Below are 108912 nucleotides of genomic sequence, written 5' to 3'. Positions count from 1 at the left end.
TGTACCTCAAAAAATTTTGCACGAACGTTAATGTGGGACCAAACCTTAGTCTCCGCGGCGTTATCCTCGGGTATGGTCGAACTCGTCGCCGTGCTGGCCGTGGCGCTGCTCGTCGCGGGCGTGGTCGGGAGCGTCGTACCGATGGTACCCGGCGCCGTCCTCTCGCTGTCCGGCGTGTACGTCTACTGGTGGACGACGGGCGAGCCGGGGACCCTCGCGCTCGCCGCGTTCACCCTCATCGGCCTGCTCGTCGTGGTCGTCGACTACTTCGCCGGGGCCATCTCGGCGAAAGCCGGCGGTGCGTCGTGGGTGGCGACGCTGCTCGGGTCCGTCGCCGCCGTCGTGACGCTGTTCGTCGTCGGCCCCCTCGGCGCGCTGGTCGCCGTCGCGGTCACGATATTCCTCGTCGAGGCCTACCGCGGCAAGAGCCGGTCGGCGGGCGCGAAGGCGGCGGTGTACGCCACCGTCGGCATGCTCGGGTCGACGTTCATGCAGGTCGTGCTGACGACCGCGATGCTCGTGTCGTTCGTTCTGGTCGTAGTTATCTGAGGTTGTTTTCGCCGCGGCGAACCGGACATAAAGGCTATCCCCCTCAGGACCGGTACGTCCCGTATGGATCGGACGAAGCGGTACGCTCTCGGGGTCTTCGTCGCCGCCGTCGTGACCGGCGCCCTCTATCTCGCCGCGTCGCCGGACGCCTGGTCGGCCCTCCTCCTCGTCGGCGTCGCGCAGACGTACGCCGTCGCGACGGCCGTCGCGCTCCGCCACCCTGACGCGTGGGGGGCGAGCGGGAACCTGTGGTCGGGGCTGTTCGCCGGCGTGACGACGTTCGGCGCGTTCGTGCTGTTGAACGGCGTCGAACCGACGCCGAACCTCACCGTCGCGGCGCTCGGGTTCGGCCTCGCAGGGGTCGGGTTCACGGCCGGGGTCGCCTTCGAGCGCGAACGCGACTGACCGGTCGGTACGGATCGAGAGACAAAAGCGCCAGCGAGAACGGCGTGGGACGGTGGTGAAAGACGCCCACGACCGTCGCGGGAGGGGCCGGTCAGTCCTCCCGCCGTCGGACCGGATGCGAACACGTGCGGCGTGTTCCGTGGGTCGATTCGCGGGCGGTGCTTCCGGTGATACGCGGTCTGCCGCTTGCTGGCCGTACGCTACCGCGGATTCTCGGTTCCTATGGTCCCACCCTAGGACGCCGACCGTCGGTGGTGTTCTCGGCCGGCGACTGGGTGTAGACCGCGTCCATAATTAAAAACTATGGACGATAGCTGTGTATTGGCGTGTGAAAACCAAAGCGAGGGAGAGAGTTCAGCAGAGAAAATTAATCCGGTCGCCCGTGGAGGTGGGCGACTGCGGCCGCGAGCCCCCGAACCGCGAGCGGCCTACTCGTGGGCGAAGTACGCGACGGACTCGTCGCCGCCCGCCTCGCCGTGCCCGTCGACCCGCGCGAACCCGACGCGCACGAACTGCACCATCTCGTCGGCCGCGACGTCGCCGAACCCGGGTTCCGCGTAGCCCGTCACGTCGCCGTCCGGCGTCCGGAGGCGCAGGGAGACGTTCTCGTCGGCGGGCACCCAGTGGACCACGTCGGCGTCGCCCTCCCGGACCACGTCGATGTCGTCGTCGGTGAAGCGGAGCTCGTCGCCCGCGTACTCGACGGGACCGTACCCCTTCAGCCACAGCTTCTCGCCCTCGGCGGGGAGGTCGGCGGCCTCCAGGATGACGGCGTCGTCGACCGGGATCGACCGCCGGCCGCGGTCCTCGTGCTCGGGGTGGACCGGCGGGGTCCCCTCGGCCGGCGCGTCGCCGGTGACGGGGAGTTCGACCGCCTCGTGGTCCCCGTCCTCGCCGCCCGCGCGGACGAAGAAGTAGCGGTTCGCGTCGTCGTCGATCAGCTCGCGGTTGTTCGCGTACACGGCGCTCATCGCGAGGTCGACGTCGCTCGTGGAGGTGCCGAGGTCGACCATCGCCTCGGTGATGGCCTCGCCGCGGATCCCCCGCCGACGGAACGCTGCGACAGTCGGGGCGCGCGGGTCGTCCCACCCGTCGAGTTCGCCCTCCTCGATGAGCCGCTTGATCGTCGAGGTGGACATCTTCACGTCGAAGGCGTCGATCTGGACGTGGCCCCAGTGGAGCACCTCGGGGTACTCCCAGTCGAAGTAGTCGTAGACGAACCGCTGACGCTTCGCGGAGTCCTGCAGGTCGATGCCGCGGATGATGTGCGTGACGCCGACGAGGTGGTCGTCGATCCCGCTCTGGAAGTCGAGCATCGGCCAGCAGCGGTACTCCGCGGCCTCCTCGCGGGGGTGGGGCGTGTCGATCATGCGGAACGCCACCCAGTCGCGGAGCGCGGGGTTCTTGTGCTCGATGTCGGTCCGGACCCGCAGCACCATCTCGCCGCTCTCGTACTCGCCGTCGACCATCGCCTCGAACTCCTCTAGCGTGGTCTCGGCGTCCTTGTCGCGGTGCGGGCAGGCCTCGCCGCTGTTTTTCATGTCGGAGAACTCGCCCTGCGGGCACGAGCAGGTGTACGCGCCGCCCTTCTCGATCAGCTCGCGGGCGTGGTCGTAGTAGGTCTCCATCCGGTCGCTGGCGCGGTAGACGGCGTCGGGCTCGAAGCCGAGGTACTCGATGTCCTCCAGGATCTGGTCGTAGGCGTCGAGGTCCGGCCGCTTTGTCTCGGGGTCGGTGTCGTCGAAGCGGACGCAGAACCAGCCGTCGTAGATCTCCTTGTACGTCCCGATGACGGCGGGCATCCGCGCGTGGCCGATGTGCCACGGGCCGTTGGGGTTCGGCGCGCTCCGCATCCGGATCTCGTCGTACTCCTCGGCGTTCGGCAGGTCGGGGAGGACCTGGTCGTCGCCCTCGTCCTCCGTCAGGATCTCCGCCAGTTCTTCCGGGGCGATCGCCTCGAGGCGCTCGACGCGCTCCTCGTGGGAGAGGTCGTTCACCTCGGCGATGACCCCGCCCGCGACGCCCGGCACCTCGTCGCCATGCTCCCGGAACTCGGGGTTCTCGCCCATCATCGGGCCCATGATCGCGCCGACGTCGGCGTCGCTCTCGTGTTTCACCGCGTTGAGCAGGGCGTGTTTCTCCGCCGCCGCCTCGATCCGCTCTCGGAGTTCCTGGTCCATTGTGTCCGGGTACAGGTGCCGCCGTCAAAACCCCCGCGGATCCGTCCCTGCGACGGCGGGACGCCGACCGGAGCGGCTCTCTTCGCGGGCGGCAGTAGTCTGTGCGCGGCGGGCGAGTCCCGTCCGCGGCCCTCCCTACTTTCTTGTGCGTTCGCTTGGTAGCCCGCCGCATGGCAGACGCGTCCCCTCTCGACCGCAACCGCCTGGCGTGGTGGGCGGTCGCCGCCCTCCTGTTCGTCGCGCTGGCCTTCGTCGTCTACACGTACGTCGGGACCTTCGTACTGGGGCTGTTCGTCTACTACGCGACGCGGCGGATCCATCGGCGCACGCGAACCCGCGTCAAGCCGGCCAGCCTCGCGGCGATGGTCTCCCTGCTCACCATCTCGATGCCGGTGCTCGTGTTGCTCGGCTACACCGTCGTCGTCGGCGCGCGGGAGCTCGCCCAGGTCGCGCCGAACGCGCTCGAGTACACCGCGGCGCTCGAGCCGTACATGCAGGTCGAGTGGCTCCAGGACCCCCAGCAGATCCTCGGGATCCTGACGGAGAACCCCCAGCAGCTGCTGGAGTTCGGCTCCGTCGAGGGCGTCCAGCAGGTCGTCGAGGCCGTCACGACCTACCTCGGCGTCGTCGTCAACGTCCTGCTCCACCTCTTCGTCGCGCTGGCCATCGGCTTTTACCTCCTGCGGGACGACCGGCGGCTCGCGTGGTGGTTCCGCGAGGAGTTCGCGGGCGAGGGCTCCGCGACGGAGGCGTACCTCACCGCCGTCGACCGCAATCTGGAGTCGATCTACTTCGGGAACATCCTCTTCGCCGCGGCCAACGCCGTCGTCGGCACGCTGGTGTACAACGCGGTCAACCTGATCGCACCGGCCGGTCTGGCGGTCCCCGTGCCGACCCTGCTCGGCCTCCTCACCGGCGCGGGGAGCCTCGTTCCGATCGTCGGCATGAAGATCGTCTGGGTGCCCGTCGCGCTGTACCTGACCGCAGCCGCGGTCGTGATGGACCCGGCGCTGGTCTGGTTCGGCCTCTTCTTCGCCGCCGTCGTGTTCACGTTCGTCGACACGGTCCCCGAGGTGCTCCTGCGCCCGTACATCTCCGGGCGGGACCTCCACGTCGGCCTCGTCCTCTTCGCGTACATCTTCGGCCCGCTGCTGTTCGGCTGGTACGGCCTCTTCCTCGGCCCGCTGATCGTCGTCCTCGTCGTGGAGTTCGCCCGGATCATCCTGCCGGAGCTCGTCCGCGGGGAGTCCCTGACGCCCGAGCCCGCGGCGGCGCCGCCGGAGGAACTCGACCCGCCGGCGGGACACGCTCCCGACGCCGACGACGAGGCGCTTCCGCCGGAGTCCGCGGAACAGAACGCCGCGGACGGCAGATCGTCGTCTGAGAGCCCGTCCGATAGAGTGTCCGGCGATGCGCCGGATGACGACGGGGGCGACGACGCGCCGGCAGACGGCTCCTCCGACGAGACGCCGACTGACTGACGGCTCGGCCGATCGCTCGCGTCTCGGCCCGCCGAAACTCCCCGCCGCTCGCCCCGTCGTTTTTTGCGCGGCGACGCGTTCCCGGACGCATGAAGGTCAACGAGACCGATCTGGAGTGGACGACGCTCGACGAGGACGGGATGACGCTGCGTCGCAAAAAGCTGGGCGACGCCGCGGGCGGCGACCGCCTCGGCTGCAGCCTCTACGAGCTCCCGGCGGGCGAGCGGGCGTGGCCGTACCACTACCACACCGAAAACGAGGAGGCGCTGTACGTCCTCGACGGGCGCGGGTCGCTTCGACTCGCCGGGGAGACGGTGTCGCTGTCGGCCGGCGACTACGTAGCGCTCCCCGCGGACGAGTCCGGCGCCCACCGGGTCGTCAACGACTCCGACGGGACGCTCAGGTACCTGATGACGTCGACGATGGAGGATCCCGAGGTGACGGTGTACCCGGACTCGGAGAAGATCGGCGTGTTCGTCGGCGCCCCGCCGGGCGGCGAGGGCGAGCGCAGCGTCCACGGCTACTACCGGACCGGGGACGCGGTGGACTACTGGACGGACGAGGAGTGACGGCCGCTCGGCGCGACCCGCGCTCCGCGGCCAGCGACGACGGCCGCTCCGCCGGGTCCGCCGGACGGACCGACGGCACCGTCGCTGTGCGCCGGGGAGTCCCGAGGGCGAGAAGCGCGCCCCGGAGTCAGTAGCCGCGTTCGATGAGGTAGTGGGCGATCTGCTCGAGCAGACGCCGGGCGTCGTTGTCGGGCAGGACCGACAGGCGGTCCTTCCCGTTCTCGACGAGTTCCTGGGCCGTCTCCTGGGCGTACTCGATGCTGCCGGCCGCCTCCAGTTCGGCGACCGCGTCGTCGATCTCCGCCTCGGTGACGGCGTCCACGTCGTCGGTGCCGACAAGCGACTCGACGTCGACGCCCTGCTCGCGGGCGTGGAGCGTGATCAGCGTCCGCTTGTCCTCCACGAGGTCGCTCCCGCGCTGCTTGCCGAGCTTGTCGCTCGGGACGGTCAGGTCGAGCACGTCGTCCTGGATCTGGAACGCGCGGCCGACGTCGAGCCCGTAGCCGTACAGCGCGTCGACCGTCTCCTCGTCGGCGCCGAGCAGGAGCGCGGGGATCGCCGCGCTCGCGGCGTAGAGGACGGCGGTCTTCTGTTCGACCATCTTCAGGTACTCCTCCGGGAGGACGTCGCTGCGGGTCTCGAACTCGACGTCGAGCGACTGGCCCTCGCAGATCTGCGTGCACGCGTTCGCGAGCGTGTCGACCGCCTCGACCATCCGGTCGGCCGGGGCGCCGGTGTCGAGCATGATCTCGAACGCCTTCGAGTACAGCGTGTCGCCCGCGAGGATCGCGGTCTCGAGGTCGTACTCGCGGTGGACGGCCGGGACGCCGCGACGGAGGTCGTCGTCGTCCATGATGTCGTCGTGGATCAGCGTGAACGACTGGATGACCTCCACGCTCACCGCGGCGGCCATGACGTCGACCGCGTCGCCGGTCAGGTCGGGGAACGACCGGTAGTCGGCCGTCTCGGGCGTCTCGTCGGCGAGCGCTTCGGCGACGGCGAGCACGACCGTCGGCCGGAGGCGCTTCCCGCCGGCGTCGAGGAGGTACCGCGACGCCTCGTAGAGGCGTTCGGGCTCCACGACCGGCAGCTCCTCCGTGATCGCCTCGTTGACGAGTTCGCGCCGCTTCCCGACCGCCGCCAGCACCGTCTCTTCGCGCGCCTCGGGACTAGTCATGGCTCACTCGACGAGTTGGATCAGGTTACCGTTTCGGGTGACGTGCAGGTCGCGACCCAGCTTGTACCCCTCGCTCTCACAGAGGTTGACGTACGAGGAGTAGCCGCTCATGTCCTGGTGGGCGGGGATGACGTGCTGGGGCTGGAGCGCGTCGAGCATCTCGTAGTGGCCCTCCTGGTTCAGGTGGCCGGAGACGTGGATGTCGTCGTAGATGCGCGCGCCCTGCATCTTCAGCAGGCGCTCGGACTGGTAGCGCTGGCCCTCGTTCGTCGGCTCGGGGATGACCCGCGCCGAGAAGACGACCTTGTCGCCGTCCTCCAGTTCGTACGGCGTCTCGCCGCGGCCCATCCGGGTGAGCATCGCGCGCGGTTCGCCCTGGTGGCCCGTCACGACGGGCAGGTAGTTCTCCTTGCCCTCCTTCATGATCCGCTTGAACGTCCGGTCGACGGACTTGCGGTGGCCGAACATCCCCAGGTCCTCGGGGAAGTCGACGAAGTCGAGCCGTTCTGCGGTGCCGGAGTACTTCTCCATCGAGCGGCCCAGAAGCACCGGCTGGCGGCCGATGTCCTTGGCGAACTCGACGAGGCTCCGGACGCGCGCGATGTGGCTGGAGAACGTCGTCGCGACGATGCCGCCGTCGTAGTCCTCCATGCTGTAGAGGGCGTCCTTGAGGTGGCGTCGCGCGACGGCCTCGCTGGGGGTGCGCCCCTTCTTGTTCGCGTTCGTACAGTCCTCGATGTAACAGAGGACGCCGTTGTCCTCGCGGCCGATCTCTCGGAACCGCTTCATGTCGATGGGGTCGCCGATGACCGGCGTGTGGTCCATCCGCTTGTCGAGGCCGTAGACGATGGCCCCCTCGGGCGTGTGCAGGACCGGGTTGATCGCGTCGATGATGGAGTGGGTGACGTTGACGAACTCCAGTTCGTTGCGCTCGCCGATGCTCATCGTCTCGCCCGCCTCCATCTTCACGAGGTTGTTCTCGACGCCGAACTTCTGCTCGCCCTCGATCTGCTGTTTGACCAGCTCGATCGTGAACGGCGTCGCGACGATGGGCGCGTTGTAGCGGTGCGCCAGCTTACTGATGGCGCCGATGTGGTCGAGGTGGCCGTGGGTCGGCACGATGGCCTTCACGTCGCCCTCGAGCTCGCTCATCACCCGGTCGTCGGGGATGGCGCCCATGTCGATCAGGTCGAGGCTGTGCATCTTCTCGGTCTCGACGTTGTCGTGGATCAGAACCTGCGAGAGGTTCAGACCCATGTCGAACACGACGACGTCGTCGCCCGCGCGGACGGCAGTCATCTGCCGACCGACTTCTTCGTAGCCGCCGATGGTTGCGATTTCGATTTCCATGGTTTGATCCGAGCATTGAAAGCCACGCGAGGTGGCAATGTCGCTCACTGAAACACCCAGCGGGGTGCCGGATACCTGACCCCGGCGTCTTACAGCACGTCGGCCACGCACCCGCTATGCGAGGGCGGTCGTCCCGCCCCGCACTTGCCCGCGGGTTTCCGTTATCTCCCTTTAGACACCCACGTCTTAAAAACTGCGTGGGTCGAGCGGTGGTGGTTCGCTCGGCGACCGCGACCGCACGACTCAGGGGAACGCTCGGTCGTCAGATCGTTCCCGGTGACCGTATTGCCGTGGCAAACTGTAACATAAGTTTAGTATTCCGCGTCCTGCGGGTTTCCTCTCTCGGAGAAACGACCACTTGGAACGATATGACAGTTTACCGCAGCGAAGTGCACGCAGGCAAGACTATTAGGTGTCGAAAAGGGATCAATTACTCGCGGCGGGAGGGTATCGTTGACATGAAACTAAAATCTTCCGAAGAGTTTATTGTCATTCTTTCTATATAACTGTTTGATGGACAGTATACGGAGAGCAGTACCGGATTTCGTGCGTCGCAGCTACGCGCTGAAGTTCATGCTGGCGCTGTTCGTTCTCGCCGCGACGGTCGGCGCGGTCGGCCTCGTCGGCACGAACGTGATGGCCGACGAGGTACAGGACCGGGTCCACGAGGACTCGAAGGAGATCGCTCAAAAGGAGGCCCAACAGGTGGCGATGCAGACTGACAACACCGGCCTGAAGGTCGACAGGATATCTTCCGAGATCACGCATCAGGAGGACGTCGGCGCGTACCTCGAAGCGCAGCACCGGCGGATCGAGGGCAACCACCACATCCACTACGTCGACGTCGACGACGGCACGGTCCTCTACAGCACGAACGAGGAGCTGACCGGACAGCCGATAAACGCCTCCGACGAGAACTGGGCACAGGAGTTCGGCGGCATGGGCGAGGGCGTCTACGAGAACAGGTCCGTCCACGGCGGCTACTACCTGGACATGTTCGCGTACGAGACGATCCCGATCGCCGACCGGACCGCCGACGGGACGAACGTCCTGCAGTACCAGCGGCTGGTCGACGACGGGGAGAACCGCGACAAGCTCGTCGTCGTGGGACAGAACATGAGCCAGCGGGCGGACCTGCTGAGCGACGACGACGGCCGCATCTCGTTCATCGTCTATCCGGGGGCCGAGGGGACGGAGCACGGGCAGGTCGTGCTCGGACCCGAGGGGACGACGCTGTACCGGTCGTACGGGAACGAGCGCGACTTCGCCACCGACGAGGTGACGACCGACCCCGAGGTGCACGACGTCGGCACTCCCGGCGAGGCACTCGCCGAAGTGGCCGGGTCGCAGTACGCCGACGAGGAGTACGTCGCCACGGCGGTGCGACTGGAGCCCGGATCGCCGTTCATCCTCGTCGTCCACACGCCGAAGAGCGAGGCGTACGGCTTCGTGCAGACGGTGAGCGACTACGGGACCTACGTCACTCTCGGCGGCGTGTTCCTGATCGTTTTCGTCGGCGGCGTCATCGGCCGGAACACCTCAAGGTCGATCGACCGGCTCCGGGACAGGGCCGAGCGCATGGAGGACGGCGACCTGGACGTCGACCTCGAGAGCGACCGGATCGACAGCATCGGCCGGCTGTACGACTCGTTCGACGGCATGCGGACCTCTCTGAAAGAGCAGATCCGCAGCGCCGAAGAGGCCCGCAACGAGGCCCAGATGGCCCGCGAGCGGACCGAGCGCATCAACTCGCACCTGCAGTCGAAGGCCGACGACTACCGCGAAGTGATGCGCGAGTGCGCCGAGGGCGACCTGGGCGCGCGGATGGACCCCGAGAGCGAGAACGAGGCGATGCGCGACATCGCGGAGGAGTTCAACGCGATGGTCGAGGCGATAGAGCGGACGACGGCGCGGGCGAAGGCGTTCGCCGGCGACGTCGCTGCCGCCTCCGAGCAGGTGACCGCCTCCAGCGAGGAGGTCCGGAACGCGAGCGAGCAGGTCGCAAGCTCCACCCAGGAGATCTCCGACGGCGCCGAGGAGCAAAGCGAGAGCCTCCGGGTCGTCAACGAGGAGATGGAGAACCTCTCGACGACGACCGAGGAGATCGCGGCGACCTCGAACGAGGTGGCCGACATCGCGGAGCGCACCGCCAGAACCGGTCAGCAGGGTCGCGAAGCGGCGCGGGCCGCGGTCGACCGCATGGCCCAGATCGAGGACGACTCCGCGGACGCGATCGCCGCTATCGAGGAACTGGAGGGGCAGATGCAGGAGGTCGACGAGCTCATCGACCTCATCACCGACATCGCCAAGGAGACGAACATGCTGGCGCTCAACGCCAACATCGAGGCCTCCCGCGGTGAGGGCGCCGGCGACGCCGGCGGCGGCTTCGGCGTCGTCGCCGAGCAGGTGAAGGAACTCTCCGCGGAGACGAAGGAGGCCGCGGAGGACATCGAGGAGCTCCTCGAACAGATCCAGGACCAGACCCACGCCACCGCGGGCGAGGTCCAGCAGACCGCCGACCGCATCGCCGAGAACCGCGACGCGGTCGAGAACGCGGCCGACGCCCTCGCGGAGATCGCCGACTACGCGGCGGAGACCAACTCCGGCGTTCAGGAGATCTCCGCGACGACCGAGGAGCAGGCCGCCTCCACGCAGGAGGTCGTGACCATGGTCGACGAGGTGGCGACGATCAGTCAGGAGACCACGTCGGAAGCCGAGAACGTCGCCGCCGCGGCCGAGGAACAGACCACCGCGCTGAGCGAGGTGACCCACAGCGCGAGCGACCTCGCCGAGCGGGCGGCCGAGCTCTCCGAGGCGCTCGACCGGTTCGAGACCACCGCGAACGTCGACGCCGGTGACGCGTCGCACCCGGACGGTGAGGTCATCGACGAACTGTCCGACGGGTCGGACGGCGGGGCGGCCGACGCCCGGTCCGAGGAGTCGTCCGACGGAGCGGTCGACGAGTTCACCTTCGGCGAGCAGTAGACGAGGGCGGCGGTTTCGTAGCCCCCCGGTCGGTCGCTCCGTCTCACGTATCGGTTCGTGCGGACCGCGCCCGCGGCGACGGGCGTGCTAACCGTTATCTCACCGGCGGTGCGCTGATACCCCCGCGTACCGTGACCACGCCCATGTCGACCAGGGTCGCCGAACTGACCACGGACGGCGAGTGGGACGCGGCCGTCCCGCTCCTGCGACAGCTCTGGAGCCACGAGACCGAGGCGTTCGTCCGGTCGTGGCGCGAGGAGGACGACTATCGACTGTTCGGTCTGTTCGAAGCGGGAGAGGGCGCTACCGCCGACTCGATATCTCGGGACGAGGGCGACCTCGTCGCGGTGGTCGGCGTCTCCGTCCAGCGCGTACTCCACCACGCGCGTCACGCCTGGATCCACGACCTCGTCGTCGACGAACCCCGCCGCGGCGAGGGGTACGGCGCGGAACTGCTCGACTTCGTCGAGGAGTGGGCCGCCGAGCGGGACTGCGAGTACGTCGCGCTGGCGAGTCGAGCGGGCAACGACGCGGCGCTGTCGTTCTACGAGGACGAGGGGATGGAGCGCTGGGGATACGTCGTGGAGACGGAGCTCTGACTACTCGATCGTCGTCCCCGGCCGCCCGCCCGAGAGGAACTCCGGGAGGCCGTCGAGGTCGAACACCGAGGCGGGCCGGTCCAGCGCGAGCAGCTCGCGTACCTTGCCGGCCATGCCGCCGCTGACGTCCGTCGCCGCGCTCCCGCCGAGCGCGTCCGCGACGTCGCAGAAGGAGTCGATCCGGGGGACCACGTCGCCGTCGGCGTCCAGCACGCCCGGTACCGTCGAGCAGACGCCGACCCGATCCGCGTTCAGGTCCTCGGCGACGCGCGTCACGATCTCGTCGCCGGAGAGCACGGTGGCGCCCTCGCCCTCGTGGGCGATCACGTCGCCGTGGAGGACCGGGACGAACCCCTCGGCGACCATGGTCGCGACCTGTTCGGTCGGTAGCGTGAGCCGCGCCGCCTCGTCACGGGACGCCGCCGAGAGCGGATGGACCGGCACGGCGGGCACGTCGCGTTCGCGCAGTCGGGAGACGACGAAGCCGTTGAGCGTCGTCATCGCGCCGTGGATGGCGAGCACGCCGTCGGCGTCTCTGGTCCCCGCGGTCGTCGACACGCCGTGTTCCTCTGCGTGGTGGTGGCCGAAGCTCCCGCCGCCGTGGACGACGACGAGGTCGTCGCCGGCGGCCGCGACGGCGTCGGCCGCGCGGTCGAGCGCCGCACCGTCCAGCGTCTCCGGGCGGTCCTTCTCCGTGACGACGCTGCCGCCGAGCTTGAGGACGTTCATCGCGACTCCACCCGGACGCCGTCCGTGGCCAGTTCCGCGCGGAACGCCTCCTCGCAGCCGGGCGTGAACTTCAGCGCGGTCTCGGTCTCCTCGGTCTCGTCCAGCGCGACGATGCAGCCGCCGCCGCCCGCACCGGTGAGCTTGGCCCCGTGCGCGCCGGCGTCGCGGGCCGCCCAGACCATTGCGTCCAGCGACCGCGAGGAGACGCCGAGCGCCTCCAGCAGGCCGTGGTTGAAGTTCAGCAGGTCGCCGAGCTCGGCGAGCCACTCGTCGCCCTCCTCGCCCTCGGCGGCGTCCGCGAGGATCTGCTCGCCTCGCCGGACGACATCGCCGATCGCCTCGACGGTGTCGGCGGCGAAGCCGTACTCCTCGCGGAGGCCGCGCACGCCGGCGACGAGCTTCCCGGTGTCGCCCGCGCCGCCGTCGAAGCCGATGACGAACGGGAGGTCCGGCGCGTCGATGCTCCGGCAGTCGTCGCCCTCGACGCGCACGGCCCCGCCCATCGCGGAGCAGAAGGTGTCGGCGCGCGAGGCCTGCCCCTCCTGCACCTCGTACTCGGCGCGGAAGGCGCGGTCCGCGAGGTCCTCGGTCGACAGTTCGACGCCGAGTTCCCGCGTCGCCGCGTCGATGCCGGCCACCGTGACGGCGGCCGAGGAGCCGAGCCCCGCGCCCAGCGGGATGTCGCTCTCGATGGTGACCTCGAAGCCGGCGTCGGGGGCGTCCGCGGCGTCGCGGGCCTGCTCGACGGCGGCGTCGACGTAGCCCATCGCCGCCTCGACCAGGGTCTCGGAGACGTCCACGTCCGGGCGGCCGCCGGCGTCGCCGCTGTACTCGACGGTGAAGCCGTCGAGCGAGAGGTCCTCGGCGTGGACCCGGAGTTTGCTGTCCGCTCGTTCCTCCACGGTGACCCGCGCCCGGCGCTCGATCGCGCAGGGGACCGCGGGCTCGCCGTAGACGACGGCGTGCTCCCCGAAGAGGTACACCTTCCCGGGGGCGCTCGAAACGGTCATACCGGTGCCTGCGCGCCGAGGTGCTTAGGGGTTTTCGGACCGCTCCGCGACGCGCATCGTCATCGCCTGTTCGGGGTGGACCGTCAGCGACGGGAGCAGGGTCAGCGGCGTCTCCCCGGTGAACTCCAGGCGGTACTCGCCGGCCACCGTGGCGAGGATGATCTGGGCCTCCAGCATCGCGAGGTGCTTGCCGATGCAGTGGCGCGGGCCGCCGCCGAAGGGGAAGTACGCGAACCGCGGACGCTCTTTCGCGCGCTCCGGGCGCCACCGCTCGGGGTCGAACGTCTCGGGGTCGTCCCAGAACCGTTCGGAGCGGTGCAGCCCCCACTGCGGGAGCATGATCGAGGTGCCCGCTTCGACGTCGTACCCGGACAGGGTCACGTCCTCGGTCGGCTCCCGGAAGATCGTGTAGACGGGCGGGTAGAGCCGCATCGCCTCCTTGATCGCCCACTCGACGTACTCGAACTCCGCGACGTGTTCGGCGCCGGGGCGGTCGTCGCCGACGACGGCGTCTATCTCCTCGTGGACGCGGCGCTCCGCCTCGGGGTGCTCCGACAGCAGAAACCACGTGTACGTCAGCGTCAACGCCGTCGTGTCGTGACCCGCCAGGAGCATCGTCATCATCTCGTCTCTGAGCCGGTCAGGGGGCTGCTCCCCGCGGTCGCGGGCCCGCAGGAGGATCGACAGGAAGTCCGTCGGGCCGTCCTCGTCGCCGACGGAGCCCTCGCGGGCGTCGATGATGCCGTCGATCACCTCCTCCAGCTTGGAGAGCGCTCGCTCGTACTCGGCGTCGCCCGGCATCGGGGCCCACTCCGGCGCGGCGAACCGGATCGGGTCGGGTTCGAACCGCCGGCCGAGCGGTTCGAGCTGCGCCTGGATCGTCCGGACGCGCTCCTCCGGCAACCGCACGCCCATCATCAGGTCGAGGATGACGTCCAGCGTCACCCGCGTCATCGCGTCCTCGACGTCGATCACGTCGCCCGGGCTCCAGTCGGCGACCCGGTCCTCGGCGTGGTCGGTGATCCGGTCGGCCATCCCCGACAGCCGCCGCATGGAGAACGCCGGCTGCGCGAGGTCGCGCTGGTGCTCCCACGTCTCGCCCTCGGAGAGCAGGAGTCCCTCGCCCAGCAGGTCGCCGAGCGCGTCGCCCTGAAAGTCGGGCTTGCGGAAGCGGTCGGACTCAGAGACGAGCACCCGCTCGACCGTCTCCAGCGCGCAGACGACGTACGTGTCCATCGGCCCCATGTCGAACCGCGAGACGTCGCCGTAGGCCTCCTCCAGGGCCGAGATGAACGTGAACGGGTCGCGGGCGTACCGCCGACTGTCGCCGAACAGCGGTTCCCCCTTCGGACCGGGCGGTGTGTCTGCCATCGACAGTGATTAGGACTCGACTCGCATGAAAGACGGGGGCGATACGCACTGCGGCGGACGGCGTCCTTTGGGCCGAGAGTTACCCGACTCGCCGACGTACGACGACCGATGAGCGACGACACCCACCGAGCCCGCCACGTGGGAGCACAGTTGATGACGGTCGCCGGCGCGATACTCGTCGGATACGCCCTCTTCTCGATCGTGCGGACGGTAAACGGCGTCCGCTACGAGGTCGGCGTCGACTCGCTCGCCCCGGAGGCCGACCCGGACCCGGCGATGATGGACTACGTCGACCACCTCCACCTCGCGCTCGACGGCTTCACGCTGGCGACCGGGGTCGCCGTCGTCTGTCTCTCGTGGTACGGCGTTCGCCGGGGCTATCCGTGGGCGTGGGCGAGCGCCGTCGCGACGACGGCGACCGCGTTCGTGGTGTCGATCCCGCCGCACTTCGGGGCCGCGTTCGGCTACGACCACCTGGTCCACCTCGGGCCGATGTACGTCGCCGTCGCCGCGTTCGCCGTCGGCGCCGCCGTCTCGGGGTGGGCGCTGCACTGGGACGCACGGACGCCGGCGGACGACCGCGTCGAAGAGTAGCGCGGTCGCCGGCACACGACCGCGTCGAAAAGTAGCGCGGTCCGATCCCCCTCGGAAATCCGTCGCTATCGGGCGAATCGCCGAGTCGAGAAAACTGAAACTGCCGTTCCCGAAAAATCAGACCATGCTCTCGAAGTCGTCGAGAGAGTAGGCCGGCTCCGCGCCGCGGCGGTCGAGCGTCTCGTTGGCCAGCAGCCAGTACACGACGGAGAGGGCCTTGCGACCCTTGTTGTTCGTGGGGACCACGAGGTCGACGTTGCCGAGGCTGTTGTTGGAGTCACACATCGCGATGACCGGGATGCCGACCGTGATGGCCTCCTTGACGGCCTGGGCGTCGCCGATGGGGTCGGTGACGACCAGCACGTCCGGCTCGATGTAGCCGTCGTACTTGGGGTTCGTCAGCGTCCCCGGGATGAAGCGCCCGGTGCGGGCGCGAGCGCCCACAGCCTCCGCGAACTTCTCGGCCGGGAACCGGCCGTACTGGCGCGAGGAGGTGACGAGGATCTGCTCGGGGTCGTAGTTCGACAGGAAGTCCGCGGCGGTGCGGATCCGGCTGTCGGTCTTCGAGACGTCCAGCACGTACAGCCCGTCGGTCCGGACGCGGTGGATGTACCGCTCCATGTCCTGGGTCTTCTGCTGGGTCCCGATGTGGACGCCCGCCCCGAGGTAGTCCTCCACGGGGATGAGCAGGTCGGCCTCCTCGTCGGACATGACGTCCTCGTCGAGGGCACCCTCTTGTTCGTCCTCGGTCGCCTCCGCGGCGTCCTCGGCGGTCGCTTCCTCGGCGGGCTCGGCGTCGGTGTCGGCCGCCGGGCCGGCCCCTTCGGCCGGCTCGGGGTCGACCTCTTCTTCGGCGGCGTCGAGCCCTTCCTGATCTGTGTCGTTGTCTGCCATAGTTACAGTGCGTCGTCCGCGATGCGGATGAGTTCGTTCAGCTTTGCGGTTCGCTCGCCCCCGACCGTGCCCGTCTTGATGAACGGGGCGTCGGTCGCCACGGCGAGGTGTGCGATGGTCGCGTCCTCCGTCTCGCCGCTGCGGTGCGAGACGACCGAGTCGTAGCCGTGCTCGCCCGCCAGCTCGATGGCGTCGAACGCGTCTGTCAGCGTGCCGATCTGGTTGGGCTTGATGAGGATGCTGTTGCCGGCGCCCTCCTCGATGCCCGTCTGCAGGCGCTCCGTGTTCGTGACGAACAGGTCGTCGCCGCAGACGAGCGTCCGGTCGCCGACCCTGTCGGTCAGCTCGGCGAAGCCCTCGTAGTCGTCCTCGTCGAGGGGGTCCTCGACGTAGACGAGGTCGTACTCGTCGACGAGGTCCGCGACGTAGTCGATCTGCTCGTCGGTGTCGCGGACGCGGTCGCCGTACACGTAGCCGTCCTCGTCGGCGTCGTACAGCTCGGCGCCGGCCATGTCGAGGCCGAAGCCGATCTCGAAGCCGAACTCGTCGGCGACGGTGTCGACGGCCTCGTCCATGATCTCGAACGCCTCCGCGTCGTCGATCGACGGGGCCCACGCGCCCTCGTCGCCCTTGCCGGCGGGGACGCCGCGCTCGTCGAGGATCTCGGCGACCTCCTGGTGGACGGCCGCGTTGGCGAACACCGCGTCGGAGACGCTCGGCGCGCCGACCGGCGCGGCGAGGAACTCCTGGATGTGGGTGGCGTCCGCGGCGTGCTCGCCGCCGCCGATGACGTTGCCCAGCGGCGTCGGGAAGTTCTCCCCGCGGAACGTGCCGCCGAGGTGCTGGTAGGTGGGTGCGCCGAGCACGTCGGCGCCCGCCTTCGCGGCGGCCATGCTGATCGCGACGGCGCTGTTCGCGCCGATCTCGGAGAAGTCGTCGGTGCCGTCCGCGCCGCGCAGAGCGGCGTCGACGTCGCGCTGGTTGCCCGCGTACACCTGCCCCTCCAGTCGAGGGACGGCGAGCTCGCGGGCCTTCGCGATCGCCTCCTGCGGCGGTAGCTCGATCGCCTCGTACTCGCCGGTGCTCGCCCCGGACGGGGCCGCCGCGCGGCCGAAGCCGCCGCTCTCGGTGAGCACGTCGGCCTCGACGGTCGGGTTCCCGCGGGAGTCGAGCACGCGGCGCAGGCGAACGCTGGTGATGAGCGTCATTGCATATCCCTGTTCACGGTGAACGGAAGGACGCCCTCGTCGTACTCCTCGGCTGCGATCAGGATCGGCTCCGTCTGGTCGGTGTCGATGAGCACGGGCGCGCCGTACGACACCTGCAGCGCTCGTGCGCCGAGGATTCGGGCCTTCTCGTACCGGCTGAAGCGTTCGTGTTGAGCCATTACTGGTACGGGGAGACGATGTCGACGAGGTCCTTGTGCGAGACGATCATCCGGCGACAGCAGTGACGCTCCACGCCGAGCTCGTCGAGGACCGCCTCGGGGTCCTCGTCGCCCTCGCGTGCGCGCGCCTTGAACTCTTCCCAGTGTTCACCCACGACGTTGCCGCACGTGAAACACCGGACAGGTACCATCATGCTATCACCTTAACGGTAGGACTTCTGGTAGCGGGCCCGCGCGCCGGGGCCGCCCCACTTCTTGGGCTCGGACTGCCGGACGTCGTTGACCAGCAGGGAGCGGTCGAACTCCATGAACGCGTCGCGGAGTTCGGCGTCGCTCAGGTGCTGGACGACGCCGCGGGCGATCGCGGTGCGGACGGCGTCCGCCTGCCCGCTCATGCCGCCGCCCTCGACGCGGACGTCGATATCGACCTGCTCGCGCTCGTCGCCGGCGATGCGGAACGGCTCCAGCATCTTCAGGCGCGCGAGTTCCGGTTCGACCAGCTCTACCGGCTGGGAGTTGATACGGACCTTGCCGTCGCCGTCGCGCACGGTGGCGCGGGCGATGGCGGTCTTCTTCTTGCCGCTCGTGTTGGTTACCATGTGACGTTAGCACCCAGTTGTTCGCTGACGTCGCCCAGGTGGACGAAGCGGATGTTCGACAGCCGATCCAGCGACGTGCCGTCGAGGATCTCCCCGTCGCGGTCGTGGGGGTTGCCCACGTAGACGCGGACGTTCTCGAACGCCTCGCGGCCGCGCGTCTTCTTGTAGGGGAGCATGCCGCGGATGGTCCGCTTGAAGATCTCGTCCGGTCGCTTCGGGTAGTAGGGCCCGCTGTCCGAACCCAGCTCCCGACGCTTCCGGTACTTCGACATGATGTTCTCTTCGTCGCCCGTGATGACGGCGTCCTCCGCGTTGATGACGGCGACGCGCTGCCCGTCGAGGGCTTCCTCTGCGACCTTGCTGGCCACGCGGCCGAGGATGCAGTCGCGCGCATCCACGACGACGTCGGCCTCGAACTCTGCGATGCTCATCGGATCACCCGCACGTTGCTACCTTCGGGGTTCTGTTCTATCGCCTGTTCCAGATCGATGGTCTCGCCGACCTGTTCGATCTTGGTCTCCGCGGTCGACGAGAAGTCGACGGCGGCGACGGTGACGCTCTTCTGGAGTGCGCCGCTCCCGAGAACCTTGCCCGGGACGATGACCGTCTCGTCCTCCTGGGCGTACCGTTCGATGCGGCCGAGGTTGACCTCGGCGTGCGTTCGGCGTGGTTTCTCGAGGCGGGCCGCGACGTCCTTCCAGACGTTCGCGTCCGCATCCCGCGCCACCGATTTCAGCTCGGCGACAAGACTGCTCAGCCTCGGATTTGTCTTACTCATAACGTACCTCCTGATGGAAGAAGTGATGCAGGGAGCAGGATTTGAACCTGCGGACTCCTACGAGACAGCGCCCTGAACGCTGCGCCGTTGGCCTAACTTGGCTATCCCTGCACGTCGCACCCTTGCGGGCATTGATGTCTTTCTCGTGGCCCTTCAAACCAGTTTCGGTTGCCGATCGGAAGACGGCACCGCGGCTCTCGCCGGAGCGAGCCGCCGTCAGGGAACTGGTGTGAAGGTTCATCTGTACTCTATAGCTGGACTGCTTCGCGGAGTTCCGCCGCTCGGTCCTCGATCGTGTCGACCGACCGGGTGACGAGGTCCTCGACCGTGAACGAGCCGTCGGTCTCGACGTGGAACACGAACGCGTTCGGCACGTCGTGGACCTCGACCTCCTTGCCGGGGTAGCGCTTCGAGAGGTCGTTGTCGAACTCCTCGGTCAGCACGAGGTCGCCGTTGGTCGCGTCGGCGTCCGCGTGCTCCGCCGCGCGCTCTTCGAGGACGCCGCGAAGGATGTGCGGCTCCTGCTCCTCGAACTCGTCGGCGTCGCCGACGACCTCGACGTACTGGAGGTGTCGGTAGCCGACCGCCACGCCGCCCTGGTGTTTGGCGTGGTTCTTGCCGGTGTCGAGCACCGCTTCGGCCTCCAGTTCGAGCCGCTGGTCGTCCTTGAGGTCGATGATGGGGACGTTGTCGTCGGCGGGCTCGACTTGCGGGTCGGCGCTGACGATGTCGCCCGAGTAGGCCGTGTTCGGTCCCTCGACGTCGATGCTGAGGGTGACCTGGTCGCCTTCCTCGAACTCGCCTTCCGGCGTGGTCAGCGGCACCATCCCGAGCCGGTGAGCGATCTGCTCGTCGAACATGACCGACGAGTTCTCGATCACCCGGACGGTGTCGACGGAGAGCGTCGGCACGTCGGCGATCATCGCCCGGCGGATGCCGTTGGCGAACGCCGGCGTGACGCCCCGGACGAGGAACCGGGCGGAGCGGTCCTCGCGTTCGATGAACTCAACGTCGTAGTCCTCTGCCATGGGTTAGAATCCGCCCTTTCCTTTGGGAGCGCGCGACCCGTCGTGCGGGATCGGCGTGACGTCCTCGATGCGGCCGATCTCCAGACCGGCGCGGGCGAGCGCTCGGATCGTCGCCTGCGCGCCCGGGCCGGGGCTCTTCTGGAGGTTGCCGCCGGGGCCGCGGACGCGGACGTGGACGCCTTCCACGCCGGCCGCGAGCACTTCCTCGGCGACGGTCTCGGCCATCTGCATCGCCGCGTACGGCGACGCCTCGTCGCGGTTCTGCTTGACGACCGCGCCGCCGGACGACTTGGCGACCGTCTCCGCGCCCGTCAGGTCGGTGACGGTGATGATGGTGTTGTTGAACGATGCGTGCACGTGGGCGATGCCCCACTTGCCGTCTTCTGATTCGCTCATGTTATTGTTCCTCCGCGCGTTCGGGGTGGAGTTCGTCCGCGAGCGGACTCGTCTCGTCGAAGGCGATGTCCGGCTCCTCGTCCACGTCGACCTTGTACGACGGTCGCGTGACGCGGCCGTCGCCGACCACGACGTGGCCGTGGACGATGAACTGTCGCGCCTGCTCGGGCGTGTTCGCCAGGCCCTTGCGGTAGACGACGGTCTGGAGGCGACGCTCCAGCACGTCGTTGATCTCGAGCGACAGGATGTCGTCGAGGCCGTCCTCCTCGTCGAGGACGCCGATGCGCTTCAGGCGGGCGAGGAACTCGTCGCCGCGCTTCGCGGCGGCCTCGGCGTCGCCCTGCGCGCGACCGAGCAGCGCACGCGCCTCGCGGCGGTAGGAACGCAGTTCGGACTGAGCGCGCCAGAGCTCCTCCTTGTTCTTGAGGCCGTAGCGGCCGACCAGGTCGTGCTCCGAGGCGATGCGCTCGCCCTGGAACGGGTGATTCGGCGTCTCGTAGGCCTTCGTTTTGCTTCCGAGGGGCATTATTCCTCACCACCCTCTTCGGCGGCCGCTTCCTCGGCCTCTTCCTCACGGATCTCCTCGACGTTCACGCCGATGGTCCCCTCGGTACGACCGGTGGACTTCGTGCGCTGGCCGCGGACCTTCTGTCCGCGGTTGTGGCGAACGCCCTTGTAGGAGCTGATCATCTTCATGCGGTTGATGTCCTGCCGGCGCGTCATCGAGAGGTCGTTGCCGGTCTCGTGAGTGGACTCGCCGGAGAAGAAGTCGTTCCGGCGGTTGGTGAGCCACTCGGGAACCGCGTCCGCGTAGTTCTCGACTTGCTCGACCACGCGGTCGATCTCGTCGTCGTCGAGGCGGCCGAACGTCGCCTTGCGGTTGACGTCGGCCTCCTCGGCGATGATGCGGGCCGTTCGTCGCCCGATGCCGTTCATCTCGATGAGGGATCGCTCTACGGTCTTCGTCCCATCGAGGTCCGTTTGCCCGATGCGGACGAAGTACCGAAGATCCTCATCGTCTTCGGGTTCGTCCTGTGGTTCTTCTGCACTCATAGCTGGTATCGTTGTCGGGGTCGAAGCGTCGAAAACGCTTCGATGGTTTCGGGGGCAAGCCCCTCGCGAACCGGAAGTCCGGTTCGGAAACGACGTCGTGGCGGGGATTTGAACCCCGGAGGCTTGACGCCACAGAGTTAGCAACCCTGCGCCTTGGGCCAGGCTAGGCTACCACGACTCGCGTATCTATCTTCGCCCTTCCGGACTCGGGGTACCGCACCCCTACAGCGTATTGCATCCAATTCTACTCCGCGGAGGGTACTTAAGCGTCACGAAAGTATCGGCCCCAGTGACTGCGCGGCAAACCGAGAGGCGGGGAGCGACCGGCGGTCGCGCCCGCTACGCGCCGATGTACTCGTCGTTGACGACCCAGTCGCCGTCATCGTCTTTGACCATGTACTCGCCGTAGTAGGGCACGCGGTTCTCGACGGTCTCCCGGAACGCCTCGCGGATCTCGGGCTTGGTCATCTCGCCCATCGAGCGGAGGTCGTCGTTGCGGTTGAGACACCCCTTGAGGTATCCTTCGTGCGTGACTCGCACGCGGTGGCAGTTCGCGCAGAAGTCCGCGTTCTCGACGGGGTCGACGATCTCGACCATGCCGCGGCCGGCGTTTCGCCCCCCGTCGGTCGCCGCGGCCTCGCCGGCCCCCGCCTCGCCGGCGTCGGCGTCGCCCTCGACCCAGTAGCGGCGGCGGCCGTGCATCTCGCGGCGCTCTATCTCGGCGGCCTGCTCCGCCAGCCAGTCGTGGACGCGCTGGATGTCGATGTTCCACTCGGGCCGACCGGTGAGTTCGGGCATGTACTCGATGAGCTGGAGCTGGAGGCCGTCGTTCTCGGCGACGTGCTCGACCATCTCCGGCACGTAGCCGGCGGTGTGCTCGAACACGACCATGTTGAGCTTCACGGGGTCGAGGCCGGCGTCGAGCGCGGCGTCGACGCCCTCCAGCACCTTCTCGTACGCGCCGCTTTTGGTCACCTCGGCGAAGTCGTCCGGGTCGAGCGCGTCCTGCGAGACGTTGACGCGTTCGAGGCCCGCGTCCACCAGGTCCTCGGCGCGGCCGGGCAGGAAGGTGCCGTTGGTCGTCATCGACACCTCCATCTCGTCGGGCGTGCGGCGGATGATCTCCTCTAGGTCCTGCCGGAGCATCGGCTCGCCGCCGGTGAACTTCACGGAGTCGACGTCGAACTCGGCGGCGACCTCCAGAAAGCGGACGACGTCGTCGGCGGTCATCTCGTCGTCCTGCGGGTCCATCGGGCCGCGGGTGTCCCCCAGCCCCTCGTTGTGGCAGTAGACGCAGTCGAAGTTGCACCGGTCGGTCAACGACACGCGGACGCCCGTCACTTCCCGACCGAACCCGTCCTCGAGCATGCATCAGAGTCGTGACTACGAGTTATTAAATCCGCCGTCCGTCTCGCGCTTTCGTAACCGGTACCGGTTACGGAATCGGGCGCGACGACGCACGACAGGGCTTATTACCAGCGGGGGAGTGACTCTCACGCATGTCCGATCCCCGCGAGGCGGACGCTCCGAGGGACGCCTTCCAAGTGCTCGGCAGCGAGACTCGCCTGCGCGTGCTGCGAGCGCTAGTCGACGGCGACGGGTGACCGACGAGACGCTCCCTTCTCGGAACTCCACGAGGCGACCGACGAGGAGATATCGGCGGGAATATGTTATAAGAATATATTTTAGCCGGAGGCTCGGCGGCGTCGCGGTGCGGCCGCGACCGGCCGGTCTCGCCGAGCGCTCACATCACGAGCGGGCCGATCATCGCTGCTAAGAACACCGCGACGAGCAGCGTCACCAGCAGGCCCGACCACCGTGGGTTCGTGTCGTCGGTCCCCGGGGATCCGGTGATACCGATCGCGTACGCGAGGCCGGCGACGGCGATCAGGAGCACGATGACGCTGGCGATATCGTAGATGACCCCTACCATACGCTACCGTCGAACGCCGAGCCAGTAAAGCGTGACGCGGCGTGTCACGGGCTGAAACCTACCATTTCGGAGGAACAAGCAGGGATCGGAGCCGCGGTCACCGGTCGAGCGTCCGCGCCGTCGTCTCGGCGACGCGCGGGAACGAGAGCGCCGCCACGACGCCGACGAGAACGGCGACAGCGAGCGAGACGGGCGGGGTTTCGACTGCGGTCGCGACCGCCACGCCGCCGTACGCCGCGACGCCCAGCGTGAAGTTGTAGTAGACGACTCGCAGGGCGACGAGCGACGGAGTTAGTGCGACCCAGCCGAGCGTACTCGTCGCGAGCGGCGGTATCCAGCCGCCGCGGACGGCCGTACCGGCGAGCGTCAGCGCGAGTATCGCGGCGAGCAGCGCGGTCCGCGGTCCGTAGACGTCCAGACCGCCGGCCAGCATGACGAAGAGGAGGACCGGGAGACTACCGAGGAAGACGTCGGCCGACAGTCGCAGCGTGTCGTGGATGAATCGGCCGGTCTCGTCGAGTTCGGTCCGTGCTAACTGTCCGTGTCCGTACCACGTCCGCCGCTTTCGCGAGTACGCCGGCCGCGTCTCGCGCCCGGGCGGACGCTCAGGGCGGTCGCGGTGGCCCATACCGACAAGTATCGCATCAGAGGAATTAGTACTTCTGACCCGATAGAGGGCGCGAAAAACCGGGTAGCGGCAGTCAGTCGTCGCTCGTCTCGCCGCTCCCGTCCGCGGCGGTCGCGCGGCGCTCCTCGGCCAGTTGGCGCTCGTAGCGGCGCCGCATGACGTTGCCGTACATCGACAGCACGAGGCCGATGAACAGCACGAGGATGCCGACGTTGATGCCGATCGTGAGCAGCAGGTTCGTCGGGCCGCCGCCCACGGCGAGTTCCCGCGGGATCGGGTACGTCTCGTCGAAGATGCTGCCGACCAGCACGCTGACGATGCCGACGACCACCAGCAGGCCGAGCAGGTTCGCGGCCCAGTTCCACGTCGGGGAGAGTTCGAGGTTCTCGATCCCCGTCGTGTCGTGGTCCTCGTCCTCGGCGTGGTACTCCGGCGTGACGTCCTTCGGCAGGAACGCCTTCATCTCGACCGGGTAGAAGGCGGGGTGCGCGCCGTGCTCGAAGATGTGGAACATCACGCCCATCAGCATGACGATCCCCAGAAAGCCGTGGAACGCGACGAACGCCATCGCGGAGGCCTTCGTCGTGAAGAGGCTGATGACGCCGGTCTTGCTCCAGATGAGCAGCCCCGTGATCATCAAGAGCGTCAGCTCCACCGCGAAGATCCAGACGACCCCCTTGCCGACGTAGGACAGCAGGGGCACCTCGTCGGCCTTGTATCCGGCGAACTGGCGGGCGTTGGGGTGGCGCTCGTCGGCGTAGCCCAGCGCGAACTTCACGTCCTGGATCGCCGCCTCGATGTCGTCCCGACCGGGCAGGACGGCGCCGAAGTTGTCCCGCCCGCCGGGTGTGATGATCAGCAGCGTCATCCAGAACACGGTCAGCGTGATCAGGCCGAGGCCCGCGATCCGGTGGACGGCGATCACCCCCATGGACCCGCCCAGCGCCTCGACCAGCCACCAGAGCTCGTCGTTGAACATGATGGCGTAGCCGCTGAAAAACAGCATGAACACGTCGAGCGCCAGCAGCGAGTGAAAGACGGTGGTGACCCGCGTGAACTTGCCGTGGTCGAGGCTGGTCATCCGGCCTCACCTCCGCTATCGGCGTCGGTCGCTCCGCCGTCGGATCCGGTCGACCGCGGTCCGGCGTCGGCAGACGACGCCTGACCACCGTCCGCGGCGACCGCGTCCGAGCGGCGCTCCCCGGGCTGGCGCATCTGCGCGGCGAGCCGTCGGAACGCCGTCCAGTGGAGGAACACCATCACCAGGATCCCGACGCCCGCGATGACGTCGACCGCGTGGATGAGCGCGATCAGCGCGTCGAGCGCCGGGTCGGTGTTGCCCGCGTTCCAGTCCGAACCGATGCCGCCACCCTCGATCGTCGGCTGGACGCGGTACAGGTTCTCCGTGAACACGGCGAACCCCTGCGCCCACCAGTAGGCGAGCCCCGTCACGACCAGCCCGACGACGGCGCTGATGAGGACGGCGAGTCGGTCGGTGAGCTTGCTGTCGGGGTCCGTATAGTGGCTCTGTCGCTCCCGGGACTCTTCCGGCGTCTCGCGTACCGGCTCGCGCTCGTCGTACGGATCGTCGGTCGCGACTCGCTCATCGTCGGGCGGGCGGTCGGCGTCCTCGTCCCGGCCGTTCCGGTCGTCGCCCGCGCCGCTCATCGGTCGAACACCCTGGCGTCTTCCTCGCCGAAGATGATCTCCAGGGCCGCCTCGTTGAAGAACGAGGCCTCGCCGCGGCGGTCCAGTTCCTCCGAGATCTGGTCGGCCGTCCCGACGAGGATGGCGTCGGTGGCGCACTCCTCGGCGCAGGCCGGCCCCTTCCCCGTCTCGAGCTGGCGCTCCTCGCACATGGTGCACTTGTCCATGACGCCGCCGTTCCCTGCGATCTGCGCGCCGCCGTCGTCGGACTCGGGGAACTGCGGCGCGCCGAACGGACACCCCGAGAGGCAGTACTGGCAGCCGATACAGAGGTCGTCGCGCACCTCGACGAACTCGTTGTCCGGGTTCTTGAACAGCGAGTCGGTGGGACAGACGGAGACGCAGGGCGCGTTGTCGCAGTGGTAACACTGCATCGGGATGCTCGTCTCGCCCGGGTCCTGCCCCTCGCTCATCGCCGTCCCGCTGTTGGGGTTGTTCTCGGGCGGCTGTGCCATCTGCCCCTCCAGCATCGTCGAGATCGAGATCCGCTGGTCGTCGCGGGGCACGTCCCACGTGCGCTTGCACGCGACGTAGCAGCCGCCGCAGTCGATACAGGCCTCCACGTCCGGGAAGATACGCGTCCCTTCGCCGGTGCTGAAGACGCTCTGTCGCATCACCTCGCGGTCCTGGGATTCTTGGTTAGATGACATTGTCAGTGGCTATCCGACGGGCGGTCCCGGACGTCGTACGTCTTCTGCTGGCCGAGGCCGCTCTCGTCCTGCGGGAACCCCTCGTTGAGCAGGTGGGTGTCCATGTTCAGTTCGTTCAGCAGGTCCTCCGTCGCCTGGTTCACCTTCACCAGCGCGGGTTTCGTCTCCTGCATCTGGGTCTCCGAGTCGTACCCCGGCGCGGTGATGATGTTGACGCTGTCGCCGATCGCGAGCGGTTCGAGGCCGTCGGGGTAGCGGTCGGAGAGGTCCTTCCCCTTGAACACGCCGCCCCAGTGGTACGGCAGGAACACCTCCCGTTGGTCCACGCGGTAGGTGACGCGCGCTTTCACGAGGACGGACCCCCGGTTGGTGGTGGAGACGACGACGAGGTCGCCGCCGTCGACGCCGATCTCCTCGGCGACGTCAGGGTGTATCTCCGCGTACATGTGCGGCTGGAGGTCGGCGGTGAAGACGTTGTTCCGCGTCTCCGCGCCGCCGCCCTGGTGCTCGACCTGCCGCCCCGTCGTCATCACGAGGTCGAACCCCTGCTCGTGGGCCCGCTGGGTCGCGTCCTGCTGGACGGCCTGGTTGTTCTGGTCGAGGCGGTAGAGGTTCGTCTGCGCGCCGAACGCGGGCCACTCGTCGATCAGGTCCTGGCGCGGGCTCTCGACCGGTTCGCGGTGGATCGGCACCGGGTCGTAGAAGTTCCACGCCACGCCCCGCGCCCGGCCGCGCCCGGTCGGCGGGTCGGGCTGGGAGTTGGTGTACTGCTCGTACTCGGACGGGTCGATGTTGCCGAGGAAGATGTCCTGGAAGTCCCGCGCCGCCTCGTACGCCGACCGGTCGGGGTTCAACGCGTACCGGACCGGCCCCGCCATGTGGCTGGAGTTCGTGGGGTCGCGCGGGATCGTGTTCGCGAATCCGGGATACTGCGGGACGCCCCGGACCTCGCTGTCCCACCACTCGGGTTCGTACGGGCCGCGGAGCATGTCCAGCCCGTCGTCGCCCTGCTGGTCGTACGTCTCCTGCAGCGGGTACTCCTCGTTCGGATAGCCCCGTTGACCGCGGATGTCCTCCCACTCGTCGGGGCCCGGCGCCTCCGAACCCCACCGGGCGCGGAAGTCGTGACCGCCCTCGCGCGGGTCCATCCGATCCCGCCAGATGATCGGGGTCCCGGGGTGGTCGGGGACGTCGCCCTCGGGGTTCTCGCCCCAGCAGGGCCACGGCAGCTGCCAGTACTCGCCCTCGTGCGGCCCGGCCTTCGCCTCCAGGTCCTCCTCGCTGAACACCTCGTCGTACTCCTGCTGGGACTGCAGGCGCTCGGGCGACATCTGGTACCCGATGGTGCGCACGCCGAGGTTGATCTCCCTGAGTACCTCCTCGTAGGACTCCGTGCCGTTGTACAGTTCCGGTCCCGCCCCCCAGTTGAAGTGCTCGCCGAAGCCCATGCGGTCGGCGAGCTGCTGGATGATCTGGAGGTCCGGCCGGGTGTTGTGTCCCGGCGGTCGGATCGGCTCCTTCCACTGGACGGAGCGGTGGGAGTTGGTGACGCTGCCGGCATGCTCGTACGGGCTGGCGCAGGGCAGGAAGATGACGCCGTCGTCGCGCTCGGCCATCACGGAGGCCACCGACGGGAACATGTCGACGACGACGAGCGTGTCGAGTTCCTCCATCGCCTGCTTCATCCGGTCCATCTCGGTCAGCGAGTTGGCCGAGTGCCCCCAGAACACGGCCATCTTCGTCTTCTCGGGCTGGTAGAGCTTCGACTCCAGCAGCCGGTCCTCCTGGTCCAGCGCGGACTCGTACCACCGCGAGACGGTGAGCCCGCTCTGGAACATCATCGAGGTGACGTCCTCCTGGTTCTCGGGGTCGCCGATGATCGAGTCGCCCCCGCCGGCCTGCTCCTCCCAGAGGTCCTCCGGCATGTGGTCGAACTTCTCGTACATGTCCTCGTAGGAGATCTCGCCGTCGGTGTACGGGCTCTGGGACCAGACGTGCGCCCAGTACCGCCACGTCGACGCGTCGGTGACCGAGTAGTACCCCGGCAGGATGTGGGCGTTCGGGCCGAGGTCGGTCGTCCCCTGGATGTTCGCGTGCCCGCGCATCACCTGCAGGCCCCCGCCTGCGCGGCCGATACCGCCGGTCGCCAGCGCGGTGATGGCGTGTGAGCGGATGTTCTGCGTGCCGTTGGTGTGCTGGGTACCGCCCATCGCCCACTCGATCTGGACGTTGGGCATGTTGTCGATGATGAGGTCGCCGATCTCCTGGATCGCCTCCTCGCTGAGCCAAGTGATGTCGGAGACGGTTTCGAGGTCGTAGTTGTCCACCTCGGCCTCGACGTCGGGCCACCCGTTGACGCGCTGTTCGATGTGGTTCATGTCGAGCGCGTCGTTGTCGAGGAGGTACTTGATCAGCCCCAGCATCAGCGCCGTGTCGGTCCCCGACCGCAGTCGGTAGAACTGGTCGGCGTGCGCCGCGGTCTTTGTGAACCGCGGTTCGACGACGATCATCGTCCCCCCGCGCTTCTGGCCTTCCAGGATGTGCTGCATCGCGATGGGGTGGGCCTCCGCCGGGTTCTGCCCGATGATGATGTCCAGGTCGTAGTTGCGGTAGTCGTTGATCGTGTTGGTCATCGCCCCGTAGCCCCACGTGTTCGCGAGGCCGGCGACGGTCGGGGAGTGACAGATGCGGGCTTGGTGGTCGACGTTGTTCGTCCCCATAAAGGAGATGAGCTTCCGGAGCGCGTACGCCTCCTCGTTGGAGTGGTGCGCGCTGCCGAGCCAGTAGATGCTGTCCCGGCCGTACTCGTTCCAGATCCGCTCGATCTCCTCGGTGATCGTGTTGTACGCTTGCTCCCAGGTGATCTTTCGCCACTCGCCGTCGACCCGCTGTAGCGGGTGTTTGACGCGCTTGGGCGAGTGCTCCGTCTCGTAGATGCTCGCGCCCTTCGCGCAGAGCGAGCCGTTGTTGATGGGGTTCTCGAACCAGGGCTCCTGCCCGACGAAGGCGTTCCCCTTGCGCTCGCCCTTGAACCCGCAGCCGACGGCACAGTAGTTGCAGACGGAGTTCACCGTCTCGGTGTTCCCGAGCGCGCCGTCGGGCGTCTCTCCCTCGTCGCCGCCGTCCTCTTCCTCCTGCCCGAGGACCTGGCCCGTCGTCGCGCCCCCGATCGCGACGGCGCCCGCCAGCGCGCTCGCCTTCATGAACGAGCGCCTGTCGAGGTCCAGCGTTACCGGTTCGCCGCTCACCGGCCGACACTCCGTTCGGTCGCCGTACCGATCGTCTTGGTATCTGTGCGCATGACGTAAGATGATCCACGGGAAACGCAAAGAGTGTTAGTCAAGAGTCCAACTAACCGACGTTATAACACGGTTATTTTCCCCGATAAGCGTGATAAAGAGCACATATATTCAAAAATCTAAATTCTTAGTTATCGATCGCGGACGTTGATTCCCGATGAGATACCTGTCCCTGTGCCGAACAGTGCTAACACACTTCCCTCGCCGCGCCCTACCATGGTGGGCAATGAATACGGGGGCCTTCGTCTGTTCCTGCGGTGACTCGTGTCGCGTGGACCTGGAAGGTGCACGCGAGGGGGTAAAGGGCGTCGACGTCGCGGCGAGTTCGAGCCGGCTCTGCGGCGACGACGGCCTGCGGAAAGTGGCGCACGTGATAGACGAGTACGACCTCGACGAGCTGCTCGTCACGGCCGTCGACGACGGCTGCAAGGAGCGGTTCCGCCGGCTCGCGGAGGAGGAGGGACTCCACCCCGAGGCGGTCGCGTTCGTCGACCACCGCGAAGGCGCGGGATGGGTTCACGACGAGGCGGCCGCGACCGAGAAGACCAGCCGGATGCTGAACGCCAGGTACGCCGGCCGGCAGGAGGAACCGATCTCCCGGAGCGTGTCACGGGAGGCCGGCGACCGGGTCGCCGTCGTCGGCGACGCGGAGACGGCGAGCGCGCTGGCCGGGGACGCCGACGTGACGCTGATCGCCAACGGCGGGGAGTACGCCGGCGCGGACGTCGACCTCGACGACGTGAACGTCGAGCGGGGGCGCGTCACGCACGTCGGCGGCGAGTACGGCGGGTTCGAGCTCACCCTGGAAGCGCGCGTCACCGAGGACTGCATCTCCTGCATGGAGTGCGTCCGCGAGGGGCCGGACGGGCTCGTCTCCCGCAAACCCGTCGACATCGCGCCGGAGGCGCCCGACGGCGAGTGGACGGACTGCTGTCCGACGGACGCCATCGAGATGGGCGGCGTCGAGCGGACCGTCGAGGCCGACCAGGTGATCTATCCGGCCGCCCGATCGAAGGACCGTGGCGGCCGCATCGGCTTCTACACGGGGCCGGTCGACGCCGGCACGGTCGCCGCCGTCGAGCGCCTGCTCGGCGGCGTGGAGAAGCCCGATCACCTCGACATCGACATGGACGTCTGCGCGTCGGGCGCGTCGAGCCAGCGCGGGTGCAACGAGTGCGTCGAGGCGTGCCCCCACGGCGCGGTCGCGCGCCCGCGGATCGACGAGGTCGAGTTCGATCCGGTGGCCTGTCAGGACTGCGGCGCGTGCACGAGTTCGTGTCCGACCGGCGCGGTCAAGCTGCGGGACCCCTCGAACGAGCGCATCGCCCGCGAGGTGGAGACGCTGGTCGAGGCCCCCGACACCGGGGGGCTGCTCGGCGGCGGCGACCCCATCGGCGAGCAGGTGGTCGCGTTCGTCTGCTCGGAGTCCGCCGAGGAGGCGCTCAGGGAGTACGGCCGCCTCTCGGCCGCCGGCCGGGACCTGGAGTATCCGCCGGTCCTCCCGGTGCGCGTGAACTGCACGGACACGGTCGGCGAGGCGCACGCGCTGCACGCGCTGGCAGCGGGCGCTGACGGCGTCGCGGTCGTCGGCTGCGGCGGGAGCTGCCTGCATTCGGGGCCGGACCCGAAGGCCGAACTCGTCGAGCGGGTCAACGCCGCCTGCCGGGACCTCGGCCTCGGCGAGCGGATGACGTTCCTCGCGCCCGACCCGACCGACCCCGACGAGTTCGTCGACTCGCTGTCGTCGTTCGTCGACGGGGTCGGCGAGTCGCCGGTGCCGGCGGGCGGCTACGAGGCGTCGGGCGACGTCGACGACGGGCGGGCGACGCCCCCGTTCGACAACCACTCGTGGGCGCTCGAGAGCGTGCGGGCGATCCTCGACCACGTCGACCCCGAGCGCGACGTGATCCGCGGCCTGAAGAACTTCGGCCGGATGGAGGTCTCTGACGACGCCTGCGCGCTGACGCCGACCTGCACGAACCTCTGTCCGACCGACGCCATCCGGCGGGAGGGCAGCGACCTGCAGTTCGACCACGAGCGCTGCGTGAACTGCGGCCTCTGCGAGGACGGCTGTCCCGAGTCGGCGATCACGATGCGCGACGGCCTCGACCTCTCGTTGCTGCCCGAGAACCGCGACGGCCTCGTCGACCTCGACCCCGGCTGGACCACCGTCTACGAGGGCGAGATGCTCGCCTGTGTCCGCTGCGGCCGGGAGTTCACCAGCGTCGAGTCGGCCGAGAAGGTGGAGTCCGAGGTCGGCGACCAGGTGGCGGGCCTCGCGCCGAACGCCGAGCATAGCGTGTTCGAGTACTGCAACGACTGCCGACCCAAGCTGCTGTTCGACGGCGCCTGACCATGGACACAGACGCACTCTACGACGCACGGATCGAGCTGCTCGACTTCGCGATCGACGCCCTCGGCGACGTTCCCTCGGAGGCGTTCATCGCCGACCTCGCCGAGGAGGTGACCGTCCCCGACGACGAGGTCAACCCCGCGCTCGACGAGGGGTTCGACGCGCTGGAACGGTTCGCGGAGCGGACCGCGGACCGCCCGGCCGACGCCCTGCGGGAGGACCTCGCGGGCGAGTACACCCGCCTGTTCGTCGGGCCGCGCCCCCTCGTCGTCCCCCACGAGACCCACTACCGGGACGACACGAAGTTCGTGGGCGAGGGGCTCGCGGAGGTCGAGGAGAGCTACGCCGCCGTCGGGTGGGAGCCGCCGGAGGACTACCCGGAGGAGAACGACTTCGTCGCGGTCGAACTGGGCTTCCTCCGGAACCTCGTCCGGCGACAGCGCAACGGCGAGGTCGAGGCGTTCGGTTACGAGCGGGTGTTCCTCGACGAGCACCTCCTCAGGTGGATCGACGACTTCGCCGCGGACGTGCGCGAGGAGACCGACGAGGACCTCTATCTCGCCGCCGCCGGCATCGCCGAGGGCCTCGTCGCGTTCGAGGACGAACTCGCGGCGCAGATGGTCTCCTGATACGGTCGGTCGCAAGGCCGTGCCGAATTTCGACGCCGAAAGCTCGCGCGAGGACCCGGCGAAGTACGCCTACGCTCACGGCGGCAAGGACGGTACGCCCTAGCCCGTCGACCGCGAGACGAAACAGGAGTCGCTGAAGCGGCTGGCGGAACTGGAGTGACTAGTCGGCGACCTCGAACGAATCGCCGCCACACTCGGGACACTCGTCGCCGTCGACTGGGCGGAGCGACGCCGATTCGAAGCCGAGAACGACGAACCCGCAGTTCAGACACCTGATGTTCGTCGGCATCGGCGCGGTCAGTCGCCGTTGAGCGAGACGCCGCCGTCGCCGGTCACGGTCACCTCGTACCCGCAGTAGCTGAACGTGACGGACGCCGTCCCGGGCGAATCGAGGAGCCGTTCCAGCGCGTCGGGGTCGACGGCGCGCGTGAGCGGCGGCAGTTCCGTCGGATCGGTCCCCCGGTCGGCAGCGATACTCTGGAGAACGGAGTAGACGTAGTTGTCGTTAGTCCCCCGCTGCAGTGCAGGCATAGTACGGCCGCAGGCAAGTTGCGGTCCGACATAATATTTTCCGAATCAGTGCCGGTTACACGAGGAAAATGTGGCCGTCACTGCGCAAATCTTCAATCGAGTGAGTGCGCGATCGCGCAGTGCTGTCGGCCGCCTTTCGTCTTCGCGCCGTCGGATCACTCCCGGGCTTCGTCGACGCCGAAGTTGTCGAACGGCTGGACGCGGGCGTTCTTGACGAAGCGCTCGTCCCGGATCTCGAGGCCGAGGTCCTCCAGCCCGGCCGCGATCCGGGTGAGGTCGTCGGTCGTGTCGCTGACGGCCTCCACGAGGATGTTCTCGGTTCCCGAGAGGATCTCCGTCACGCCGACGACGCCCTCGACGTCCAGAACGCGGTCGGCGAGGTCGCCCCGCTCCGCGACGCGTGCGGTGCAGACGAAGACGACGCGAAGCTGGAATCCCGCCCGTTCGTAGTCGATGTGCGGGTGGTACCCCCGGATCACGCCGGCCGCTTCGAGGCGGTCGATGCGGTTCCGGACGGTGTTCGGTGCGACGCCCACCTCGTCGGCGATGACCGATGCGGAGTTGTTTCTGGCGTCGAGCTGGAGCATGTGCAGGATACCGCGGTCGACGTCGTCGAGGTCTGGCGGCTCCATGGTACCCGTCGTTCGGCGCCGAGACGAATGGGCCTTTACCGTCCTGTCACGCGAACGGGACTGGCGGCGCGCGCCCCGTTACGAGTGTTCCGCCGTCGCGACCGTCCCGAAGAGGAATGCGACGGACGTGGCGAGCAGCCACATCGCGACGGGCGTCGCGGTCTCTATCGCCCGCTCCATCCGGAAGTACCACGTCCAGGTGGCGTGCAGTTCGGCGACGAACGCGACGGCGCCGACGGTGGCGACGACGAGACAGAGCGCCGCCCCCGAGAGGATCGTCCCGGCGCGACAGACGCGGGCGAGGTTACGCATCGACCCACCACCGGCTGACCAGCAGGAGACCGAACAGCGGGACGAGGGCGTACAGCAGGTAGTAGATGAACAGACCGACGTAGCTGACCGTCGATTCGAGGTGGATCGCCCAGTGCCACGTCCCCTTCAGCTCGGCGATGATCGCGACCGTACCGACGGCGAGCAAGGCGAACGCCAGCAGCGCCGCCAGCGTGTAGACGACCAGCCGGAGGTAGCCGTGCAGCGTCGCCCCGTCGAAGCGCCGGCGCCCGCGGTCGACGGTTCGCTCCGACATTCAGGCCCTCCAGTGGTGGCGATAGGCGTCGTAGGCGATGATGCCGCACACGACGGCGCCGACGAGCATGACGGCCACGGCGACGTCGGGCGGGAGCGGGAGCTCGGCGCGAGCGAGACCACTGCTAGCGTGTAACATAATCCCAGTGTGGCCCCGAATTCGCTTAAACGCTTCCAGCCCTCGGCTTTCGGACACACGACGCGCTTATTAGCCGGAACACGGTACACGATACCGATCCACATGGAACGGCGCCGCGCCCTCCTCGGCAAGCTCGCCGGCATCGCCGGGGCCGTCGGCCTCGCGGGGTGTTCCAACCCGCTCGCGGCCTCCCGGTCCGAGACGGATCTGGACCTCGACCCGAACCCGCACGCGGACGTCCTCCCCGACCGACAGCACGCCCAGTCGGCGTACGTGAGACAGGACGACCACGGGAACCCGCTGCTTCCCCGCCACCACCGCGTCCTGCTGCTCGACCTGGAGGCGTCGCCGTCGGTCGAGACTGGGCGGACGATAGAGCGAGCGATGCGGGCGCTGGAAGCGGCCTTCGACTGGTCGCCGAGCGGGCTCTTCCACCTCCTCGCCTGGGGGCCGGGCTACTTCGAGCGGGTCGGCGCGCTCGACGCGGTCCCGGTCCGCCGCCCCGAGGTACTCTCGCGGACGGACGACCCCGACCTGCTCGACATCGACGCCGCGCTCGTGCTGTCGAGCGACGTTCCCTCCCACCTCGGGGCCGCGGAGAACGCCATGGTCGGGAACCGCGACTCGATCGGCGACGTGCCGGTCGACGACAAGCTCGGCGACGCGTTCTCGACCGTCGGGCGCCGGACGGGGTTCGTGGGCGAGGGGCTGCCGGTCGAACACACCGGCGCGGAGGGGATCCCGGAGGATCCCCCGCTGTCCGAGGGCGACCGGATGTTCATGGGCTTTCGCTCCGGCCTGCGCGGCACGCAGGCCAGCGAGGACCGTGTCACCATCGACGACGGTCCCTACGGCGGGGGGACGACCATGCACCTGAGCCACCTCACGCAGTCGCTCACGCGGTGGTTCGACGCGTTCGACGAGGAGGAGCGCGTCGCCCGGATGTTCTCCCCCGAGTTCGACGCCGACGACGTCGAGGGGTTCACCGACACCGTCCCGTTCAGCGACGCGGTCCCGGAGCACGCGAGCGAGCACGACGTCGTCGGCCACCACGAGAAGGTCGCCCGCGTCCGGGAGGACGGGGAACCGATCGTCCTCCGGCGAGACTTCAACACCGTCGACGGCGGCCGGGCGGGCGTCCACTTCCTCTCCTTTCAGGCGTCGCTCGACGACTTCGAGAAGACGCGCAAGGCGATGAACGGCTGGTACGTCCGCGACGAGAGCGAGCGCGTCCGCGACACGGACAACAACGGCATCCTGAAGTTTATCACCGTCCGATCGCGGGCGAACTTCTACGTCCCGACGCGGGAGTACCGGGCGCTGCCCGGGTTCTGAGCGGCCGACGCGGTCACGTCGGGGGCCCGCCGGGAGGGCCGCCCGCCGGACCGCCCGTCGGTCCCCCCGGCGGCCCCGCCATGTCCCCTTCGAGGAAGACGCGGGCGTACAGATCGACGTGGAGCTTCAGGATCCGCTCGGGGTCGAGTCCGGTCTCCGCGGCCTGCTCGTCGAGGAACTCGCGGAGGTCAGGGGTCGGGTGATGGTGGACGGTCGTCCCTTCCACCTCGAACTCGACCTCGTCGACGCCGCTCACGAGGTGTTCGACCTCCAGCAGCGCCTGTTCGGCCTTCGTCTCCATCGCGCTCTCTGCGTCGGTCATCCGCTCGTCGCTCCACTCGTCGACCGCCTCCATGAAGCGGTCGCCGGGCTCGAACGAGAGCGTCAAAACGACACCCCCGCGTCGTCGTCGGCGAACGCCGGCTCGAAGGCTCGCGGCTTCTCGCAGACGGGGCAGGGACGCACCTGTTCGGTCAGCAGTTGCTCCATGTGGCCGCACTCGGCGCACTCGTAGTACGTCATTCCCGCCGGCCCTCCTCGTTCGCCGGCACCCACTCGGTCTCGGCCTCGCAGACGCCGCAGTAGCGGGTGTGCGGCTCCTCGATGGCCTCGTCGGACTCGGAGACGGTCCCGCAACGCTGGCACTCGTAGTACGTCCGCGGCTCCGTCCGGTCGGTCCGGGCCGACGCCATCCGCTCGGAGCGCTGGGTGTGGTGGTGCTCGCGCCCGCCGCCGTGACCGCGCTCGGCGGACTCGTCCGGCGGGAAGGTGTCGGGTAGCGGCCCCGACTCGCCCAGTTCGCCGTACACCACGACGAGGAAGCCGAGCGCGGCGAGGAGCACCGCCAGCCCGACCCACCCGCTCGCCGGCGTGTGCCCGATGTACCCCTCGAACGGCCCGGTCGCGCCCATCGACGTGAACACGTTCAGGACGGTGAGGAACAGCCACGCCCCGACCAGCAACACGAGCGCCGTGAGGACCGGATGCTGCCGGACAGCGTATCGGTTGGTCATGCGCTAGTGACTCCCACGCCGACGCCAAAAACGGTTGACCAACCCCTCCGCGCCTCGATGTATCAGTCTCAGTCCCTTTCGGAACCTGCCTCCGCGTCCCACCCGGCGTTCGCCGCGGCGTCGGCGAGTGGGACGAACTCCCAGCCGGCTTCCTCGGCGATGGGCTCCTCGCCCGCGACGCCGACGACGACCATGCGTTCGGAGTAGAACATCGAGTGTTCGTCGATCCCGGCCAGCCGCTCGCCGGGCCCGGTGCCGGTCCCGTTGAAGAAGTCGGCGTCGATGCCGTGCTCGCGCTGGAACGTGCCGATGACGTGGGCGGGCACGTCCCCCACGATACCGATCCAGTCCGACCAGCGCTTCGCGTCGGCGACGGCGGCCGCGGGGTTCGAGAGCCGTTTCAGCGCCTCGTAGGTGAACGCCGTCGCCATCTCGTCGACGCCGCCCCCGTGAGGGCCGCTCGCCGCCGATTCCGGCGGCTCGGCGCCAGTGCCGCCCGCGTCGTTCGACGCCTCGGTCCCCTGACCGCCCGAGCCGGATCCCGCGCCGGCCCCGCCGGTCTCCTTGGGGATCCCCGCTGGACTCCCGTGCGATTCACGCGGGACGTGGGGGACCCGGGCCTCGCCGCTCGCGTCGGCGGCGTTGGAGGCATCGGCCGACCCGCCTTCACTCGACGCGGGCTTCGACGGCGTCGGGGCATCCTCCTCGTCCGATGACGGGCTACCGTCGTCGGCAGCGCCGTCTCCGGCAGACGAGGGGCCGACCGGCGCGTCCGCCGCCGACTGCGTCGAGACGGGGGCGTCATCGTCGCCCTCGTCGCGCCAGATCCAGTCGCCCTCGTTCGACTCGTCTCCGTCGTCCGGTTCGCCGGCGTCGACATCGTCCAGATCGATCCGTTCGGTCATTGCTCTGGGGGAGTCGCGGGAGCGTCCGCGACGGGGGTATCGTCGTCCACGGTGTCGAGCAGTCCGAGCCTGTCACACAGCGCCCTCGTCGGGCGGCCGCGGCGGTCCCAGCTGCGGGCCGCGTAGTAGCGCCGCAGGAGGTCGTCGAACGCCGTCGGGTCGATGCCGTCGGCGTCGTCAACCGACTCGGTCAGCACGGGCGGCAGCTCGTCGTCCGCGCGGTCGAACCCCTCGCGGACGTTGAACAGGCGGACCAGCGTCCAGATCCGCTCGCCGGCCGTCCGGAGGCCCTCCGGCGTGCGGTCCTGCCCGACGGCGGCGAACCACTCCGCGGCCAGGTCGTCGAGCACCTCGCCGCCGAAGTCGTCGCCGACGAGGCTCCAGACCAGCGACCGGCGGTCCTGCTCGGCGATCACGGCGCGGACGCGGTCGCCGTCCGACCAGTCGCCGAACACCTCCTCCTCGACGGGGCGGGCGCGGCGGTGACAGCCGCCGCGGTCGCTGGTGGCGTACGCGAGCGCCATCGCGCGGGAACCGCGGGGGTCGTACCCCGGTAGCTCCATCGCCTTCACGGTCGGCACGAGGTCGCCCCCGCCGAAGCGCTCGGCCGCGGCGTCGACGCCGTCGGCCAGCGCGTCGCCCAGCGGCGTCTCGCGGCCGGCGATCTCCTCGATGAGCGTCCGGGCGCTCTCGGCGTCGCCGAACGAGAACTCGCGGTCTATCGCGCCGGTCTCGCTCGCGCGGACGGCCCACGCCACCGAGCTCCCGGCGCTGATGACGTCGACGCCGAGGCGGTCGCAGGTCTCGCCGAGCGCCGCCACGGCGTCGAACTCGTCGACGCCCAGCCCCGCGCCGAGCGACATCGCGCTCGCCCCGCGGGGGACGTACTCGCCGTCGTCGGTGTCGACGCGGAACCCGCCCGGCACGTCCGCGTCCTCGTTCTCCCGGCCCGTGGCGGCGTCGCGGACCGCCTCGACGCCGATGGCGTCGGTCCCCTCGAACCCGCTCTCTTGCCAGCCGCGGGTCGAGAGGACGCCGACCTCGTTCGCGAACTCCGCGGACTCGACCGTACCGCTGGCGCGCTGCCAGCGGCCGACCTCGGCGTCGCCGTAGGCCGCCGCGGCGCGGTCCCGCAGGTCGTCGAAGTCGTCCCCGTCCGGCGGGTCGCCGCGGACGACGACCGCCTTGAGCCGCTTCGCTCCCATGACCGCGCCCGCCCCGCCGCGGCCGGCGTGGTGGTTCGCCTCGTCCGAGGCGATGGTCGCGTACTCGACGGCGTTCTCGCCGGCGGGGCCGACGCAGGCCACCGCGGCGTCCGGATGGGCCTCGCACGTCGCCACGGCGTCCTCGCCCCACGAATCGGTCGGCTCGACGGTCGCCTCGCCGTCCTCGATCTCGATCCGAACCGGTTCCTCGGCGCGGCCGGTGACGAGCAAGCCGAGGTGGTCGCCGAGCGCCCCGCGGAGCCGCTCGGCGAACTCGCCGCCGCTGTAGGAGTCGAGGAAGGTCCCGGTCAGCGGCGACTTCGTGACGGCCGCGTACCGGGGCTCGCCCGGCAGCGCGGCCGAGAGCGGGCCGTGCATGAACAGCAGGACGTTCTCGGGCCCGAGCGGGTCCGCCCCCGGGTCGAGCTCCTCGTACAGGTAGCGCGCGCCGAGTCCCTTCCCGCCGACGTAGTCGCGGCGCCAGCGCTCGGGGACCCGTTCGCTCTTAACGGTGCCGTCCGAAAGGTCGACACGGAGAAGCCCTGCAGGCGCGCGGTGTGACATCTATCAGCAAAAACGGAACGGAACGTCTAATGAGTGATCGTAGCTCAGCGGGAAAGTCAGCGGAAGGTACAGGACGCCGGGCCGGCGTGATCGTCGCTGGCGGGCGGTCGACGCGGTTCGGCGACGAGGACAAGGCGGTCGCCGACCTCGCCGGGACGCCGATGATCCGGCGGGTCGCGGACGGGATCGCCGGCGTGGTCGACGAGCTCGTCGTCAACTGCCGCGCCGACCAGGTCGACGCGATCCGGGCGGCGATGGCGGAGTACGACCGCGACGTGACGTTCGCCGAGGACCCCGACCCCGACGAGGGGCCGGTGGCGGGCATCAGGACGGGCCTGCGGGCGGCGGAGGCGGAGTACGCCGCCGTCGTCGCCTGCGACATGCCGTTCGTCGAGCCCGCCGTCGTCGACTACCTGTTCGACCGGGCGGCGGGGCGCGACGCCGCCGTTCCGCAACTGGACGACCAGTGGTTCCAGACGACGCAGGCCGTCTACCGCGCGGACGCGATGGCCGACGCCTGCGAGGAGGCGCTCGCGGCGGGCGAGCGCAAGATCGTCGCACCCCTGTTCGACCTCGACTACGTCGTCGTGGACGAGGACGAGATCCGGGAGGTCGGGACGCTCGACACCTTCGAGAACCTGAACACGTACGAGGAGTTCGAGGCCGCCGCCCAGCGCTTCGAGGCATCGTCTGGAGAGTAACTGGGGCGAGCACGTCACCGTGCGGATCGACGAGGTGCGGGACGGCCTCGCGCGGGCGGAGACGGTCGATTCGGGGACCGACCTGGAGTAACGGTCAAAACCCTTATCGACGCGACGCGACGTATCTTCGGTCATGGACGAAGACGACGTTCTCGACCTGCTGCGCGACGTCGAGGACCCTGACCTCGGAGACGACATCGTTTCGCTGAACCTCGTCAACGACGTGACCGTCGAGGACGGGACCGCGCGGGTCTCGCTCGCGCTCGGCGCGCCGTACTCGCCGAACGAGACGGCGATCGCCGAGCGCGTCCGCGAGGTGCTCTCGGACGCCGGGCTGGAGACCGACCTGTCCGCGGAGGTCGACAGCGGTCTCTCGGCCGACGAGCAGGTGCTCCCGAACGTCGAGAACATCATCGCCGTCGCGAGCGGGAAAGGCGGCGTCGGCAAGAGCACCGTCGCCGTCAACCTCGCCGCCGGCCTCTCGCAGATGGGCGCGCGCGTCGGCCTGTTCGACGCGGACGTCTACGGGCCGAACGTCCCGCGGATGGTCGACGCCGAGGAGGTGCCACAGGCCACCGCCGACGAGACGATCATCCCGCCCGAGCAGTTCGGCATGAAGCTGATGAGCATGGCCTTCCTCGTCGGCGAGGACGACCCCGTCATCTGGCGCGGCCCGATGGTCCACAAGATCCTCACCCAGCTCTGGGAGGACGTCGACTGGGGGCACCTCGACTACATGGTCGTCGACCTGCCGCCGGGCACCGGCGACACGCAGCTTACCCTGCTCCAGAGCGTTCCCATCGCGGGGTCGGTCATCGTCACGACGCCCCAGGAGGTCGCGCTCGACGACGCGCGCAAGGGCCTGGAGATGTTCGGCAAGCACGACACCCCCGTGCTCGGCATCGCCGAGAACATGGCGACGTTCAGGTGTCCCGACTGCGGGAGCGACCACCCCATCTTCGGCGAGGGCGGAGGCGAGCGCTTCGCCGAGGAGCATCAGATGCCGTTCCTCGGGTCCATCCCGCTGGACCCGGAGGTCCGCCACGGCGGCGACGAGGGCGAGCCCGTCGTCCTCGACGGGGACAGCGAGACGGGACAGGCGTTCCGCGACATGACCGAGCGCGTCGCGAACAACGTCGGCATCGTCAAGCGCCGGCGGCAGTAGGCCTCCGCGTTTTTGGGCCGCCGGGTCGACGGTAGGGTATGGACATCGTGAGCGCGCTCGCCGCGGACGGCGCCGCGCCGGGCGACGGGAGCACCCTCGTCAGCGTCGTCGGCGCGGGCGGGAAGAAGACGACGCTGTACGCGCTCGCGGGGCGGATCGACCGCGCCGTCGTGACGGCGACGGTCCGGATCCCGATCTTCGACCGGCACGTCGCCGCGGTGACGGTGACCGACGACCCCGCGAGCGCGCTCCGCGAGGCCGACGACTGGCCGCTGGGGCTCGTCCCCGAGCGGGAGCGCGAGGACCGCTACCGCGGGTACGACGCGGCGGTCGTCGACGATATCGCCGCCCCGGGAGTCGCGGATGCGGTGCTCGTGAAGGCCGACGGCGCGCGCACCAGAGACCTCAAGGCACCGAACGACCGCGAGCCGCAGGTCCCGCCGGCCAGCGACGTCGTCGTTCCGGTCGCCAGCGCGCACGTCGTCGGGGAGCCGCTGACGGACGACCTCGTCCATCGACCGGAGCGCGTCGCCGCGATCGCCGGCATCGACGTCGGCGACGAGGTCACGCCCGAGGCCGTCGCCGCGGTGCTCGCCAGCGAGCGCGGCGGTATGAAGGGCGTCCCCGACGGTGCGACGGCGGTCCCGCTCGTGAACAAGGTCGACGACGGGGAACTGGAGGCCGTCGCGAGGGAGGTCGCGGCCGAGACGCTGGCCCGCTGCGACGCCCCCCGTGTCGTCCTCGCGCGGATGACCGCAGAGGACCCGCTGGTCGCAGTCGTCGAGTGAGCGGGGGCGACGGGAGTCAGCGCCGCCGAGCCGTCAGGAGACGAGCTGCGCCCCCTCCTCGGAGAGTTCGACGGTGACGTCCTGGCGGGTCTGCTCGCTGATCTGGTCGAGGTTCCGCGTCAGCACCTCGAGGATGTCCTCCGGCTCGGGGTAGACCAGCATGTTCTGCTGGTCGTCCTCCATCGTCAGCTGGGTGTCGGAGAGCGCGATCTGGTCGTTCTCGATGCTCGCGACGACGGCGGGCAGGGTCTCCTCCCCGCCGGGGTCGCCCTCGGAGACCCGCGTGATGTACAGGGAGTCGAGCCCGATGAGGTCCTTGTACTCCCGGATCTGCTCCGCGCAGTTCACCATGTCGCGGGTCACCGCCGTCTTCTCCGGGTTGCCGTGAGTTCCCTCGTAGCACTGCTTGCAGATCCGCAGCTCCATGCGCATACCCGCCCTTCGACGGCGAGTCCATTACGCGTTGGCCGACCTCTCGGCGGCGAGATACGTCGCCGCGGGCGGGAGCGCTTCGCAGTCGTTACAAGTCCGTCGCGCGATAGCTGGGCGTATGAGCGACTTCGAACCCGACGAGGAGCGCGTCGAGGCCCTGCGAGAGATCGCCGACGACGTGCGTGGGGAGAGCTCCGAGAGCAGGCAGATCGCCGCCATCCTCTACCGCGTCAGCGACCTCTACGACGAGGACGAGGAGACGGACCCGCAGGAGATCTACCTCAACGTGCGGAACATCCTGAACGTGAAGGAGCGGGGCGGCCTCGACCGGTAAGCACCGCGGCCGTTTTCACGCTGGACCACCTCGGAGGAGGCGTGGACGCACACCAACAGGACACCTCGAACCCCTTCGGGATGGACGAGGACTGCGAGAACTGTCCCGCCCTCTGCGAGTCCCGGACCCAGGTCGTCCACGGGTACGGCGACGTGGGCGCGGACTTCGTCTTCGTGGGCGAGCGCCCCGGTCCCGGGGCCGACGAGACGGGCGTCCCCTTCACCGGCGATCCGGGGAGCGAGAACTTCCTCGCTATCCTCCGACGACTCGCGCTGTGTGCCTCCCCCGCCGACAGCGTCGAGCCGGACCTGGAGAACGCCTTCGTCACGTACCTCACGCGCTGTCGCCACCCCGAGCGCCCGCCGACGGACGAGGAGGTCGTCACCTGCGAGCCCTACCTCAACGCCGAGATCCGGATGATCAACCCCGAGATCATCGTCCCCGTCGGCGAGCGCGCCCTCGAAGAGATCGCCGTCGAGTACACGACGACGCCGGCAGAGGAGTTCGACGTCGTCGAGGACCACGCGACGACGATCCGCGGTCGCGGCTTCGAGCTCGTGCCGATGATAGACCCCGGCGAACAGACGGAGGAACAGACGCAGGCGTTCGTCGAGCACTTCTCGGCGCTGATGGCGAGCGACTACCGGCAGACGAAGGGCCGGCGGAGCAGATAGCGCGCCCCGCTCTCACCAGTAGGGCGTGTCGTGGCGGTCCGCCCACCCGAGCGCGACGAAGGCGGCGACCGCGACGGCGACCAGCCCCAGCGACGCGTACGAGCGACCCTGCGCGCCGACCGAGAAGAAGTAAAGCGGCGCGGCGACCGCCGCGAACCCGACCAGTACGGCCGCGATACCACCGAGCAGAGACGTCCAGCGCATGCGTCCCGGTAGGCGGGCGAGGGGCAAAAACGGCGGCCCTAAAGGGACGGAACACGGAGTGGCGTGTATGACAGTTGTCGCAGTGCTGGCGGATCCGCCGCGCGACGGCGTCGTCCTCCCACGGCTCCCCGACACCTCGCCGCTCTCCGCCGGCGAGGCGACCGACCTCTACGAGGCCATGCTGAAGGACGTGGTCGCGGCCGTCGCGGGAAGCGGTGCGGACCTGCTCGTGAACTACCGCGACGACGGGGACTTGCCCGAATCCGAGGAGAGCTCCGAGGCGCAGCTCCGCGCCGTCGTCGCCGACGCGCTCGGGTCGACCGACGGCGTCCGCTTCGAGGTGCAGGCCGGGTCGTCGTTCTCCGCACGCGCGGGCAACACGGTCACCCACCTGCTGGAACGCGAGGAGGTGCAGTCGGCCGCGGTCGTCTCGCCCGCGGTGCCGACCCTCGGGCGCAAGGAGGTCGACAACGCGGCGATGAAGCTCCGCCGGAGCGAGGTCGTCCTCGGCCCGAGCGACGGCGGCCGGACGTACTACGCGGGCTTCACCGACACCGTCGACTTCGAGGACGCCTACGCCCCGCCGGCCCTGGAGACGCTGACCCACCGCGGGGTCGACGCCGGCCGCGACGTGGACTTCCTCCCGCAGCTCCCGGTCGTCGAGACGGGGCGGGACCTCGCGAGCGTCGTCTCGCTGGTCCGCGCTCGGACCCACGCCGGCCGGATCATCCCCGAACACACCGCGACGGCCATCGCGGACCTCGGGCTCACCGTCGACGCGGCGGACGGGACGCCGTCGGTCCGGCGGGAGTAGCCGGTCGCGTCACCGGCGAGTGCGGCCTCATTCTCGCAGGTCGAACGCGACCGCCACCGTCGGGTTCCAGAAGACGAACCGGTAGCGACCGGCGGGCAGGCCCGGACAGACCGTCAGGTCGATCTGGTGGTCCGCGACGACGCTGTCCTTGGTCATCGAGAGGTTCCACTCGAATCCCTCGCCGGGCGGGAGCTCGTACGCCTCGTCGGTGTACGCGAACGGGTGGTCGCCGGTCGCGCCGCGGACGTCCTGCCACCCCGCGTCCGTGTACACCTGCAGGCTGTGCTTGTCGCTGTTGCCGACGGTCAGCACCTCGTCGGCGACGTTCGTCAGCGTCACCCGAACCTCGCCGCCGCGGTCGACCGCCGTCCGGTCGACCCGCATCGCGAACCGTGGGTCGCCGTCGTCGCCGGTCGCCTCGCCCCACTGGAGGTCCTCCTCGTCGAAGGGCTGGATGTGACGCCTGAACTCGTCGTCGTCGCAGTCGAGCGCGGGCGGCACCCGTTCCGGGTCGCCGTCGGGGCGGACGTGCCCCGCGAGGTCCTCAGGGTCCGGCCCGAGGGAGTCGTCGGCGGTCGCGTCGAGGTCGGCAGTCTCGCCCCAGCCGTCGGTGACCGACAGCGACGCGCCGGTGACGGGGTCGCCGTCGAACGTCACCCGAACCAGCGCGGCGGGGAAGGAGACGACCTCGGCGCAGGCCGTCTCGCCGTCGCTCTCGTCGACCGCGGCCGCGGAGCCGACGAGTCGGCCGCCGTCGGCGCGGACGTCGCTCACGTCGATCCGGCCGTAGCAGGCGTTCGGTGCGGCGGCCGCGACGAACAGCAGGACGGACTCCGCGAAGTCCGTCGCCGAGACGAACTCGCCGGTCGCGTCCGAACCGACCGGCGCTCCCAGGGCCGCACGAGCGCGCTCCTCGGAGTCAATCACCACCAGTTGAGCGCTAGTCTCGTCGTACCAGCGGGGCGTCCCGTCGACGCCGTCGTACTGTTTGATCTCGACGTCCAGTGAGCCGTCGCCGTTCGAGGCGTCCGTGGTGTCGTCCGGCGAAGTCGATCCGTCGGCCGGGTCCGACTCGTCTGAACGGCCGAGACAGCCGGCGACCGCGGCGGCGAGCGACGCGCCGCCGATCCGGAGGGCAGTTCGTCGGGAGAGCGGAGTCATACCCGTCACCTGTCGGGATGAGGATAAGGCCCTTGTGTAGGCTACAGTCGTCGCTGTGGTCACCCGAAGCGGAGCCGTTCGACGGTCCCGGGCGCGTGGGAAAGGGAATACTGCGTCGCCGTACGTCAGATTGAAGTCACCCAACCACTGAACTGTAAGTGATACTGTCGATTGTACGTCCGTGCCGCAGTTCGCCACCCCTAGGTGGCGCATCGCGGCTCGCGGGGACAACCGACAGTATGAGCCGTCGTTGGACAATCTGGTCGTCCGCCGGTCTTGAGAACCGGCGGTGCTTCGCACCATGTGGGTTCAAATCCCACCGACGGCGCCTTTTCGACGCCGCCCGAGCGGTCGGCCGTTCGGCGCGGAGAATCGTTCTAGTTCTCGAACAGGACCGAAAACCTATTTCGGCGCGGGGTCCTTGCAGAGGAATAATGGCCGATAGCGGCGAGGGGGACGGAGACGAGGGGACGGTTATCGTCGCCGACGACAACGAGAAGGTGACGGACCTCTACGCGGGGTATCTCGAATCCCGGTACCGGGTTCGGCGGGCCTACAGCGGCGAGGAGACGCTCGCGGAGACCGACGAGAACGTCGACGTCGTCCTGCTCGACCGGCAGATGCCCGACAAGTCTGGCGACGACGTGCTCGACGAGCTTCGCGAGCGGGAGTTCGACCTCCAGGTCGTCATGGTGACCGCGCTTGAGCCGACGATGGACGTCGTCGACATGCCGTTCGACGACTACGTGGTCAAACCCGCGACCGAGGAGGAACTACACGAGGTGGTAAAGCGCCAGCTCGTCCGGGCGAGCTACGACACGCGCCTCAACGAGTACCTGCGCCTGAAGTCGAAGCTCGACGTCCTCCGCGAGGAGAAAAGCGAGGAGGAACTGGCGGAGAGCGACCGCTTCGAGATGCTCACGGTGCTCGCACAGTCGCTGTACGACGACCTTCAGGAGATGCGCGACGAGCACGACGGGCTGGACGCGGACGTCCCCGACGAGCTGATCGAGCCGCCCTGATTACCACGCGGGGTCCAGGTCGAGCGCGCGTTCGAGCAGGTCCTCGTCGTACGCCTCGGCGGTCTGGGCCGGGTGGACCTCGTCGATCTCGTGCACGGTGCGGACGGTGTTCGCGAAGTTCTTGAACGTCGCCTCGTCGACCATCTGGCCGTCGAGCGTGACGGCGCCGGTTCCCTCCGACTTCGCCGCCTCGAAGCGCTCTATCTTGCTCACGTCGCGGCGGAGCTCCGCCTCGGTCGGCATGTGAATGCGGTTCGCCTGCGCGGTCTGTTTCGGGTACAGCGACCAGCTCCCGTCGAGGCCGAGCTTCGCCTCTCGCTCCACCTGGTTGGCGTAGGCGTCGCCGTTGTAGAACCGGACGCCGGCGCGCTCGCGGAACAGGTCGTCGAACGGGCCGCCGACGGAGACGAGGCCGTTCGCGCTGGCCTCGTTCGAGAGGTCGGCGAGCAGGCCGTCCCAGGTGGGTCGGGAGCCGTCGATGGCGCGAGCCCCGAGCTCCGCCGTGTAGTCGACCGGGCCGAACACGAGGCCGGCGAGCCGGGAGCCCGCGCCGAGCTTCGATATCTCGCGGAGGTCGGACTTGGCGCGGGCGGTCTCGACGATGACCGAGAACTCGATCGAGCCGTCGGGGCGACCGTACTCGCGCTCGGCCTCGGCGACGGCGGTGGCCGCGCGCTCGACGTCCTCGACGCGGCCGACCTTCGGGACGACCACGCCGTCTATCTCGTCGCCGACCTCGCGGACGAGGGTCTCGATCTCCTCGCGGCCCCGGTCGCGGTCGCGCTCGCTGTCGTAGCCCCACTGGACGCGGGGCCAGATCTCGCCGCCGAAGTCGGTGCCGCCCGCGAGGCGGTCGACGGTGTTCGCAAGCGCCTCCTCCTTCTGGTTCGGCGCGGTCCCGTCTTCGAGGTCGGGGACCAGCCAGTCGGGGGCCTGGAAGCCCTCGGCCTGGAGGCCGGAGTCGAGGTACTTCGCCGAGTTCTCCTTCGGGACGGCGGCCGGTGCGGTCTGGAACGTGCGGCTGAGTCGTGTCATCGGTGGTGTCGAAGCTGTGGTGGCTGTGGTCTGATCGGCTATCGGACGAGCGCGGTGCGGGTCCCGGAGTACACCGGTTCGTCGTTCTGGTTGAACGCGACGTGCTGGAAGCGGATCCGCCCGCCTCCGTCTGGCGCGCCGTCGGCCGAGGCGTCGGCGTCGAGGACGCGGGTGAACCCGTAGACGGTGTCGCCCGGCGTGACGAACGTGTGGAAGCGCTCGTCGGCGTAGGCGAGTTCGCGGTGGGTCCGCTCGTCGGAGCGGGCGTGGCCGAGCGCGATGGAGCGGGTCACGTCGCCGTAGGTGACGATGTCTCCCGAGGGGGAGTCCGCCATGTAGTTCGCGTCGTGGTGCTGTTTCGCGGTGTTGAGCGTCGCCAGCGGGAGGCCGGAAACGAGCGTGTCGTCCATCGTCCGCCCGCGCTCGTGGCGGTACGCGACGGCGGCGTCGCGGTCCTCGGCCTCGTCCAGCGCCCGGCGGAAGTCGGCGAACGCGGGGCCGTCGGGGGCGATCAGTTCGTCGGGGAGCGAGGGGGCGTCGTCGGTTTCGTCGGCGCCCTCGTCGCCGTCGCCCTCACCGTCCCCGTCGTCGCGCTCGGTCGTCTGCCCGCCGTCCGTCTCCAGCGGCTCGCGCCGCGGGATCATGTTCGTGCGCTCGTAGGAGAGGAGAACGTCGCCGCCGTCGGCGTCGATCCCCCGGGTCTCCCACGTGACGATGCCGTAGTCCGGGCGGGAGCTCGACGAGCGCGTCGCCTGCACGGTCGACTCCACGCGGAGTTCGGTCCCGGGGTACACCTCGTGGTCGTGGATGGTAACGTCGTCGCGGCCGAGGAAGTAGCCGCCCTTCTCGCTGAGGTCCTCGACGCTCGGCCCCATGGTCGCGGCGACGAGGTAGTCCGGGTGGATCGGCGGCTCCTCGAACCCGCGCTCGCGGGCGGCGTCGGTCCGCCAGTACGCCGGGTCGTGGTTGAGCGTCTGGCTCATCCACTGGTCGTTGCCGTGGCGGGTCAGGCGGAGGCCTGCGTCGTGCGAGAGCGTGTCGCCCTCCGCGAACGCCTCGAAGTAGTTGCCCTTCTCCAGCGTCTCCGCCCGGTCCAAGGCCGCGGCGAACGTCTCGGAGTCCGTCCACTCAGTCATTCGCGGTCACCTCCGGTACCGCGATTCCCTCGCTCGCGGGTCGCTGTACTCCCCGCTCGCAATTCCGAGAACGTCGCTAACGCTCCGTTCTCGCTAGTCATCGGCTGCCACCTCCCGACCCACTCCGCCGCGGCGAGAGAGCGCCCGGCGCATCTCGTTGGTGACGACCATGAACCCCTCGTCGAAGCCCATGCCGGGCTTCGCGAGGACCTGTGCGGCGTCCGTCGCGAGGGCGACGTGCGCGCAGGCGCGGGCGGAGGTCACCGTCTCGTTGCACGTCCCGCCGAGGTAGGCGCGGGTGTCGGTCCCTTCGCAGTAGCGGACGGCCTCACCGGAGCGCTGGATGCCGCCGAGGTCCGGCGTCTTCACCTGCACGACATCGGCCGCGCCGGCGTCGACGAACGCCTGCACGTCGTCGAAGGTGTTGCACCACTCGTCGGCCACGATGTCCACGTCGACGCCGGCGTCCGCGAGGCCGTCGCGGAGTTCCGCCATCTCGCGGATCTGTTCCTCGCGGCCGCCCGCGTCCATCGGCCCCTCGACCTGCACGGGGTACGGCGCTGCCGCCTCGCGCAGGTCGGCGAAGTAGTCGGCCAATTCCGCGCGGTCGTACGGCGGACCGAACGCCTGCCCGAAGGTGCCGTACACGTCGACGTGGAACCGCGGCGCGTAGCTCTCGGGGCCGAGTTCGCCGGCGCGGGTCGACAGCCAGTCGAGGTACTCGACCAGCTTCTCGCCGTCCTCGCCGATCTTCTCCGTGCTGTTGAACAGTCCGTGCGGGAGGACGGGGACGCCCTTGACGAGCATCTTCTCGGCGTTCTCGTAGCGGGTGTCGCCGGACTGGCCGAACACCGGGACCGGGCGGTCGGCGGGCGTCGTCCCGAGCGCCGACGCCAGCACCTCGGTCCGGGTCGTCTTTCGCGCGTGGGCCGCCGCGGCGAGCAGCGCCTGCGAGACGCCGTACCTGAGGGCCGTGTGCAGGCGGTCGCCGCCGCTCTCGACCGGCGGGAGGTCCTCGACGACCGACGCGTTCTCGGCGAACGCCGTCGGCGTCCGGCCGGTCAGCGCGTCGGCGACGCGGCCCTCGATCGCGTCGGCATAGCGCTCCGCGCGGAACAGCGGGTCGCGCCCGCCGGCGCCGGAGTACTGGACCGCGGCGCAGTCGCCGCTGACAACCGTACCGTCGGACAGTTCGAGGTCGACCGTGAGCGCCTCGCCGGCCTCGCGGATGCGCTCGAACCCGGGCGTGACGGGGTCGCCCTCGTAGGTGAACCCGTCCTGCGTCGCGCCCTCCGTGATTGCCTTCTGGTCGTCGAAGAAGAACCCAGAGACGCCGGGGACGGCGCGGACGGCCTCAATCCGCATCCGACTCACCTCCCGGGCGGCCGATGAGCTTCCCGTCGCTTATCGCGTCCACGTCGTCCGCGACCATCGTGAACGAGCGGTCGCGGTCCTCGGTCCGCGCGCGGTCGTCGAGCCGCGCGCCGTGGATCTCCTTTATCTCCTCGTCGACGTTCAGGTCCGCGAACGTGAAGATGCGGACCCGGCCGTCGTCGTCGCGCGCCGGGAGGACGTCCCCCGCCGCGCTGTCGCTCGGGGCGAAGGGGACGTCCAGCGCGCCCGACTCGAACGCGCGGATGACCCCGCGGGCGACGTCGCCGTCGCCGTGACGAAACACCGCGTCCATCAGGTCGCGCGTGGCGCGCTCGATCAGTTCCTGTTCCTCGTCGATGCCGTCGATGTCGATGTCCTGCTCGATGAGCATGTCGATCAGCTGTCGCGTCGTGCGGAGCCCCGCGGCGTTCGCCTCCTTGGTGGGAACGCCCTGGAACTCCTGGGGGGATTTCGTGATGACCTTGTCGGGCTGGGCGATGGCCGCCGTCGCGCCGCCGAGGCTGATGACGCCGTTTGCGCGGGCCTCGTCCGGCGGGAAGCCGCCCATCCACTCGTGGAAGACCGTGGTGACGGTGACCTCGTCCGGGAGGTACTCGTTGCCGAGGTCCTTCAGCGCGCGGAGGGCGGCGACGTCCTGGACGACGTTGCCGACCTGCCCGTAGCCGAGCGTGAGCGAGCGGACGCCCTGGGTCGCGGCGAGCAGGCCCTCGACGAGCATCACCGCGATGGCGATGCACGGCGGGACGAGCGTCCCGGTCAGGGGGCCGAACGGCTCGCGGTTGATCCGGACGCCGCGCTCGGTGTACGCGCCGGCGAGGCGGTCGACGTACTGCCAGTGCTCGATGGTCGTCTCGAGGTCGTCCTCCTTCGTGTACGGGATGTTGTAGGAGACGGGGCCGCCCTCGAAGCTCTGGAACCCGCCCGCGAACGTGACCGCGGCGAGCAGTCGAGCGTCGGGCGTGCCGTGCCGGACCTCGATCGGTCGGTCGAGCGCCTCGATCAGCTCGCGGCAGCCGTCGACGCCGTGGTTGACCGCCGGAAAGCCGTTGAGGGTGTCCTCGCCCGACTCGCGCGCCTCTTCGAGGCCCTGCCGGGCCTTCTCGTACTCGTTGTCGCGCGTGTACGAGTCGATGGTCGTCGGCAGCAGGTCGGCGAGGCCGTGTTGCTCGAGGTGCCGGAGCAGTTCGATCTGGTCGTCGAGGCGCGGCACGCCGGCCCGCGGCTGGAGCAGCGGCCGGTCGGCCGTCTCCAGCACGTGGGCGAACCGCTTGCTCTCCGGGAGCGACTCGTGGAAGGCGACCGCTTCCTCGAAGTCCACGTCGTCGCCCGTCGGCCAGTCGCCCCGGACGCGCTCGTCGATGCGTTGCAACTCGTCGGAGGGGAGGCGTTCGTCGCGTATCATGAGGAGCTACGCGCTGACCCGCTCGTCCGTCTCCGACGTCCGGTGACCGAGGTCCTGTCGCAGGGCGGCGATGGCCTGCTCGGGGTCGGTCTCCGAGTCGAAGACCCGGTCGAAGCCGAAGCGGCGGAACTTCTCGCGCGTCTCCTCGAAGTCGTCCTGCCCGACCGCGAGGTTGCCGCCGATGTAGGTGAGCGCGTCGACCTCGGCTTCCGCGAGGGTCTCGTGGAACCCCCGGCAGTCCTGCTCGGCGTGCCCGTAGAGCGAAGAGACCAGTACAGCCTCGGCGTCGTGGGCGTTCGCCGCGCTGACGAACTCCTCCTGGGAGGTCTGAACGCCGAGATTGACGACGTCGAATCCGGCCGCGTCCAACGTCTGTTCGAGGATCGTGATGCCGACGACGTGGGCATCCGACCCGATAACGCCGAGGATGACTGTCTTGGCCATGTCGGTACCACCACGGACCAGCGGGGGAGCATTAAACCTAATGGTTTTTCATGATAATATTCCTTAATGGCCTTTTCATATGCGTGTGAGAAGGAACCACAAAGGTAACGATCTATAACCAAGTTTTTTCCCACCCCCCGTCAGAAGGGAGGACATGGGAGCGCTCGACGACCTGCGCGTGCTGGACCTGACGCAGGTGCTCGCCGGACCGTACTGCACGATGTTGCTCGCGGACATGGGCGCGGACGTGGTAAAGATCGAACGGCCCGGCGGCGACCTCATCCGGTCGAACCCGCCGTTCGCCGAGGACCCCGAGGAGGAGGCCTACGGCGGCTACTTCCAGAGCGTCAACCGCGGGAAGCGGAGTCTGGAGCTCGACCTCGGCGCGGACGAGGACCGCGAGGCCTTCCTCGATCTAGTCGAGCGCGCGGACGTCGTCGTGGAGAACTACCGCGCGGGGACGATGGAGAAGTTCGACCTGGGCTACGAGACGCTGAAGAAGCGGAATCCCGAGATAATCTACAGCGCCATCCGCGGCTTCGGTGACCCGCGCACGGGGGAGACCCACCGGCAGGGCCAGCCCTCGTTCGACCTCGTCGCGCAGGCGCTCGGGGGCGTCATGGAGATCACCGGGCGGGAGGACGGCCCGCCGACGAAGGTCGGGCCGGGCATCGGCGACCTGTTCACCGCGGCGCTGAACGCGGTCGGGATCCTCGCCGCCGTCCACCACCGCGAGCGCACGGGCGAGGGGCAGTTCGTCGACACCGGGATGTACGACGCCATCGTCTCGCTGTGCGAGCGGACGGTGTACCAGTACTCCTACACCGGGGAGTCGCCGACGCGGCAGGGCAACTCCCACCCGACGCTGTTTCCGTACAACGCCTTCGAGACGGCCGACGGTCACGTCGTCGTCGCGGCGTTCGGGGACAACCACTGGGAGTCGCTCTGCGAGTCGATGGACCGTCCGGACCTGGCGGCCGACTACCCGGACCCGGGCAGTCGCCTGCGAAACCGCGACGACCTCCGTAAGACGATCGCCGCGTGGACCGCCGAGCGGACGACCGACGCGGTCGTCGACGCCCTCGACGGCATCCCGGTCGCGCCCGTGCAGAACACGGCCGACATCTTCGCGGACCCGCACGTCCGCGACCGGGAGATGCTCGTCGACGTGGAGCAGCCCGGCGCCGACGAGCGGGTCACCGTCGCCGGGTCGCCGATCAAGATGACCGAGACGCCGCCGGCGCCCGACGGTCGCGCGCCGCTGCTCGACGAGCACCGCGACGAGATCCTCCGGCGGACCTCGACGCCGGGCGACGACTGAGCGGCGGGGCTGAGCGGTGAGTCGCCGACGGGGCAAGCGCCGCCGGGGGGGCGCGACCGTCGGTATGGAAATCCTTTTGCGCCGCCCGTTCACACACCACCGTATGGACTGGCCGCACGACCCCGACGACGAGAAGGGCAGCGAAGGGATGCGGAAGTACGGGATGGCCATCCTCGCGAAGAAACTCGACGACGAGGAGGACTTCCCGCTCGACGTCGACGAGTTCGTCGAGGAACACGCCGACGAACCGCTCCGCCTGAACCACCGCCGCGTCGTCAGCGTCGCGGACGTCTTCGAACACGTCGAGGAAGACGAGTTCGAGGACATCGTCTCGTTCCACAAGGGCGTCGGCCGCGCGATGCGCGCCGGCGGCTTCTGGGAGTACCACCCGAAGGGCGACGACCCCGGCAAGAACCCGGCCTGATCGCTCCCCGACGCTCCTTTCTCCGTGACCTGACGTCCCCAGCACTGCCGCCAGTAGTCCCCCGCGACGCCGTCCGCGGCGTGGCGCCGCTCCGCCCCGAATCGCCTTCGATCGCGGAACTTCGACGCAGAATCGCATAAAGGTAGCGGGGGTAGATTTTAGACCGGTCGTGGTAACAGTTCGCATATGGAGAGCGACGTGACGATTCGAGACGTGATGACCAGAGAGTACGTCGGCGTCAGCGAATCGGACACCGTCCTCGACGTCGTCGAACTGATGCGCGAGGAGGAGACGGGGTTCGTGGTCGTTCTCCGGGGGAGCGACCCCGTCGGCATCCTCACGGAGTGGGACGTCCTCGGCGTCGTCGCCGACGAGGCGACCCCCGGCGAGCTGACCGTGGCCTCCGTGATGTCCGAACCCGTCCTCACCGTCTCGCCGAACCAGGCGCTCCGGACCGCGGCCGGGAAGATGTCGCGGGAGAACGTCCGCCGACTCGTGGCGACGGAAAACGGGGAGATCGTCGGCGTCCTGAGCGAGCGCGACGTCATCGCCGCCGCGGCGTCGTTCCGCCGCCCGGAGGACCCGACGCGGGCCACCTCGTCGGCCGAGAACCAGCATGACAGCCGCATCGCGGCCGGGTCGAACGGCGAGGAGTACTCCGACCAGAGCGTCTGCGAGACCTGCGGCGCGCTGGCGGACACGCTCCGGGAGTACAACGGTCAGCTGGTCTGTACCGAGTGCCGGGAAGTCTGACCCCGGCCGCGCCGGTGGGGAGGGTCGCTACAGCAGTCACACTTATAAGACAGCGTTGAATATGACTCTGTATGTCACATAACGTGGGAAGGCGTGACATCCTTAGAGGGATCGGAGTAGCGGGTACGATCGGCGTCGCCGGCTGCATCGGCAGCGAGAACGGTGGCGGCGGCGGCGGCGGTGGCGGCGGCGGCCCCGACCTCCTGAACGTCATCGGGTACCCCCAGAGCGGCATCCAGCTATTCCGGGATTACTACAGCGAGTCCGACGGTTCCGAGGACATCATCGTTCCTGACGGGCTTCGCGACGGGTCGATGCCCGGCCAGGTCGGTAACGACATGGCCAACGTCACCGGGACGGCACCGGCCGCCGGCGGTCCGAACCAGCAGGCGTTCAACGACCTGTATCAGGACCAGTACGACGAGAGCCCGGGCGTGTTCACCTCACAGTCGTACGACTCGGTCGCCATCCTCATCCTCGCAAACGTCGCGGCGGGGGAGAACAGCGGACCGGCGGTCAAAGAGCAGATGCGCCGCATCGCCAACCCCGACGGCGAGGAGTACGGCCCCGGCGAGTTCGTCCAGGCCGTCGAAGCCGTCGCCAACGGTGAGAACGTCAACTACCAGGGTGCGTCCAGTTCGACGAACTTCAACGAGGCCGGGGACCCGGCGTCCGCGGCGTACTCCATCTGGGAGTTCGAGGGGGCCGACTCCGAGTCGATAAACACCATCGAGACCCAGACCTTCGAGGGCGAGAACCCGGACGGCGCCGGTCCGAGCGCCGACGAGTCACCGGGCGGTCTCGGCCGCGAGGTCCTCGTCGGCATCCTCCTGCCCGAGACCGGCGACCTCGCCTCCGTCGGCGGTCCGATGATCAACGCCGCCGAACTGCCGGCGAGGCAGGTCAACAACGCCGACATAGACCTGACGGTCAACGCCCAGTTCGAGGACACGCAGACCTCCCCGGACCAGGGTATCAGCGCCGCCGAGTCGCTCGTCAGCGCGGGCGTCCCGGCAGTCTGTGGCTCCGCGTCCTCCGGCGTGAACGTCCCCGTCTCGCAGGAGGTGTTCATCCCGAACGAGGTCGTCGGCTGCTCGCCGTCCAGCACGGCGCTGTCGGTCACGAACCTCGACGACAACGACTACATCTTCCGAACCGCGCCGAGCGACCTGCTTCAGGGTCGCGTCATGGCACAGGTCGCGGCCGAGCGGCTGGAAGCCGAAACCGCCGCGACGCTGTACGTGAACAACGACTACGGCCAGCAGCTGTCCGAGCGGTTCAGCGAGGTGTTTCAGGACCAGTTCGACGGTGAGGTGCTGAACCAGGTGAGCTTCAACAAGAACGAATCGTCGTACAGCTCCGTCATCGAGTCGGCGCTGTCGGAGTAACGCGGCCGAGCGACGTTTTTTGCCGCCTCGTTCGACGGTTCCTACCGTCGGGTCGGATCGCGGTCCGCGTCAACGATGCGCCGACCGAAAGACGGCCTCGACGGAAGAGGGACGCTACCCGCCGAGGAACTCCTGGCGGACCTCCTGGTCGTTCAGGAGCGCGGTGCCGCTGTCGACGAACTTGTTCTCGCCGTTCGCGAGCACGTAGCCGCGGTCGCAGCGCCGGAGCGCCTCCTTGGCGTTCTGCTCGACCATGAGGATCGCGGTGCCCGCCTCGTTGATCTCGTCGACCTTGTCGAACATCTCGTCGACGAGGTCCGGCGCGAGGCCGGCGCTCGGTTCGTCGAGCAACAGGAGGTCGGGGTCGAGCATCAGGGCACGCCCCATGGCGAGCATCTGCTGCTGTCCGCCGCTCATCGTGCCGGCCTTCTGGTCCTTGCGCTCCTCGAGGATGGGGAAGCGGTCGTACACCATCCGAAGCGACTCCTCGGGCACCTCGTCGAGGATGTACGCGCCCATCTCCAGGTTCTCCTGGACCGAGAGCGCCGCGAACACGTTGTCGTTCTGCGGCACGTAGCCGAGCCCCTTGTGGATGATGTCCTCCGGCGGGGCGGCGGTGATGTCCTCGCCCGCGAACGTCACAGTGCCGCCCATGTGGCTCGTCAGGCCGAAGACGGACTTCATCACCGTGGACTTGCCCGCACCGTTGGGGCCGACGATGGTGACGTACTCCTCCTCCGCGACGTCTAAGTCCACGTCGGAGAGGATCTGGAGGTCGCCGTAACCGGCGTCCAGGTTACGGACTTCGAGCAGGGCCATCAGACCTCACCTCCGAGGTACGCCTCGATGACGTCCTCGCTCGACTTGACCTCCGCCGGCGTTCCCTCCATCAGTATCTTCCCCTGGTGCATGACGATCACTCGCTCGCAGTTGTTCATGATGAGGTCCATGTCGTGCTCGACGATGAGGAAGGTGTACCCGTCCTTCCGGAGCTCGTGGACGTGTTCGAGCAGCCGCTTCTCGAGCGACGGGTTGACGCCCGCGAACGGCTCGTCGAGCAGGAGCATGTCGGGGTCGGTCAGCAGCGCGCGGGCCATCTCCAGCAGCTTCCGCTGGCCGCCCGAGAGGTTCCCCGCGTACTCCTCCGCGAGGTGATCGATCTCGAAGAAGTCGAGCACCTCCCAGACGCGGTCGAGCAGCTCCCGCTCCTGACGCTTGACGTCGTCGCGGACGCCGGGAGTGAGGGACCGCCAGAGCTTCTCGCCGCGCTGGGCCTTCGGCGCGAGCATCATGTTCTCAAGCACGGTCATCTCCTCCAGTTCGCGGGCGATCTGGAACGTCCTGACGAGCCCGCGGTTCGCGATCTCGTGGGGAGCGAGACCGGTGATGTCCTGTCCGTTGAACCGTACGGTCCCCCGGTCGGGGTCGTGCATCCCCGTGATGAGGTTGAACGTCGTCGACTTGCCGGCGCCGTTCGGACCGATCAGTCCCGTCAGCGTCCCCTCCGCGACCTGGAACGAGACGTCGTCGACGGCGTTGATGCCGCCGAACGTCTTCTGGAGGTTCTGCACCTGCAGGGGGTATCGGTCGCGCTCCGCGGACCGGTCGGCCTCGACCGCCGCTTCGTCTGGGGACTCCGTGACTTCGCTCATCGCCGCTCACCCCCGTCGGCCACCGCGACGTCCTCGTCCGGCCCGCCGCGGTCGGGGCGCGAGAGATCGACGCTGGCGGCGATCTCCTTGCGGTGACCGAGCATCCCCTCGGGGCGGTTGTGCATCAGCCAGATCAGCACGAGACCCATGATCACGAGTCGGAGTTGGCTGATGCTATTCAGCGTGTACACCAGGAACGGCACCGGGTCGAGCGAGGCGCCCAGCGGAGCCATCGCCTGGCCGAAGCTCCCGGGGCCGTCCGGGATGTCAACCGCCGCCTCGACGAGGTTCTTGAAGTACCGCGGCCCCTCGTACAGCAGCGCCGCGAAGACAGCGCCGCCGAGGACGCTTCCCGTGTTCGACCCCGCGCCGCCGATGATCAGCGCGATCCAGACGAAGAACGTGATGTTGGGCCGGAACGACGGGGGCGTGATGCTCCCGCGGCCGGCGTACCAGAGGACCCCGGCAAAGCCCATCAGCGCGCAGCCGAGGACGAACGACTTCAGCTTGAACATGTTGGTGTCTTTCCCGAGCGAGTTCGCGACGTCCTCGTCCTCGCGGATCGCCTTGAGGACGCGCCCGAACGGCGACTCCCCGGTCCACGTGAGCAGCCAGTAGTAGAGGCCGACGACGCCGAGCAGCACCAGTCCGTAGACGAGGCCGTCGACCACTGGCTTGGGATTGTTCGGGATCGCGACGGCGACGATATCCACCAGCGCGAGGTAGGGATCCCAGAGGAACAGCGTCTTCAACAGCGCTTCCAGGGGATCCGCGTAGTTGAGGATGAGCCCCCGTCCGCCGCCGAGTCCGACCGTATCGGCGGCCGGGTCGTAGCTGAACAGGGTCACCCCCGCGACGGTGAGATCGACGGTGTCCGGCACGTCGAACGTCTGGAACGTGCCCGACATGAAGGTGAACCGCATGATCTCCGAGAACGCGATCGTGACGATCGCGAGGTAGTCCGCCCTGAGGCGCAGCGCCGGCAGACCGACGAGGAGGCCGAACAGCGCGGCCCCGAGGACGCCGAGGACGGCAGCCACGCCGAGCGGCAGGCCGAACCCGCCGACCTGCGCCGCCCCGCCCTGCGCCGCGGGCGGCTTGGCGAAGATCGCCGTCACGTAGACGCCGATCCCCATGAACCCGATGACGCCGATGTTGAACAGGCCGGTGTACCCCCAGTGGAGGTTCAGCGCGAGCGCCAGCATGCCGAACACTGCGACGTAGAAGGTGAGATTCGCTATCGAGTTGAGCTGGCCGCGGAGGCCGAATCCGAAGGCGACTCCGGCGAGGATGTACGCGAGATATATGCCGCCGAGCACCGCCAGCACGAGCCCAACGTCGCGGTTCAGCAGGTCTCTCGCCTGGGCGCGAAGACCGCTCCCCGTCATGCTGTCGTCCCCCCGCTAAAGAGCCCCTGCGGTTTGAACAGCAGGATGAGGATCATCACGACGAACGCCGCCGCCCGCCCGAATTCGGAGGGGATCCAGATGATGGAGAGCGACGCCGTCATCCCGATGACGATGCCGCCGGCGATAGCGCCGTATATCGACCCGATGCCGCCCATGATGACAGCCGCGAACACGAGCAAGAGCAGGAGCCAGCCGTCGTTGAAGCCGAGGGTCCCCTTCCAGAGGACGAACATGTAGCCGGCGACACCGGTGAGGCCTCCGCCGATGATCCAGGTCGACTTGACGACGCGCTCGGTCGGGATGCCCGTGATCCGCGCCAGGTCCTCGTTGTCGGACATCGCGCGCATCGCCTTGCCCAGTTTCGTCCGCTGGAGCAGCAGGTGGACGCCGAGCATCAGCGCGGCCGACACGACGAGCAGCGTCACGTCGTGGGCGTTGACGCGGACGCTCCCGTCGATAAACAGGAGGCTGATCGACGGCTGCTGTCCCGCAGCCGTCGTGCCGCGAACGCCGGGTCCGAAGACGAACACGATGAGATACCGGAGCGCGAACGCGACGCCGATGCTCGTGATAAGCAGCGTGATGCCGCCCTCGTCGCGGATCGGTTTGTAGACGAAGCGATCGATCACCAGCGCCAGCGCGACGGTGGCGACGCCCGCGATCAGGAGTCCACCGACGACCGCCAGCGGCGACGTCGCGATCCCGACGCCGAGCGCGCCGCCGTACACCGAGCCGCCGGAGCCCACGAGCAACAGCGACCCGGCATCGGCATCGCCGAAGCCGGCCACCAAGTACGACACGGCCATCCCGGTGAACGCGCCGATGGTGATGTAGTCGCCGTGTGCGAAGTTCGCGAAGTTGAGAATGCTGTACGTCATCGAGAGGCCGATACCGGCGAGGCCGACGATCAGGCCCCGCATCAGCCCGTCCCATGCCAGGGACGCTATGTCGGAAAACAGTATGCGCCCGGCCAGCAGTCCTTCGGCGAGGAACCAGGCCATGTAGAGTCCCACCAGCGCCACGGCGAGCGCCAGCGGTTGCTCGACGAAGAACCGTCGACCGCGCGCGTACGTTTCTGATACACCCATTTGGCAACACTCCTCATGACACCTTGGCACACCCAACTCATAATAACTTTTCCTAGAGCGATTCGACAGGCGTACCAGAAATTCGCCGCGCCGATCGCCGTGTGACCGATGCGATATCCCGGGGTAAGACCTTTGAGCGCGGCTGTCAGATTCTCCACGTACCGACCGCGATGGACGTCGAACGACCCACGACGGACGACCTGGACGCCATCGTCGAGCAGTGGGTGGCACTCGCGACCGAGCAGCGAGCGCACGGCTCCCACCTCGCCGCCGAGGGGAACCGCGAGGCGGTGCGGGAGACCGTCGCCCGGGCCATCGTCACCGACTGCGCGCGCGTCGCCCGCGACGACGGCGACCTGCTCGGGTTCGTCACCTTCGAACCCGGGAGCAGTTCCTACGAACAGGACGTGCGGCGAGGGCACGTCCAGAACCTCTACGTCCGCCCCGACGCGCGGGGCGCCGGCGTCGGCGCGGCGCTGCTCGACGCCGCGGAGCGCGCGCTCGCGAGCGCCGGCGCGGACGTCGTCTCGCTCGAAGCCCTGGCGGACAACGCGGCCGCCCGCCGGTTCTACCGGCGCGAGGGGTACGACGTGCACCGGGTCACGATGGAGAAGTCGCTCGCGGATGAAAGCGACAATCACTCAAAGGGTGACCGCTAACTCTCGCCCGCGCCAGGGGAGCTTGGGCGGTTCAAGCACTCGACTTGTAATCGAGAATTCGTGGGTTCAAATCCCACCCCTGGCTCTTCTGTCCGAACGACAGTGAGGACGAGGAGCCGAGCGTGGGTTTGAACGAGACGTCGCGCCGTGACGAAGCCCGTTTAAGTGCTTCTCGGAACAATGGCTGATAGTGACGAGTTCTCGATGGACCCTCCCCGACCAGCATCGCGTCTCCCGAACGCTGTCGCTCAGAGGAACGTCCCCGACCTCAGCACCGCGATGAGCGCGGTGAGCGTCACCACACTTGCGAGCGTCGAGACCATGATCGCCGTGCTCACGTACTCGGCGGCGGAGACCTCCCCGCCGCCCTCACCGAACTCGACAGTGAGCATCAGCGGCGTCACCGCGGCGGGCATCGCGCACTCGAGGACGAACACCCGGCCGACCGGGCCGTCGAGGCCCACTGCGAGCGCGACGCCGAGGGCGGCCACCGGCGCGACGAACAGTTTCAACGCGACGGCGGGCGCGGTGCGGATGACGGCCGTCCCGTAGGTCGTGTTCGCCAGCTGGATGCCGAGCAGGAGCAGCATGACCGGGATCGACGAGTCGCCCGTGAGCTTGAGCGTCTGCATCACGGTGGAGTCGGCCGGCGGGACGACGCCGAGCAGTTGCGCGATGCCCGCGAGGACGACCGCGTAGACGAGCGGGAGCCTGAACACGGTCAGCACGGCGTCGCGGGCGGACGTCGACGCGCCGCGGGAGGCGACGTAGACGCCGAGCGTGTACATCAGCACCGACTGGGCGGCGATGTACAGCACCGCCGTGCTCCGGCCGATCGCGCCGAACGCGAAGGCGGACAGGGGGATGCCGTAGTTGCCCGCGTTCGGGAAGGTGCTAGAGAGGACCAGCGAGCCGAGCGTCGGCGACTGCTCGCCGACGAGTCGCCCGACGGCCTCCGAGGCGACGACCATGACGGCGGTGAACGCGCCGACGCCGGCGAACAGGGTCGCCGCGGTCGCGCCCGAGATCGGCGTCGTGACGAGGCTGTGGAAGACGAGCGCCGGCATGAGGACGTACAGCGTGACGACCGCGAGGGGATCCACGTCTACTTCGCGGTACCGACCGAGGAGAAACCCGACGCCCGCCACGGAGAGAACCGGCAAGATAGCCGTCGTCAGCGCCGACAACAGCGACATACCTGATCGAGCGCCGCTCGGCGGTACAAGCCTTTCGAGTCGAAACGGTCAGAAGAGGTCCGACAGCTTCGAGACGACGCCGTCGCGCTCCCCGCGCCACGTCCGCTCGACGACCTCGCCGGGGAGCTTGACGTACCCGACCTCGGACTCGCCCGCGCGTTCGGCGACGACGGCGACGAGATTGCCGACCGCCTCCGCCTCGACCCGCCCGTAGCCGACGCAGCCGGTTTCCGGGTCCTCCGCGGACCACATCTCCTCCTCGATGTCCAGCAGCGGCGGTTCGAGGTGCGTCACCGTCGCGCGCTCGCGCACGGCGTCGGGATCGGCGTCCATGCGACGGTGAAGGGGCGTCGCGGGCAAAGCGTTTTCCCCGGTCACGCCTCGTCGTCGCGGATGCGGCGGAGCCGACGACGGTCGAAATCGTACGCCCCGTCGTCGTCGCGGGCGACGAGCGAGTCCGTCCGGAGTTCGGTCAGCAGGCTCCGAACCGACTCCATCGGCGCGTCGACCCGCGGTTCGATCTGCCGGGGCCGGAGCGGCCCCTCGCTGGCCAGGAGCGTCAGGACGTCCCACGCGTACTCCTCGTTGCACAGCGAGTCCCTGCGGGCGAGCGCGATGCGGCGCTGGACGGGGTCGGACCGGAGCAGCGCCATGTCGTCTGCGGTGGCGCGCCCGTCCTCGGCGCCGTTCCCGTCGCTGACTACCGGGGCGTCTCCACTCGCCCCGGTACCGCGCGCCGCCGCGCCGCTACCGCCGTCCGCGCTCGTCCGGGCGTCGTCTTCCGTGCTGGAGGCCGTTCGGTCCGGCGCGCCGGCCTCCGACGCGCCGTCGGACGCCCACTGCTCCTGTGCGTACTCCCGGTACTGCTCCAGCTTGATCTCCTTCTGGGCGAGCGCCGTCTCCAGTTCGTCGACGCGCTCCTCCAGGGTCTCGACTTCCGGGTTCTCGGAGTTCTCGGCCTGCTCGGCCAACCGCTCGTTCTCGTCGCGCAGGCGCTCGTTCTCGGCCTCCAGCTCCTCGATCCGCTCGCGGGTTGCCTCCAGGTCGGCTTCCAGTCGCTCGATCCGCTTGCGCTGGCGGTCGTCGGTCTCTTCGGTCGGCAGCTGCGTCTGCTGGGTGTCGTCCTCGGCGGCCACGTCGCCGTGCCGGAGGGCGTTCGCCATCTTCCGGGCCGCCGCGGAGACGTCGCGGGCCGACTCCAGCTCGCTTTTCAGCTCGGCGATGCGCTCCTCCTTGCGTTCGAGCTCCGACTCCAGTTCTGCCACGCGGTTGCGCTCCTGCTCCTGCTGTTCGGTGATGTCCTGGAGGTCCCCGACCAGCGTGTCGCTGACCGACTTCAGCTCCGGGCGCTCGAAGTCGTCGAGGCCGGGCGTTGCGCCGGCGTCGAACGTCCGCTTCCGGCGGAACTGGATGCGGCGCACGTCCGCCTCCGTCCAGTCGGTCTGGAGGAACGCCTCGCCGTCGCCCAGGTCCGACACCATCTCGCCGTACTCCTTGTCGACGATGCGGCCGACGACCTTCGTGTCGTTCTCCCAGGTGAGGCGGTGCCAGACGAGCCAGTTAGCCTGCGTGATGAAGTCCTTCTTGACGTCCGCGGGGCGCTGGCTGATGCCGAGGATGCCGAGGCCGTGCTTGCGCCCCCGCTTGCCGATCTTGATGAGCATCTGGCCCGTCTCGCCGAGGCCGCCGCCCTCGGGGATGTACTCGTGGACCTCCTCGACGACCAGCAGGAACGGCTTCTTCAGCTTCTTCTCCTTGGTGAACAGGTGCCGCGCCGTCTCGCGGATGAGCTCCGAGGCCTCGTTCTCGTCGAGGTAGCCGGAGACGTCGAGGATGACGGGGACGTTCTCCTCCAGCGCGAGCGTGGCGATCTTCTCGGCGTGCTCCGCGCCGATCTGGATGTCGCACTCCTCGTCGGCGCCCGCGTGCAGCAGCTCGTACTCCTCCTTCAGGCCGTAGTACTCCCCGTCGGTGTCGACGATCAGCAGCGGGTAGCCCGCTTCGAGCAGTTCCTCGCCGATGACGCTCGCCGTGTTCGACTTCCCCGACCCCGACTTGCCGGTGACGAACCCGCGGCCGGTGAGGAGTTGCACCACCGGCAGGGTGACGGGGTCGCCGTCGCTGTCGTCGCCCGCCGACCGGTGCTCGCCGACGGTGACGTGCTGGCTCTCGGTCATTCGATCGCTTTTCCCGTCACGCCCGGGGATAATGAACCTCCTGCCTCCGGCCGCTCGCGCTCACCTCCGATCCGCAGGAAAGTATTATAAGTGAGCGCCTTCTCTATCGAGATGCAATGGCGAAAGGTACGGTCGATTTCTTCAACGACACTGGCGGTTACGGTTTCATCGACACTGAGGACGCAGACGAAGACGTGTTCTTCCACATGGAGGACGTCGGCGGCCCCGACCTGGAGGAAGGTCAGGAAGTCGAGTTCGACATCGAGCAGGCCGACAAGGGCCCGCGCGCGACGAACCTCGAACGCCTGTAAGGCGAAACCGCAACGGTATCGGCAACAGAACACAGTATTTTAACGCCCGCCAGCGACGCGTCCCGGGATCGCGGCACCGTGAGGGTTCCTGAGCGTAGAGCAGCGTCCGGAGCTGCGGATCCAGTCGGTCAGGCAGTCAGAGGTCGATCCAGCCGCTCGATACCTCCTGGTCGCGGAGGTGCCAGCGATGTTCGACGTTCCCGCCCTGCTCGCGGACCTCGACGACGGCGTCGAACAGCGGCTCCAGCAGGTGAACGGCGTCGGAATCCTTGCCGACGTCGAGGTGGAAATGCCCCATGCCCGACGCCTGCCGGATGCGGGAGGTCACCATGTGGAGCAGACGGAACACGTTCTCGGGCGGATGCTCCTCGAGAAGCGGTGCAACCGAGTCGACGCAGACGCGGAGCTCGGCGGGGTCGAACCCGTCTACCTCGTCCTCGAACTCGTTGACGCCGGCGATTATCTCCGTGCCGAGCGCGCTCAGCATCCGGCTGTCGACGACGGCTTCGGAGACGTCCGGGCGGTCGGCGAACGCCGCCTCGTCGCCCTGCCGAACGATCCGGACGGGACCGCAGCCGTTCTCGGGGAGGCGCTCGCAGGCGCTGTGGCCGTCGGTGAACACGAACAGCCGTCGCCGCGGATCGTCTTGCGACTGACCGAGCAGGCGACGGCAGGCGAGCACGTGGGCGTCGTCCGTCGCGGTCCCCACCACAAGGATGTTACTCCCCTCTCGTTTCAGCGCCGCGAGTTCCTGAGAGAACGTCGTCCCCTCGGGAACGCCCCCGCCGTGCTCAGTGTGCATTCTTTCAATAGTTCGTGTGCAGGATATAATAAAGATTGTGGCTCAAATTTTTCATCGAATTGCCGATTCGTCGCAGTGATACGAGGATTGAACGGCAACTCGTAAACTGGTTTACGTGGATAACGTTACGGCCGGAATAGGTTTGAACTCTTCGGATCGGAGGAGATCGGGGCGACCAGTCGGTTTTTGGGACTGCCCGCCGAACCCGGGGGTATGAGCGACGCGACGCCCGACGACGACCTCGCCCGCGCCGCCGACGACCTCGCGGACGCGCTGCGGGACCTCCGCGGCGACGTCGGACCCCGGCGCGGCCCCCTCGGTCTCCCGCGACCGCCCCGGCCGAACGAGGTACTGCGGTTCGCCGACGAGGCCGCCATCCCCGCCATCGTCGCCGTTCTGGAGGCGAACATCCGCATCCTCGAAGCGCTCCAGCGCGGCCTCCGTCTGGCCCGGAAGGGCCAGGAGGTCAGCCAGCGCGGCGGCGACGCGCGAGACAGGGCCGCGGACGCCCGAGACCGGGCGACCGACGTGAGCCGCACGACCCTCCAGCGCGTCGACAGCGCCCTCGAAGACCTCCAGACCGCGTTCGAGAACGGCGAACTCCCCGAGGATTCCCCCGCACGCCCCGTGCTCGAGGACGCCCGCGAACTCCGCCGCGAGATAGACCGCCGCCTCCAGGAGTCGACGGAGCAGGAACACACGCTCGACGAGTACGAGGGTGACGACGAGAGCGACGACGCCGAGGGGATCGACGACGGGGTGAAAGTGGATGTCGACGCCGAACTGGACTCGCTTCGCGATCAGTACCGCGAGGGCGACGAGGGGGGCGACGAAGGCAGCGATGGGACCGGTGACGACGGCGACGAGGAGTGAGACGACGGATCTCCCGGTAGCCCGGGGCTGACGTTTCCTGCGGCCTCGTTCACTGCGACCGTTTTCGCCTCGGTCCGCGGAGACCGTTCGCTTCGATCCGCGGAGAGCCGATAAAACGGCACTCAGTTCGGATCGCTCCTTCGCTTCGACCCCGTAGTTCGCGCCGGCGCGCTCACTGGACGGGACCTCTCATTCGCTTCGACCCCGTAGTTCGCGCCGGCGCGCTCACTGGACGGGGTCGAAGCGATACCCGTCCCACTCCTGGCTCTCCGGATTCCGAATCCCCGCGCCGGGCTCCCGGAGTTCGTCGACGTAGACGGGTTCGACCTCGTCGCCGGTCTCCACGTCGTCGGTAGTCACCTGTCCGAGCGCGCGGACGGGTTCGCCGTCGACCTCGAACTCGACGATCGCCATCGTGTTCGGTTCCCGGACGCCGGGCGGGGTCGCGGTGCTTTTCGTCCACGTGACGACCTCGCCGGTCTCGTCGCTGATGTCGATAGTCTCGGTCTGTGCCTCTCCGCACTCCGGACAGCGGGGATGGCCCGGGTACGTTACGTGGCCGTTCGGACAGCGGTGTGCGTCGAAACTCATGCTTCCTCCAGGATAGTGGTGATGACGCAGTTACCGAACCCGCCGACGTTGCAGGCGAGACCCACGTCTGCCTCGACCTGCCGCGGGCCCGCGTCGCCGATCATCTGCTTGTGTATCTCGTACACCTGCGCGACGCCGCTCGCGCCGAGCGGGTGGCCCTTGGACTTGAGGCCGCCGGAGGTGTTGACGGGGAGTTCGCCGTCCATCTCCGTCTTCCCCTCCTCGACGGCCTTCCACGCCTCGCCCGGCTCCGCGAAGCCGAGCCCCTCCATCTGGAGGAACTCGAGGATGGTGAACATGTCGTGCAGTTCCGCGACGTCGACGTCCTCCGGGCCGACCCCGGCCATCTCGTAGGCCTCCTTCCCGCTCTCCACGACGCCGCCCATCGTCGTCGGGTCGTCGCGCTCGTGGACGACGTGGGTGTCGGTCGCGCCGGCGACGCCGGTGATGACCGAGTAGTCGTCGGTGTACTCCTCCGCGACGGACTCCGGACAGAGCAGGAGCGCGGCGCTCCCGTCCGTGATGGGACAGAAGTCGTAGAGCCGGAGCGGGTCGGCGATGATCGGCGACTCCAGGATCGTCTCCAGGTCGACCTCCTTCTGGAACTGCGCGTGAGGGTTATCGACGCCGTTCCTGTGGTTCTTCCTCGCGACCTTCGCCAGCGACTCCCGGGGCGCGTCGTACTTCTCCAGGTAGTGTCGCGCCGTCATCCCGGCGAAACTCGGGAGGGTGACGCCGACCTTGTACTCGACGTCGTGGGTGATCGAGGCGATGATGTCCGTCGACTCCGCGGTGGACTTGTGCGTCATCTTCTCCGCCCCGACCAGCATCGTCATGTCGCTGGCGCCGCTGGCGACCGACTGCCACGCTGCGTAGACCCCCGCGCCGCCGCTCGAACTCGTCTGGTCGATGCGCTGGGTGTACACCGGCATGGCGCCGAGGTCGTGCGCCAGGGCGTTCATGATCCCCGTCTGGCCCTCGAACTCGCCGCTCGCCATGTTCGACACGTACAGGTGGTCCAACTCGTCCGGGTCGACGTCCGCCGCCCGGAGGCACTCGTCGCCGGCCTGGGCGAGTAGCTCCTCGACCCACGCGTCGCGCTGCCCGAACTGGGTCATCGACGCGCCCATGATTGCTACGCGTTCCATGGGTGAACGCTCACCGGGGAGTAATTTATAGACTGGTGATGGAGGTAGGCGTTCCAGTACGGGATTCGAGAAACGGCCGAGCGCGGCGCGAGCAATCGCGGCGAGCGGCGCGGGACTCGGGGAAGGGCAGGCCTGCGAACGAGTGATGCAGCCGCGAGCAAACGAGCGGAGCGAGTGAGCGAGCGGCGTTTTCGGCCGAGCTTTTTGCCGTGAGCGGTCACTGAAGGCGACCCGAGGCGAAAAATGGGTCGTTGTTACAGATCCATCCCGCCGTTGACGTCCAGCACCTCGCCGGTGATGTACGACGACTCCTCGCTGGCGAGGAAGCGGACGGTCGCGGCGATGTCCTCGATCTCCGCGAAGCGACCGAGCGGGATCTCCGCGACGATCTTCTCCTGGACCTTGTCGGGCACGGTCTCCAGCATGTCCGTTCGCGTGAACCCGGGCGCGACGCAGTTCGCGGTCGACCCGCCGTTGGCGAGTTCGAGCGCCATGGTGCGGGTGAAGCCGAACAGGCCGCTCTTCGCGGTGGCGTAGTTGGCCTGCCCGAAGTTGCCCTGCTTGCCGACGATGCTGGAGATGTTGATCAGGCGGCCCTCGTCGGCGTTCCAGATGTCGTCGTAGAACGCCTGCGTGCAGTTGAACGTCCCCCCGAGGTTGACGTTCATCACCTGATCCCACTCGTCGCGGGTCATCTTGGTGAAGCGAGTGTCCTTCGTGATCCCGGCGTTGTTCACGAGGACGTCGAGCGGGCCGAACTCCTCGTGGATCGTCTCGCGCATCGCGTCGACGTCGTCCCGATCGGTGACGTCGGCCTGCGCGGCGATGGCGTGTCCGCCGGACTCCTCTATCGTCTCGACGGCCTCCAGCGCGGACGACTCAGACGACCGGTAGTTGACGACGACGTTCGCCCCCTCCTGACCGAGATGTTCCGCGATGCCGCGGCCGATACCCCTCCCCGATCCCGTGATCAAACAGGTGCGGTCGTCCATTTTCATGGTTGGAGCCGGTACAGGGACGGCGAACGACCGAGCGTTTCGGATCGAGCGCCCGCCGTTCCTGTCGCTAGGTACACAATCAAGCAGTCGCCGTATAAGGATTCCCCCAGTCAGGGAGGTCGTGTAAGGGTGTCGCCGCGGCGCCCCGCGCCGTCACTCCTCGTCGAGCAGTTCGCGGGCCTGCTCGATCCAGTCTTCGAGGCGGCTGGCCGGCACGTCCGCGTCGGTGCCGAGGGCGGCGGCGTCCGCCGCGGCGAGGTCGGCGACGCTCTCGATACCGGCGCCGCGGAGTTCCTCCTCGTAGGACGGGCCGACGCCCTCGATGTCCTGCAGGGTCGCGGTCGACTCGACGTCCGTCCCTTCCTCGGCGACGACTTCGGCCTCGCTCTCGTCCGCGTCGACGTCCTCGGCGAGGGCGGCGTCCGGCTCCTCCGGTTCGGTCGTCGCCTCGGCCTCGGTCGTCTCGTCGTCCGTCTCGTCGACGAGTTCCTCGACGGTCTCCTCGTCGACGTGCATCTCGCCCGGCTCCGCGGGTTCTTCCTGGATGTCCGTCTCGGCCATCTCCTCGATCTCCTCGTCGGAGCGGGACTCGCCCGGCCCCTGGTCCTCGTCGGCGTCCGCTTCGACCTGCGAGCGCTCCTCGAACCACTCGCAGACGTCGGGCCACAGCTCCGCGTGGGAACTGGAGGAGACGGACATCCCGATGTGGCCGGTGGGGAACTCCATCGTCGTCACGTCGTCGCTCGGGATGACGTCGTTGAACGGCTTGGAGGCCTCCGGCGGGATGAGGTGGTCGTACTCCGCGACGATCTGGAGGATCGGCATGTCGATGTTGTCGAGGTCGACGCGCTTGCCGTTCAGCTCCAGTTCGTTCTCGTAGAGCTTGTTCTCCTGGTAGACGTCGCGGAGGAACTCCACGTACGTCTGGCCGGCGACGTCGATGCCGTCGCCCAGCCACTCCTCCATGCGCGCGAAGTTCTGGACGAAGTCCTCGTCCTCGATGTTCTCGTAGAGGCGGACGTACTTCGTCACGCCGTTGGCGATGGGGTCCATCAGCGCGAACCCGAGGTCCAGGAACTCGGCGGGGACGTTGTCGAACGTCTCCGCGACCTTCTCGGGGTCGTAGTACTCGTCGGCGCCCCAGAGTTCGAGCACGCCGCCGTCGCCGGCGAAGCAGAGGCCGGCGGCCATCAGCGCGAGGTTGCGGACCTTCTCGCGGTGGAGCGCGGCGTACATCACGCTCATCGTGCCGCCCATGCAGTAGCCCAGGATGTTGATCGAGTCCTGGCCGGATCGCTCGCGCACCTCGTCGACGCAGTTGTCGATGTAGCGGTTGACGTAGTCGTCGAGCGTGAGCGAGGCGTCGAGCTTCGACGGCTCGTTCCAGTCGATCATGTACACGTCGAACCCGTTCTCCAGCAGCGTCTGGACGACCGAGCGGTCGGGCTGGAGGTCCAAGATGTACGGCCGGTTGATCAGCGCGTAGACGATGAGGATCGGGACGTCGTGTTGCTCCTCCGTCTTGGACTCGTAGTGGTAGAGCTGGAGCTTGTTCTCCTCGTAGACGACCTCTTTCGGCGTCTGGCCGACGTCGACGTCCGCGACGGTGTCGGCGGCGTCCGGCGCCGCGCCCGTCTTCTCGACGAGTTCGGTTGCGTTCTCCCAGGCCTGTCGCTGGAGGTCGATGGCGTCGGCGTACGGGTTCATTCTTCGAGTTCCTCTACGATGCGGTCGAGCTTCTGTTCGACGGCGTGCTGGCGGCGCTCCAGTTCGACGAGGCGCTCGCCGACCTCGACGATCTGGCCCTCGGTGGCGAAGCCGAGTTCGCTGAGCGTGGACTCGGAGGCCTCGCCGGCCTGCTGTCGGAGGTCGAGCGCCTGTTGGACGGACTCGCCGGTCGCCGCGGCGAACGCCGTCGTGCTCATCGCCTCCTTGAACGCCTCGTTGGCGGTGTTGAGCCAGATGTCGCGGAACTCCTCGACCTCGACGTCCTCACCCTCCATCGAGTCGTTCACGCGCTCGACCATCTGCTGGGCGGCGTCCATCCACGCCTCGTAGGCGCGGGCGTAGCCTTTGACGCCCTCGGTGAGCTCCTGGTCGTCCGCGTTCGCCTCGAGCGTCTCTGTCCAGGACTCGACGAACTCCGCCTGGGCCTCGACGTTCTGCTCGAAGGCGTCCATGAACTGCTTGTTCATCTGTTCTACGAAGCTGTTCCAGTTCTGCGCCGCGTCGTCAGGGTTGAACGAGTCTGCCATTATTGTATTGAAAGAACGTGGTCGAAGGTGAAAAGGTGTGGCCTCAGTTGGCCGCGACGTCTTCGGCGACGTCCTCGGCGTTCTCGGCGACCTGCTCGACGCTGTCCTCGACCTGCTCGTGTGCGTTGAGGAACGTGTCGAACGTGGTGTCGACGGCGTCGGTGTAGTTGTCGGCGGCCTCGTCGAAGGCGGCGACGCTCTCGTCGAGCATCTCGCCGAACGACTCCCAGGCGTCGGCCTGCACGTCGTCGACGGACTCGAAGCCGTCGTCGACGGCCTGACGCAGTTCGTCGAAGTCGGCGGCGTCCTCGGGGAGCGAGGACTCGACGGCGTCGAGGTAGGCGTGGGCGGCCTGCTGGCTCACGTCGTTGGTCTGGGCCTGCAGGGCCGCGACGGGCTCGACGCTGTTGGCGAGCGTCTGGACGAGGGCCTTCTGGGCCTCGACGGCGTCGTGGGTCGCCTGCTGGGTCTGTTCGACGGCGGTGCGCTGGAACTCGAATGCGGTCTGGATGGGGTTGGTGTCAGTCATTGTTATCACTTCTGTTGCGTTTCACGGGGACGACGACTGTCTGCACGATGTCGCCCTCCTGGATGTCGAGGGCTTCGCGCTCGGCGTCGGGGATGCTTATCCGTCCGCTGCTCTGGACACGGGTCTTGAACGTCGCCGTGCCCATGCTCATCTGGCTGAGGTCGGTCATGGCGTCCAGCCCGCCGGCGTTGGCCGAGAGGAACTGCTCGAACAGTTCCTGCTGCGACTCCACCGCCTGCTCGCTCGCCTGTTGCATCTGCTGTGCGAACGCTGCTGGCGACCACGGCATCCCGGTCCGGTCGTCGTCGTCCTCCGTCATCAACAGTCAGTAGGTCGGGAGACACCATAAGCGTTCCGCTGAAAACCATCTCTTACCATTACACACCAACAAGTGGTTTGAAGGAGTAGAAGGCGGATCGATAGGGTATGGACGCGCTCGAAAGACCAGTCGTTTCACCGCCGACGGGATCCAAATTATCTGGCCACAGGACACTTAACAGCATAGAGCCTACCGGGGGACGACAATGAGCAAACAGTCTCAGGAACTCACAACGCCGCTGTCGGCCATGACGAACGCCTGGGCGCGGATGACCGGGTCGTTCTTCAAGAGCGCCGCCGCGGCCAACACCGCTGCCCTCTCCGCGTTCGACCACGAAGACGGAGACGAAGAGGATCAGCGGGAACTGCCCTCGATCCCCTCGGTCGCGTACGAGGAGTCCGACTGGGAGTTCGAGCGATCGGTGGAGCGATCAGAGGACATCGCCGTCGGCGACACCGTCCGCTTCTCGAAGGTGCTCGACGACGACGACGTTCGCGACTTCGCGCGCGTGAGCGGGGACACGAACCGCCTCCACCTCGACGACGAGTTCGCCGAGACGACCCGGTTCGGCGGCCGGATCGCCCACGGCACGCTCGTCTCGGGGCTCATCAGCGCGGCGCTCGCGCGGCTCCCCGGCCTCACCATCTACCTCTCGCAGGATCTGGAGTTCACGGGTCCGGTCACCATCGGCGACCGGATCGCGGCGGAGGTCGAGGTCATCGAGGACCTCGGCGACGACCAGTTCCGCCTCTCGACGGTTATCTCCGACGAGGACCAGGACCGGACCGTCATCGAGGGCGAAGCCGTCGTCCTCATCGACGACCTCCCCGAGGAGGAGCACCCGCCGGCGACCGACCGATAACGCGTCGTTCGCCGACCGCGGACACCGTCAGTTACCGCCCGACCGTCGGGCTGCGCTCGCCCGCGACGGGCCGGTGACGGTCCCTCGAACACCGCAGTTCGAGATAGGCAGATATTTTAGGCTCCCCTAAAGAGTGGGCGGTAACGAATGAGCGGCGACATCTGCGTTATCGTTCCGACCATCCGCGAGTACGAGTGCATGCGGGCGTACTTCGACAACGCCCGCGAACACGGGTTCGACCTCGACCGCCTGCACGTTCTCCTCGTTACGGAGGACTTCTGCGACACCGAGGAGATGCGGGCGATGCTCGACGAGGAGGGCGTCTCGGGCGAGGTGTTCGACGGCTCCCGCCGCGAGGAGTGGTACGAGGACCGCGGCGTCTCGGAGTACTCCCACGTCGTGCCCGCGGCGAGCCACGCCGAGACGAGCTTCGGCCTGCTGTACATGTGGGACGGCGATTTCGACTACGGCTTCTTCATCGACGACGACACGCTCCCCCACGAGGACTACGACTTCTTCGGCCGGCACATGGCGAACCTCGCGTTCGAGGGCGAGATCGAGTCCGTCTCGTCCGACGAGAACTGGGTGAACGTCCTCTACCAGAACTTCGACGAGCACGGCCTCTACCCGCGCGGGTATCCCTACTCCGCGATGGACGAGACCGTCGAGACGGACAGCGCCACCGTGGAGCGCGGCGAGGTCGTCGCCTCGCAGGGACTGTGGACGAACGTCCCCGACCTCGACGCCGTGCGCATCCTGATGGACGGCGACCTGCAGGGGCAGGCCCAGACGCGCACGGGCGCGGAAGACTACGGGACCGACTTCGTCGCCGAGCGGGGCAACTACCTCACCGTCTGCTCGATGAACCTCGCCTTCCGCCGCGAGGTGATCCCGGCGTTCTACCAGTGCCCGATGGACGAGAACCCGTGGGACGTCGGCCGGTTCGACGACATCTGGAGCGGCGTCTTCCTCAAGCGCGCCTGCGACCTCCTCGGCAAGCGCATCTACAACGGCGCGCCGCTGTGCGAGCACAACAAGGCGCCGCGGTCGACGTTCGACGACCTGAACAACGAGGTCCCGGGCCTCGAACTGAACGAGCACCTCTGGCGCGTGATCGACGAGGCGGGCGACGGTGCAACCTCCTACGCGGAGGCGTTCGACGCGATGGCGACAGCGCTGGCCGAGGGCGACTGGGACCAGTACAACAACGGCGACTTCTTCACCTACGTCGGCGAGTACATGCGCGACTGGCTCGACTGCCTCGACGCACTCGACGGTCTGGAGGTCCGTCCCCGCGCGCCGGCCGCCGCCGACGACTGAGACGCCGACGAATCGGTAGCTATAAATGTTTTAGGGAGGCCTAAATCTACGTATGAGCGAAGACGACGGATCCGATCGGCGATCGTCGAATCGGCGCCGCTTCCTCGCCGCCGCGGGCGCGGCCGGGATGGCGTCGGTCGCCGGGTGTAGCGCGCTTCTCGACGCAGTCAACGGTGACGGCGGCGACAGCGACGGCGACGAGGGACCGGGCCTCATCGGCTCCGGCCGCGAGGGCCGCGACGCCCCGGGCGGCACCCCCATGTCGGAGATGCCCGATCTGAGCGGTACCCTCACCCTCTACTCCGGCCGCGGCGAACCGCTGGTCGGGGAACTCGTCTCCCACATCGAGGACCTCTACGACGACTTCACGATCGAACCGCGGTACAACAGCTCGACGGACCTCGTGAACCAGATCACCGAGGAGGGCGACACGAGTCCGGCGGACGTCTTCTTCTCCGTCAACGCCGGGTCGCTCGGCGTCCTCGCGGACGAGGGCCTGGCGGCCACGCTCCCCGACGACGTGGCGACGATGGTCGACGGCGCCTACCGCGACGACGAGAACCAGTGGGTCGGCACGTCCGGTCGCGCGCGGACCGTCCCGTACAACACGAACCAGTTCTCGGAGGACGACGTCCCGAGCGACATCTCCGCGTTCCCCGACGCGGACCAGTTCCAGGACGTCATGGGCTGGGCCCCGTCGTACGGCTCCTTCCAGGCGTTCGTCACCGCGATGCGGATCCTCAACGGCGACGAGGAGACGAAGGCGTGGCTGGAGGGGATGATCGACCAGGGCGTCGAGGCGTACTCCGACGAGTTCACCGTCGCCCGGCGCATCGCCGACGGCGAGCTCGGCGCGGGCTTCACGAACCACTACTACATCCAGCGGGTCGTCGACAACCGCGACGACCCGCCGATCGCCACGGCCTTCACCGAGGGCGACGCCGGCGCCATCTTCAACGTCGCCGGCGCGGCGGTCGTCAGCTCGACGGACCAGTCGGAGCTCGCCGCGAACTTCGTCCGCCACCTCCTCTCGGCAGAGGCACAGGAGTACTTCGCGACGACGACCTTCGAGTACCCGCTGATCCCCGAGGTCGAGCCGGTGGGCGAGCTGCCGACCGTGGACGAGCTGAACCCGCCGGACCTCGACCTGACCCAGCTGTCGGACTTAGGCCCGACGCTCGAACTGATGCGCGACGCCGGCCTCGACGTCTGACCTGACATGGCCGCAGAACCGGGAACGACCGCGACGGGCGAGTCGACCGACGCCGGGGACGAGCCCCGATCGTACCCCGTCGGTCTCACCTTCCTGAGCGGCGCGGTCGCCGCCGGTTCCGTGCTGCCGCTGTTCTGGCTGATCGAGACCGCGTTCCGCACCGGCGTCGCGGAGCCGGTCTCGCTGCTGTTCGACCCGCTCACCCTGCAGGTGCTCGTCAACAGCGTCGTGCTCGTCACCAGCGTGACGGTCGCGTCGGTGCTCATCTCCGTCCCGCTCGCCTACCTCACGGTCCGGACCGACCTGCCGTTCAGGCGGTTCTGGACCGTCGCGGTGATGCTGCCGCTCGTCATTCCGAGTTACATCGGCGCGTTCGCGTTCGTCTCGGTGTTCTCGCCGAACGGCGAGGTGCAGTCCCTGCTCGCCCCGCTCGGCGTGGAGGAACTGCCCGGCATCTACGGGCTGGAGGGAACGGTGCTCGTGCTGACGCTGTACACTTACCCGTACGTGTACATCACGTCGCGGGCGTCGCTGAAGACGCTCGACACCAGCCTCGTCGACGCCGCCCGCACCCTGAAACACACCCGTTGGGAGGCGTTCAAGCGGGTCGTCGTCCCACAGATCCGTCCCGCGGTGGCCGCGGGCGCCCTGCTCACCGCGCTGTACACGCTGTCGGACTTCGGGACGCCCCAGATCATGCGCTACTCCGTGTTCACCCGGATCATCTACACCCGGTGGGCCACCAGCCCCGAGTTCGCCGCCGTGCTGTCGATCCAGCTGCTCGCGGTGACGGTGCTGATCCTCGCCGTCGAGTCCCAGATCCGCGGAGATGACACACTCCACGGGAGCGGCGGGAGCGCGCACTCCTCCGGGCGGATGCGCCTCGGCCGCTGGAAGTGGCCGGCGCTCGCGTTCCCCGCGCTGGTGGTCGGTCTCGCGCTGGCCGTCCCCATCGGGACGCTCCTGCTGTGGCTCGTCCGGGGCGGCGCGACGGGCAGCGGCGTTCCGTTCGAACTGGAGTACGTCGCCAACTCCGTCGACGTCTCGCTCGCCGCGGCGCTCGTCGCCACTCTCGCCGGCCTTCCCGTCGCCTACCTGTCGGCCCGACACAGCACGCGGCTGGGCGACCTGTTCGAGCGGATCACCTACGTCGGCTACGCCGTGCCGGGCGTCGTGATGGGGCTCGCGCTGGTGTTCGTCGGGATCAACGTCGCGCCGAGCCTCTACCTGACGCTCCCGCTTTTGATCTTCGCGTACGTGGTCCGCTTCCTGCCCCAGTCCGTGGGGTCGACGCGGGCCTCGTTCCTGCAGGTCAACCCCGCGCTCCCGGAGGCGGCCCGCACGCTGGGCCGGAGCTCGATCGGTGCGTTCCGTGCCGTGACGCTCCCGCTCGCCGCGCCGGGCCTGCTCGGCGGGGCGGCGCTCGTCTTCCTCACGACGATGAAGGAGTTACCGGCAACGCTGATGCTGAGTCCGTCCGGTTATAAGACCCTCGTCACGTACATCTGGCAGATGCAAGAGGACGGCTACTACGGCGACGCCGCGGTGCCCGCGCTGGTGCTCGTCGCCATCTCGGCGCTCTCCATCTTCGTGATCATCTCACAGGAGGGGTACGATGTCAAATAGCACGCTGCACCCGACGGACGGATCCCGGTCGAGTCGTCCCGACCCGGCGACCGACGAGACGGTGCTGGAACTCGACGGCGTCTCCAAGACCTACGGGGACGAGCGGGTCATCGACGACCTCTCGCTGTCGGTGGCCGACGGCGAGATCCTGACGCTGTTGGGCCCCTCGGGGTGCGGGAAGACGACGACGCTCCGGCTGATCGCCGGCCTCGAACGCCCCGACGCCGGCACGGTGTCGCTCGACGGGGCGGCCGTCGCCGGCCGCGGCGACTTCGTCGCGCCCGAGCGCCGCGGCGTCGGCGTCGTCTTCCAGGAGTTCGCACTGTTTCCCCACATGACCGCCGAGGAGAACATCGCGTTCGGCCTCAAGGACCGGCCGGAAGACGAGCGCGACGCCCGCGTCGACGAGATGCTGGACCTCGTGGGCCTCGACGCCCACCGCGAGAGCCGCCCCGACGAGCTTTCGGGCGGCCAGCAACAGCGCGTCGCGCTGGCGCGCTCGCTCGCGCCCGAACCCGAGATGCTGCTGCTCGACGAGCCGTTCTCCAACCTCGACGTCGACCTCCGCGTCGAGATGCGCGAGGAGGTGCGGGCGATCATCAAGGAGGCGGGCGTCACCGCCATCTCCGTCACCCACGACCAGGAGGAGGCGCTCTCGATCAGCGACCGCGTGGCGGTGATGAACGACGGCCGCATCGAGCAGGTCGACCGGCCCGAGCAGGTGTTCCAGCACCCCGAGTCACGCTTCGTCGCCGGCTTCCTCGGCCACGCGAGCTTCCTCTCCGGCTACGTCAGCGGCGACGACGTCGAGACCGGGCTGGGGACGCTCGACCGCGACCGCATCCACGGGCTCGCAGAGGAGTACGAAGGGACGAAACTCGACGTGCTCGTCCGTCCCGACGACCTCTGCGCGGAGCCGGCGAACGGGGCGGCGGTCGACGGCGTGGTGACCCACCGCCGCTACCTCGGGCCGACCGTCCTCTACCGCGTCGAACTGGACAACGGCGACGTGCTGGAGTGCATGCACAACCACACCGACCAGGTCGACGTCGGGACGCGCGTGGCGGTCGATCTGGACGCCGACCACGACCTCGCCTGGTTCCCCGCGTCGCAGCGCTGATGTCCGCGGCCGCCCTCCGCGAGCGCGTCACCGCGACGCACGTCGCCGCGCTCGTCGCCGCGCTCGCCGGCGCGGTCGTCTTCTTCCTCGCCGTCGACCTCTTTCCGTACCACTCCAACAACCACGACGAGGGCGTCTATCTCCAGCAGGCCCAGATGCTGCTCGCGGGGCAGTTGAACCTCTACCCCGCCGTCCCCGACGCCGTCCGCCCCTGGTTCTTCGTCGACGACGGCGGCCGCCTCTACCCGAAGTACACGCCAGTCCCCGCGGCCGTCTTCGCCGTCGCGAAGGCAGTGACCGGCGAGTTCCGCGTCGCGCTCGCCGCGGTCGCCGCCGGCAACGCGGCGCTCTGTTACGCCGTCACCGCGGAGGCGTTCGACCGACGGACGGGCGTCGTCGCCGCCGTCGCGCTCGTCGGCGCCCCACTGTTCCTGCTCACCTCCTCGGCGTTTCTCTCGTACGCGCCCGCTGCCCTGTTCAACTGGGCGTTCGCGCTGGCGTACGTCCGCGCAGTGCGCCGCGGGAGCCGACGCTACGCCGCCGCGGCGGGCGTCGCGGTCGGGCTCGCCTTCTTCGCCCGCCCGTACACCGCCGTGCTGTTCGCGACGCCGTTCATTCTCCACGCCTGCCTGACGCTCTGGCGCGCGGGCCGCCGGGACCGGAACGAGTTCCGGGCGTGGTTCGGCCGATACGCCGTCGTCGCCGCCGGCGGTCTGACGTTCGTGGGTGCGACCCTCGCGTACAACGCCGCGGTGACAGGGTCGCCGCTGCTCTTCCCCTACAAGGCGTTTGCCCCGCTCGACGGTCTGGGCTTCGGCTACCGGCGGATACTGAGCCACGACCTGCGATACACCCCGGCGCTCGCGCTCCGGGCGAACGCGTGGGTGCTGTGGCACTTCGGCACGCGCTGGACGGTGGCCGGCCCCGTCGGAACGCTGCTGGCGGCCGCGGGCGTCGCCCGCTTCCTCGTCGGCCTGCGCCGCCGTGACGCCCGCGCTGCGGCCGGCGAGCCGGGCGGCGACCCGCTCCCGGACCGCGAACTCCGGGCCGTGCTCGCCGGCCTGATCGTCTCGGTGATCGCCGGCAACGTCGCCTTCTGGGGGAACTACAACGTCCTCGCCACGTTCGCGGACCCGACCGACGGCCTGATATCGGTGCTCGGACCGTTCTATCACTTCGATCTCCTGCTCCCCCTATCCGCGTTCGCCGCGAGCGCCGCGGTGGCGGGGTGGGACCGGTTCCGGGCGGCCGCGGCGGCGCAGTTCGACCCGCGCGGTGCCCGGGTCGCCCTGCTGCTCGCGCTCGTCGTAACGCTCCCCGTCGTCGGAGTCGCAGAGCGCGCTGCGGTCGAACCGCCGGTCGAACGCAACGCCGCCCACACCGAGAAGTACGAGGCGGCGTACGCCCCCGTCGAGGCGGCCGACTTCGAGAACGGGCTGGTGTTCGTCCCGACGCCGTACGGCGAGTGGCTCAACCACCCGTTCCAGGTGCTCCGGAACGACCCCGGCTTCGACGGGCCGGTCGTGTACGCGATGGACCGCGACGCCGCGGACGACTTCGCCGTCCTCGACGCCTACCCGAACCGGACGCTCTACCGGTACACCTACCAGGGCGAGTGGACGCCGGCCCCGGACGAGCGGGTGACCCCGAAACTGGAGCGCCTCGACCGCCGCGAAGCGGCCGCGTTCGAGGTCCGGACCCGTACCGGCGTCATTCGGGACACCGGGTCGGTGACGGTGCGGGTCGAAGCGAACGGGACCGCAGCCGAGTTCGCGTACGAGGGCGACCCGGGCGACCGGATCGCCGTCGACTGGCGGGTGACGCCGGAGGGCGTGACTGTCGTCGGCGAGAACCTGACGCGAGTGGTCGGGAACCGGTCCGTGCCCCTCTCCGGGGCCGAGGACGTCACCCTGTCGGTGACGATGGTCCAGCGCGGCGGGGCGTCGGTCACCTACCGCGAGGAGGTGACCGTGCGGGCGAAAAACGACTCGGTGGAGGTCGTGTGGCCCCCGGAGCGCTCCGTCTGCAACCTCGTTCTCGACTGCGGACGCGAGGGGACCTACCTCCCGGACCGACCGGAGACGCGCGTCAGCGGGGCGTGGATGAACAGCACGCTCACCGCGCGGGAGTGAACCGGGAGGAGCGGACGGCGGTCAGCGGAACCGCTCTTCGAGACAGACCTTGGCGATGGACTTCGCGATGGCCGCGCCGCCGGCGAAGGGGTCGAGCTTCGTCTGGCCCTTGCGTTCCCGGTAGTCGATAGGGACCTCTACCACGTCGTAGCCGCGCATCAGCGGCCGAATGAGCAGCTCAGCGGAGAGGCCAGTGTTCTCGGTCCACTCGATGCGCTCGACGACCTCGCGGCGGTACGCGCGCATCCCCGTCGTCGTGTCGTGGACGCGACGGCCCATCAGCACGCTCGCCAGCAGGGCGAACGCCCGGTTGCCGTGCCGGTTGAGGTCCGGCATCGCGTCGGCCCCGTGGTAGAGCCGGTCGCCGCTCACCACGTCGTATCCCTCGTTGATCAGGTCGAGGAACTCCGGGAGTTGCTCCATCGGGTACGTGTCGTCGCAGTCCGTCGTCACGACGACCGGGCGGTCCGGCGTCAGGACGGCCTCGCGCACGGCGACGCCGTACCCCTGCGGGGCCTGCCGGATCACCGTCGCGCCGTGGTCGCGCGCTATCTCGGGCGTCTCGTCGCTGGACCCGTCGACGCAGACCACCTCGGCCCGGCCGTCCGTCACCTCGTCGATGTCCGAGAGCACCGTCCTGATGGCCTCGGCCTCGTTGTACGTCCCCATCACGACGCTCACGTCGTCGAACGTGTACGCGTCCGACCCGGCGCCGGCCGCGTTCTCGTCCGCGTTCTCGCTCATTACCCCCGCTTTCCGACGCTCGTACTTGAGTTTTTAGGTTTGCCAAAATCGCCTCAGACTTCCGGCGTCGGATGCAGGAACGTCTGGAACTCGACGGTCCGACCCTCGGGGTCGTCGGCGAAGAACTGGTAGATGTCGTACTCCTCGTTCTCCCGCGGCGGCCCGCGCGCACGGTCGGCGAGGCGGTCGTGCATCTCGTCGACGGCGTCTCGGTCGTCGTAGTAGAAGGTGACGGTCCCGCAGGTCTCCGCGACGTCGCCCTCGCAGAACCCGAACAGGAAGTTACCGTGTCGGAGGATGGTACAGCCTTCCTGTTCGAGCCACACCGTCGCGCCGACCTCGTCGGTGTAGAACGAGACGACCGCCGACGGCCGCTCCGCCGCGAAAAAGACGATCCCGGACATAGATATGATTTCCCGGCACCGCCGCAAAATTCTTTCGCGGCGGCCGAACGTATTTACCGGTCGAGCGGTAGGTTGGACCCGTGACAGAAACTCGACGGATCGCGGCGGCGACGGGCCTCGCCTCGGCCGCGCTGGCGCTCGGCGGCATCCTCGTGGCGACGCTCGTCTCGTCGTCGTTCACTTGGGCCGGTGCCGCCCTCTCGGACATGGGTCGGCCCGGGACGGGGACGTACTGGCTGTTCAACGGCGTGCTGATCGCGGCCGGCGCGCTCGGGGTCCCCTTCGCGTACGCGCTGCTCGCGGACGCCGGAAACCTCGTTCAGCGGGTCGGGGTCGGCCTCTTTCTCGTCACGGTGGCGGCGATGGCGATGGTCGGGGTGTTCCACCTGCCGAAGGCGGGCCACGGCGTCGTCGCCGTCACGCACTACGTCGGGGCGACGCTGTTCCTGTGGGTGTGGGGCACCGGCGAGGCGCTCGCCGGTCGCGTCCGGCGGGGGCTGGCGACGGTGTGGCTCGCGAACGCCCACGTCCTCGCGTGGGCCACGTGGGTCGGATCGGTCGCACCGCGGTGGTTCGCGGCGGCGGAGTACGCCGGCGCGCTCGCCTTCGGCGGATGGGTCGTCGTCACCGCGCGCCGCCTGCTCGGCGACTCGGCGCGCGCGGCGGCCTGAGCCGGTTCGGTCCTCTCGGCCGCTCTGCTTTCGTCACCCGCCATCCCCGAGTCAGTCGTCGCCCGAGGTCAGCGCGGTGAACTCGTTGACGTCCGCGTCCCTGCCGGCGACGATCGCCTCGTCGCCGGCGCGAAACCTGAACTCCGGGCCGAGGTCGGTGATCATCTCGCCCTCGCGCTCGACCGCGACCACCGTACAGCCGGTGCGCTCGCGGACGTTCGCGGACCGTAGCGTCGACCCGGCCAGCGCCGGCACGGGCGCCCGGACGACCTCGACCTGCGTGTCGAGCGAGATGATGTCCTCGTCGAGCACCGTCGAGGCGAGCATCCGGCCGCTCACCCGCGACAGCGCGAGCACGTAGTCCGCGCCGGCGCGGTACAGTTTGGGGACGCTCTCGCCCTCGGCCGCGCGGCAGACGATCTCCGCGTCCGGGTTCAGTTCGTCGACGACGAGCGTGGCGAACGTCGTCGCCGTGTCGCTCCCGAGGGCGAGGACGACGGTCGTCGCGTCCGGGACGCCGGCCTCCCGGAGCGTGCTCCGCTCGGTCGCGTCGCCGACCACGTCGACCGCCGGCATCTCCCGTAGGTCGACGACCGTCGCGTCCACGTCGGCGGCCGCCAGTTCGTCGACGACGGTCGACCCGACCTCTCCCCTGCCGAGGACGACCACGTTCGACCGGGCGGGCCGGCGCTTCTTCGACCGCGTGAGTCGGCGGAGCGCTTCGAGGCTCCGCACCCGCCCGGCGGCCAAAAGCACCGTCCCCCCCGACAGGACCGTGTCGGGCGACGGCGGGCTCCGGAACTCGCCGCGCTCCCAGATCCCGACGACGTTCACTCCGGTCCCCTCCCGGATTCCGCTCTCTTTCAGGCGCTGGCCCGCGACGGCGCTGTCCCGCTGGACGGTGAGCTCGGCGATCTCGAAGTCGTCGCCGACCACGTCCGGGGCGTCGATGGACCCCGTGATCTTGTCCGCCAGGCTCCCGCCGAGGATCCGCTCGGGCGAGAGCACCGTGTCGGCCCCGGCGAGGCGGTGGTACGGCTCGTTCGCCCGGTCTTCGAGGAGGGTGACGACCCGCGCGTTCGGCGAGACCTCCCGCGCGGAGAGGACGATGCTCGCGTTGCGCTCGTCGTCGGCGTCGGCGACGACGGCGGTCGCCGCGTCGGCGTTCGCGCGCCGGAGCGTCTCCGTCGACTCGGGGTCGCCGTGGATCACGGAGAGGTCGTCCTCGTACAGTTCCGCGGCGACCTCCTCGTCGGACTCCACGACGACGTACTCCTGGTCGCTGGTCTCCAGTTCCTCGACCAGCGCCTCGCCGTGCGGGGTGTACTCGCAGACGACGACGTGGTCGGCCGTGTCTTCGGCGGCCCGCGGCGCGGACGTCGCGAGCGCCTCCTCGAAGAGGGGGAAGACGAACACCGGGAGGGCGAGGAAGATGAGGAACACGCCGGTCAGGTCCATCAGGACCACGAGGAGGTTCATCCACGGCGACGACCACGGGGCGTCCGACCCGAACCCGGTCGTGGTGAACGTCTCGACGACGACCTGCACGGAGTGGAAAAACGACGAGGGCCGCCCCTCGAAGACGGCCATGCCGACGTGATACGCGACGGCGTAGGTCGCCATGACGGCGGCCAGCGAGAGGAGGTACAGCGCCGTGCGCCGTCGCCACTTGCTCATTCGCCCGCTCATACCGCCGACTGGCGGAAAAACGTTGCCGTCCGCGACGGAGGTCTGACGACCAGACCGCCTCCGCGCCCGCGGTCGCCCCGTCACCGTACCAATCGGATCACTTATACATCCGGGGTTCGGAGTTCGGCAGCGTCCGATATCGGGCGTGTGCGAACCCCGCACGGTCAAAAGGTTGAAATCCGCATCACTCCTACAGGTGCCCATGCACAAAGACGAGTTGCTCGAATTACACGAGCAGATGGTGACGATCATGGAGAACGTCGCCGAGCGCGAGGAGGTCGATCCCGAGCTGTTCGATCCGTACTACCAGCTTGACGTGGACCCCTCGCACGTCCACAAGTCCAAGAGCGAGCACAAACACGCCGTGTTCGTCCTCGGCAACGCCCTCGCGAACGCGATGAGCGAGGACGAGTTCTCGAGCGCCGGCCGCATCGGCAAGCGGATGGAGGAGCTGGCGGACGACGCCGAGCAGCGGATCTGAGGCCGTGCCGCGACCGACGTTCGACCGATCCTCGTCGAGCCGCCGCTTTTCGGTTACGCCGCTGACGCTTCCGGCCCGGCGGCGGAAAGTATATGTTTCGCTTGTGGCTTTTGCGAAGTATGAATACGCGCACGGAACAGCGGGTCGACGACTGGAGTACCCGCCCCGTCGACGGGTACCAGGGGTTGCGCGACCTCGCGGACGAGCAGTTCTCCGGTGCGGTGCGCGCCCGGGGGACGTGGCTGTTCATGCTGAACGGCCGCATCGTCGGCGTGTTCGAGGGGGCCATCGAGGACTTCGAGTCCGCCTCGGCGACCGCACACGAGGCGCCGGACCCCTCGCTTCCCCTCCTGTTCACCATGCTGGAGAAGGGCGGCGAACAGCAGGCGAAGTACTACACGGAGGACACGCCGGTCGCCGACGCCGACGGGACGCTCTCGTCGGGGTCGTTCACCGGCTTCATCGAGCTCAGCGAGAACGTCCTCAGCGGCGACTACTACACGGTCTACTACGGCGGCAAGTCGATGAGCTGCGCGTTCGTCGGCAACAGCGAGGAACTGATCACCGGCGACGAGGCCTTCGAGCGCGCGAACGACGAGGTCGGCATCTACGAGGTGCGCAACGTCGACATCGAGGTGACGGACGTCCCCGACCCGTCCGGCGGGGCCGCGGACGCGGACGGAACCGGCGCCGCGAGCGACGCGGGCGGTCCGAGCGGGACGAGCGCGGGCGCCGACGCGGCCGCGAACGAGCCGGCGGGCCGAGAAGCGACAAACGGCGGCGACGTCGAGGCCGGCACCGAACCCGACGCGGGTGCCGGCGAACCGACCCGGTCCGAACCGTCCGGGGGCGCAGGAGCGGACCCGCAGGCCGACGCGAACGCGGCGCGATCCGGCGCAAGTGAGGACCCGGAACCCGGCTCCGCCCGGAACCCGGACGCGCGCGAGCCGGCCGGCGGCGAGCGCGGTGCGGGCGGCCACGAGGCGAACGCCGACCCGAACGCGGCGGGCAGGGGCGATCCGGCCGCGCCCGGCCGCGGCGAACCGGACGAAGCGAGCGCGCCGGACCGGGAGCCGGCGACCGACGACGGAGCCGGCCCGGCCGACTCCGACCCGACCCACCCGACCGAGCGCGAGTCGTTCGACGTGCCGGGCGCGGAACCGGAGGACGTCGACGCGCCGGACCCCGACGAACTCGCCGAGCGGGCCGAGTCGACCGACGCCGCGGAGGCCGCTACGGGGCGGACGGTCACCGACGCCTCGTCGGCCGGCCCGGACGACGAACCGACGGGCGCGACGCCCGCCGTCGACGCCGCGGAGGCGGCCGTCGACGCGACCGAGACCGAGCCGGCGCGAAGCGATCCCGCGAGCGCCGAGGGCGCGGCCGGTCCCGACCCGAACGACGCCGCGCGCGAGAGCTACGACGCGGACCTCGGGACGGCCGAACCCGCCGAGTCGGACGACGACGGCGTCGACCCGACGTACGAGAGCGAGGAGGAGTGGCAAGAGGCGCGGACCATCCCGTCGCTCGACCCCGACCGGTCGTCGACCGGCGACGAGGAGTCGCCGGCACGGTCCGAGACGCGGCAGTCGCGGGCGGGCAGCCGCGGGCGCTCCGCGGAGCAGGGCGGTGCCCGGCCCGCGGGCCGCGATTCAGGCGGGAGCGCGCGACGGTCGACCGACCGCGAACGGTCGTCTGGGTCGGAGGCGTCGCGGTCGAACGCGTCGCGGTCCGACACCGCCGGCGCCGGCACCGCCGGGAGCGACGAGACGCTCAAGCAAGAGGTGCTCGAGCGCGAGGACAAGATAGACCAGCTTCAGCAGCGCGTATCGAACCTCCAGGGCGAGCGCGACGACCTCCGCGTCGAGCGCGACGAGTACCGGGACGAGGCCGAGTCGCTCCGCGGCGAGGTCGAGGACCTCGAAGCGGAGATAGAACGCCTGGAGAGCGAGGTGAACCGCCTGGAGCGTGAACTGGAGGAGGCACGCCGCGCCGCCGGCGGCGCGCCGAACGCCGGGCGACAGATCGGCGCGGCCGAGGCGCTCCGGGGAACGAACCTGTTCGTCCGCTACGCGTCGAAAGGCGACGCGACCCTGGAGGACGCCCACGCGGGCGACGCCGACGCCGAGACCGTCAACGCCAACCTCCGCCTGGAGCACCACACGCAGTTCGACAGCGAGGAGGCGGCGGTCGACGGGAAGGCGTTCGACGAGTTCCTCACCGACACGCTGGAGTTCAACTTCGTCGACTGGATCGTCGGCGGCCTGCTGTACGAGATCCGCGACACCGGCCACGCGACATCGCTGGAGGGCCTCTACGACGCCATCCCCCAGATCGACCGGGCCGAGCTGAAAGGCGACGTGAGCCTCGTGTACACGGAGAACGGCGACGAGGTCCGCGAGCAGAAGCAGTTCGACGTCGTCCTGCGCGACCGGATGGGGAACCCGCTGGTCGTGGCCGATCTGAACGACGCGCGCGACCCCGTCACGCAGGACGGGATGGCGACGCTAGAGAGCGACGCCTCGCGGCTGAAGGGGTCCAACGAGCACCTGAGCGCGGCGTTCGTCGTGACCTCCTCGTTCTTCGATCCCGGCGCGCTCGAAACCGCCGCGGAGGCGACGAGCGGGAGCTTCCTGAGTCGGGACTCGAAGAAGAGCTTCGTGAAGATATCCCGGAAACAGGGGTATCATCTCTGCCTCGTCGAATCGCGAGGACGCGACTTCCACCTCAACGTGCCGGAGCTTTAGCTCTCGATCTCGGCGCTTTCTTCGATCTTCATGTCGTGGAGCTTCCCGACGATGTCGTCGAGCTTGTCGTCGAGCTCGTCGACGAACTCGTCGGTCCGTTCCGTCTTGATGGCGCCCTGGCTCGAGGGTTCGATGAGGTTCTCCTCTTCGAGGACACGAAGGGAGTAGCGGACCTTGTGATGGGGGTACCCCGTCTCGTTGGACATCTTGACGATACCGATGGGCTCGTTCTCGATGACCATCTTCAGGACCTGAAGATGACGTTCGAGCATATCGACCTCTTTCTCAAGTCTATCTATCATGGCATTTGTTAACTTGTCTTTCGGGGCTTTAAAGGTTATCGTCAACACGTTCCGCCAGAAAGTCGGATACGACTTTTCGCCGTGCGTGGGGTTAACACTTTGGATCTATTCGCAATGATAAATAGATCAAGTTGGAGAGGTTCGGGCGCCGCGCTTGCCCCTGTACGTACACTTACGGGCGTCGCGCGGTCCACTACGCACATGGATCGACGAACGCTCGGGACGACCGGCTGGGACGTGACGGAAGTAGGACTCGGCACCTGGAACATCGGCGGGGACTGGGGTGACGTCTCCGAGGAGGACGGCCGCGAGGCCGTTCGGGCGGCGCTCGACGAGGGCGTGAACTTCGTCGACACCGCGGACGTGTACGGCGACGGCCGGAGCGAGCGCATCATCCGCGAGGTGCTAGAGGAGTACGATCGCGACGAGCGCGTGTACGTCGCCACGAAGGCGGGCCGCCGCCTCGACCCGCACACGGCCGAGCGCTACACCGAGGAGAACCTGCGCGACCACGTCGACCGGAGCCGCGAGTACCTCGGCGAGGAGACGCTCGACCTCGTCCAGTTGCACTGCCCCCCGACGGACGTGTACTACCGGCCCGAGGTGTTCGAGGCGCTGGAGGGGTTCAAAGAGGAAGGCCGTATCGACCACTACGGCGTCTCCGTCGAGCGCGTCGAGGAAGGCCTCAAGGCCATCGAGTACCCCGGCGTCGAGACGGTGCAGATCATCTTCAACCCGTTCCGCCAGCGCCCCGCCGACCTGTTCTTCGAGCGCGCGAAGGAGGAGGACGTCGGCGTCATCGTCCGCGTTCCGCTGGCGTCGGGCCTCCTGACGGGGAAGCTCTCGCGGGACGCGGAGTTCCCCGAGAACGACCACCGCAACTTCAATCGCGACGGCGAGGCGTTCGACGTGGGCGAGACGTTCGCGGGCGTCCCCTTCGAGACCGGCCTCGGCGCGGTGGACGAACTCCGTCCCGCCGTGCCCGAGGGCGCGACGATGGCGAAGTTCACCCTCCGCTGGATCCTCGACCACGACGCCGTCTCGACGGTCATCCCCGGGTCGACGAGCCCCGAGCACATCCGCGACAACGTCGCGGCGGCGGACCTGCCCGCGCCGTCAGACGACCAGCGCGCGGCCGTCGACGAGGTGTACGAGGAGTACGTCCGGGAACACGTCCATCATCGGTGGTGAGCGGGCCCCGTCGGTGAGTCGTCGAGGGTTACCGCACACCACACCACGGGGATGCAACGGGGGTCGGGTCAGTCGAACTGTTGATACGCGATCGTGGATACTTTCTCCCGCCACGGCCGGTGCTATCGTAATCGGTTTATCGGGGTAGAGAGAATCGAACCCTGTTATGACCGTTACCATCGTGGGTGCCCAACTCGGCGACGAGGGCAAGGGCGGCATCGTCGACCTCTACTGCGACGAGGCCGACGTGATCGCCCGGTATCAGGGCGGCGACAACGCCGGCCACACCGTCGTCGAAGACGGCACCGAGTACAAGCTCTCGCTGGTCCCCAGCGGGGCGGTTCGCGGCAAGGTGGGGGTGCTCGGCAACGGCTGCGTCGTCAACCCCCGGACGCTGTTCGACGAGATAGACGACCTCCGCGAGCGCGGCCTCGACCCGGACGTGCGGGTCGCCCGCCGCGCCCACGTCATCCTGCCGTACCACCGCGTGCTCGACGGCATCGAGGAGGACGTGAAAAGCGAGTCCGACCAGGAAGTCGGCACGACGGGCCGCGGCATCGGCCCGACGTACGAGGACAAGGCCGGCCGCCGCGGCGTTCGCGTCGGCGACCTGCTCGACGGCGACGTCTTGCGAGACCGACTGGAGTACGCCGTCCCGCAGAAGCGCGCGCTCGTCGAGGAGGTGTACGGCGTCGACGTCGAAGACCTCGACGACCCCGAGGCGTTCGACGTCGACGCGCTGTTCGAGGAGTACCGCGAGTTCGGCCGCCGCCTCGAGGAAAACGACATGACGGTCAACGCCGGCGAGTTCCTCGCCGACGCGATCGACGACGGGAAGAACGTCATGTTCGAGGGGGCGCAGGGGACCATCATCGACATCGACCACGGCAACTACCCGTACGTCACGTCCTCGAACCCGACGGCGGGCGGCGCGGCGACCGGCACCGGTCTCAGCCCCGGCGTCGTCGGCGGCGGCGAGGTCATCGGCATCGTCAAGGCCTACCTCTCGCGGGTCGGGAGCGGCCCGATGCCGACCGAGCTCGGCGGCGTCGTCGGCGACACGCCCGACTACGAGGAACAGGGCGAGGGCGACGACGAGGAGCTGGCCACCTACATCCGCGAGGAGGGCGGCGAGTACGGCACCGTCACCGGCCGCCCCCGCCGCGTCGGGTGGCTCGACGTGCCGATGCTCCGCCACGCCGCGCGGGTCAGCGGCTTCACCGGCCTCGCGGTCAACCACCTCGACGTCCTCGCCGGCCTCGACGAGGTGAAGGTCGGCCACTCCTACGATCTCGACGGCGAGGAGGTGTTCACCATGCCCTCGACGACCGAGGAGTGGGGCCGCTGCGAGCCGAACCTCCGGTCGTTCGACGGCTGGGACGAGGTCGACTGGGCGGCCGTCGCGGCCGACGGCTACGACGCGATCCCGGACGCCGCACAGGAGTACCTGGAGTACCTTAGCGACGAACTCGACACGCCGATCTACGCCGTCGGCGTCGGCGCGGACCGCGACGAGACCGTGATCGTCGAGCGGCCCTTCTGAGCAGCGTCCGCGCTCCTTACCTCGCGAGGATATCCGTTTTCAGGTCCGCGACGGCCCCGAGCACCTCGTCCACGCCCTCGTCGGGGACGTCGAACGCGCGCAAACTGTCCTCCAGGTGTTCGGCGACGCGCGCGAAGTCCTCCTCGGTCAGGTCGAGGTGGGCGTGGGCCTCGCGCATGCTCTCGCCGGTGTACTCGACCGGGCCGCCCGTCACGGCCGAGAGGAACTTCGTCTGGTGTTCGCGCAGGTCGGCCATCTCGGCGTCGTCGAAGTAGCCGGCCAACCGGTCGTCGTCGAGGACGCGCTCGTAGAACTCGTCGACGACCGCCGCGACGGCGTCCTCGCCGCCGATCCGGTCGTAAAGCGTCTCGTCGCTCATACGTTCTCCCGCCGGAGTCTCGGAACAAATAGGTTGCGGGACCGTCGCGACCCGGCACGCTTTTTGCCGGGGGGACCATGGTGTCGACCATCAGGTGAGTTCGTCGTGAAAGAATCACTCATGGACATACTCTGTTGCCCGATGGACAAGCACGACCTCGAACTCGACGCCGGAGAGCGCGACGACGGGGAGATAATGACGGGCGAACTCGTCTGCACCGAGTGCGGCGAGACGTACCCCATCGAGGACGGCATTCCGAACCTCCTGCCGCCGGACATGCGCGAGGACGCCCCGGCCTGAAACTTTTTGCTCCCGGGGGTTGACTGGGTAGCCGTGCCAGAGACGCTGTCGGTCCACGTGAGCGACGACGACCTACACGCCATCTCAGTGGAGACGCCGTCGTTCGAGACCGCCGGCGCGTTCGACGTCGAACTGGTGAACCACGGGCGAGCCGTCCACGTCCACCTCAACCTGATGGACGGGTTGAGCCGGGCGGCGACGCTCGAAGCGACGAACCACTTCGTGGAGACCGAGTCCGTCCGCACGGTGCGAGTGAACGTCGACGGCCCGTTCCCCGCGGAAGGAAAGCTGAAGATCGTCACCGCGTACGGCGCCGAAACGGCGTACGCCGACGTGACGGTTCGAGAGCCCGACGACGCGGACGACTCCGTGGTCGTCGACGAGGCGCTCGCCAGTCCCGCGGGCGCGGCCGAGACGGACTCGAACGGCTCGTCGCCGTCGTCCGCTCTCCCGACGCCCGGCGCGGGGACGACGCCGGTGCTCGCCCTCGCCGGCGTCGCGCTCCTGGTCGCGTTTCTGGCCGCGACCGTGGTCGAGGGGCCGATAGCCGTCGTCGGCGTGGGCGTCGTCCTCGTCGGCGTCGCCGCGGCCGCGGCGATACTCGTCCGGGATTAGTCCTCGGTCGGCACGCCGGCGAGGTTCCCCTCGTCGTCGAACAGCTTCTCCCGAAGGTATCGAGCACGATAGCGGTTCGCGCCCTCGTACACGTCGGCCTCGCGGACCTCGTCGGTCTCGCCGTCGGCCACGGCGTCGATTATCTCCTCGATCTGCTCCTTCTCGCTCGGCGTGAGTTCGAACTCGTAGGTGCGACTCTCCTCGCGCTCCAGCGTCGTCCACTTGCGCGCGGCGGCGATCACCAGCGAGCAGGGCTCCCGGCAGGGGAACTCCCCGTCGCCGCCGTCGACGTCTAGCTGGGCGTCCTCGTCGTAGTCCCACTCCCGGCGCTTGAGACACTGGGAGTCGACGCAACAGGTCGCGGCGATGCGCTCGACAGCCTCGCGGTCGAGCTCGTCGACGATGTCGTAGATGCCCGTCTGGCGCTCGGCCGTCTCGCGCCAGTGCGAGACGTCGAGGTCGCCCTCGCGCTCGCGGTGCCAGTTCTCGATCGTCGCCGGGTAGACGTGCCCGACCGTCGCGACCAGGTCCCGGGCGTCGAGGTCGGGGAAGACCCACCCGGTCCGAAGGGTCGGCGCGGTCTTCAGCGGGCGGTACCGGCCCTTCTCGTCGTACGTGACGAGTTCGCGGGCCTCCAGCGGGTCCTCGAAGGCGTCCAGGTCCTCGACCGGCCGACCGCCGTCGGCCTCGTGACGCAGGTCGTACCGCCGGCGACCGTCGTCCCCGAGCGTCGCTGTGAGTTCGAGCTCCCCCCAGTGGCGGACGACGCCGTCGGCGAGCGCGTCGTAGCGCTCGGGAACGGAGCGCTCGTCGGCGCCCTCAAGCCAGCGGAGGAACGCCCGGCGCGCGCCGTGAGAGGGCGCCGCCTCGGTCCAGAAGTCCCAGTTCGTGACGTGGGCGGCGGCGTCCGCCGCGGCGTCGCGGAACCCGTCGGCGTCGAGGCCCGCGCGCTCGTCGCCCGGGACCGCGAACCGGTAGCCGTCGCCGTCGCGGTCGATGTCGAGCCCGTCGAAACTGACGCCGTCGTCCGCGGCCTCGCGGAGCCGTTCGACCTGCTCGGGTTGCATACCTACTCCGAAGGATAGCGGATGGATAAAGTCGGCTATTCCGGGCGGTACCGCCCCGGGTTCTGGAAGGCCTATAAATAATTTGCGTCGGGTTTCCGCGAGAGAAAGGGCTGGTCCCGGTTTAATACCGCCGACGGGGACCCACAAACTGCATGGTAACCCGAAAGCCCTCCGCCGCGGTGCTGCTCGCGGTCGGGATGATCGCGCTAAGCGGTTGTCTCGGCACCGTCGGGAGCAGCAACGCGCCGGCCGACGCGACGACTGACGCCCCCGCAGACGCGATCCAGGAGGCCGACGACGGATCGCAAGAGGCCGAGAACGCGTCCCAGGAAGCCGACGACGACACGACCGAGAACGACACGGCCGGAAACGAGTCGGCGGAGACGACGGACGACGGCGAGCCCTCCGGCGAGGAAGTCGTCGAGCGCTTCGAGCAGCGCATGGAGTCGATCGACAGTTACGTCGCCGTCCAGCGGACCACGGCGACGTACGACGGGAACGAGATAAACACGACCGCACAGGTGTGGGTCCGAACCGACACCGGCGAGTACCGGCAGGAAGTCGTCGCGCCCGACGAACGCGCCGGGACGATCACCGTCGTGAACGAGAGCGTGAGCGCCGTGTACGACCCGCAGACCAACGAGTACACCGTCTTCCCGGACCAGGGGGCCGACCCCAACCGGTCGGCGTCGATGGTCGAGTACCTCGTCGATGACGCCGAACTGAGCTACGAGGACACCGTGGACCTGGACGGCGAGCGCACCCATCGCCTCTCGGTCGTGCCGAACGGGAGCGAGGGGTTCGGCTCGAACGTGACGATGTGGGTCGACGCCGAGACGTACTTCCCGTCGCGCCTCGAGCTGTCGTTCGGGAACGGGGTCAACGCGACGACGGTCGTCGAGTACGAGGACGCGATCCTGAACTGGTCGATCCCGAACTCGACGTTCGTCCTCGACCCGCCCGCTGACGCCCAGCGCTCGGAGTTCACCGCGCCGAACGTCACCGAGTTCGACTCCCGCGAGGACCTCGTCACGAACGTCTCGACGTCGGTCCCCGACCCCGAGCTGCGGGGGAACTACTCGTTCGAGAGCGCCACCCTCACCGAGGACGGGACGACGAACGTCCGCGTCGTCTACGCCGACGGCGCCGACGAGATAGTCGTCAACAAGATCAACGGCACGCAGGCGATGGCCGACGACGGCGAGTCGGTCGCGATCGGCGACCGCGAGGGGGTGTTCCAGTCGGTCGGCAACGAGAGCATGGTCGTCTGGACCTGCGAGGGGAACACCTACGCCGTCATCGGACCGGAGCCGCGCGACCGTCTCGTGACAGTCGCGGAGTCGATGGTCTGCGACTGATCGGGTCGGCCGGACGCGGCGACCCTCGCTGGTAGCCCCCGCCCCCGACGCCCTACCACCCTGACGCCCCACCCGCTGACGACTTCGGCCCTCCACTCGCCGACGCCGCCCGCCGATGCCGTCCACCGGTCCCCCCAGTCTTCGCCCCGCTGACGCTTCGCCGCTCGCGCATCCCGCGACCGCCGACGTCTCTCTCGCTCAATCCGCCCACCCCGCTGACGCGCTCTCTCCCGCCCTGAATCCCGCTGACGCACTCTCTCCCTCCCTGAATCTCGCCGCCCGCTCGCCCCACCCCCCGACGCTTCCGACGCCCGTGTCCGCCCCGCCGCGTGGCCGCGATCGGTCCGTCGCTCCGTCTCGATCCCACCGGCGGTTCGCCGCGGCGGTCGAAGCAAGCGTTTTTAGTTCACGTCCGAGTTACTTTTAACAACGAATGTGCGCACTGCAGACTCCGCTCCAGCGCGCGGCGGTCGCCGTCGCGGTCGTCTGTCTGGCCACCGCCGGCGTATACGTCGTCTTCGGGGGCGACGCCGGAACGGCGGACGAGCCGATAGGCGAGAACGCCGCGGAGCGGTACGAATCGATAGAGGGGGTCTCGGCGAACGTGACGATAGTGATGGAGACGCCGAACCGGACCGACCGGATGCGGCTACACGTCAAACAGCGTCCCGGGACCCGATACGTCTACCAGCGGGTCTACGACGGTTCGGGGGGTTACCGGGAGACGTACGCCAACGGGTCCGTCATGTGGCAGTACGATCCACAGGCCGGCGAGGCGACGCGGCTGACCCTCGACGAGGGGAGCTTCGAACGGGGGAACATGTCCGAGCACCTCGACGAGTTGTTCGCCCAGATCGACGCCGGCGGTGACGACGGCGACGACGAGCCGAAACGTGGCGTCTCCCCGCTCCCGGAACCCCCTGGTCCGGTGACCAGCGACCCGGCGGTCGGGAACGTCCCGCCGCCGAACGCCACGGAGTACGACGTCAGCTACCTCGGGACCGAGACGGTCGACGGCCGGGAGACGTACGTCGTCGAGATCAACGGGACGCTCCGGGGGCGCGGCGAGATGCTGCTGTCGAACGTGACCCAGACGCTCTGGATCGACAGCGAGCGGTACTTCCCGCTCAAGTACTACCAGACGTGGGACCGGCCCGACGGGTCGTACGAGGTGACCCAGACGTACTCGAACGTGACGTTCGACCCCGGCCTGAACGACTCGACGTTCGAGTTCGACCCGCCCGAGAACGTGACGGTGAACGAGCGGACGTATCCCGACGTCGAGTCGTACGACTCGCGCGCGGCGCTCGTCGAGGCGGCTGACGTCGAGGTCCCGGACCCCGACCTCCCGGACGGCTTCTCCCTGCAGGGGACACGGCGGATCGACGGCGCCGACGAGTCGGTGTCGCTGACCTACGGGAACGGGTCGGCGGAGGTCGTCGTGACGGTACAAAACACGACGTACGACGGGAACAGGACCGGCGAGGAGGTCGAGGTGAACGGCCGAAGCGGGACGTACTCGGAGGCGGGCAGAATGCGCGTTCTGACGTGGACCTGCGACGGACGGACCCTGAGCGTGTCGGGGGACGGACTGGCCCGGTCGTCCCTCGTCCGCGTCGCCGAGTCGATAGGCTGCGCGAGCGGGTCAGGAGCGGCGGTACAGCGAGTAGGCGATGAAGCTCACCCCCAGGAGCTGGAACGACCGGACGAGTAGCGTGAACGGGCGGCGGTACTCCGAGGGGGCGACGCCGCCGCGGAACAGGAGCGACCCGAAGAACGCCGAGACGAACGAGACCCCGAGCAGCAACACGAGGCCGATCGAGAGGTACTGCATGGGACGGCTCTGGTGGCGACGGTAGCCGCGGTACGCCTGATAGGCCACGTACGTCCCGACGGCCGTGGCGGCGAACGAGACGACGAGGATCGCCCAACCGATGGGGGTGTTCGCCAGCATGATCAGAGGTTCTCCCACATGTAGGTGAGGCGGTCCGCGGTGTCGTCCGCGTCCAGCATGGACGCGCGGTCGGTGCGTTCGATCTCCCCCACGTACTCCCCGTCGGCCAGTTCGATCGAGAACGACGACAGCGTCGCGGAGTACACCTTGTGGTGACCCCCGTCCGGGTCCACCTTCGTCTGCTCCTCGATGAGTTCGTGCTCCTTCAGCCGTTCGATGCGACGGTAGACCGTCGGCAGCGACGCGTCGCATCGGTCGCGCAGGGTTTTCGCGGACATTGGTTCTACACTGGTCTCCGCGAGGATTGAGCGAGCGTACTCGTCGCTCAGGAGGTCGAGTACCTCGTCCGGGTCCCAATCCTCACTCACGACCGGGGGAACGGGGAGTCGGTAATTAAAAGGTACGCGTCTTTTCTCGCCGAGAAAAAGGCTACAGCGACACCGGTCGCGTCTTAATCGTCGGCCGGGGGTCGGACGCCGCCGGTCAGTTCGCGCACCGTCTCGATGGCGTCGCTGACGTCCGCGCCGGCCTCCCCGGCGCGTTCGAGCACCACGTCGGCCATGAGGTCCTCGGTGCCGACCGCGCCGGAGTACCAGATGCGGTGGCCGTCGACCTCGCCCGGCGTCTCCCAGCCCGTCCGGTAGTCGTCGGTCAGGCCCATGTCCTCGGGGATGTCCTCCTGGGTGTGGTAGCCGTCGGCGATGAACAGCGGGACGACGACCACGTCGTCGCTCTCGAAGAAGTCCGTCACGTCGTCGACCTCGGGGTCCTCGTCCATGAACAGCGCCTTCACCTCGTCGAAGCGACCGCGTTCGCGGATGCGGTCGGCGTGGTACTCGATGGCCTTCGCGCTGTTCTCGTTGCGCTCCGTGCCGTGACCGACGACGGCGAGGCCGAATCCCTCGCCCACCTCCGCGTCCCCGGTGACGCTCTCGGCGCGCTGGACGATGACGTCGCTCATCGCGTCGTGGGTCCCGACGGGACCGCAGTAGTGGACCGTCTTGTCCACGTCCTCGGGCGCGCCGCTGCGCGGTTCCCACCCGGGGTCCGGGTCGTCGAGGCCGACGTCGTCGTCGACGCGGAGCTCCCGCGGGATGACCTCCTCCGTGAAGTAGCCCTCGCTGATGAACAGCGGGACCACGTACACCTCGTCGCTCTCGACGGTGCGAAGCACCTCCCGGAAGTGCGGTTCCTCCTTCCAGAACCCGGTGACGACCTCGTCGAACGCGCCCGTCTTGCGGACGGTGTCCGCGTGGCGGTAGGTCGGCGTGCTGGAGTCCGGGTTCAGGTGCGAGCCGTGAGCCACGATGACCAGCGCTTGCATACTAGGCCGGAAGGAGTAACGGAACTTAGGTACTTCGCAAAGAAACGTTGTCGAAGCGCGAAAGGATCGTCTCGCTCCCGGAGATCGGACCCGATAGCGGAGTCGGCCGGAGGCGAAGGAGCTACGGAGATCCGAGGCCGGACTCCGGTCGGGCGGCGATCGGATTTATCTCGCGGGCGTGCGCTGGGTAGCGTATGTCACTGGCCGAACGAACGCGGGAGGCGGTTCGAGCCCGACCGTTCCTCCTCGACGGGCTGCGGGCCGGCGTGATCAACTACACCGCGGCGGCCCGCCACCTGGACGTGGACGGGGACGCGGACGCGATCGCTACCGCGCTTCGCCGGTTCGCCGAGGAGCTGCCGACCTATGAGACCGACGCCCGGACGGCCCGGGTGACCATGGAGAGCGGGCTGGGCCGCACCGACGACGCTGCGAGCGCCCTGCTCGTCGTCGGCGACGCCGCGATGGCGCCGACCGGCGGGTCGCTGACGGGCGTGCTCGCGACCGGCGACGTGGACCCACCGGCGCTTGCGACAGTCCTCCGCCGACTCGCCGCGACTGGCGTCACGGTCGAGGCGGCGGCGACCGCGGACGACGCGCTGCTGGTCGTCGTGGAGCGGCGCGCGAGCGCGGACGCCGTTCGGACCGTCGAGGACGCGCTCGGAGAAGTGCCGGATCGGGACTACTGAACGGTCCCGGGCCGTGCAGCGACCGATGCCGCCCGCCGACCGTCGGGGGTCAGCTCCGCGGTACGGGCCTCGTAGTCGAGCGTGACGAGGCCGAGGTCGGCGAGCTTCGGGAGGTCGACGTGCCACAGGCGGATGGCCACCCGCTCCTCGTCGGGGTGGTCGGAGGACCCGGCGAGCGTCGACGCCAGGTCCGAGAGGTCCGCCGGCGTGTCGCGCCGCGCGAGTTCCGCGATGGCGTCGTGACGGCGCGGGGACTCCAGCGCGGCGAACAGGCGGTCCGCGTCGTCCGCCGCGGCGGACCAGGCGGCGAGGTCGATCGTCCGACCGCTCATGCGGGCGTCCACCTCTCTCGGGAGGGCGGTGCGGCGGTTCGAAACTGTTCGGAGTGCTGTTCGGGTCGACGCGTTCGGTGCGGTAGCGTCATCATGGGTAGGGTGTTCTCGGGCGGGGACCGCGGGGACCTTCGTACGCTGTCGTTTACTCGCCGTGGCGACCGGTACGCCCGGGTTAGTCGCCCGCCCCGAGGCAATTCCTTCTTGGCTCGTTACGTGGATAAAGGTAGACGACGATTTCTCTCAGTTACGTCCGATGGAACGGTTCGGGCGGCGCGGAAAGTCCGCCCTAGAGCCGGTAATCCCGTATTACCAAGGGGCCCGCCGCCGGCCGGGAGCGCGACGACGGGCCGAGGGCGATCACTCGCCGCCGGGTGAGAACTCCTTGTTCTCGTCCGCGATGTCGTCCCAGGCGACGGTCCCCGCGTCGACCACGTTCTCCGGCGCGAGCGCGTCGTCCCGGAGGATAGACGCGGCGAGACCGGCCGGGGGCGACAGCGTTTGTTCTCCCTGCGGGGCTTCGCCCGCGGTGGACTCGTTGCCGTCAGACGCGTTGCCGGGCGCTTCTGTGGCGTTGCCGGGACCCTCGGACTCGTTTCCGCCGCCGGGCGTTGGCGCCTGTCCGCCCCCGGTGAACGAGGGCTCGGGCACGGGTTCGGCTCCCGGCCCCGACGCCTCGCCGACCACGACGCGGACGACCATTCCCAGGAACTCGTGCGGGCCGCAGTAGAGGTCGTACACGCCCGGCCGGTCGAACGTGTAGAGCCAGTACGCGCCCTCGGCGAACATCGGCGACGATATCGGCGGCGTCTCCTCCGGGACGCGCCGGGTCTGCGCGAAGCCGGGGTGATACGCCATCACGTTGTGAAACGGCGAGTTCGCCGAGAACCGCACCGTGTCGCCGGGTTCGACGTACAGCCCGGTCGGGTCGAAGTAGAACTCCGGGTTCGGGCGGTCCTCGCGCGGTTCGGTCTCCATGCTGACCTCCTGTGCGACCTCCACGGGCGGTTCCACGTCGTCCGAGAGCGCCGCGAACCCGAACGCGGGGTGGACGGGGTCCTCCTGACCCTCGCCGCTCGCGTCGCCGTCGTCCTGCGCCATCGCCGTGCCTCCGAACCCGGCGACGGCACCCGTACTCGCGGCGTACTTGAGAACTTGGCGTCGCGATGCGTCGCCGCCGGCGTCTCGCCAGTCGTGCGGTGACATCCGCTCGGTACTGGCGGCGTCGCGAGAATAAAGGGGGAAGACAGTTGTCCCGGATTCGTCTGGGGAACGGTGGGGGCCAGCGGCGCAAGCCGGGATTACCCGGCGGACGCCGCCGGGTTCGCGACCAGGAGCGCCGGGGCGAACCCGCCGTTTCGACCCCGTTCCGACGGTTACAAAGGGTGTGAGCGGGTAGGAAACGCCGATGACCGTACACGTGACGAACACGCTGACGGGCGAGAAGGAGCCGTTCGAGCCGCAGGACCCCGACTCCGTTCTCCTCTACCTCTGCGGCCTGACGGTCTCCGACCCCGCCCACGTCGGTCACGCCCGCGCGTGGACGCACACCGACGTCATCCACCGCTGGCTTGAACACGAGGGCTACGACGTCCGCCACGTCGAGAACTTCACCGACGTGAACGAGAAGATCACTGCCCGCGTCGGCGAGGACGGCGACAGCGAGGCGGACGTCGCCGAGAGCTACGTCGCGGAGACGCTCGACGACATGCGCTCGCTCAACCTCAAGCGCGCGGCCGTCTACCCCCGCGTCTCGGAGCACGTGCCCGAGATCATCGACATGGTGGAGACGCTGGTCGAGAAGGGGTACGCCTACGAGGCCGACGGCTCGGTGTACTTCGACGTCAGCGAGTACCCGGAGTACGGCAAACTCTCGAACCAGGACGTCGAGGAGATGGAGGCGCAGGGGGCCGAGGACGCCCGCAGCGAGAAGCGCAACCCCGCGGACTTCGCGCTCTGGAAGGCCGGCGGCCTCGACGCCGACGACGTGGCCGAGCACCGCCACGACGACGCCGCGGCCGCCGAGGAGGCGGCCGAGACGGCCCAGACGTGGGACTCGCCGTGGGGCGAGGGCCGGCCGGGGTGGCACATCGAGTGCTCGGCCATGTCCACGACCCACCTCGACGACACCATCGACATCCATGTCGCGGGGCAGGATCTCGTCTTCCCGCACAACGAGAACGAGATCGCACAGAGCGAGGCGGCGACCGGCGAGCAGTTCGCCCGCTACTGGGTCCACGTCCGCCTGCTTGAGACCGCCGGCGAGAAGATGTCATCGTCGCTGGGCAACTTCGCCACCGTCGAGGAGATGGTCGCCGAGGAAGGGGCGAACGTCGTCCGCACCTTCCTGCTCTCGACGGCATACCACAACCGCGCGACGTTCTCCGAGGAGACGCTCTCGGAGGCCCGCGACCGGTGGGAGCGCCTCGACCGCGCGTACGACCGCGCTGTCGACGCCGTCGACGGCGTCGATGCCCGGACCAAGGTCGCCGACGACGACCTTCGGGCCGCCGTCGCCGAGGCCCGCGAGTCGTTCGCCGCGGCGATGAACGACGACTTCAACACCCGCGAGGCGCTCGCCGCCCTGCTGGAACTCGCGAGCGCCGTCAACCGCCACGTCGACGACCGCGACTCGTACGACTACCGCTCGCTCCGCGAGGCCGTCGAGGCGTTCGAGGAGTTCGGGGGCGACGTGCTCGGCCTCGCCTTCGGCGACGAGTCCGCGTCGGGCGACGCGCGCCTGGCCGACGAGGCGATCGAACTGGTACTCGACCTCCGCGAGCGGGAGCGCGAGGCCGGCAACTACGACCGCGCCGACGAGCTCCGGGACGAACTGGAGGCGCTCGGCGTCACCGTCGAGGACTCCGACGACGGGCCGTCGTTCCGACGCTGACCGGCGACCCGGAACGGCGCTCCGTCCACGATCCCGGCGAGGCCTCGCTCTGAAGCGCAGCAACACCCGTCTAAATTCTTATGGCAAACAGTATATACGGCATCGTCGGTAACCCACACCCACACTCATGACCCTGTCACGTCGAGCGTTCGCTGCTGCGCTGAGCGGGACCGTCGTCGCCGGTTCCGGCTGTCTCGGATTCATCACCGGCGAGGAGGCCCAGGAGTTCGAGGCCTCACCCGCTACCGTGAACGACGCCGCGCTGGAGGAGACCGACTACCAGCAGAGCGGCGATCAGGAGAGCGAGGAGATGGAAGTGACGCGGACGGTCGAGGGCGGGGGACAGGAGCGCGACATCAAAGCGGTCAACTACATCAGCCAGTACGAGCGCAAGATCTCGATCCTCGGCATGGAGAAGCGGGCCGCAGTGTTCGTCGCCTTCACCACCCCCAAGGTCGAGATCCTGGGGAAGACGTTCAACCCCGTCGGCGAGATGTCGAACAGGGAACTCGTTCAGCAGGTACAGGGCAAGTACGAGGGCCTCTCCGTCGGCGAGGAGGTCGACGCCCGTGAAACGGAGATGCTCGGCGAAACGGTCGAGATCTCGAAGTTCGAGGGGCAGGCGGACCTCGACGGCACCACGGTCGACGTGTACGTCCACGTCGGCCAGACGGACCACGACGGCGACTTCGTCATCCCCATCGGCATCTACCCCCAGCGGATCGACGACGAGGAGGCGGTGTTCACCCTGCTCGACGGCGTCGAGCACTAACCCTCGGGGAGGATGTCGCCGAGCGCGGCGCCGATCGCCATCGCGACGAAACAGACGGTCACCTGCGAGAACGCGACCGTCGGCTCCCCCCAGTCGACGCGGCCCCAGGCGGTCATCATCGCCAGCGCCGTGCTGAAGGCGACGCCGAGGACGCCGACGAGGCGGCGCGGGATCACGCCGAACAGCGGGTTGTGAACCCGTACGTCCTGTATCTCCGCGACGTAGAGAATGCCGATCACCAGCGCGACGCCGAACGCGAGCGTCGCGAGGTAGTAGCCCGCGTGGGTCGCGATGAATGCGCCGACTTCCAGCGTCCCGCCCTCGACGAGCATCGGGATCCCGAAGACGACGCTCCCGACGAGCGCCTCGGCCACGTCGCCGCGGTCGAATCCCTTGACGACCTTGCCGAAGACGCCCGACCCGGTGTCGACCCGCCGGGCCAGCCGCATCGTCTCCCGGACCTGCGCTCGCTCCGACGCCGAGTCGACCGATTCCTCCAAGTCCTCGAGTTCGTCGAGCAGGTCGTCGATGTCGGGCGAAGGCGTCTCGTCGCCGTCGGTCATGAGCGGAGGTGGTCGCGGTTCCAAATCAGTCATTCGGCTTCGACGGAGACCTCGTGGACCGTGACGTAGAGGAAGGTGAGGCGCGGCACCGCGTGACCGTAGTCGACGGGGTCCGTCGCGGCGAGGGCCTCGTCGTAGTGGACGGTCGTGTTCTGTTCCAGCGAGTCGACCTCGCCCACTAACGCGCCGTGGACGACGGCGTTTTGCTTCATCGTGATCGTCGTCCCCGGACTCCCACCGGGACCCGGGCCGTACACCACGCCGACGAACTGGGTATCCTGCTTGAAGTTCACCGTCGAGTCGGGATTCATGTAGAACCACAGCGCAGTAGAGCGGTCGTTGGGCACCGTGACGTCGGTTCCGCCCTTCAGGTTCAGGTTGTCGCCGCTCTCCCCGTCGACGTACACGTCCACCCGGTTCGACTCGTCTGTGACGCGGATCGTCGCGCCGTCGTCGCCGCCCCCGCCGGCGGCGAGGTCGACGCTGTCGTTGACGACGAGGTCGATGTCGCCGTCCGCGGTGTCGAACACGAGTTCATCGCCCGCTTCGAGGTCGATCTCGTCGAGGACGTACGAGCCGCTCTCCAGTCGGCACTCGGGGTCACAGTCCGTCAGTTGCCCCCCGGAGATGTCGGCCGCGGCGTCGTTGCTGTTGTTCGCGGGGTCCGACAGCCGCTCGCGTCGCTGGTCGATCAGGACGTCGACTGCCGTGTGCGAGGAGACGTTCACCTCGTCGTCGACGGTCCCGTTCCAGTGGCTGTCGTCGCTCTGTGCGTCGAGGGTGTCGCCGTAGGAGAGGTTCCCGTCGACGAACGCCGTCTGCTTGAACGTCGCGTCCTCGCCCACGACCACGTCGCCCTCGACGCGAGCGTTCTGCTTCATCGTGAGGTCGCCGCCGAGGATCACCCGGGCGTCGTTGTCTCCGTCGACGTACGGCCCCTCGCTGGAGTTGTAGCTGTCGATGAGGGTGTCGTCCTGGCCGATGTTCAGTTCGCTCCCTGACCCGCCGGAGACGACCCCGCCTCGAACCGGCTCTTGCGCGGTCGGCGAGCGGAGTTCGACGGACGTCGTCCGGTTCGCGTGGTCGACGTCGACCGCGTCCTCGGTCGTCACCGACCGGAAGTACTCCGCCCAGCCGACGTAGTACTCGCTCCGGACGTCGAGCGTGACGAGCTCGCCCTCGACCACCGAGGTGTTCTCGATCCTGGAGGTCGACCCCTCGTTGCCGAGCGTCAGTTCCCCGGACGAGAGCCGCCTGTCGCCCTGCAGGTCGACGATCGGGACGGTCAGCGTCGGGTTCTCGTCGTACCGGGACACGTCGTAGGTGAGGTCCGGGCGACTGATCATCGTCGTGTCGTTGCCCGTTCCGCGCCAGACTCCGCCGTTCTGGTAGGCGACGCTGTGGCCCCCGTTCTCGTACTCGATGGACCCGATAGACCGGTTGACGAGTTCGCCGCGGTCGCTCGTCCGGATGACGACCCGACCGGTGTCGCCACGCCGGACGGCGCCGTCGGTCCCCCCGACGTCGAGGTCGACGGTCGCCCTGTCGTCGTACTCGCCCGCGGCGACCCTTTCGACGTTGCTGTCGAGCACCCTGAACGACTGCTCGACGCGCTCCTCCTCCGCGGCGTCTTTCTGCTGGTCGACCACGGCCCCGCCGAACAACAGAACCCCGAGCGTGCCGATGCTGACGACGCCGACGAGGAGAACGACGGCGACAACGGACGCCTGAGCGCGGTTCCGAGAGTTTCCGGTCATAGTCGAGTTCGGTCCGACTGGCGAACCGAGATAGTTGTCAGTGAATTGTAGGAACCGGGGATAAAATATCGTTTACCGGATATTTACGAACGAACGAGAGATACGGTAAGTTCGGCTCCCGGCGAAACGGGTCACAGCCGCCGAAACGGGAGCGGGGTCGCGTCAGTCCGCGCTCTCGATGTCGACTTCGTGGACCGAAGCGTGGAGGTAGGTGATCGGCGGCGGGACGACGCCCGTGTCAGGTAACCGCGGTTCGATATTTCGGACCTGGCTGTCGTACTCGAAGGTCGTCGACTGGTGGAGTTCCATCGGGCCGCCGATGATACTACCGGAGACGGTACCGCTACCCGAACCGATGCAGATATCTTTCGTCGGATCGTCACAAGACGCCGAGGAGAGGCCGTATTCGTCGACCGCATCGTTCTGGCCGCTCGCCGGGTCGTCTCTCGGGGCGTAGATCACACCCTGGAATCCGGGGTTGTTAGACTGCCCCATAGCGAACTGAAACTCCGAGGTTCCGTACATCTGGAACCGACCCGGGTTATCGTCTTCGACCGTGACAGCGGCGTTCCCGTTGGACATCGCCATATCACCGTTCGTATAGACGCGAGCGTACGAATCAGACGCGTCGCCGTTCGTGACCCGGATATTACCGTTCTCAAGCGCGAGGCTCCCATTCACGAGGAGTGTGACGTTCCCGTCTTCCAGATCGAGTTCGAGTTCACTGCCGTCCAGGTAGATATCGTCGTCAACGTAGTACGTTCCAGCATCGAGTGTCGCTCCGGTGGAAGGAATCGTCGTCTCGATCGAAGCGTTCCCGCTCGCGGTTCGGAGCCGTTGCTGGATCGCCCCATCCAGAGCCATCATGTCGACTGACGCACCTTCAGTCACGCAATCGTCTCCGCTACCGCTGGAGCAGGAGATATCGCCGGAGAACGTTCCCGTCGTGATAACTTCGGACTGGAGAGGAGCGTTCGGACCGCCCCCGTTTCCGGTGTCGACGTCACCGGCCGCGACGACGCCGGTTTCGAAGTTCCCGTCCAGTTCGCGTTGCCCGAGCTGGACGATGACGCGGTTCTCGTCGTGATCCACGCTCTGGATCGCGACGTCGTTGACGTTCTCGCGGAAGTACTGCTCCCAGCCGACGTAGTACTGGCTAGTGATGTTGATAGTGACCGTCTCTCCCTCTACGAAGGTGACTTCGGAAAGCGGCGAGACGGTGCGGTTCTTCCGGATCGTCACTTCGCCGCCCGAGAGGTGCTCATCGCCCTCGAAGCTCGTGATCGGAAGCGTCAACGTGTTTCGGCCGCGGTAATCGAGGTCCGGTCGGGACACCATCGTCGTGTCGTTGCCGCTGTTTCGCCAGACGGCACCCGCCTGATAGGCGAGCGTCGTCTCGCCGCTCTCGTACTCGATGGCCCCGAGCGGCTGGTCGATCACTGGGGAGGACCGGTTGCTCGTGTTCACGACGATCCTGCCGGTCCCCTCCTTGCGGACGGCCCCCTCGTTCCCGGAGAGTTCGAGGTCGACGGACCGCGTGGTCCCGTTGTCGCTCCGGGCGACGGCGTCGACGTGGCCGTCGAGCGAGAGGAACGCCTGCTCGATGCGGTCGTCCTCCGCCGCCTGCTGGGTGTTCTCGATGGAGGCGTTCGCCATCAGCACGAGGCCGATCGACATGGTCCCGACGACGCCGACCAGCAGGACGACGGCGAGCACCGTGCTCTGTGCGCGGCGGCGGTCGAACGTCACGGTCCGGACCTCCCGACACGGAGCCAAACGGTCGTTATTACTCGCCGGATTGAGTTCATTTACTTACTACATCCACCTAATATATTAACAAGCTTTCGACGAACTACGGAGTGAAGATCTAAAATTATCCAGGACAAAGCGGGAGCGATCCGGGACCCTTACTTGCCGCGCCACTCCGGTTCGCGGTCTTCGAGAAACGCGTCGATGCCCTCGTTCTTGTCCTCGGTGGCGAACAGCTGGGCGAACAGCTCCGCCTCGTACTCGATGCCGTTCCGGAGATCCATCCGAGACGCGGCCTGTACGGCCTGTTTCGCGTGTTCGAGCGCGATCGGGCTGTGACCCGCCATCGTCTCCGCGAGGTCGTACACCCGCTCGTCGAAGTCGTCGTCGCCGTGCACCTCGTCGGCGAGGCCGATGTCGGCCGCCTCCTCGGCGTCGATCAGTTCGCCCGAGAGGATCAGGCGCATCGCCTGCCCCTCGCCGACGATCCGGGGAAGTCGCTGGGTCGCGCCGCCGCCGGGCATGATGCCGAGCGTGATCTCCGGCTGCCCGAGCATCGCGTCGGCGTGAGCGATCCGCACGTCGCAGGCCAGCGCGAGCTCGCACCCGCCGCCGAGCGCGTGGCCGTTGACGCGGGCGATCACGGGCATCCGCAGGTCGTCGACGACCTCGTACACCCGCGGACGCTCGCTCGCCCGCCGCTGTTCCACCGCGTCGCGCTCGCGGAGTTCCTTCACGTCCGCGCCGGCGACGAACGCGCCCGACTCCTCGGAGCCCGTCAGCACGACGACCCGGGCGTCGTCGGCCTCCAGTTGGGGGAGGACGGTCTTCAGCTCCGACCGCACCTGCGCGTTCAGGGCGTTGCGCGCGTCCGGGCGGTCGATGACGACCGTCGCGACGCCCTCGGCCTCGTCGCCGACCCGCACTCGGACCGTCTCGCAGTCGTCGCCGACGTCGGTCATCGGTCCGCACCCCCGCTTTCCGCGGCGTATTCTCCGGACGGCGCGACCGGTTCGCCGTCCTCCCAGACGTAGAAGCCCTCGCCGGTCTTCTTCCCGAGCTTGCCGGCCTGGACTTTCCGCCGGAGGATCTGGGGCGGACGGAACCGCTCGCCGAGCTCCTCGCGGAGGTACTCCAGGATGTCCAGCCGCACGTCGAGACCGACCACGTCGGTGAGTTCTATCGGCCCCATCGGGTGGTTGTAGCCGAGTTCCATCGACCGGTCGATCTCGTGCGGGCCGGCGACGCCTTCCTCCAGCATCCGGAGCGCCTCGACGCCCAGCGCGACGCCGAGTCGCGAGGTGGCGAACCCGGCCGAGTCGCGCACGACGATCGGCTCCTTGCCGAGGCCCTCCGCGAACTCCTCGGCGAACTCGACGGTCGCCTCGCTCGTCGTCTCCGCGACGACCACCTCGACCAGGTCCATGACGTACGGCGGGTTGAAGAAGTGCGTCCCGACGGCGCGCGAGGGGTCCTCCAGCGCGCTCGCGACCGCGGTCACCGACAGCGACGAGGTGTTGGTCGCGATGACGGCGTCGGCGGGGGCGTGCTCCTCCGTCTCGGCGAACGTCTCCCGCTTCAGGTCCATCTCCTCGGGCACCGCCTCGACGACGATGTCCGCGTCCGCGACCGCCTCGGCGAGGTCGGTGGTCGTCGACAGGCGGTCGAGCGCCGCCGCCTTCTCCGACTCGTCTACCTTGTCGCGCTCGACGCCGCCCTCCAGCGCGGACTCGACGCTCTCCATCGCGTCCGAGAGGATCGCTTCCTCGATGTCGCGCATGGACACCTCGTGACCGGCGACCGCCGCCACTTGCGCGATACCGCGACCCATCGTTCCGGAACCAAGTACACCGACGTTCATGAGAGATACCGCGCCGGGACGGCTGTTAAGAATTGGTGATCGGGAGAACCTTCGTCCCGTACCGCGGAACGCCCTCCTGCTCGTAGATCCGGCGGATCGTCGCCTCGACCCGGTCGCCGACCGACGCGTCGTCTGTGCCTGTGCCGACCACCTGCGCCGGGAGGCTGACCGACTGCTCGCCGTCCGGCCCGTCGAACGCGACGACGGCGACCGAGAACTCGCCGGACCGGGCGGCCTGGTCGGCGAACTCCGGCGGCGCACCGCCGGACCCGATGGTCGTCGCGCCCTCGACGGTGCCCGTTCCGGGCAGCGGCATCCGCTCGAACTCGACCAGCGCGTGACAGCCGTTGCACGCGCCCTCCGGCGGGATGGTGAGTTCGCCGCATTCGGGACACTTCCCGGCGACCAGCCGGTAGCGCTGGTCGATCGTTCTGCGCCACGACGGGACGCTGACGTACGCGCCGCCGCCTGCGGGCGGGCCGCCCGTGATGTCGCCGCGCCGGCGGAGGTAGGCGGAATAGGAGAGCTCCGCCTCGCCGTCGAGTGCGAGGTCGGCGGGGACGGCCGCCGGCGCGTCGACGACGAGGGCGTCCGCGCCGGCGCCGCTCCCGTAAGACGCCGCGAGCACCGTCTCCCCACCGTCAGCGAGCGCTCGCGCGAGCGAGAGCGGGACGCTCGCCGCGCCCGTGTCGCCGAGGTCCTGAACGGTCGCGCAGGCGTGGATCGTCTCGCTGTCGACGCCCAGATCGCCGGCAGCGCGGTACGGGAGCGCGCCGTTGGGGGCCTGCACGGCCGCGGCGTCCGGCTCCGGGTCGGCGTCAAGCGCGCCGACGGCCCCCGAGAGCGCCTCGCGGAACGTCGTCCGGTCGTACTCCGTCACGTCCAGCCCCTCGACGTCCTCGCTCCCGCGCCGCCGGAAGCGCGTGCCCGGTGCGGGGGTCGCGTACTCCGCGCGGTCCCGGAGCGTCGCCGGGCCGTCGTCAGCGACAACGAACGCGGCCGCACCCGCGCCGGCCGCGTGTTCCTCCGCGCTGTCGGGATGGCCCGTCGGGCAGTCGCTCGCCACGGCGAGGGTCACGTCGCCGCGCGCCGCGGCGTCGAACGCGATCGAGAGCGCCTGTGTGCCCGCCCGCGTGCTGTCCGAAAAAGAGCGCCGCACCGCCGTCTCGCCGACGCCGAGCATCGCGCCGAGGCGGGCGGTCAGGTCCGTCTCCTCCAGCGGCGGCGTGGTCGTCGCGAACGCGAGGGCGTCGACCGCGGCAGCGTCGACGTCCGCCGCGTCGAGGGCGCGGATCGCCGCCTCGTAGGCCATCGTGAGCGCGTCCTCGTCGGCGTCCGGGACGGCCTTCCGCTCGACGCCGCTCGCGTCGAACCGGCCCCACGCATCCTCGAACGCCTCGGCGGTGACGCGG

At 68.7% G+C, this 108912-nt stretch carries 117 protein-coding genes and 4 tRNA genes (1 of these 121 running past the window's edge); 44 read left to right on the top strand and 77 right to left on the bottom strand.

The annotated features are described in order from the left end of the window. The first annotated feature begins 72 nt into the window (after positions 1-72). Positions 73-549, top strand: coding sequence for a DUF456 domain-containing protein (locus D8670_RS16405; protein WP_121819193.1), 477 nt, complete (start codon positions 73-75; stop codon positions 547-549). A 63-nt stretch (positions 550-612) separates the two neighbouring features. Beyond that, a complete protein-coding gene (locus tag D8670_RS16400; protein WP_121819192.1) occupies positions 613-954 on the top strand; it encodes a hypothetical protein in 342 nt (113 codons plus the stop codon). Between the two features lie 428 nt (positions 955-1382). On the opposite strand, the gene D8670_RS16395 is transcribed toward D8670_RS16400, so the two are convergent. After that, positions 1383-3134 (bottom strand): glutamate--tRNA ligase, encoded by a 1752-nt coding sequence (locus D8670_RS16395; RefSeq protein ID WP_121819191.1) that lies wholly within the window; start codon positions 3132-3134, stop codon positions 1383-1385. Between the two features lie 170 nt (positions 3135-3304). Between D8670_RS16395 and D8670_RS16390 the strand changes: the two genes are divergently transcribed. Together D8670_RS16390 and D8670_RS16385 are read left to right on the top strand one after the other, a co-directional pair. Then, positions 3305-4615, top strand: a complete 1311-nt coding sequence (locus D8670_RS16390) for an AI-2E family transporter (protein WP_121819190.1) — start codon at positions 3305-3307, stop codon at positions 4613-4615. 89 nt (positions 4616-4704) lie between these two features. Next, positions 4705-5184 carry a cupin domain-containing protein gene (locus D8670_RS16385; RefSeq protein WP_121819189.1) on the top strand — a complete coding sequence of 160 codons (480 nt, stop codon included), beginning with the start codon at positions 4705-4707 and terminating at the stop codon, positions 5182-5184. A 127-nt stretch (positions 5185-5311) separates the two neighbouring features. Here D8670_RS16385 and idsA3 read toward each other — a convergent pair whose 3' ends face one another. After that, complete coding sequence (gene idsA3, locus D8670_RS16380; RefSeq protein ID WP_121819188.1) at positions 5312-6361, bottom strand: geranylfarnesyl diphosphate synthase; 1050 nt, start codon at positions 6359-6361, stop codon at positions 5312-5314. Positions 6362-6364: 3 nt separating this feature from the next. Next, entirely contained in the window at positions 6365-7711 is a 1347-nt protein-coding gene (locus D8670_RS16375) for an RNase J family beta-CASP ribonuclease (protein WP_121819187.1), read from the bottom strand. Between the two features lie 546 nt (positions 7712-8257). Between D8670_RS16375 and D8670_RS16370 the strand changes: the two genes are divergently transcribed. Both D8670_RS16370 and D8670_RS16365 read left to right on the top strand, forming a co-directional pair. Continuing rightward, a complete protein-coding gene (locus tag D8670_RS16370; RefSeq protein WP_162994328.1) occupies positions 8258-10696 on the top strand; it encodes a methyl-accepting chemotaxis protein in 2439 nt (812 codons plus the stop codon). 143 nt (positions 10697-10839) lie between these two features. After that, on the top strand, positions 10840-11295 hold the full coding sequence (locus D8670_RS16365) for a GNAT family N-acetyltransferase (protein ID WP_121819185.1): 456 nt from the start codon (positions 10840-10842) through the stop codon (positions 11293-11295). Here the strand turns inward: D8670_RS16365 and D8670_RS16360 are convergent, their stop codons facing one another. Genes D8670_RS16360 through D8670_RS16350 form a run of 3 tightly spaced genes read right to left on the bottom strand, consistent with a single transcriptional unit; the run spans position 11296 to position 14405 of the window. Then, entirely contained in the window at positions 11296-12024 is a 729-nt protein-coding gene (locus tag D8670_RS16360) for an isopentenyl phosphate kinase (protein ID WP_121819184.1), read from the bottom strand. It abuts the gene before it with no gap. Beyond that, a complete protein-coding gene (gene mvk / locus D8670_RS16355) occupies positions 12021-13034 on the bottom strand; it encodes a mevalonate kinase (protein WP_121819183.1) in 1014 nt (337 codons plus the stop codon). The genes D8670_RS16360 and mvk overlap by 4 nt, the downstream gene beginning before the upstream one ends. 24 nt (positions 13035-13058) lie before the next feature. Then, positions 13059-14405 (bottom strand): cytochrome P450, encoded by a 1347-nt coding sequence (locus D8670_RS16350; protein ID WP_121819182.1) that lies wholly within the window; start codon positions 14403-14405, stop codon positions 13059-13061. 108 nt (positions 14406-14513) lie between these two features. Here D8670_RS16350 and D8670_RS16345 point away from each other — a divergent pair, with 108 nt between their 5' ends. After that, entirely contained in the window at positions 14514-14999 is a 486-nt protein-coding gene (locus tag D8670_RS16345) for a hypothetical protein (protein ID WP_121819181.1), read from the top strand. A 117-nt stretch (positions 15000-15116) separates the two neighbouring features. Here D8670_RS16345 and rpsB read toward each other — a convergent pair whose 3' ends face one another. The 20 genes from rpsB to D8670_RS16245 all read right to left on the bottom strand — a co-directional run bounded on the left by rpsB (position 15117) and on the right by D8670_RS16245 (position 29300). Beyond that, the gene (gene rpsB / locus D8670_RS16340; protein WP_121819180.1) at positions 15117-15893 is read right to left on the bottom strand and encodes a 30S ribosomal protein S2; all 777 of its coding nucleotides are present in this window, start codon (positions 15891-15893) and stop codon (positions 15117-15119) included. Positions 15894-15895: 2 nt separating this feature from the next. Beyond that, positions 15896-17101 carry a phosphopyruvate hydratase gene (gene eno / locus D8670_RS16335; RefSeq protein ID WP_121819179.1) on the bottom strand — a complete coding sequence of 402 codons (1206 nt, stop codon included), beginning with the start codon at positions 17099-17101 and terminating at the stop codon, positions 15896-15898. Then, complete coding sequence (locus D8670_RS16330) at positions 17098-17280, bottom strand: DNA-directed RNA polymerase subunit K (protein WP_121819178.1); 183 nt, start codon at positions 17278-17280, stop codon at positions 17098-17100. The genes eno and D8670_RS16330 overlap by 4 nt, the downstream gene beginning before the upstream one ends. After that, entirely contained in the window at positions 17280-17474 is a 195-nt protein-coding gene (locus D8670_RS16325; protein WP_121819177.1) for a DNA-directed RNA polymerase subunit N, read from the bottom strand. Before D8670_RS16325 ends, D8670_RS16330 begins: the two co-directional genes overlap by 1 nt. A 9-nt stretch (positions 17475-17483) precedes the next feature. Further along, on the bottom strand, positions 17484-17879 hold the full coding sequence (locus D8670_RS16320; protein WP_121819176.1) for a 30S ribosomal protein S9: 396 nt from the start codon (positions 17877-17879) through the stop codon (positions 17484-17486). After that, positions 17873-18310 (bottom strand): 50S ribosomal protein L13, encoded by a 438-nt coding sequence (locus tag D8670_RS16315; RefSeq protein WP_121819175.1) that lies wholly within the window; start codon positions 18308-18310, stop codon positions 17873-17875. Before D8670_RS16315 ends, D8670_RS16320 begins: the two co-directional genes overlap by 7 nt. Then, a complete protein-coding gene (locus D8670_RS16310) occupies positions 18307-18657 on the bottom strand; it encodes a 50S ribosomal protein L18e (RefSeq protein WP_121819174.1) in 351 nt (116 codons plus the stop codon). The genes D8670_RS16315 and D8670_RS16310 overlap by 4 nt, the downstream gene beginning before the upstream one ends. 26 nt (positions 18658-18683) lie before the next feature. Beyond that, positions 18684-18768: transfer RNA gene (locus D8670_RS16305), tRNA-Leu, on the bottom strand. A 137-nt stretch (positions 18769-18905) separates the two neighbouring features. Continuing rightward, positions 18906-19685 (bottom strand): DNA-directed RNA polymerase subunit D, encoded by a 780-nt coding sequence (locus D8670_RS16300; protein ID WP_121819173.1) that lies wholly within the window; start codon positions 19683-19685, stop codon positions 18906-18908. A 3-nt stretch (positions 19686-19688) separates the two neighbouring features. Next, positions 19689-20081, bottom strand: a complete 393-nt coding sequence (locus D8670_RS16295; protein ID WP_121819172.1) for a 30S ribosomal protein S11 — start codon at positions 20079-20081, stop codon at positions 19689-19691. Between the two features lies 1 nt (position 20082). Further along, the gene (locus D8670_RS16290) at positions 20083-20607 is read right to left on the bottom strand and encodes a 30S ribosomal protein S4 (protein ID WP_121819171.1); all 525 of its coding nucleotides are present in this window, start codon (positions 20605-20607) and stop codon (positions 20083-20085) included. Then, on the bottom strand, positions 20607-21134 hold the full coding sequence (locus D8670_RS16285; protein WP_121819170.1) for a 30S ribosomal protein S13: 528 nt from the start codon (positions 21132-21134) through the stop codon (positions 20607-20609). The genes D8670_RS16290 and D8670_RS16285 overlap by 1 nt, the downstream gene beginning before the upstream one ends. Positions 21135-21227: 93 nt before the next feature. Next, a tRNA-Ser gene (locus D8670_RS16280) sits at positions 21228-21312 on the bottom strand. A 161-nt stretch (positions 21313-21473) separates the two neighbouring features. After that, positions 21474-22502 carry a GTP 3',8-cyclase MoaA gene (gene moaA, locus D8670_RS16275; protein ID WP_121819169.1) on the bottom strand — a complete coding sequence of 343 codons (1029 nt, stop codon included), beginning with the start codon at positions 22500-22502 and terminating at the stop codon, positions 21474-21476. Between the two features lie 376 nt (positions 22503-22878). After that, on the bottom strand, positions 22879-23067 hold the full coding sequence (locus D8670_RS16270; RefSeq protein WP_121819168.1) for a hypothetical protein: 189 nt from the start codon (positions 23065-23067) through the stop codon (positions 22879-22881). 97 nt (positions 23068-23164) lie between these two features. Continuing rightward, positions 23165-23695: a DUF8215 family protein gene (locus D8670_RS16265; RefSeq protein ID WP_121819167.1), complete on the bottom strand. Its 531-nt coding sequence runs from the start codon at positions 23693-23695 to the stop codon at positions 23165-23167. A gap of 73 nt (positions 23696-23768) precedes the next feature. After that, entirely contained in the window at positions 23769-24776 is a 1008-nt protein-coding gene (locus tag D8670_RS16260) for a cytochrome b/b6 domain-containing protein (RefSeq protein WP_121819166.1), read from the bottom strand. Further along, positions 24773-25363 carry a hypothetical protein gene (locus tag D8670_RS21555; protein WP_233752254.1) on the bottom strand — a complete coding sequence of 197 codons (591 nt, stop codon included), beginning with the start codon at positions 25361-25363 and terminating at the stop codon, positions 24773-24775. The genes D8670_RS16260 and D8670_RS21555 overlap by 4 nt, the downstream gene beginning before the upstream one ends. Beyond that, the gene (locus tag D8670_RS16250) at positions 25360-26016 is read right to left on the bottom strand and encodes a 4Fe-4S dicluster domain-containing protein (protein WP_233752253.1); all 657 of its coding nucleotides are present in this window, start codon (positions 26014-26016) and stop codon (positions 25360-25362) included. Before D8670_RS16250 ends, D8670_RS21555 begins: the two co-directional genes overlap by 4 nt. A 38-nt stretch (positions 26017-26054) precedes the next feature. After that, positions 26055-29300, bottom strand: coding sequence for a molybdopterin-dependent oxidoreductase (locus tag D8670_RS16245; protein WP_121819164.1), 3246 nt, complete (start codon positions 29298-29300; stop codon positions 26055-26057). 277 nt (positions 29301-29577) lie between these two features. Between D8670_RS16245 and D8670_RS16240 the strand changes: the two genes are divergently transcribed. Beyond that, entirely contained in the window at positions 29578-31704 is a 2127-nt protein-coding gene (locus tag D8670_RS16240; RefSeq protein WP_121819163.1) for a 4Fe-4S dicluster domain-containing protein, read from the top strand. A gap of 2 nt (positions 31705-31706) precedes the next feature. Continuing rightward, positions 31707-32333 (top strand): TorD/DmsD family molecular chaperone, encoded by a 627-nt coding sequence (locus tag D8670_RS16235; RefSeq protein WP_121819162.1) that lies wholly within the window; start codon positions 31707-31709, stop codon positions 32331-32333. Between the two features lie 160 nt (positions 32334-32493). On the opposite strand, the gene D8670_RS21675 is transcribed toward D8670_RS16235, so the two are convergent. The 6 genes from D8670_RS21675 to D8670_RS21085 all read right to left on the bottom strand — a co-directional run bounded on the left by D8670_RS21675 (position 32494) and on the right by D8670_RS21085 (position 34220). Further along, positions 32494-32622: a hypothetical protein gene (locus D8670_RS21675; protein WP_255459058.1), complete on the bottom strand. Its 129-nt coding sequence runs from the start codon at positions 32620-32622 to the stop codon at positions 32494-32496. 8 nt (positions 32623-32630) lie between these two features. Then, the gene (locus D8670_RS16225; protein WP_121819160.1) at positions 32631-32864 is read right to left on the bottom strand and encodes a DdfA family disk-determining factor; all 234 of its coding nucleotides are present in this window, start codon (positions 32862-32864) and stop codon (positions 32631-32633) included. 155 nt (positions 32865-33019) lie between these two features. Beyond that, positions 33020-33496 (bottom strand): Lrp/AsnC family transcriptional regulator, encoded by a 477-nt coding sequence (locus tag D8670_RS16220; protein ID WP_121819159.1) that lies wholly within the window; start codon positions 33494-33496, stop codon positions 33020-33022. A gap of 78 nt (positions 33497-33574) precedes the next feature. Beyond that, entirely contained in the window at positions 33575-33808 is a 234-nt protein-coding gene (locus D8670_RS16215) for a hypothetical protein (protein ID WP_121819158.1), read from the bottom strand. Further along, positions 33801-34082 (bottom strand): hypothetical protein, encoded by a 282-nt coding sequence (locus D8670_RS16210; protein ID WP_121819157.1) that lies wholly within the window; start codon positions 34080-34082, stop codon positions 33801-33803. The genes D8670_RS16215 and D8670_RS16210 overlap by 8 nt, the downstream gene beginning before the upstream one ends. Then, complete coding sequence (locus D8670_RS21085) at positions 34083-34220, bottom strand: hypothetical protein (RefSeq protein ID WP_162994327.1); 138 nt, start codon at positions 34218-34220, stop codon at positions 34083-34085. It lies immediately after the preceding gene. A 102-nt stretch (positions 34221-34322) separates the two neighbouring features. Between D8670_RS21085 and D8670_RS16205 the strand changes: the two genes are divergently transcribed. Next, the gene (locus D8670_RS16205) at positions 34323-35555 is read left to right on the top strand and encodes a DUF7405 family protein (RefSeq protein WP_121819156.1); all 1233 of its coding nucleotides are present in this window, start codon (positions 34323-34325) and stop codon (positions 35553-35555) included. A gap of 13 nt (positions 35556-35568) precedes the next feature. Here D8670_RS16205 and D8670_RS16200 read toward each other — a convergent pair whose 3' ends face one another. The 5 genes from D8670_RS16200 to D8670_RS16185 all read right to left on the bottom strand — a co-directional run bounded on the left by D8670_RS16200 (position 35569) and on the right by D8670_RS16185 (position 39242). Continuing rightward, the gene (locus D8670_RS16200) at positions 35569-35943 is read right to left on the bottom strand and encodes a hypothetical protein (RefSeq protein ID WP_233752252.1); all 375 of its coding nucleotides are present in this window, start codon (positions 35941-35943) and stop codon (positions 35569-35571) included. Continuing rightward, entirely contained in the window at positions 35940-36077 is a 138-nt protein-coding gene (locus D8670_RS21080; protein WP_162994326.1) for a hypothetical protein, read from the bottom strand. The genes D8670_RS16200 and D8670_RS21080 overlap by 4 nt, the downstream gene beginning before the upstream one ends. After that, positions 36074-36568 (bottom strand): ECF transporter S component family protein, encoded by a 495-nt coding sequence (locus D8670_RS21350; RefSeq protein WP_193569406.1) that lies wholly within the window; start codon positions 36566-36568, stop codon positions 36074-36076. Before D8670_RS21350 ends, D8670_RS21080 begins: the two co-directional genes overlap by 4 nt. Positions 36569-36636: 68 nt before the next feature. Beyond that, positions 36637-37473, bottom strand: coding sequence for a DUF7124 domain-containing protein (locus tag D8670_RS16190; RefSeq protein WP_121819155.1), 837 nt, complete (start codon positions 37471-37473; stop codon positions 36637-36639). Next, on the bottom strand, positions 37470-39242 hold the full coding sequence (locus D8670_RS16185; protein WP_121819154.1) for an aldehyde ferredoxin oxidoreductase family protein: 1773 nt from the start codon (positions 39240-39242) through the stop codon (positions 37470-37472). Before D8670_RS16185 ends, D8670_RS16190 begins: the two co-directional genes overlap by 4 nt. Before the next feature lie 29 nt (positions 39243-39271). Between D8670_RS16185 and D8670_RS16180 the strand changes: the two genes are divergently transcribed. The 3 genes from D8670_RS16180 (at position 39272) to yqeC (ending at position 41896) form a co-directional block, all read left to right on the top strand. Next, positions 39272-39943 carry a molybdenum cofactor guanylyltransferase gene (locus D8670_RS16180; RefSeq protein ID WP_121819153.1) on the top strand — a complete coding sequence of 224 codons (672 nt, stop codon included), beginning with the start codon at positions 39272-39274 and terminating at the stop codon, positions 39941-39943. 133 nt (positions 39944-40076) lie between these two features. After that, complete coding sequence (locus tag D8670_RS16175; RefSeq protein WP_121819152.1) at positions 40077-41108, top strand: Mrp/NBP35 family ATP-binding protein; 1032 nt, start codon at positions 40077-40079, stop codon at positions 41106-41108. A gap of 38 nt (positions 41109-41146) precedes the next feature. Continuing rightward, a complete protein-coding gene (gene yqeC, locus D8670_RS16170) occupies positions 41147-41896 on the top strand; it encodes a selenium cofactor biosynthesis protein YqeC (protein WP_121819151.1) in 750 nt (249 codons plus the stop codon). A gap of 33 nt (positions 41897-41929) precedes the next feature. Here the strand turns inward: yqeC and D8670_RS16165 are convergent, their stop codons facing one another. Continuing rightward, positions 41930-42328 (bottom strand): BTB/POZ domain-containing protein, encoded by a 399-nt coding sequence (locus tag D8670_RS16165; protein WP_121819150.1) that lies wholly within the window; start codon positions 42326-42328, stop codon positions 41930-41932. Between the two features lie 118 nt (positions 42329-42446). On the opposite strand from D8670_RS16165, the gene D8670_RS16160 reads away from it, so the two are divergent. Together D8670_RS16160 and D8670_RS16155 are read left to right on the top strand one after the other, a co-directional pair. Further along, positions 42447-42662, top strand: a complete 216-nt coding sequence (locus tag D8670_RS16160) for a DUF7976 family protein (RefSeq protein WP_121819149.1) — start codon at positions 42447-42449, stop codon at positions 42660-42662. A gap of 41 nt (positions 42663-42703) precedes the next feature. Next, on the top strand, positions 42704-43336 hold the full coding sequence (locus tag D8670_RS16155; protein WP_205596928.1) for a uracil-DNA glycosylase: 633 nt from the start codon (positions 42704-42706) through the stop codon (positions 43334-43336). 12 nt (positions 43337-43348) lie between these two features. Here D8670_RS16155 and D8670_RS16150 read toward each other — a convergent pair whose 3' ends face one another. After that, entirely contained in the window at positions 43349-43540 is a 192-nt protein-coding gene (locus tag D8670_RS16150; RefSeq protein WP_121819148.1) for a hypothetical protein, read from the bottom strand. A gap of 67 nt (positions 43541-43607) precedes the next feature. On the opposite strand from D8670_RS16150, the gene D8670_RS16145 reads away from it, so the two are divergent. After that, positions 43608-44354, top strand: coding sequence for a hypothetical protein (locus tag D8670_RS16145; protein WP_121819147.1), 747 nt, complete (start codon positions 43608-43610; stop codon positions 44352-44354). A 27-nt stretch (positions 44355-44381) separates the two neighbouring features. On the opposite strand, the gene D8670_RS16140 is transcribed toward D8670_RS16145, so the two are convergent. Next, the gene (locus D8670_RS16140) at positions 44382-45515 is read right to left on the bottom strand and encodes a hypothetical protein (protein ID WP_121819146.1); all 1134 of its coding nucleotides are present in this window, start codon (positions 45513-45515) and stop codon (positions 44382-44384) included. Between the two features lie 243 nt (positions 45516-45758). Between D8670_RS16140 and D8670_RS16135 the strand changes: the two genes are divergently transcribed. Together D8670_RS16135 and D8670_RS16130 are read left to right on the top strand one after the other, a co-directional pair. After that, positions 45759-45843, top strand: a tRNA-Ser gene (locus tag D8670_RS16135). Between the two features lie 106 nt (positions 45844-45949). After that, positions 45950-46537 (top strand): response regulator transcription factor, encoded by a 588-nt coding sequence (locus D8670_RS16130; protein ID WP_121819145.1) that lies wholly within the window; start codon positions 45950-45952, stop codon positions 46535-46537. On the opposite strand, the gene citE is transcribed toward D8670_RS16130, so the two are convergent. The 5 genes from citE to glmS form a co-directional block, all read right to left on the bottom strand. After that, positions 46538-47572, bottom strand: a complete 1035-nt coding sequence (gene citE / locus D8670_RS16125) for an L-malyl-CoA/beta-methylmalyl-CoA lyase (protein ID WP_121819144.1) — start codon at positions 47570-47572, stop codon at positions 46538-46540. A 38-nt stretch (positions 47573-47610) separates the two neighbouring features. Then, positions 47611-48708 carry a 2-methylfumaryl-CoA hydratase gene (gene mch / locus D8670_RS16120; RefSeq protein WP_121819143.1) on the bottom strand — a complete coding sequence of 366 codons (1098 nt, stop codon included), beginning with the start codon at positions 48706-48708 and terminating at the stop codon, positions 47611-47613. A gap of 93 nt (positions 48709-48801) precedes the next feature. Further along, positions 48802-50073, bottom strand: coding sequence for a methylaspartate ammonia-lyase (locus D8670_RS16115; RefSeq protein WP_121819303.1), 1272 nt, complete (start codon positions 50071-50073; stop codon positions 48802-48804). Then, the gene (locus D8670_RS16110) at positions 50063-51505 is read right to left on the bottom strand and encodes a methylaspartate mutase subunit E (RefSeq protein WP_121819142.1); all 1443 of its coding nucleotides are present in this window, start codon (positions 51503-51505) and stop codon (positions 50063-50065) included. The genes D8670_RS16115 and D8670_RS16110 overlap by 11 nt, the downstream gene beginning before the upstream one ends. A 6-nt stretch (positions 51506-51511) precedes the next feature. Continuing rightward, positions 51512-51949, bottom strand: coding sequence for a methylaspartate mutase subunit S (gene glmS / locus D8670_RS16105; RefSeq protein WP_121819141.1), 438 nt, complete (start codon positions 51947-51949; stop codon positions 51512-51514). 154 nt (positions 51950-52103) lie between these two features. Between glmS and mct the strand changes: the two genes are divergently transcribed. The 4 genes from mct to D8670_RS16085 all read left to right on the top strand — a co-directional run bounded on the left by mct (position 52104) and on the right by D8670_RS16085 (position 55835). Then, positions 52104-53270, top strand: coding sequence for a succinyl-CoA:mesaconate CoA-transferase (mct, locus tag D8670_RS16100; protein ID WP_121819140.1), 1167 nt, complete (start codon positions 52104-52106; stop codon positions 53268-53270). A gap of 103 nt (positions 53271-53373) precedes the next feature. Beyond that, on the top strand, positions 53374-53694 hold the full coding sequence (locus D8670_RS16095) for a DUF5785 family protein (RefSeq protein WP_121819139.1): 321 nt from the start codon (positions 53374-53376) through the stop codon (positions 53692-53694). Positions 53695-53880: 186 nt separating this feature from the next. Further along, positions 53881-54447 carry a CBS domain-containing protein gene (locus tag D8670_RS16090; RefSeq protein WP_121819138.1) on the top strand — a complete coding sequence of 189 codons (567 nt, stop codon included), beginning with the start codon at positions 53881-53883 and terminating at the stop codon, positions 54445-54447. A 71-nt stretch (positions 54448-54518) separates the two neighbouring features. Beyond that, positions 54519-55835 (top strand): ABC transporter substrate-binding protein, encoded by a 1317-nt coding sequence (locus D8670_RS16085; RefSeq protein ID WP_121819137.1) that lies wholly within the window; start codon positions 54519-54521, stop codon positions 55833-55835. A 114-nt stretch (positions 55836-55949) separates the two neighbouring features. Here D8670_RS16085 and D8670_RS16080 read toward each other — a convergent pair whose 3' ends face one another. From D8670_RS16080 to D8670_RS16065, 4 genes are read right to left on the bottom strand one after another with little or no spacing between them, the layout of a single operon-like run. Next, positions 55950-56654, bottom strand: a complete 705-nt coding sequence (locus tag D8670_RS16080; protein WP_121819136.1) for an ABC transporter ATP-binding protein — start codon at positions 56652-56654, stop codon at positions 55950-55952. Beyond that, positions 56654-57487, bottom strand: a complete 834-nt coding sequence (locus D8670_RS16075) for an ABC transporter ATP-binding protein (RefSeq protein WP_121819135.1) — start codon at positions 57485-57487, stop codon at positions 56654-56656. The genes D8670_RS16080 and D8670_RS16075 overlap by 1 nt, the downstream gene beginning before the upstream one ends. Beyond that, positions 57484-58875, bottom strand: coding sequence for a branched-chain amino acid ABC transporter permease (locus D8670_RS16070; protein ID WP_121819134.1), 1392 nt, complete (start codon positions 58873-58875; stop codon positions 57484-57486). The genes D8670_RS16075 and D8670_RS16070 overlap by 4 nt, the downstream gene beginning before the upstream one ends. Then, positions 58872-59816, bottom strand: coding sequence for a branched-chain amino acid ABC transporter permease (locus D8670_RS16065; RefSeq protein WP_375137282.1), 945 nt, complete (start codon positions 59814-59816; stop codon positions 58872-58874). Before D8670_RS16065 ends, D8670_RS16070 begins: the two co-directional genes overlap by 4 nt. Positions 59817-60154: 338 nt before the next feature. Here D8670_RS16065 and D8670_RS16060 point away from each other — a divergent pair, with 338 nt between their 5' ends. Both D8670_RS16060 and D8670_RS16055 read left to right on the top strand, forming a co-directional pair. Then, entirely contained in the window at positions 60155-60643 is a 489-nt protein-coding gene (locus D8670_RS16060) for a GNAT family N-acetyltransferase (protein ID WP_121819132.1), read from the top strand. An 11-nt stretch (positions 60644-60654) separates the two neighbouring features. Next, positions 60655-60728: transfer RNA gene (locus tag D8670_RS16055), tRNA-Thr, on the top strand. A gap of 163 nt (positions 60729-60891) precedes the next feature. Here D8670_RS16055 and D8670_RS16050 read toward each other — a convergent pair. Genes D8670_RS16050 through D8670_RS16040 form a run of 3 tightly spaced genes read right to left on the bottom strand, consistent with a single transcriptional unit; the run spans position 60892 to position 64016 of the window. Continuing rightward, positions 60892-61839: an AEC family transporter gene (locus D8670_RS16050; protein WP_121819131.1), complete on the bottom strand. Its 948-nt coding sequence runs from the start codon at positions 61837-61839 to the stop codon at positions 60892-60894. A gap of 48 nt (positions 61840-61887) precedes the next feature. Further along, complete coding sequence (locus tag D8670_RS16045; protein WP_121819130.1) at positions 61888-62172, bottom strand: hypothetical protein; 285 nt, start codon at positions 62170-62172, stop codon at positions 61888-61890. Positions 62173-62213: 41 nt separating this feature from the next. After that, positions 62214-64016, bottom strand: a complete 1803-nt coding sequence (locus tag D8670_RS16040; protein ID WP_121819129.1) for a helicase HerA domain-containing protein — start codon at positions 64014-64016, stop codon at positions 62214-62216. A 116-nt stretch (positions 64017-64132) separates the two neighbouring features. Here D8670_RS16040 and D8670_RS16035 point away from each other — a divergent pair, with 116 nt between their 5' ends. Continuing rightward, complete coding sequence (locus D8670_RS16035) at positions 64133-64327, top strand: cold-shock protein (protein ID WP_121819128.1); 195 nt, start codon at positions 64133-64135, stop codon at positions 64325-64327. 136 nt (positions 64328-64463) lie between these two features. Here D8670_RS16035 and D8670_RS16030 read toward each other — a convergent pair whose 3' ends face one another. Next, positions 64464-65129 carry a DUF7504 family protein gene (locus tag D8670_RS16030; RefSeq protein WP_121819127.1) on the bottom strand — a complete coding sequence of 222 codons (666 nt, stop codon included), beginning with the start codon at positions 65127-65129 and terminating at the stop codon, positions 64464-64466. Between the two features lie 213 nt (positions 65130-65342). Here D8670_RS16030 and D8670_RS21075 point away from each other — a divergent pair, with 213 nt between their 5' ends. Continuing rightward, positions 65343-66002 carry a DUF7547 family protein gene (locus D8670_RS21075; protein ID WP_162994325.1) on the top strand — a complete coding sequence of 220 codons (660 nt, stop codon included), beginning with the start codon at positions 65343-65345 and terminating at the stop codon, positions 66000-66002. 225 nt (positions 66003-66227) lie between these two features. Here D8670_RS21075 and D8670_RS16020 read toward each other — a convergent pair whose 3' ends face one another. The 7 genes from D8670_RS16020 to D8670_RS15990 all read right to left on the bottom strand — a co-directional run bounded on the left by D8670_RS16020 (position 66228) and on the right by D8670_RS15990 (position 71842). After that, complete coding sequence (locus D8670_RS16020) at positions 66228-66593, bottom strand: Zn-ribbon domain-containing OB-fold protein (protein ID WP_121819125.1); 366 nt, start codon at positions 66591-66593, stop codon at positions 66228-66230. Then, positions 66590-67741 carry a thiolase family protein gene (locus D8670_RS16015; RefSeq protein ID WP_121819124.1) on the bottom strand — a complete coding sequence of 384 codons (1152 nt, stop codon included), beginning with the start codon at positions 67739-67741 and terminating at the stop codon, positions 66590-66592. Before D8670_RS16015 ends, D8670_RS16020 begins: the two co-directional genes overlap by 4 nt. 254 nt (positions 67742-67995) lie before the next feature. Then, positions 67996-68739, bottom strand: a complete 744-nt coding sequence (gene fabG / locus D8670_RS16010) for a 3-oxoacyl-[acyl-carrier-protein] reductase (RefSeq protein WP_121819123.1) — start codon at positions 68737-68739, stop codon at positions 67996-67998. Between the two features lie 153 nt (positions 68740-68892). Next, positions 68893-70446 carry a class III poly(R)-hydroxyalkanoic acid synthase subunit PhaC gene (phaC, locus tag D8670_RS16005; RefSeq protein WP_121819122.1) on the bottom strand — a complete coding sequence of 518 codons (1554 nt, stop codon included), beginning with the start codon at positions 70444-70446 and terminating at the stop codon, positions 68893-68895. Further along, entirely contained in the window at positions 70443-70994 is a 552-nt protein-coding gene (locus tag D8670_RS16000; RefSeq protein ID WP_121819121.1) for a poly(R)-hydroxyalkanoic acid synthase subunit, read from the bottom strand. Before D8670_RS16000 ends, phaC begins: the two co-directional genes overlap by 4 nt. A gap of 43 nt (positions 70995-71037) precedes the next feature. Continuing rightward, a complete protein-coding gene (locus D8670_RS15995) occupies positions 71038-71523 on the bottom strand; it encodes a hypothetical protein (RefSeq protein ID WP_121819120.1) in 486 nt (161 codons plus the stop codon). Further along, the gene (locus D8670_RS15990; RefSeq protein WP_121819119.1) at positions 71516-71842 is read right to left on the bottom strand and encodes an AbrB/MazE/SpoVT family DNA-binding domain-containing protein; all 327 of its coding nucleotides are present in this window, start codon (positions 71840-71842) and stop codon (positions 71516-71518) included. The genes D8670_RS15995 and D8670_RS15990 overlap by 8 nt, the downstream gene beginning before the upstream one ends. A gap of 205 nt (positions 71843-72047) precedes the next feature. Here D8670_RS15990 and D8670_RS15985 point away from each other — a divergent pair, with 205 nt between their 5' ends. The 6 genes from D8670_RS15985 (at position 72048) to D8670_RS15960 (ending at position 80115) form a co-directional block, all read left to right on the top strand. Then, entirely contained in the window at positions 72048-72704 is a 657-nt protein-coding gene (locus tag D8670_RS15985; RefSeq protein ID WP_121819118.1) for a MaoC family dehydratase, read from the top strand. A 147-nt stretch (positions 72705-72851) separates the two neighbouring features. Continuing rightward, complete coding sequence (locus D8670_RS15980) at positions 72852-74024, top strand: alpha-1 4-glucan-protein synthase (protein ID WP_121819117.1); 1173 nt, start codon at positions 72852-72854, stop codon at positions 74022-74024. A gap of 52 nt (positions 74025-74076) precedes the next feature. Next, on the top strand, positions 74077-75237 hold the full coding sequence (locus D8670_RS15975) for an extracellular solute-binding protein (RefSeq protein WP_121819116.1): 1161 nt from the start codon (positions 74077-74079) through the stop codon (positions 75235-75237). Positions 75238-75243: 6 nt separating this feature from the next. Continuing rightward, a complete protein-coding gene (locus D8670_RS15970) occupies positions 75244-76863 on the top strand; it encodes an ABC transporter permease (RefSeq protein ID WP_121819115.1) in 1620 nt (539 codons plus the stop codon). After that, the gene (locus tag D8670_RS15965) at positions 76853-77983 is read left to right on the top strand and encodes an ABC transporter ATP-binding protein (protein ID WP_121819114.1); all 1131 of its coding nucleotides are present in this window, start codon (positions 76853-76855) and stop codon (positions 77981-77983) included. The genes D8670_RS15970 and D8670_RS15965 overlap by 11 nt, the downstream gene beginning before the upstream one ends. After that, positions 77983-80115 carry a DUF7846 domain-containing protein gene (locus tag D8670_RS15960; protein WP_121819113.1) on the top strand — a complete coding sequence of 711 codons (2133 nt, stop codon included), beginning with the start codon at positions 77983-77985 and terminating at the stop codon, positions 80113-80115. The genes D8670_RS15965 and D8670_RS15960 overlap by 1 nt, the downstream gene beginning before the upstream one ends. A gap of 21 nt (positions 80116-80136) precedes the next feature. Here the strand turns inward: D8670_RS15960 and D8670_RS15955 are convergent, their stop codons facing one another. Together D8670_RS15955 and D8670_RS15950 are read right to left on the bottom strand one after the other, a co-directional pair. Further along, positions 80137-80859 carry a dolichyl-phosphate hexose transferase gene (locus D8670_RS15955; protein WP_121819112.1) on the bottom strand — a complete coding sequence of 241 codons (723 nt, stop codon included), beginning with the start codon at positions 80857-80859 and terminating at the stop codon, positions 80137-80139. 53 nt (positions 80860-80912) lie between these two features. After that, complete coding sequence (locus tag D8670_RS15950; protein ID WP_121819111.1) at positions 80913-81263, bottom strand: VOC family protein; 351 nt, start codon at positions 81261-81263, stop codon at positions 80913-80915. Positions 81264-81343: 80 nt separating this feature from the next. On the opposite strand from D8670_RS15950, the gene D8670_RS15945 reads away from it, so the two are divergent. Continuing rightward, positions 81344-81934, top strand: a complete 591-nt coding sequence (locus D8670_RS15945; RefSeq protein ID WP_121819110.1) for a DUF998 domain-containing protein — start codon at positions 81344-81346, stop codon at positions 81932-81934. Between the two features lie 51 nt (positions 81935-81985). Here D8670_RS15945 and D8670_RS15940 read toward each other — a convergent pair whose 3' ends face one another. Then, a complete protein-coding gene (locus tag D8670_RS15940; protein WP_121819109.1) occupies positions 81986-83611 on the bottom strand; it encodes a potassium channel family protein in 1626 nt (541 codons plus the stop codon). A gap of 214 nt (positions 83612-83825) precedes the next feature. Here D8670_RS15940 and D8670_RS15935 point away from each other — a divergent pair, with 214 nt between their 5' ends. After that, positions 83826-84104: a UPF0058 family protein gene (locus tag D8670_RS15935; RefSeq protein WP_121819108.1), complete on the top strand. Its 279-nt coding sequence runs from the start codon at positions 83826-83828 to the stop codon at positions 84102-84104. Positions 84105-84223: 119 nt separating this feature from the next. Further along, positions 84224-86851 (top strand): DUF7527 domain-containing protein, encoded by a 2628-nt coding sequence (locus D8670_RS15930; protein WP_121819107.1) that lies wholly within the window; start codon positions 84224-84226, stop codon positions 86849-86851. Here D8670_RS15930 and D8670_RS15925 read toward each other — a convergent pair. Further along, entirely contained in the window at positions 86848-87153 is a 306-nt protein-coding gene (locus D8670_RS15925) for a hypothetical protein (protein ID WP_121819106.1), read from the bottom strand. The two genes, D8670_RS15930 and D8670_RS15925, sit on opposite strands and share 4 nt — an antisense overlap. A gap of 201 nt (positions 87154-87354) precedes the next feature. Here D8670_RS15925 and D8670_RS15920 point away from each other — a divergent pair, with 201 nt between their 5' ends. Together D8670_RS15920 and D8670_RS15915 are read left to right on the top strand one after the other, a co-directional pair. Further along, a complete protein-coding gene (locus tag D8670_RS15920) occupies positions 87355-88344 on the top strand; it encodes an aldo/keto reductase (RefSeq protein ID WP_121819105.1) in 990 nt (329 codons plus the stop codon). A 166-nt stretch (positions 88345-88510) separates the two neighbouring features. Continuing rightward, the gene (locus tag D8670_RS15915) at positions 88511-89887 is read left to right on the top strand and encodes an adenylosuccinate synthase (protein WP_121819104.1); all 1377 of its coding nucleotides are present in this window, start codon (positions 88511-88513) and stop codon (positions 89885-89887) included. 16 nt (positions 89888-89903) lie between these two features. Here D8670_RS15915 and D8670_RS15910 read toward each other — a convergent pair whose 3' ends face one another. Next, complete coding sequence (locus tag D8670_RS15910) at positions 89904-90266, bottom strand: group I truncated hemoglobin (RefSeq protein WP_121819103.1); 363 nt, start codon at positions 90264-90266, stop codon at positions 89904-89906. Between the two features lie 105 nt (positions 90267-90371). Here D8670_RS15910 and D8670_RS15905 point away from each other — a divergent pair, with 105 nt between their 5' ends. Together D8670_RS15905 and D8670_RS15900 are read left to right on the top strand one after the other, a co-directional pair. After that, a complete protein-coding gene (locus D8670_RS15905; RefSeq protein WP_121819102.1) occupies positions 90372-90566 on the top strand; it encodes a methytransferase partner Trm112 in 195 nt (64 codons plus the stop codon). 33 nt (positions 90567-90599) lie between these two features. Further along, on the top strand, positions 90600-91181 hold the full coding sequence (locus D8670_RS15900; RefSeq protein ID WP_121819101.1) for a DUF7524 family protein: 582 nt from the start codon (positions 90600-90602) through the stop codon (positions 91179-91181). Here D8670_RS15900 and D8670_RS15895 read toward each other — a convergent pair. Continuing rightward, complete coding sequence (locus tag D8670_RS15895) at positions 91178-92248, bottom strand: DR2241 family protein (RefSeq protein ID WP_121819100.1); 1071 nt, start codon at positions 92246-92248, stop codon at positions 91178-91180. The two genes, D8670_RS15900 and D8670_RS15895, sit on opposite strands and share 4 nt — an antisense overlap. Before the next feature lie 152 nt (positions 92249-92400). On the opposite strand from D8670_RS15895, the gene D8670_RS15890 reads away from it, so the two are divergent. Together D8670_RS15890 and D8670_RS15885 are read left to right on the top strand one after the other, a co-directional pair. Then, complete coding sequence (locus tag D8670_RS15890) at positions 92401-93606, top strand: LolA family protein (protein WP_121819099.1); 1206 nt, start codon at positions 92401-92403, stop codon at positions 93604-93606. A 433-nt stretch (positions 93607-94039) separates the two neighbouring features. Then, entirely contained in the window at positions 94040-95320 is a 1281-nt protein-coding gene (locus tag D8670_RS15885; protein ID WP_121819098.1) for an outer membrane lipoprotein-sorting protein, read from the top strand. Here D8670_RS15885 and D8670_RS15880 read toward each other — a convergent pair. From D8670_RS15880 to D8670_RS15870, 3 genes are all read right to left on the bottom strand, one after another. Next, positions 95252-95560 (bottom strand): DUF7521 family protein, encoded by a 309-nt coding sequence (locus tag D8670_RS15880; protein ID WP_121819097.1) that lies wholly within the window; start codon positions 95558-95560, stop codon positions 95252-95254. The two genes, D8670_RS15885 and D8670_RS15880, sit on opposite strands and share 69 nt — an antisense overlap. 2 nt (positions 95561-95562) lie before the next feature. Continuing rightward, entirely contained in the window at positions 95563-95928 is a 366-nt protein-coding gene (locus D8670_RS15875; RefSeq protein ID WP_121819096.1) for an ArsR/SmtB family transcription factor, read from the bottom strand. A gap of 83 nt (positions 95929-96011) precedes the next feature. Next, on the bottom strand, positions 96012-96884 hold the full coding sequence (locus D8670_RS15870; RefSeq protein WP_121819095.1) for a CbiX/SirB N-terminal domain-containing protein: 873 nt from the start codon (positions 96882-96884) through the stop codon (positions 96012-96014). Between the two features lie 194 nt (positions 96885-97078). On the opposite strand from D8670_RS15870, the gene D8670_RS15865 reads away from it, so the two are divergent. Further along, positions 97079-97573 (top strand): DUF7523 family protein, encoded by a 495-nt coding sequence (locus tag D8670_RS15865; RefSeq protein WP_121819094.1) that lies wholly within the window; start codon positions 97079-97081, stop codon positions 97571-97573. Here D8670_RS15865 and D8670_RS15860 read toward each other — a convergent pair. Further along, on the bottom strand, positions 97567-97905 hold the full coding sequence (locus D8670_RS15860) for a DUF7344 domain-containing protein (protein WP_162994324.1): 339 nt from the start codon (positions 97903-97905) through the stop codon (positions 97567-97569). The genes D8670_RS15865 and D8670_RS15860 overlap by 7 nt on opposite strands. A 360-nt stretch (positions 97906-98265) precedes the next feature. Continuing rightward, on the bottom strand, positions 98266-99111 hold the full coding sequence (locus D8670_RS15855; RefSeq protein WP_121819092.1) for a plastocyanin/azurin family copper-binding protein: 846 nt from the start codon (positions 99109-99111) through the stop codon (positions 98266-98268). A 202-nt stretch (positions 99112-99313) separates the two neighbouring features. Between D8670_RS15855 and cysS the strand changes: the two genes are divergently transcribed. After that, complete coding sequence (gene cysS / locus D8670_RS15850) at positions 99314-100798, top strand: cysteine--tRNA ligase (protein ID WP_121819091.1); 1485 nt, start codon at positions 99314-99316, stop codon at positions 100796-100798. A gap of 127 nt (positions 100799-100925) precedes the next feature. After that, positions 100926-101570 carry a DUF6517 family protein gene (locus D8670_RS15845; RefSeq protein WP_121819090.1) on the top strand — a complete coding sequence of 215 codons (645 nt, stop codon included), beginning with the start codon at positions 100926-100928 and terminating at the stop codon, positions 101568-101570. Here D8670_RS15845 and D8670_RS15840 read toward each other — a convergent pair. The 6 genes from D8670_RS15840 to D8670_RS15815 all read right to left on the bottom strand — a co-directional run. Then, positions 101567-102133 (bottom strand): DUF2391 domain-containing protein, encoded by a 567-nt coding sequence (locus D8670_RS15840; protein ID WP_121819089.1) that lies wholly within the window; start codon positions 102131-102133, stop codon positions 101567-101569. The genes D8670_RS15845 and D8670_RS15840 overlap by 4 nt on opposite strands. A 29-nt stretch (positions 102134-102162) precedes the next feature. Next, positions 102163-103890: a DUF7289 family protein gene (locus D8670_RS21070; RefSeq protein ID WP_162994323.1), complete on the bottom strand. Its 1728-nt coding sequence runs from the start codon at positions 103888-103890 to the stop codon at positions 102163-102165. 162 nt (positions 103891-104052) lie between these two features. Then, positions 104053-105639: a DUF7289 family protein gene (locus tag D8670_RS15830; RefSeq protein ID WP_121819088.1), complete on the bottom strand. Its 1587-nt coding sequence runs from the start codon at positions 105637-105639 to the stop codon at positions 104053-104055. A 158-nt stretch (positions 105640-105797) separates the two neighbouring features. Further along, positions 105798-106601, bottom strand: coding sequence for an enoyl-CoA hydratase/isomerase family protein (locus tag D8670_RS15825; RefSeq protein WP_121819087.1), 804 nt, complete (start codon positions 106599-106601; stop codon positions 105798-105800). Continuing rightward, a complete protein-coding gene (locus D8670_RS15820) occupies positions 106598-107500 on the bottom strand; it encodes a 3-hydroxyacyl-CoA dehydrogenase family protein (protein WP_121819086.1) in 903 nt (300 codons plus the stop codon). The genes D8670_RS15825 and D8670_RS15820 overlap by 4 nt, the downstream gene beginning before the upstream one ends. 25 nt (positions 107501-107525) lie before the next feature. Then, positions 107526-108912 carry the 3' portion of a zinc ribbon domain-containing protein gene (locus D8670_RS15815; protein ID WP_121819085.1) on the bottom strand. It continues 41 nt past the right edge of the window, so only the last 1387 of its 1428 coding nucleotides appear in the window; the start codon falls outside the window, past its right edge; the stop codon is at positions 107526-107528.

The sequence above is a fragment of the Halostella limicola genome (genome assembly GCF_003675875.1).
In the GTDB taxonomy this organism is placed as follows: domain Archaea; phylum Halobacteriota; class Halobacteria; order Halobacteriales; family Natronoarchaeaceae; genus Halostella; species Halostella limicola.
The sequence above is the reverse complement of the archived record's forward strand: the minus strand, read 5'-3'. Positions and strand labels throughout refer to the sequence as shown.

Excerpts from the sequence above, each read along its gene's own strand:
- D8670_RS16405 (WP_121819193.1), top strand. The coding sequence starts at position 73 with ATGGTCGAACTCGTCGCCGTGCTGGCCGTGGCGCTGCTCGTCGCGGGC.
- D8670_RS16400 (WP_121819192.1), top strand. The coding sequence starts at position 613 with ATGGATCGGACGAAGCGGTACGCTCTCGGGGTCTTCGTCGCCGCCGTC.
- D8670_RS16395 (WP_121819191.1), bottom strand. The coding sequence starts at position 3,134 with ATGGACCAGGAACTCCGAGAGCGGATCGAGGCGGCGGCGGAGAAACAC.
- D8670_RS16390 (WP_121819190.1), top strand. The coding sequence starts at position 3,305 with ATGGCAGACGCGTCCCCTCTCGACCGCAACCGCCTGGCGTGGTGGGCG.
- D8670_RS16385 (WP_121819189.1), top strand. The coding sequence starts at position 4,705 with ATGAAGGTCAACGAGACCGATCTGGAGTGGACGACGCTCGACGAGGAC.
- idsA3 (WP_121819188.1), bottom strand. The coding sequence starts at position 6,361 with ATGACTAGTCCCGAGGCGCGCGAAGAGACGGTGCTGGCGGCGGTCGGG.
- D8670_RS16375 (WP_121819187.1), bottom strand. The coding sequence starts at position 7,711 with ATGGAAATCGAAATCGCAACCATCGGCGGCTACGAAGAAGTCGGTCGG.
- D8670_RS16365 (WP_121819185.1), top strand. The coding sequence starts at position 10,840 with ATGTCGACCAGGGTCGCCGAACTGACCACGGACGGCGAGTGGGACGCG.
- D8670_RS16360 (WP_121819184.1), bottom strand. The coding sequence starts at position 12,024 with ATGAACGTCCTCAAGCTCGGCGGCAGCGTCGTCACGGAGAAGGACCGC.
- mvk (WP_121819183.1), bottom strand. The coding sequence starts at position 13,034 with ATGACCGTTTCGAGCGCCCCCGGGAAGGTGTACCTCTTCGGGGAGCAC.
- D8670_RS16350 (WP_121819182.1), bottom strand. The coding sequence starts at position 14,405 with ATGGCAGACACACCGCCCGGTCCGAAGGGGGAACCGCTGTTCGGCGAC.
- D8670_RS16345 (WP_121819181.1), top strand. The coding sequence starts at position 14,514 with ATGAGCGACGACACCCACCGAGCCCGCCACGTGGGAGCACAGTTGATG.
- rpsB (WP_121819180.1), bottom strand. The coding sequence starts at position 15,893 with ATGGCAGACAACGACACAGATCAGGAAGGGCTCGACGCCGCCGAAGAA.
- eno (WP_121819179.1), bottom strand. The coding sequence starts at position 17,101 with ATGACGCTCATCACCAGCGTTCGCCTGCGCCGCGTGCTCGACTCCCGC.
- D8670_RS16330 (WP_121819178.1), bottom strand. The coding sequence starts at position 17,280 with ATGGCTCAACACGAACGCTTCAGCCGGTACGAGAAGGCCCGAATCCTC.
- D8670_RS16325 (WP_121819177.1), bottom strand. The coding sequence starts at position 17,474 with ATGATGGTACCTGTCCGGTGTTTCACGTGCGGCAACGTCGTGGGTGAA.
- D8670_RS16320 (WP_121819176.1), bottom strand. The coding sequence starts at position 17,879 with ATGGTAACCAACACGAGCGGCAAGAAGAAGACCGCCATCGCCCGCGCC.
- D8670_RS16315 (WP_121819175.1), bottom strand. The coding sequence starts at position 18,310 with ATGAGCATCGCAGAGTTCGAGGCCGACGTCGTCGTGGATGCGCGCGAC.
- D8670_RS16310 (WP_121819174.1), bottom strand. The coding sequence starts at position 18,657 with ATGAGTAAGACAAATCCGAGGCTGAGCAGTCTTGTCGCCGAGCTGAAA.
- D8670_RS16300 (WP_121819173.1), bottom strand. The coding sequence starts at position 19,685 with ATGGCAGAGGACTACGACGTTGAGTTCATCGAACGCGAGGACCGCTCC.
- D8670_RS16295 (WP_121819172.1), bottom strand. The coding sequence starts at position 20,081 with ATGAGCGAATCAGAAGACGGCAAGTGGGGCATCGCCCACGTGCACGCA.
- D8670_RS16290 (WP_121819171.1), bottom strand. The coding sequence starts at position 20,607 with ATGCCCCTCGGAAGCAAAACGAAGGCCTACGAGACGCCGAATCACCCG.
- D8670_RS16285 (WP_121819170.1), bottom strand. The coding sequence starts at position 21,134 with ATGAGTGCAGAAGAACCACAGGACGAACCCGAAGACGATGAGGATCTT.
- moaA (WP_121819169.1), bottom strand. The coding sequence starts at position 22,502 with ATGCTCGAGGACGGGTTCGGTCGGGAAGTGACGGGCGTCCGCGTGTCG.
- D8670_RS16270 (WP_121819168.1), bottom strand. The coding sequence starts at position 23,067 with ATGGTAGGGGTCATCTACGATATCGCCAGCGTCATCGTGCTCCTGATC.
- D8670_RS16265 (WP_121819167.1), bottom strand. The coding sequence starts at position 23,695 with ATGGGCCACCGCGACCGCCCTGAGCGTCCGCCCGGGCGCGAGACGCGG.
- D8670_RS16260 (WP_121819166.1), bottom strand. The coding sequence starts at position 24,776 with ATGACCAGCCTCGACCACGGCAAGTTCACGCGGGTCACCACCGTCTTT.
- D8670_RS21555 (WP_233752254.1), bottom strand. The coding sequence starts at position 25,363 with ATGAGCGGCGCGGGCGACGACCGGAACGGCCGGGACGAGGACGCCGAC.
- D8670_RS16250 (WP_233752253.1), bottom strand. The coding sequence starts at position 26,016 with ATGCGACAGAGCGTCTTCAGCACCGGCGAAGGGACGCGTATCTTCCCG.
- D8670_RS16240 (WP_121819163.1), top strand. The coding sequence starts at position 29,578 with ATGAATACGGGGGCCTTCGTCTGTTCCTGCGGTGACTCGTGTCGCGTG.
- D8670_RS16235 (WP_121819162.1), top strand. The coding sequence starts at position 31,707 with ATGGACACAGACGCACTCTACGACGCACGGATCGAGCTGCTCGACTTC.
- D8670_RS21675 (WP_255459058.1), bottom strand. The coding sequence starts at position 32,622 with ATGCCGACGAACATCAGGTGTCTGAACTGCGGGTTCGTCGTTCTCGGC.
- D8670_RS16225 (WP_121819160.1), bottom strand. The coding sequence starts at position 32,864 with ATGCCTGCACTGCAGCGGGGGACTAACGACAACTACGTCTACTCCGTT.
- D8670_RS16220 (WP_121819159.1), bottom strand. The coding sequence starts at position 33,496 with ATGGAGCCGCCAGACCTCGACGACGTCGACCGCGGTATCCTGCACATG.
- D8670_RS16215 (WP_121819158.1), bottom strand. The coding sequence starts at position 33,808 with ATGCGTAACCTCGCCCGCGTCTGTCGCGCCGGGACGATCCTCTCGGGG.
- D8670_RS16210 (WP_121819157.1), bottom strand. The coding sequence starts at position 34,082 with ATGTCGGAGCGAACCGTCGACCGCGGGCGCCGGCGCTTCGACGGGGCG.
- D8670_RS21085 (WP_162994327.1), bottom strand. The coding sequence starts at position 34,220 with ATGTTACACGCTAGCAGTGGTCTCGCTCGCGCCGAGCTCCCGCTCCCG.
- D8670_RS16205 (WP_121819156.1), top strand. The coding sequence starts at position 34,323 with ATGGAACGGCGCCGCGCCCTCCTCGGCAAGCTCGCCGGCATCGCCGGG.
- D8670_RS21080 (WP_162994326.1), bottom strand. The coding sequence starts at position 36,077 with ATGACGTACTACGAGTGCGCCGAGTGCGGCCACATGGAGCAACTGCTG.
- D8670_RS21350 (WP_193569406.1), bottom strand. The coding sequence starts at position 36,568 with ATGACCAACCGATACGCTGTCCGGCAGCATCCGGTCCTCACGGCGCTC.
- D8670_RS16190 (WP_121819155.1), bottom strand. The coding sequence starts at position 37,473 with ATGACCGAACGGATCGATCTGGACGATGTCGACGCCGGCGAACCGGAC.
- D8670_RS16185 (WP_121819154.1), bottom strand. The coding sequence starts at position 39,242 with ATGTCACACCGCGCGCCTGCAGGGCTTCTCCGTGTCGACCTTTCGGAC.
- D8670_RS16180 (WP_121819153.1), top strand. The coding sequence starts at position 39,272 with ATGAGTGATCGTAGCTCAGCGGGAAAGTCAGCGGAAGGTACAGGACGC.
- D8670_RS16175 (WP_121819152.1), top strand. The coding sequence starts at position 40,077 with ATGGACGAAGACGACGTTCTCGACCTGCTGCGCGACGTCGAGGACCCT.
- yqeC (WP_121819151.1), top strand. The coding sequence starts at position 41,147 with ATGGACATCGTGAGCGCGCTCGCCGCGGACGGCGCCGCGCCGGGCGAC.
- D8670_RS16165 (WP_121819150.1), bottom strand. The coding sequence starts at position 42,328 with ATGCGCATGGAGCTGCGGATCTGCAAGCAGTGCTACGAGGGAACTCAC.
- D8670_RS16160 (WP_121819149.1), top strand. The coding sequence starts at position 42,447 with ATGAGCGACTTCGAACCCGACGAGGAGCGCGTCGAGGCCCTGCGAGAG.
- D8670_RS16150 (WP_121819148.1), bottom strand. The coding sequence starts at position 43,540 with ATGCGCTGGACGTCTCTGCTCGGTGGTATCGCGGCCGTACTGGTCGGG.
- D8670_RS16145 (WP_121819147.1), top strand. The coding sequence starts at position 43,608 with ATGACAGTTGTCGCAGTGCTGGCGGATCCGCCGCGCGACGGCGTCGTC.
- D8670_RS16140 (WP_121819146.1), bottom strand. The coding sequence starts at position 45,515 with ATGACTCCGCTCTCCCGACGAACTGCCCTCCGGATCGGCGGCGCGTCG.
- D8670_RS16130 (WP_121819145.1), top strand. The coding sequence starts at position 45,950 with ATGGCCGATAGCGGCGAGGGGGACGGAGACGAGGGGACGGTTATCGTC.
- citE (WP_121819144.1), bottom strand. The coding sequence starts at position 47,572 with ATGACACGACTCAGCCGCACGTTCCAGACCGCACCGGCCGCCGTCCCG.
- mch (WP_121819143.1), bottom strand. The coding sequence starts at position 48,708 with ATGACTGAGTGGACGGACTCCGAGACGTTCGCCGCGGCCTTGGACCGG.
- D8670_RS16115 (WP_121819303.1), bottom strand. The coding sequence starts at position 50,073 with ATGCGGATTGAGGCCGTCCGCGCCGTCCCCGGCGTCTCTGGGTTCTTC.
- D8670_RS16110 (WP_121819142.1), bottom strand. The coding sequence starts at position 51,505 with ATGATACGCGACGAACGCCTCCCCTCCGACGAGTTGCAACGCATCGAC.
- glmS (WP_121819141.1), bottom strand. The coding sequence starts at position 51,949 with ATGGCCAAGACAGTCATCCTCGGCGTTATCGGGTCGGATGCCCACGTC.
- mct (WP_121819140.1), top strand. The coding sequence starts at position 52,104 with ATGGGAGCGCTCGACGACCTGCGCGTGCTGGACCTGACGCAGGTGCTC.
- D8670_RS16095 (WP_121819139.1), top strand. The coding sequence starts at position 53,374 with ATGGACTGGCCGCACGACCCCGACGACGAGAAGGGCAGCGAAGGGATG.
- D8670_RS16090 (WP_121819138.1), top strand. The coding sequence starts at position 53,881 with ATGGAGAGCGACGTGACGATTCGAGACGTGATGACCAGAGAGTACGTC.
- D8670_RS16085 (WP_121819137.1), top strand. The coding sequence starts at position 54,519 with ATGTCACATAACGTGGGAAGGCGTGACATCCTTAGAGGGATCGGAGTA.
- D8670_RS16080 (WP_121819136.1), bottom strand. The coding sequence starts at position 56,654 with ATGGCCCTGCTCGAAGTCCGTAACCTGGACGCCGGTTACGGCGACCTC.
- D8670_RS16075 (WP_121819135.1), bottom strand. The coding sequence starts at position 57,487 with ATGAGCGAAGTCACGGAGTCCCCAGACGAAGCGGCGGTCGAGGCCGAC.
- D8670_RS16070 (WP_121819134.1), bottom strand. The coding sequence starts at position 58,875 with ATGACGGGGAGCGGTCTTCGCGCCCAGGCGAGAGACCTGCTGAACCGC.
- D8670_RS16065 (WP_375137282.1), bottom strand. The coding sequence starts at position 59,816 with ATGCGGGGCCTGATCGTCGGCCTCGCCGGTATCGGCCTCTCGATGACG.
- D8670_RS16060 (WP_121819132.1), top strand. The coding sequence starts at position 60,155 with ATGGACGTCGAACGACCCACGACGGACGACCTGGACGCCATCGTCGAG.
- D8670_RS16050 (WP_121819131.1), bottom strand. The coding sequence starts at position 61,839 with ATGTCGCTGTTGTCGGCGCTGACGACGGCTATCTTGCCGGTTCTCTCC.
- D8670_RS16045 (WP_121819130.1), bottom strand. The coding sequence starts at position 62,172 with ATGGACGCCGATCCCGACGCCGTGCGCGAGCGCGCGACGGTGACGCAC.
- D8670_RS16040 (WP_121819129.1), bottom strand. The coding sequence starts at position 64,016 with ATGACCGAGAGCCAGCACGTCACCGTCGGCGAGCACCGGTCGGCGGGC.
- D8670_RS16035 (WP_121819128.1), top strand. The coding sequence starts at position 64,133 with ATGGCGAAAGGTACGGTCGATTTCTTCAACGACACTGGCGGTTACGGT.
- D8670_RS16030 (WP_121819127.1), bottom strand. The coding sequence starts at position 65,129 with ATGCACACTGAGCACGGCGGGGGCGTTCCCGAGGGGACGACGTTCTCT.
- D8670_RS21075 (WP_162994325.1), top strand. The coding sequence starts at position 65,343 with ATGAGCGACGCGACGCCCGACGACGACCTCGCCCGCGCCGCCGACGAC.
- D8670_RS16020 (WP_121819125.1), bottom strand. The coding sequence starts at position 66,593 with ATGAGTTTCGACGCACACCGCTGTCCGAACGGCCACGTAACGTACCCG.
- D8670_RS16015 (WP_121819124.1), bottom strand. The coding sequence starts at position 67,741 with ATGGAACGCGTAGCAATCATGGGCGCGTCGATGACCCAGTTCGGGCAG.
- fabG (WP_121819123.1), bottom strand. The coding sequence starts at position 68,739 with ATGAAAATGGACGACCGCACCTGTTTGATCACGGGATCGGGGAGGGGT.
- phaC (WP_121819122.1), bottom strand. The coding sequence starts at position 70,446 with ATGAACCCGTACGCCGACGCCATCGACCTCCAGCGACAGGCCTGGGAG.
- D8670_RS16000 (WP_121819121.1), bottom strand. The coding sequence starts at position 70,994 with ATGGCAGACTCGTTCAACCCTGACGACGCGGCGCAGAACTGGAACAGC.
- D8670_RS15995 (WP_121819120.1), bottom strand. The coding sequence starts at position 71,523 with ATGACTGACACCAACCCCATCCAGACCGCATTCGAGTTCCAGCGCACC.
- D8670_RS15990 (WP_121819119.1), bottom strand. The coding sequence starts at position 71,842 with ATGACGGAGGACGACGACGACCGGACCGGGATGCCGTGGTCGCCAGCA.
- D8670_RS15985 (WP_121819118.1), top strand. The coding sequence starts at position 72,048 with ATGAGCAAACAGTCTCAGGAACTCACAACGCCGCTGTCGGCCATGACG.
- D8670_RS15980 (WP_121819117.1), top strand. The coding sequence starts at position 72,852 with ATGAGCGGCGACATCTGCGTTATCGTTCCGACCATCCGCGAGTACGAG.
- D8670_RS15975 (WP_121819116.1), top strand. The coding sequence starts at position 74,077 with ATGAGCGAAGACGACGGATCCGATCGGCGATCGTCGAATCGGCGCCGC.
- D8670_RS15970 (WP_121819115.1), top strand. The coding sequence starts at position 75,244 with ATGGCCGCAGAACCGGGAACGACCGCGACGGGCGAGTCGACCGACGCC.
- D8670_RS15965 (WP_121819114.1), top strand. The coding sequence starts at position 76,853 with ATGTCAAATAGCACGCTGCACCCGACGGACGGATCCCGGTCGAGTCGT.
- D8670_RS15960 (WP_121819113.1), top strand. The coding sequence starts at position 77,983 with ATGTCCGCGGCCGCCCTCCGCGAGCGCGTCACCGCGACGCACGTCGCC.
- D8670_RS15955 (WP_121819112.1), bottom strand. The coding sequence starts at position 80,859 with ATGAGCGAGAACGCGGACGAGAACGCGGCCGGCGCCGGGTCGGACGCG.
- D8670_RS15950 (WP_121819111.1), bottom strand. The coding sequence starts at position 81,263 with ATGTCCGGGATCGTCTTTTTCGCGGCGGAGCGGCCGTCGGCGGTCGTC.
- D8670_RS15940 (WP_121819109.1), bottom strand. The coding sequence starts at position 83,611 with ATGAGCAAGTGGCGACGGCGCACGGCGCTGTACCTCCTCTCGCTGGCC.
- D8670_RS15935 (WP_121819108.1), top strand. The coding sequence starts at position 83,826 with ATGCACAAAGACGAGTTGCTCGAATTACACGAGCAGATGGTGACGATC.
- D8670_RS15930 (WP_121819107.1), top strand. The coding sequence starts at position 84,224 with ATGAATACGCGCACGGAACAGCGGGTCGACGACTGGAGTACCCGCCCC.
- D8670_RS15925 (WP_121819106.1), bottom strand. The coding sequence starts at position 87,153 with ATGATAGATAGACTTGAGAAAGAGGTCGATATGCTCGAACGTCATCTT.
- D8670_RS15920 (WP_121819105.1), top strand. The coding sequence starts at position 87,355 with ATGGATCGACGAACGCTCGGGACGACCGGCTGGGACGTGACGGAAGTA.
- D8670_RS15915 (WP_121819104.1), top strand. The coding sequence starts at position 88,511 with ATGACCGTTACCATCGTGGGTGCCCAACTCGGCGACGAGGGCAAGGGC.
- D8670_RS15910 (WP_121819103.1), bottom strand. The coding sequence starts at position 90,266 with ATGAGCGACGAGACGCTTTACGACCGGATCGGCGGCGAGGACGCCGTC.
- D8670_RS15895 (WP_121819100.1), bottom strand. The coding sequence starts at position 92,248 with ATGCAACCCGAGCAGGTCGAACGGCTCCGCGAGGCCGCGGACGACGGC.
- D8670_RS15890 (WP_121819099.1), top strand. The coding sequence starts at position 92,401 with ATGGTAACCCGAAAGCCCTCCGCCGCGGTGCTGCTCGCGGTCGGGATG.
- D8670_RS15885 (WP_121819098.1), top strand. The coding sequence starts at position 94,040 with ATGTGCGCACTGCAGACTCCGCTCCAGCGCGCGGCGGTCGCCGTCGCG.
- D8670_RS15880 (WP_121819097.1), bottom strand. The coding sequence starts at position 95,560 with ATGCTGGCGAACACCCCCATCGGTTGGGCGATCCTCGTCGTCTCGTTC.
- D8670_RS15870 (WP_121819095.1), bottom strand. The coding sequence starts at position 96,884 with ATGCAAGCGCTGGTCATCGTGGCTCACGGCTCGCACCTGAACCCGGAC.
- D8670_RS15865 (WP_121819094.1), top strand. The coding sequence starts at position 97,079 with ATGTCACTGGCCGAACGAACGCGGGAGGCGGTTCGAGCCCGACCGTTC.
- D8670_RS15860 (WP_162994324.1), bottom strand. The coding sequence starts at position 97,905 with ATGAGCGGTCGGACGATCGACCTCGCCGCCTGGTCCGCCGCGGCGGAC.
- D8670_RS15855 (WP_121819092.1), bottom strand. The coding sequence starts at position 99,111 with ATGTCACCGCACGACTGGCGAGACGCCGGCGGCGACGCATCGCGACGC.
- cysS (WP_121819091.1), top strand. The coding sequence starts at position 99,314 with ATGACCGTACACGTGACGAACACGCTGACGGGCGAGAAGGAGCCGTTC.
- D8670_RS15845 (WP_121819090.1), top strand. The coding sequence starts at position 100,926 with ATGACCCTGTCACGTCGAGCGTTCGCTGCTGCGCTGAGCGGGACCGTC.
- D8670_RS15840 (WP_121819089.1), bottom strand. The coding sequence starts at position 102,133 with ATGACCGACGGCGACGAGACGCCTTCGCCCGACATCGACGACCTGCTC.
- D8670_RS21070 (WP_162994323.1), bottom strand. The coding sequence starts at position 103,890 with ATGACCGGAAACTCTCGGAACCGCGCTCAGGCGTCCGTTGTCGCCGTC.
- D8670_RS15825 (WP_121819087.1), bottom strand. The coding sequence starts at position 106,601 with ATGACCGACGTCGGCGACGACTGCGAGACGGTCCGAGTGCGGGTCGGC.
- D8670_RS15820 (WP_121819086.1), bottom strand. The coding sequence starts at position 107,500 with ATGAACGTCGGTGTACTTGGTTCCGGAACGATGGGTCGCGGTATCGCG.